102 protein-coding genes, 1 pseudogene and 1 riboswitch (2 of these 104 running past the window's edge) are annotated in these 115343 nt (G+C 70.6%); of the genes and pseudogenes, 25 read left to right on the forward strand and 78 right to left on the reverse strand.

The window, feature by feature from the left end; genetic code table 11:
* From KBO27_RS12210 to KBO27_RS12230, 5 genes are all read right to left on the reverse strand, one after another.
* Positions 1-19, reverse strand: the beginning of a protein-coding gene (locus tag KBO27_RS12210; RefSeq protein WP_210970100.1) for a hypothetical protein. It extends 410 nt beyond the left edge of the window; only the first 19 of its 429 coding nucleotides appear in the window; its start codon is at positions 17-19; the stop codon falls past the left edge of the window.
* A 114-nt stretch (positions 20-133) separates the two neighbouring features.
* The gene (locus KBO27_RS12215; protein ID WP_210970101.1) at positions 134-520 is read right to left on the reverse strand and encodes a helix-turn-helix domain-containing protein; all 387 of its coding nucleotides are present in this window, start codon (positions 518-520) and stop codon (positions 134-136) included.
* A 390-nt stretch (positions 521-910) separates the two neighbouring features.
* The gene (locus KBO27_RS12220) at positions 911-1573 is read right to left on the reverse strand and encodes a DedA family protein (protein ID WP_210970102.1); all 663 of its coding nucleotides are present in this window, start codon (positions 1571-1573) and stop codon (positions 911-913) included.
* 128 nt (positions 1574-1701) lie between these two features.
* Positions 1702-3273 (reverse strand): D-alanyl-D-alanine carboxypeptidase/D-alanyl-D-alanine endopeptidase, encoded by a 1572-nt coding sequence (gene dacB, locus KBO27_RS12225; RefSeq protein WP_210970103.1) that lies wholly within the window; start codon positions 3271-3273, stop codon positions 1702-1704.
* Between the two features lie 427 nt (positions 3274-3700).
* Positions 3701-4309 (reverse strand): LysE family translocator, encoded by a 609-nt coding sequence (locus KBO27_RS12230; protein ID WP_210970104.1) that lies wholly within the window; start codon positions 4307-4309, stop codon positions 3701-3703.
* 92 nt (positions 4310-4401) lie between these two features.
* Here KBO27_RS12230 and KBO27_RS12235 point away from each other — a divergent pair, with 92 nt between their 5' ends.
* Positions 4402-4905, forward strand: coding sequence for an Lrp/AsnC family transcriptional regulator (locus KBO27_RS12235; RefSeq protein WP_210970105.1), 504 nt, complete (start codon positions 4402-4404; stop codon positions 4903-4905).
* Between the two features lie 267 nt (positions 4906-5172).
* Here the strand turns inward: KBO27_RS12235 and KBO27_RS12240 are convergent, their stop codons facing one another.
* Together KBO27_RS12240 and pyk are read right to left on the reverse strand one after the other, a co-directional pair.
* Positions 5173-6117 (reverse strand): acyl-CoA thioesterase, encoded by a 945-nt coding sequence (locus KBO27_RS12240; protein WP_372448839.1) that lies wholly within the window; start codon positions 6115-6117, stop codon positions 5173-5175.
* A gap of 66 nt (positions 6118-6183) precedes the next feature.
* A complete protein-coding gene (pyk, locus tag KBO27_RS12245; RefSeq protein WP_132677376.1) occupies positions 6184-7605 on the reverse strand; it encodes a pyruvate kinase in 1422 nt (473 codons plus the stop codon).
* Positions 7606-7727: 122 nt separating this feature from the next.
* Between pyk and KBO27_RS12250 the strand changes: the two genes are divergently transcribed.
* Entirely contained in the window at positions 7728-8027 is a 300-nt protein-coding gene (locus KBO27_RS12250) for a VanZ family protein (protein ID WP_307870367.1), read from the forward strand.
* 200 nt (positions 8028-8227) lie between these two features.
* Here the strand turns inward: KBO27_RS12250 and KBO27_RS12255 are convergent, their stop codons facing one another.
* The gene (locus tag KBO27_RS12255) at positions 8228-8893 is read right to left on the reverse strand and encodes a DUF2461 domain-containing protein (protein ID WP_210970106.1); all 666 of its coding nucleotides are present in this window, start codon (positions 8891-8893) and stop codon (positions 8228-8230) included.
* 201 nt (positions 8894-9094) lie between these two features.
* On the opposite strand from KBO27_RS12255, the gene KBO27_RS12260 reads away from it, so the two are divergent.
* On the forward strand, positions 9095-11461 hold the full coding sequence (locus KBO27_RS12260) for an ATP-binding protein (protein ID WP_210970107.1): 2367 nt from the start codon (positions 9095-9097) through the stop codon (positions 11459-11461).
* 129 nt (positions 11462-11590) lie between these two features.
* Entirely contained in the window at positions 11591-12409 is an 819-nt protein-coding gene (locus tag KBO27_RS12265; protein WP_307870368.1) for a transglycosylase SLT domain-containing protein, read from the forward strand.
* Positions 12410-12475: 66 nt separating this feature from the next.
* Here the strand turns inward: KBO27_RS12265 and KBO27_RS12270 are convergent, their stop codons facing one another.
* Positions 12476-13168 carry a FadR/GntR family transcriptional regulator gene (locus KBO27_RS12270; RefSeq protein WP_210970108.1) on the reverse strand — a complete coding sequence of 231 codons (693 nt, stop codon included), beginning with the start codon at positions 13166-13168 and terminating at the stop codon, positions 12476-12478.
* A 168-nt stretch (positions 13169-13336) separates the two neighbouring features.
* Here KBO27_RS12270 and KBO27_RS12275 point away from each other — a divergent pair, with 168 nt between their 5' ends.
* Positions 13337-14725, forward strand: coding sequence for a GntT/GntP/DsdX family permease (locus KBO27_RS12275; RefSeq protein WP_210970109.1), 1389 nt, complete (start codon positions 13337-13339; stop codon positions 14723-14725).
* A 326-nt stretch (positions 14726-15051) separates the two neighbouring features.
* Positions 15052-17346: a HelD family protein gene (locus tag KBO27_RS12280; protein WP_210970110.1), complete on the forward strand. Its 2295-nt coding sequence runs from the start codon at positions 15052-15054 to the stop codon at positions 17344-17346.
* Between the two features lie 197 nt (positions 17347-17543).
* Here KBO27_RS12280 and KBO27_RS12285 read toward each other — a convergent pair whose 3' ends face one another.
* Together KBO27_RS12285 and gltB are read right to left on the reverse strand one after the other, a co-directional pair.
* Positions 17544-19046 carry a glutamate synthase subunit beta gene (locus KBO27_RS12285; protein ID WP_210970111.1) on the reverse strand — a complete coding sequence of 501 codons (1503 nt, stop codon included), beginning with the start codon at positions 19044-19046 and terminating at the stop codon, positions 17544-17546.
* Entirely contained in the window at positions 19039-23589 is a 4551-nt protein-coding gene (gene gltB, locus KBO27_RS12290) for a glutamate synthase large subunit (RefSeq protein ID WP_210970112.1), read from the reverse strand. Before gltB ends, KBO27_RS12285 begins: the two co-directional genes overlap by 8 nt.
* Positions 23590-24122: 533 nt before the next feature.
* On the opposite strand from gltB, the gene KBO27_RS12295 reads away from it, so the two are divergent.
* Genes KBO27_RS12295 through KBO27_RS12305 form a run of 3 tightly spaced genes read left to right on the forward strand, consistent with a single transcriptional unit; the run spans position 24123 to position 26847 of the window.
* Positions 24123-25064: an ABC transporter substrate-binding protein gene (locus tag KBO27_RS12295; RefSeq protein ID WP_210970113.1), complete on the forward strand. Its 942-nt coding sequence runs from the start codon at positions 24123-24125 to the stop codon at positions 25062-25064.
* Entirely contained in the window at positions 25061-26074 is a 1014-nt protein-coding gene (locus tag KBO27_RS12300; RefSeq protein ID WP_210970114.1) for a FecCD family ABC transporter permease, read from the forward strand. The genes KBO27_RS12295 and KBO27_RS12300 overlap by 4 nt, the downstream gene beginning before the upstream one ends.
* Positions 26071-26847, forward strand: a complete 777-nt coding sequence (locus KBO27_RS12305) for an ABC transporter ATP-binding protein (protein WP_210970115.1) — start codon at positions 26071-26073, stop codon at positions 26845-26847. The genes KBO27_RS12300 and KBO27_RS12305 overlap by 4 nt, the downstream gene beginning before the upstream one ends.
* A gap of 306 nt (positions 26848-27153) precedes the next feature.
* Here KBO27_RS12305 and lgt read toward each other — a convergent pair whose 3' ends face one another.
* The 6 genes from lgt to KBO27_RS12335 form a co-directional block, all read right to left on the reverse strand.
* Positions 27154-28380, reverse strand: coding sequence for a prolipoprotein diacylglyceryl transferase (lgt, locus tag KBO27_RS12310; protein WP_210970116.1), 1227 nt, complete (start codon positions 28378-28380; stop codon positions 27154-27156).
* A gap of 160 nt (positions 28381-28540) precedes the next feature.
* The gene (gene trpA, locus KBO27_RS12315; RefSeq protein WP_246536910.1) at positions 28541-29320 is read right to left on the reverse strand and encodes a tryptophan synthase subunit alpha; all 780 of its coding nucleotides are present in this window, start codon (positions 29318-29320) and stop codon (positions 28541-28543) included.
* Positions 29320-30576: a tryptophan synthase subunit beta gene (gene trpB, locus KBO27_RS12320; protein ID WP_210970118.1), complete on the reverse strand. Its 1257-nt coding sequence runs from the start codon at positions 30574-30576 to the stop codon at positions 29320-29322. Before trpB ends, trpA begins: the two co-directional genes overlap by 1 nt.
* A gap of 40 nt (positions 30577-30616) precedes the next feature.
* A complete protein-coding gene (trpC, locus tag KBO27_RS12325; RefSeq protein WP_132675042.1) occupies positions 30617-31429 on the reverse strand; it encodes an indole-3-glycerol phosphate synthase TrpC in 813 nt (270 codons plus the stop codon).
* 266 nt (positions 31430-31695) lie between these two features.
* On the reverse strand, positions 31696-32301 hold the full coding sequence (locus KBO27_RS12330; RefSeq protein ID WP_210970119.1) for a Trp biosynthesis-associated membrane protein: 606 nt from the start codon (positions 32299-32301) through the stop codon (positions 31696-31698).
* Positions 32285-33847, reverse strand: a complete 1563-nt coding sequence (locus tag KBO27_RS12335; RefSeq protein WP_210970120.1) for an anthranilate synthase component I — start codon at positions 33845-33847, stop codon at positions 32285-32287. Before KBO27_RS12335 ends, KBO27_RS12330 begins: the two co-directional genes overlap by 17 nt.
* Before the next feature lie 85 nt (positions 33848-33932).
* Here KBO27_RS12335 and KBO27_RS12340 point away from each other — a divergent pair, with 85 nt between their 5' ends.
* Positions 33933-34547 carry a TetR/AcrR family transcriptional regulator gene (locus tag KBO27_RS12340; RefSeq protein ID WP_307870369.1) on the forward strand — a complete coding sequence of 205 codons (615 nt, stop codon included), beginning with the start codon at positions 33933-33935 and terminating at the stop codon, positions 34545-34547.
* 181 nt (positions 34548-34728) lie between these two features.
* Here KBO27_RS12340 and hisI read toward each other — a convergent pair whose 3' ends face one another.
* From hisI to KBO27_RS12380, 8 genes are all read right to left on the reverse strand, one after another.
* Positions 34729-35079 (reverse strand): phosphoribosyl-AMP cyclohydrolase, encoded by a 351-nt coding sequence (gene hisI / locus KBO27_RS12345; RefSeq protein ID WP_210970122.1) that lies wholly within the window; start codon positions 35077-35079, stop codon positions 34729-34731.
* Positions 35076-35849: an imidazole glycerol phosphate synthase subunit HisF gene (gene hisF, locus KBO27_RS12350; RefSeq protein ID WP_132675052.1), complete on the reverse strand. Its 774-nt coding sequence runs from the start codon at positions 35847-35849 to the stop codon at positions 35076-35078. The genes hisI and hisF overlap by 4 nt, the downstream gene beginning before the upstream one ends.
* A 78-nt stretch (positions 35850-35927) precedes the next feature.
* Positions 35928-37373 (reverse strand): alpha/beta fold hydrolase, encoded by a 1446-nt coding sequence (locus tag KBO27_RS12355; protein ID WP_210970123.1) that lies wholly within the window; start codon positions 37371-37373, stop codon positions 35928-35930.
* Positions 37374-37479: 106 nt separating this feature from the next.
* Positions 37480-38211 (reverse strand): bifunctional 1-(5-phosphoribosyl)-5-((5-phosphoribosylamino)methylideneamino)imidazole-4-carboxamide isomerase/phosphoribosylanthranilate isomerase PriA, encoded by a 732-nt coding sequence (gene priA / locus KBO27_RS12360; protein WP_210970124.1) that lies wholly within the window; start codon positions 38209-38211, stop codon positions 37480-37482.
* 159 nt (positions 38212-38370) lie between these two features.
* Entirely contained in the window at positions 38371-38571 is a 201-nt protein-coding gene (locus KBO27_RS12365) for a hypothetical protein (RefSeq protein WP_210970125.1), read from the reverse strand.
* Entirely contained in the window at positions 38568-39197 is a 630-nt protein-coding gene (gene hisH / locus KBO27_RS12370) for an imidazole glycerol phosphate synthase subunit HisH (protein WP_132686313.1), read from the reverse strand. The genes KBO27_RS12365 and hisH overlap by 4 nt, the downstream gene beginning before the upstream one ends.
* An 18-nt stretch (positions 39198-39215) precedes the next feature.
* Positions 39216-40127, reverse strand: coding sequence for a transketolase family protein (locus tag KBO27_RS12375; protein ID WP_210970126.1), 912 nt, complete (start codon positions 40125-40127; stop codon positions 39216-39218).
* On the reverse strand, positions 40124-40825 hold the full coding sequence (locus tag KBO27_RS12380; protein WP_210970127.1) for a thiamine pyrophosphate-binding protein: 702 nt from the start codon (positions 40823-40825) through the stop codon (positions 40124-40126). Before KBO27_RS12380 ends, KBO27_RS12375 begins: the two co-directional genes overlap by 4 nt.
* Positions 40826-40912: 87 nt before the next feature.
* Between KBO27_RS12380 and soxR the strand changes: the two genes are divergently transcribed.
* A complete protein-coding gene (soxR, locus tag KBO27_RS12385) occupies positions 40913-41374 on the forward strand; it encodes a redox-sensitive transcriptional activator SoxR (RefSeq protein ID WP_210970128.1) in 462 nt (153 codons plus the stop codon).
* A gap of 239 nt (positions 41375-41613) precedes the next feature.
* Here soxR and KBO27_RS12390 read toward each other — a convergent pair whose 3' ends face one another.
* Both KBO27_RS12390 and KBO27_RS12395 read right to left on the reverse strand, forming a co-directional pair.
* Positions 41614-42294, reverse strand: coding sequence for a response regulator (locus KBO27_RS12390; RefSeq protein WP_210970129.1), 681 nt, complete (start codon positions 42292-42294; stop codon positions 41614-41616).
* Positions 42291-43868 (reverse strand): sensor histidine kinase, encoded by a 1578-nt coding sequence (locus KBO27_RS12395; protein WP_210970130.1) that lies wholly within the window; start codon positions 43866-43868, stop codon positions 42291-42293. Before KBO27_RS12395 ends, KBO27_RS12390 begins: the two co-directional genes overlap by 4 nt.
* Before the next feature lie 156 nt (positions 43869-44024).
* Here KBO27_RS12395 and KBO27_RS12400 point away from each other — a divergent pair, with 156 nt between their 5' ends.
* Positions 44025-45368 (forward strand): cation:dicarboxylate symporter family transporter, encoded by a 1344-nt coding sequence (locus KBO27_RS12400; protein ID WP_210970131.1) that lies wholly within the window; start codon positions 44025-44027, stop codon positions 45366-45368.
* A 62-nt stretch (positions 45369-45430) separates the two neighbouring features.
* On the opposite strand, the gene KBO27_RS34560 is transcribed toward KBO27_RS12400, so the two are convergent.
* From KBO27_RS34560 to hisD, 4 genes are all read right to left on the reverse strand, one after another.
* A complete protein-coding gene (locus KBO27_RS34560; RefSeq protein WP_210970132.1) occupies positions 45431-45979 on the reverse strand; it encodes a phospholipase domain-containing protein in 549 nt (182 codons plus the stop codon).
* Between the two features lie 217 nt (positions 45980-46196).
* Positions 46197-46814: an imidazoleglycerol-phosphate dehydratase HisB gene (gene hisB, locus KBO27_RS12410; protein ID WP_132675074.1), complete on the reverse strand. Its 618-nt coding sequence runs from the start codon at positions 46812-46814 to the stop codon at positions 46197-46199.
* The gene (locus KBO27_RS12415; RefSeq protein ID WP_210970133.1) at positions 46811-47929 is read right to left on the reverse strand and encodes a histidinol-phosphate transaminase; all 1119 of its coding nucleotides are present in this window, start codon (positions 47927-47929) and stop codon (positions 46811-46813) included. Before KBO27_RS12415 ends, hisB begins: the two co-directional genes overlap by 4 nt.
* Positions 47930-48013: 84 nt before the next feature.
* A complete protein-coding gene (gene hisD / locus KBO27_RS12420) occupies positions 48014-49324 on the reverse strand; it encodes a histidinol dehydrogenase (RefSeq protein ID WP_210970134.1) in 1311 nt (436 codons plus the stop codon).
* Between the two features lie 463 nt (positions 49325-49787).
* On the opposite strand from hisD, the gene KBO27_RS12425 reads away from it, so the two are divergent.
* Both KBO27_RS12425 and KBO27_RS12430 read left to right on the forward strand, forming a co-directional pair.
* Positions 49788-51053, forward strand: coding sequence for a M14 family metallopeptidase (locus KBO27_RS12425; protein ID WP_210970135.1), 1266 nt, complete (start codon positions 49788-49790; stop codon positions 51051-51053).
* 72 nt (positions 51054-51125) lie between these two features.
* Positions 51126-51800, forward strand: coding sequence for a YqeB family protein (locus KBO27_RS12430; RefSeq protein ID WP_210970136.1), 675 nt, complete (start codon positions 51126-51128; stop codon positions 51798-51800).
* A 246-nt stretch (positions 51801-52046) separates the two neighbouring features.
* Here the strand turns inward: KBO27_RS12430 and KBO27_RS12435 are convergent, their stop codons facing one another.
* Both KBO27_RS12435 and KBO27_RS12440 read right to left on the reverse strand, forming a co-directional pair.
* Positions 52047-52205, reverse strand: a complete 159-nt coding sequence (locus KBO27_RS12435) for a hypothetical protein (RefSeq protein WP_210970137.1) — start codon at positions 52203-52205, stop codon at positions 52047-52049.
* Positions 52206-52272: 67 nt separating this feature from the next.
* Positions 52273-52971 carry a zinc ribbon domain-containing protein gene (locus KBO27_RS12440; RefSeq protein WP_210970138.1) on the reverse strand — a complete coding sequence of 233 codons (699 nt, stop codon included), beginning with the start codon at positions 52969-52971 and terminating at the stop codon, positions 52273-52275.
* A 26-nt stretch (positions 52972-52997) separates the two neighbouring features.
* Between KBO27_RS12440 and KBO27_RS12445 the strand changes: the two genes are divergently transcribed.
* Entirely contained in the window at positions 52998-53156 is a 159-nt protein-coding gene (locus tag KBO27_RS12445) for a toxin-antitoxin system HicB family antitoxin (protein ID WP_210970139.1), read from the forward strand.
* 15 nt (positions 53157-53171) lie between these two features.
* On the opposite strand, the gene KBO27_RS12450 is transcribed toward KBO27_RS12445, so the two are convergent.
* From KBO27_RS12450 to KBO27_RS12475, 6 genes are all read right to left on the reverse strand, one after another.
* Positions 53172-53831, reverse strand: a complete 660-nt coding sequence (locus KBO27_RS12450) for an ABC transporter ATP-binding protein (RefSeq protein WP_210970140.1) — start codon at positions 53829-53831, stop codon at positions 53172-53174.
* Complete coding sequence (locus tag KBO27_RS12455) at positions 53825-54790, reverse strand: ABC transporter ATP-binding protein (protein ID WP_210970141.1); 966 nt, start codon at positions 54788-54790, stop codon at positions 53825-53827. The genes KBO27_RS12450 and KBO27_RS12455 overlap by 7 nt, the downstream gene beginning before the upstream one ends.
* Entirely contained in the window at positions 54787-55653 is an 867-nt protein-coding gene (locus tag KBO27_RS12460) for an ABC transporter permease (protein WP_210970142.1), read from the reverse strand. The genes KBO27_RS12455 and KBO27_RS12460 overlap by 4 nt, the downstream gene beginning before the upstream one ends.
* Positions 55646-56653, reverse strand: coding sequence for an ABC transporter permease (locus KBO27_RS12465; RefSeq protein ID WP_307870370.1), 1008 nt, complete (start codon positions 56651-56653; stop codon positions 55646-55648). The genes KBO27_RS12460 and KBO27_RS12465 overlap by 8 nt, the downstream gene beginning before the upstream one ends.
* A complete protein-coding gene (locus tag KBO27_RS12470) occupies positions 56617-58200 on the reverse strand; it encodes an ABC transporter substrate-binding protein (RefSeq protein ID WP_210970143.1) in 1584 nt (527 codons plus the stop codon). Before KBO27_RS12470 ends, KBO27_RS12465 begins: the two co-directional genes overlap by 37 nt.
* Before the next feature lie 206 nt (positions 58201-58406).
* On the reverse strand, positions 58407-59075 hold the full coding sequence (locus tag KBO27_RS12475; protein ID WP_307870371.1) for a DUF2848 domain-containing protein: 669 nt from the start codon (positions 59073-59075) through the stop codon (positions 58407-58409).
* A gap of 79 nt (positions 59076-59154) precedes the next feature.
* Here KBO27_RS12475 and KBO27_RS12480 point away from each other — a divergent pair, with 79 nt between their 5' ends.
* Complete coding sequence (locus tag KBO27_RS12480) at positions 59155-60456, forward strand: MFS transporter (protein ID WP_210970144.1); 1302 nt, start codon at positions 59155-59157, stop codon at positions 60454-60456.
* Here KBO27_RS12480 and KBO27_RS12485 read toward each other — a convergent pair.
* Positions 60422-61045, reverse strand: coding sequence for a GntR family transcriptional regulator (locus KBO27_RS12485; protein WP_307870372.1), 624 nt, complete (start codon positions 61043-61045; stop codon positions 60422-60424). The genes KBO27_RS12480 and KBO27_RS12485 overlap by 35 nt on opposite strands.
* 147 nt (positions 61046-61192) lie before the next feature.
* On the opposite strand from KBO27_RS12485, the gene KBO27_RS12490 reads away from it, so the two are divergent.
* Positions 61193-61984, forward strand: a complete 792-nt coding sequence (locus KBO27_RS12490; protein WP_210970146.1) for a carbon-nitrogen hydrolase family protein — start codon at positions 61193-61195, stop codon at positions 61982-61984.
* Here KBO27_RS12490 and KBO27_RS12495 read toward each other — a convergent pair.
* The 4 genes from KBO27_RS12495 to nadA form a co-directional block, all read right to left on the reverse strand.
* Complete coding sequence (locus tag KBO27_RS12495) at positions 61948-62850, reverse strand: CPBP family intramembrane glutamic endopeptidase (protein ID WP_307870373.1); 903 nt, start codon at positions 62848-62850, stop codon at positions 61948-61950. The two genes, KBO27_RS12490 and KBO27_RS12495, sit on opposite strands and share 37 nt — an antisense overlap.
* A gap of 199 nt (positions 62851-63049) precedes the next feature.
* A complete protein-coding gene (gene nadC, locus KBO27_RS12500) occupies positions 63050-63898 on the reverse strand; it encodes a carboxylating nicotinate-nucleotide diphosphorylase (RefSeq protein WP_210970147.1) in 849 nt (282 codons plus the stop codon).
* A complete protein-coding gene (locus tag KBO27_RS12505) occupies positions 63895-65493 on the reverse strand; it encodes an L-aspartate oxidase (protein ID WP_210970148.1) in 1599 nt (532 codons plus the stop codon). The genes nadC and KBO27_RS12505 overlap by 4 nt, the downstream gene beginning before the upstream one ends.
* Positions 65490-66503, reverse strand: a complete 1014-nt coding sequence (gene nadA / locus KBO27_RS12510; protein ID WP_132675100.1) for a quinolinate synthase NadA — start codon at positions 66501-66503, stop codon at positions 65490-65492. The genes KBO27_RS12505 and nadA overlap by 4 nt, the downstream gene beginning before the upstream one ends.
* Positions 66504-66667: 164 nt before the next feature.
* On the opposite strand from nadA, the gene KBO27_RS12515 reads away from it, so the two are divergent.
* The 3 genes from KBO27_RS12515 (at position 66668) to KBO27_RS12525 (ending at position 68868) form a co-directional block, all read left to right on the forward strand.
* Positions 66668-67303 (forward strand): NUDIX hydrolase, encoded by a 636-nt coding sequence (locus tag KBO27_RS12515; RefSeq protein WP_281420766.1) that lies wholly within the window; start codon positions 66668-66670, stop codon positions 67301-67303.
* Between the two features lie 61 nt (positions 67304-67364).
* Complete coding sequence (locus KBO27_RS12520; RefSeq protein WP_210970350.1) at positions 67365-68042, forward strand: LON peptidase substrate-binding domain-containing protein; 678 nt, start codon at positions 67365-67367, stop codon at positions 68040-68042.
* 40 nt (positions 68043-68082) lie between these two features.
* Positions 68083-68868 (forward strand): DUF8017 domain-containing protein, encoded by a 786-nt coding sequence (locus KBO27_RS12525; protein WP_210970149.1) that lies wholly within the window; start codon positions 68083-68085, stop codon positions 68866-68868.
* A 51-nt stretch (positions 68869-68919) separates the two neighbouring features.
* Here the strand turns inward: KBO27_RS12525 and KBO27_RS12530 are convergent, their stop codons facing one another.
* Complete coding sequence (locus KBO27_RS12530; RefSeq protein WP_307870374.1) at positions 68920-69531, reverse strand: DUF2567 domain-containing protein; 612 nt, start codon at positions 69529-69531, stop codon at positions 68920-68922.
* A gap of 194 nt (positions 69532-69725) precedes the next feature.
* Here KBO27_RS12530 and KBO27_RS12535 point away from each other — a divergent pair, with 194 nt between their 5' ends.
* On the forward strand, positions 69726-71693 hold the full coding sequence (locus KBO27_RS12535) for an arabinofuranosyltransferase (RefSeq protein WP_210970151.1): 1968 nt from the start codon (positions 69726-69728) through the stop codon (positions 71691-71693).
* Between the two features lie 32 nt (positions 71694-71725).
* On the opposite strand, the gene KBO27_RS12540 is transcribed toward KBO27_RS12535, so the two are convergent.
* From KBO27_RS12540 to dnaE, 4 genes are all read right to left on the reverse strand, one after another.
* Positions 71726-72115 carry a hypothetical protein gene (locus KBO27_RS12540; protein ID WP_210970152.1) on the reverse strand — a complete coding sequence of 130 codons (390 nt, stop codon included), beginning with the start codon at positions 72113-72115 and terminating at the stop codon, positions 71726-71728.
* Positions 72116-72156: 41 nt separating this feature from the next.
* Positions 72157-73404 (reverse strand): cytochrome P450 family protein, encoded by a 1248-nt coding sequence (locus tag KBO27_RS12545; protein WP_210970153.1) that lies wholly within the window; start codon positions 73402-73404, stop codon positions 72157-72159.
* Between the two features lie 284 nt (positions 73405-73688).
* Positions 73689-74906 (reverse strand): cytochrome P450 family protein, encoded by a 1218-nt coding sequence (locus tag KBO27_RS12550; protein WP_210970154.1) that lies wholly within the window; start codon positions 74904-74906, stop codon positions 73689-73691.
* A gap of 106 nt (positions 74907-75012) precedes the next feature.
* Complete coding sequence (gene dnaE, locus KBO27_RS12555; RefSeq protein WP_210970155.1) at positions 75013-78597, reverse strand: DNA polymerase III subunit alpha; 3585 nt, start codon at positions 78595-78597, stop codon at positions 75013-75015.
* Positions 78598-78794: 197 nt separating this feature from the next.
* Between dnaE and KBO27_RS12560 the strand changes: the two genes are divergently transcribed.
* Positions 78795-79724, forward strand: a complete 930-nt coding sequence (locus KBO27_RS12560) for an Lrp/AsnC family transcriptional regulator (protein ID WP_210970156.1) — start codon at positions 78795-78797, stop codon at positions 79722-79724.
* A gap of 55 nt (positions 79725-79779) precedes the next feature.
* On the opposite strand, the gene KBO27_RS12565 is transcribed toward KBO27_RS12560, so the two are convergent.
* The 12 genes from KBO27_RS12565 to ftsZ form a co-directional block, all read right to left on the reverse strand.
* Positions 79780-80064, reverse strand: coding sequence for a hypothetical protein (locus tag KBO27_RS12565; RefSeq protein ID WP_132675120.1), 285 nt, complete (start codon positions 80062-80064; stop codon positions 79780-79782).
* 43 nt (positions 80065-80107) lie between these two features.
* The gene (locus KBO27_RS12570) at positions 80108-80992 is read right to left on the reverse strand and encodes an RluA family pseudouridine synthase (RefSeq protein ID WP_210970351.1); all 885 of its coding nucleotides are present in this window, start codon (positions 80990-80992) and stop codon (positions 80108-80110) included.
* Positions 80993-81033: 41 nt separating this feature from the next.
* On the reverse strand, positions 81034-81642 hold the full coding sequence (gene lspA, locus KBO27_RS12575; protein WP_372448840.1) for a signal peptidase II: 609 nt from the start codon (positions 81640-81642) through the stop codon (positions 81034-81036).
* Positions 81643-81778: 136 nt separating this feature from the next.
* The gene (locus KBO27_RS12580; RefSeq protein ID WP_210970158.1) at positions 81779-83101 is read right to left on the reverse strand and encodes an aminotransferase class V-fold PLP-dependent enzyme; all 1323 of its coding nucleotides are present in this window, start codon (positions 83099-83101) and stop codon (positions 81779-81781) included.
* A 34-nt stretch (positions 83102-83135) separates the two neighbouring features.
* A riboswitch (SAM riboswitch) is annotated at positions 83136-83251 on the reverse strand.
* A gap of 113 nt (positions 83252-83364) precedes the next feature.
* A complete protein-coding gene (ileS, locus tag KBO27_RS12585; RefSeq protein ID WP_210970159.1) occupies positions 83365-86517 on the reverse strand; it encodes an isoleucine--tRNA ligase in 3153 nt (1050 codons plus the stop codon).
* 256 nt (positions 86518-86773) lie between these two features.
* Positions 86774-87190: a hypothetical protein gene (locus KBO27_RS12590; RefSeq protein ID WP_210970160.1), complete on the reverse strand. Its 417-nt coding sequence runs from the start codon at positions 87188-87190 to the stop codon at positions 86774-86776.
* Between the two features lie 96 nt (positions 87191-87286).
* Complete coding sequence (gene wag31, locus KBO27_RS12595; RefSeq protein ID WP_132675130.1) at positions 87287-88129, reverse strand: DivIVA-like cell division protein Wag31; 843 nt, start codon at positions 88127-88129, stop codon at positions 87287-87289.
* A 51-nt stretch (positions 88130-88180) separates the two neighbouring features.
* On the reverse strand, positions 88181-88468 hold the full coding sequence (locus tag KBO27_RS12600; RefSeq protein ID WP_093413156.1) for a YggT family protein: 288 nt from the start codon (positions 88466-88468) through the stop codon (positions 88181-88183).
* 20 nt (positions 88469-88488) lie between these two features.
* On the reverse strand, positions 88489-89145 hold the full coding sequence (locus KBO27_RS12605) for a cell division protein SepF (RefSeq protein ID WP_210970161.1): 657 nt from the start codon (positions 89143-89145) through the stop codon (positions 88489-88491).
* Positions 89146-89216: 71 nt separating this feature from the next.
* A complete protein-coding gene (locus tag KBO27_RS12610) occupies positions 89217-89951 on the reverse strand; it encodes a YggS family pyridoxal phosphate-dependent enzyme (RefSeq protein ID WP_210970162.1) in 735 nt (244 codons plus the stop codon).
* Positions 89948-90661 carry a peptidoglycan editing factor PgeF gene (gene pgeF / locus KBO27_RS12615; RefSeq protein WP_210970163.1) on the reverse strand — a complete coding sequence of 238 codons (714 nt, stop codon included), beginning with the start codon at positions 90659-90661 and terminating at the stop codon, positions 89948-89950. The genes KBO27_RS12610 and pgeF overlap by 4 nt, the downstream gene beginning before the upstream one ends.
* Positions 90662-90734: 73 nt before the next feature.
* Positions 90735-92186, reverse strand: coding sequence for a cell division protein FtsZ (gene ftsZ, locus KBO27_RS12620; protein WP_210970164.1), 1452 nt, complete (start codon positions 92184-92186; stop codon positions 90735-90737).
* A gap of 489 nt (positions 92187-92675) precedes the next feature.
* Here ftsZ and KBO27_RS12625 point away from each other — a divergent pair, with 489 nt between their 5' ends.
* Positions 92676-93593: an SDR family oxidoreductase gene (locus KBO27_RS12625; RefSeq protein WP_210970165.1), complete on the forward strand. Its 918-nt coding sequence runs from the start codon at positions 92676-92678 to the stop codon at positions 93591-93593.
* Here KBO27_RS12625 and KBO27_RS12630 read toward each other — a convergent pair.
* From KBO27_RS12630 to KBO27_RS12685, 13 genes and pseudogenes are all read right to left on the reverse strand, one after another.
* The gene (locus KBO27_RS12630) at positions 93584-94546 is read right to left on the reverse strand and encodes a helix-turn-helix transcriptional regulator (protein WP_307870375.1); all 963 of its coding nucleotides are present in this window, start codon (positions 94544-94546) and stop codon (positions 93584-93586) included. The genes KBO27_RS12625 and KBO27_RS12630 overlap by 10 nt on opposite strands.
* 219 nt (positions 94547-94765) lie before the next feature.
* On the reverse strand, positions 94766-95038 hold the full coding sequence (locus KBO27_RS12635; protein ID WP_307870376.1) for an ABC transporter permease family protein: 273 nt from the start codon (positions 95036-95038) through the stop codon (positions 94766-94768).
* A gap of 98 nt (positions 95039-95136) precedes the next feature.
* On the reverse strand, positions 95137-95985 hold the full coding sequence (locus KBO27_RS12640) for an RNA-guided endonuclease InsQ/TnpB family protein (protein ID WP_307870377.1): 849 nt from the start codon (positions 95983-95985) through the stop codon (positions 95137-95139).
* A gap of 242 nt (positions 95986-96227) precedes the next feature.
* Positions 96228-96302 (reverse strand): annotated as a pseudogene (locus KBO27_RS34565) (helix-turn-helix domain-containing protein); the annotation flags it as partial.
* Positions 96303-96535: 233 nt separating this feature from the next.
* Positions 96536-97768: a nitric oxide synthase oxygenase gene (locus KBO27_RS12645; protein WP_307870378.1), complete on the reverse strand. Its 1233-nt coding sequence runs from the start codon at positions 97766-97768 to the stop codon at positions 96536-96538.
* A 59-nt stretch (positions 97769-97827) separates the two neighbouring features.
* Positions 97828-98553 (reverse strand): cell division protein FtsQ/DivIB, encoded by a 726-nt coding sequence (locus tag KBO27_RS12650; RefSeq protein ID WP_307870379.1) that lies wholly within the window; start codon positions 98551-98553, stop codon positions 97828-97830.
* Positions 98550-100001: a UDP-N-acetylmuramate--L-alanine ligase gene (murC, locus tag KBO27_RS12655; protein ID WP_210970166.1), complete on the reverse strand. Its 1452-nt coding sequence runs from the start codon at positions 99999-100001 to the stop codon at positions 98550-98552. Before murC ends, KBO27_RS12650 begins: the two co-directional genes overlap by 4 nt.
* Entirely contained in the window at positions 99998-101089 is a 1092-nt protein-coding gene (murG, locus tag KBO27_RS12660) for an undecaprenyldiphospho-muramoylpentapeptide beta-N-acetylglucosaminyltransferase (protein ID WP_210970355.1), read from the reverse strand. Before murG ends, murC begins: the two co-directional genes overlap by 4 nt.
* Positions 101090-101142: 53 nt before the next feature.
* A complete protein-coding gene (ftsW, locus tag KBO27_RS12665) occupies positions 101143-102564 on the reverse strand; it encodes a putative lipid II flippase FtsW (RefSeq protein WP_210970167.1) in 1422 nt (473 codons plus the stop codon).
* 4 nt (positions 102565-102568) lie between these two features.
* The gene (murD, locus tag KBO27_RS12670; RefSeq protein ID WP_210970168.1) at positions 102569-103972 is read right to left on the reverse strand and encodes a UDP-N-acetylmuramoyl-L-alanine--D-glutamate ligase; all 1404 of its coding nucleotides are present in this window, start codon (positions 103970-103972) and stop codon (positions 102569-102571) included.
* Between the two features lie 206 nt (positions 103973-104178).
* Positions 104179-105246, reverse strand: a complete 1068-nt coding sequence (gene mraY, locus KBO27_RS12675) for a phospho-N-acetylmuramoyl-pentapeptide-transferase (RefSeq protein ID WP_210970169.1) — start codon at positions 105244-105246, stop codon at positions 104179-104181.
* Positions 105243-106715: a UDP-N-acetylmuramoyl-tripeptide--D-alanyl-D-alanine ligase gene (locus KBO27_RS12680; protein WP_210970170.1), complete on the reverse strand. Its 1473-nt coding sequence runs from the start codon at positions 106713-106715 to the stop codon at positions 105243-105245. Before KBO27_RS12680 ends, mraY begins: the two co-directional genes overlap by 4 nt.
* Before the next feature lie 94 nt (positions 106716-106809).
* Complete coding sequence (locus KBO27_RS12685) at positions 106810-108456, reverse strand: UDP-N-acetylmuramoyl-L-alanyl-D-glutamate--2,6-diaminopimelate ligase (protein ID WP_210970356.1); 1647 nt, start codon at positions 108454-108456, stop codon at positions 106810-106812.
* A gap of 260 nt (positions 108457-108716) precedes the next feature.
* On the opposite strand from KBO27_RS12685, the gene KBO27_RS12690 reads away from it, so the two are divergent.
* Positions 108717-109232, forward strand: coding sequence for a CHAP domain-containing protein (locus KBO27_RS12690; RefSeq protein ID WP_307870381.1), 516 nt, complete (start codon positions 108717-108719; stop codon positions 109230-109232).
* Positions 109233-109369: 137 nt separating this feature from the next.
* Here KBO27_RS12690 and KBO27_RS12695 read toward each other — a convergent pair whose 3' ends face one another.
* Positions 109370-111088 (reverse strand): IlvD/Edd family dehydratase, encoded by a 1719-nt coding sequence (locus KBO27_RS12695; RefSeq protein WP_210970171.1) that lies wholly within the window; start codon positions 111086-111088, stop codon positions 109370-109372.
* 200 nt (positions 111089-111288) lie between these two features.
* Between KBO27_RS12695 and KBO27_RS12700 the strand changes: the two genes are divergently transcribed.
* Positions 111289-112626 carry an MFS transporter gene (locus KBO27_RS12700; RefSeq protein ID WP_307870382.1) on the forward strand — a complete coding sequence of 446 codons (1338 nt, stop codon included), beginning with the start codon at positions 111289-111291 and terminating at the stop codon, positions 112624-112626.
* Positions 112627-112718: 92 nt separating this feature from the next.
* Here KBO27_RS12700 and KBO27_RS12705 read toward each other — a convergent pair whose 3' ends face one another.
* The 3 genes in view from KBO27_RS12705 to rsmH are tightly spaced (each overlapping or abutting the next) and all read right to left on the reverse strand, a layout consistent with a single transcriptional unit that may run on beyond the window.
* Complete coding sequence (locus KBO27_RS12705) at positions 112719-114560, reverse strand: peptidoglycan D,D-transpeptidase FtsI family protein (protein WP_210970172.1); 1842 nt, start codon at positions 114558-114560, stop codon at positions 112719-112721.
* Complete coding sequence (gene ftsL, locus KBO27_RS12710; RefSeq protein WP_210970173.1) at positions 114560-115297, reverse strand: cell division protein FtsL; 738 nt, start codon at positions 115295-115297, stop codon at positions 114560-114562. The genes KBO27_RS12705 and ftsL overlap by 1 nt, the downstream gene beginning before the upstream one ends.
* Positions 115294-115343 carry the final stretch of a 16S rRNA (cytosine(1402)-N(4))-methyltransferase RsmH gene (gene rsmH / locus KBO27_RS12715; protein ID WP_210970174.1) on the reverse strand. Its footprint extends 985 nt past the window's final position, so only the last 50 of its 1035 coding nucleotides appear in the window; its start codon lies beyond the right edge, outside the window; it ends in the stop codon at positions 115294-115296. The genes ftsL and rsmH overlap by 4 nt, the downstream gene beginning before the upstream one ends.

Genomic DNA, 115343 nt, shown 5'->3' on the forward strand with positions numbered 1-115343 from the left:
CGGTGCCGGTGTGGCTCATGCTGTCACCTCTCATCCGTTCTCAGGCAGCAGTCCACTCCGCTTCCGGCCGGATGTCACCCCGTGAACGTTCGCGGAGGACCAACCGTTTCCGAATTTCAACAAGGCCCGGCACCTACACGCCGGCTTCCGCGTGGTCGGCGGTGGAGCGTTCCAGCTTCTCCACGCGCGCGCTGACCTCGCGCAGCAGGACCTGGGTGGGCACCGAGTCGAGCTCGGGAACGATGCGGACCTCGGCTCCCGCCTCGTCCGCGCTCAGCCGACCAGCCTTGACCAGCACTTCCAGCAGCGGGACACCGAGGGCGCGGGCCATGATCCGCGCGTTGCCGATGTCGGGCCGGTAGCCCTTGCGCCAGCGGAAGACCACGCTCGGTCTCAAACCGCTGTGCTCGCAGAAGTCGTGAACGGTCCATCCGCGTTCGGCCAGGTGCCGTTCGAGGTATTCGACGAAGTCGCTGTCCCCCGCAGTCGCGGTCACGTCGCTCGCGCCAGCGTGTGCCATGCGTTCGAGTCTAGTCCCACCCGTGCGACTCACCGCACTCCGCTTAACGGGTGGATGCGCACGCCTGCCATCGGCGGCCAGCGCTTTCACCACTGGTTTCGCGCTGATGCATCCATTAGAGTCCAGACACATGAATGAGACTCACGTGTGCGCCAGGCCGCCAACCCCCGGCCGCGGAGTCCGAATCTCGTTGCACCACCAGGCTCACTAGGGGTGGTTGGTGTTTCAGGTGTGGGACTCAGCCCGCACCGCCGCAGGTTCGTCAGCGGTTTCGTGGCGAGTACGCCGCGACGCCGTGTATTGGCATCCATCAGGAGCAGCGCACGGAGACCACGAACCGCTCAGGTTCTGCCACCCGCACCGCCACGCAAAGTGGTCCCCCAACAGTTCTCAGGCCGCGGTCTCGACGTCCTCTGCTTGCGTCTCGGCGGTCACGACCTGGCTGCGCGGGCGACGGCGCTTCCACGCCCAGACACCCACACCGACCAGCACGACCGCGATCGCCAGCACCCAGCTCGCGCGGCCGAGCATCGACTCGACGTACTTCGCCGACGCTCCCGCGGCCCAGCCGATGCCGACGTGGGTGGCCGACCAGGCCACGGCACCGATCACCGACGAGACGAAGAACCGCGGGTAGGACATGCCGCTGGTACCCGCCGCGGCGGGCAGCAGCGTCCGCACCACCGGCAGGAACCTGCCCACCAGCACCGCGCCGATCCCCCAGCGCCGCAGCAGCGTGCCCGCGCGGTCCCAGTGGTGCTGGCCGAGCTTGCGCACCACCTTCGTCTCGCGCATCTTCAGCCGGTACCGGCGGCCGAGCCAGAACCCGATGTTGTCGCCGATCGCCGCGCACACCGCCACGGTTCCGGCCAGCGTCAGGAAGAACCCGAGGTCGTTCACCGCTGCCGAGGCCACCAGCAGACCCGCCTCGCCGGGGACCAGGAACCCCAGGCCGATGGTGCACTCACCGAGCACCAGAGCTCCGGTGGCCAGCACGAGCAGCGGCCGGGGCAGACCGGCGATCATGGCCAGGGCGTCGCTGATGAACGTCACGGGATCGGGCTCCTCGGCTGCGGTAGCTCGGACGGCGGTCACGCTACCGGGGAGCAGATGAGCTGTTCTCAGGTATGGCACCGATACGCCAACCGAAGCCGAAAGCGTTGTCCCTAGGGGGAACCGGATCAGCAGGACTTGGTCCAGGCGCACTCCAGGGCACTTTCGTCGCGCGGGGTGCTCGGGTCGTCGGGCTCCGTGCGCAGCTGCGGCACCCGCGGGCGCCCGCGCGGCTGGTCGGCGGCGCCGTTGTGCTCGGCGAGCCGGACCGCGATCGCGTCCTCCAGGTCCTGCGGGGTGTCGGAGAGGAAGTCGTTGAACACCACCGAGAACACCAGCCTGCGACCGTCAGCAGCGGTGACGTAGCCCGACAGCGAGGTGACACCGGTCAGCGAACCGGTTTTGGCGTGCACGTTGCCGGCCGCGGCGGTGTCGGCCATCCGGTTGCGCAGGGTGCCGCCGACCATCCTGTCCGGTGCTCCGGCGACGGGCAGGGCGTCGTAGAAGGTCTGGGCCCACGGGCGTTGCGAGGCGTTGTCCAGCAGCAGGGCGAGCTGATCCGGGGTGACGCCGTCCATCCGGGACAGCCCTGATCCGTCCACCAGGCGCAGCGCATCGGCGTCCACGCCGAGCCCGCGCAGCTTCTCGGTGAGCACGCCCGTCCCGGCCGCCCAGCTCCCCTCCCCGGCCTGCTCGCGGCCCATGGCCTTGACCAGGACCTCGGCGTGGCCGTTGTTGCTGAGCTTGAGGAACGGCACCAGCAACTCGCGCAGCGGCATCGACTCGCGCGCGGCCAGCTCGCGGGCGCCCGGTGGGGCGGCGGCCTTGCCGGTCCCGGTGACGGTGATGCCTCGCGCGGCCAGGGCGCGGGCGAAGACGTCGGTGGCGTAGGCGGTCGCGTCGGGCACGGCCACCCACTCCTCGACCGGCGCGGCACCGACCGGGACGGTCCCGGTCACCACGACCCGGCCGCTGTGGTGGTCGCGGGTGATGGCGAGGTCGGGTTCGCCCTCGGCGGCGGTGGTGGCGCGGTTGTCGACGCTCAGCGCACCGGTTCCCGGGTCGAGCGCGACCTCCGGTGCCTGGCCCGGCGCGGTGGGCGTGACCCGCACGATCGCGCTGCCGGCGTCGTAGTCGGTGTCCGGCGCCGCGCTCAGCGCCGAGACCGGCGCCGAGTAGTAGTAGGGCTCGTCGTCCCAGGCCCAGCCGGTGCCCAGCGGGACGTCGTCGAACCAGGTGTCGTCGGCCAGCAGCCGGCCGCGCACCTCGCGAACGCCCTGCTCGGCGATCTGGGCGGCGAGCCGGTCGTAGTCGGCGGCCAGCATCGTCGGGTCGCCCGTTCCGCGCAGGTGGAGATCGCCCAGCAACGTCGGGCCCTGCTGCGCGGCGTCGCTGAGCACCTGCGTGCGGAACCGGTAGTCGGGCCCGAGGGATTCCAGCGCTGCCGCCGCGGTGAACAGCTTCGCGTTGGAGGCCGGCGTGGCGCGGTCGGTGGCCTGCCTGCTGTAGAGGATCTCGTCGGTGGCCGGGTCGCGGACCACGACCCCGGCCTGCGCTCCGCCGAGCCTGGGGTCGGCCAGGATGTCGTCGAGGTCGACCTTCAGCGCGTCCACCCCGGTCGGCGCCGCACCCGTGGAGGGCACCGCCACCAGCGGGAACGCCACCGCCAACCCGACCACGAACGCCCACCGTCTGCACATGCCCGCTCCTCTCCGAGATCACGGAGACTAGGCACCCCAGATGTGAAAGGTCAACAAAACCAACCCAAAAGCCGCAAAAGAAAAACCACCCCACCCCCGCACCCGGAACCCCGCAGCGATCAGGCCCCGGAATACCGCAGTAATCCGGGACCTGAATACGGCAGTAATCCGGACCCGGACCCAGAACCGAAGTTAGCCGACTGCGACCGAAGTGACCGCAGCCAGCGGACGCGGCTGCCGCGAGGACGGAATACCGCAGTAATCCGGGACCTGAATACGGCGGTAATCCGGGTGCGAACCCGGAACCGAAGTCGGCCGACTGCGACCAGAGGGACCGCAGCCAGGGAACGCGGCTGCCTGGGGACGGAATACCGCAGTAATCGGGGGTCTGAATACTGCGGTATTCCGGGTGGAGTGAGGTTCGGGGTCAGCCGACTGCGATTGAGGTGGCCATGGCCAGGAGGGCGCCGCCGCAGCAGCGCTCGAAGACCGCGCGGCGCTTGGGGCTCGCCAGGAACGCGGCCAGTCGACCGACGGACGGGACGACGACCAGCCACCACGCGGCGAAGGCCATCACCGCGACGCCGCTGAGCAGCGCGGCCTGCGGCATCGGTGCCGCGCTCGGGTCCATCGCCTGCGGCAGCAGCGTCAGGAACGTCAGCATCACCTTCGGGTTGAGCACGTCGGTGAGCAGCCCGCGCAGGAACACCCCGCGGCCGGAACGCGGCTGCTCGACCGCGGTCTCGGCCGGGTGGGAACCGGCGTGGCGCAGCATCTGCAGCGCCATCCACCCCAGGTAGGCCACACCCAGCCCCTTGACCACGAACAGCGCCGCCGGCACGGCCGCGACCAGCGCCGACAAGCCGAGGGTGGCGGCAGTGGCGTGCAGCAGCAGCCCGCAGTTCACGCCCGCCGCGGCCAGCCATCCGTACCTGCGACCGCTGGCCGCGTTGCGGGTCACCAGGACGAAGTCGGGACCGGGGACCAGCACGATGACCAGCAGCGCCAGCAGGAACGACCCCCAGGCGATGTGCACGACGAACTCCTTCGAAATTTCGGGGAAGCAGATGCGAAGATTCTCCGACGATGGTTCGCCTGCTTTCGAGCTCCCACGTAGGATGTTCGGTTATGAGTGAATCCGTAGAACTGGATTCGGTTGACTGGTGGATTCTGGAGGAGTTGCAGAACGACGCGACCCTGCCGAACCGCACCCTCGCCGAACGGATCGGGCTGGCACCGTCCAGCTGCCTGCAACGCGTCCGCAGGCTGCGAGAACAGGGAGTGATCACCGGGTCGCACATCGACGTCGACCCGGCCTCGACGGGACTGGCGCTGGAGGCGGTGGTGGCGGTCAACGTCCGCCCGCACACCCGCCAGATCGTGGATCAGTTCCGCGAGTTCGTCATGGCCCAGCCGGAGACCCGCTCACTGCTGCACGTGAGCGGCCAAGCCGACTTCCTGCTGCACGTCGCGGTGGCCGACACCAAGCACCTGCAGGAGTTCCTCGTCGACAAGCTCGCGTCCCGAACCGAGGTCCGCAACTTCACCAGCTCGATCGTCCTGGAACAACTCCGCACCAGAGCCCTCACAGCCCCCAAGCACCTGCGCCCCAAACGCCGCAGACGCACGTGAGCACCGAAGGCACTTCGTCAAGTGCGGGACTCAGCTCGCACCGCCGCCACCCCAGGCATCAGACCCACCGACACCACCACGACCCGGCCCCCGCAGGTGATCACCCGAACTTCAGTGGAACTCGGACACCCGATTTCAGTGGAAACCCGGAACCTGACTTCAGTGGAACTCGAGAACCCGATTTCAGTGGAAGTCCGGGATCTGATTTCACTGAAATCGGGGGGCTGCACGGGAGTGGGCGCGTGGCGGAGGCGGGACGACGTCAGGTCAGTCGTTGACGCGGAGGAGGCCCTCTTGGACGACCGTGGCGACCAGCTGGCCGTCCTGGGAGAAGAAGCGGCCGGTGGCCAGACCGCGACCGCCGGAGGCGCTCGGCGAGGCGCAGTCGTAGAGGAACCACTCATCAGCGCGGAAGCGGCGGTGGAACCACATCGCGTGGTCCAGGCTCGCGCCGACCACGTTGTCCAGGCCCCAGTAGACGCCGTGCCGCGCGAGGGGCGCGTCCAGCAGCGTCATGTCGGAGGCGAAGGCGGCGATGCAGACGTGCAGCAGGTGGTCGTCCGGCACGGCCAGGGCGCCGTCGGCGCGCATCCACACCTGGTTGCGGGCCTCGCGCGGGCCGTTCTCGCGGCTCACCCACGGCGGCTCGGTGACGTAGCGGACGTCGATCGGGCGGGGCTGCGGCGGGCCGAGCTTCGACAGCGACTCGCCGAGCCGCTCGCCGAACGTCGGCAGCGATTCGGGGTCGGGGACCTCGGGCATCGGCTCGGCGTGGTCGATGCCGTCCTCGTCGAGCTGGAACGACGCCGAGAGGGAGAAGATCGTCTTGCCGCGCTGCAGCGCGACCACGCGGCGCGTGGTGAACGAACGACCGTCACGGGTGCGGTCGACCTCGTAGACGATCGGGATGCTCGGGTCGCCGGGCCGGATGAAGTACGCGTGCAGCGAGTGCACCCGTCGCTCCTCCGGCACCGTGCGACCGGCGGCGACCAGCGCCTGTCCGGCGACCTGGCCGCCGAAGACGCGAATGGTCGAGGAAGCGGGGCTGACACCGCGGAAGATGTTCTCCTCGATGCGCTCCAGGTCCAGCAGCGCGACCAGGCTGTCCAGCACGGGTTGGCCGTGCGGCACGCCGTTGACGTCCACCGGAACCTCGCCCTGCAGGTGGGTTCCGGCCGGGTCGGCTGCTGCGGCCCTGGCCGCTTCGGTCACTGCGTGCTCCTCGGGTAGTGCGCCCGACCGGCCGGACGGGAGCTGGTGCTCCCGTCCGAAGGCCGATCAGACGTGGTCTTCTTCGCCCAGCCGGTGCACGCGGATGAGGTTGGTCGAACCGACCGTGCCCGGCGGCGAACCGGCGACGACCACGACCATGTCGCCGCGCTGCGACCGGCCCAGCGACAACATCGCCTGGTCGACCTGCCGCACCATCTGGTCCGTTGTGTCCACCTTAGGCACCAAGAACGTTTCCGTCCCCCAAGTGAGAGCGAGCTGACTCCGCACGGACTCCTCGGGGGTGAACGCCAGCAGCGGCAGGCGGGTGTGCAGTCGCGCGAGCCGGCGCACGGTGTCGCCGGACTGCGTGAAGGCCACCAGAGCCTTGGCGTTGAGGCGCTCGCCGATGTCGCGCGCCGCGTAGGAGATCACGCCGCGCTTGGTGCGCGGGACGTGGCTCAGCGGCGGCGGCGTGGGCGAACCGGATTCCACGGCCTCGACGATGCGGGCCATGGTCTGCACGGTCTCGATCGGGTAGCGGCCGACGCTGGTCTCGCCGGACAGCATCACCGCGTCGGCGCCGTCGAGGACCGCGTTGGCGACGTCGGAGGTCTCGGCCCGGGTCGGGCGCGAGTTCTGGATCATCGAGTCCAGCATCTGGGTGGCCACGATGACCGGCTTGGCGTTCTCCCGCGCGATGCGGATCGCCTTCTTCTGGACCAGCGGGACGTGCTCGAGCGGGAGCTCCACGCCGAGGTCACCGCGGGCGACCATGACACCGTCGAAGGCCAGCACGATGGCTTCGAGGTTGTCCACCGCCTCCGGCTTCTCCAGCTTCGCGATGACCGGTGCGCGGCGGCCGACGCGGTCCATGACCTGGTGGACCAGGTCGATGTCGGCGGGGCTGCGCACGAACGACAGCGCGATGAAGTCCACGCCCAGCTCGAGCGCGAACTCCAGGTCCTCGATGTCCTTCTCGGACAGGGCCGGCACGGAGACGTCCATGCCCGGCAGGGAGATTCCCTTGTTGTCGGAGACGGGACCGCCCTCGGTCACCTCGCACACGACATCGTTGTCCTCGACGGAGGTCACGACCATCGCGACCTTGCCGTCGTCGACCAGGAGCCGGTCGCCCTTCTTGGCGTCCTCGGCCAGGCCCTTGTAGGTGGTGGACACCCGGTCATGCGTGCCCTGCACGTCATCGACCGTGATGCGCACGACGTCGCCGGTTCGCCACTCGACCGGTCCGGCTGCGAACTTCCCGAGCCGGATCTTCGGTCCCTGCAGGTCTCCTAGGATGCCCACGGCGCGGCCGGATTCCTTCGCCGCGGCCCGGACCATGTCGTAGACCTGCTGGTGGTCGGCGTGGCTGCCGTGGCTGAAGTTCAGCCGGGCGACGTCCATTCCGCTGCTGACGAGCTCGGCCACCTTCTCCGGATTGGCGGTGGCGGGGCCCATGGTACAAACGATCTTGGCTCGTCGACTCACATCACGTCAGCGTAGTCTCTCGCCGCCCGGGTGCAGCACTCAGCCACGCCCCAAGAAGCTGATCGGTGATTTCGTTGCTGGATCATTACAGAAACCAGCTCAAACGGCTTCCGCTCCTGATCGTGCTCCTGATCAGCGTGATCGTGCTGTTCACCCCGGAATCGGGCGTGCCCACGGCTCCGCCGGGGACCGACAAGGTGGTGCATTTCACCCTTTTCGCCGCGCTGGCGATCACCGGTCGCCTCGCCGGGTGGCGCACCTCGTCGCTGCTGCCCGCGCTCGTCGCCTACGCAGCCCTCTCGGAGGTGCTGCAGGGCGTGCTGCCGCTGGGGCGCAGCTGCGAACTCCTCGACGGCCTCGTGGACGTCGCGGGCGCCCTGGCCGGCTGGGCGGCGTTCGCCCTGAGGTCCAAGGCCCGTTGAGGCACGCGGCGGCGCCGCATCCTCTTTTCACCACCCTGGCAGCTGGCACCGCCGCGGGTTCTGAGCGGCTCTCTGGGGAGGACAGCCGAAGCGCCGTGTATTTGGCTGGCATACATCAGTCTCGGATCCCGGAGCCAGAGAGCCGCTCAGGTTCCGCCACCCGCACCGCCCAGCAACCCAACCCAAGCAGCGACAAGCCCTCAGCGCCGCTTCTTCTCGGTGATGCCGACGTGGTCGGCGCACCACTGGTTGAGCTCGCGCACGGCCTCCCACGACTCGCGCACCCGTTGCAGGCAGTCGCGCTCGTGGAGCACGTCGTCGGGTTCCCAGGTGCGGGCCGCGTAGAGCGTCTTGTGCCGCAGCAGGTCCAGCCTCGGGTGATCGGGGGCGAAGCCGCGCGGGCGCGTCTGCAGCGTGCTCCCGGCGATCTCCCAGCCCTGCTCGGCGAGCGCGTCGAGCAGCCTTCGCAGCTCCTCGCCGTGGATCTCGGTGTCGACCGCCGCCCGGAACCGGGCCAGCTGGTCGGACTCGGTGTGGTAGCAGCCGCCCGCCACCATCATCCCCTCCGGGCCGACCTCGACGTAGTAGGCGCCGCCGCCGCGCCCCTGCTCGATGACGGCTCCGCAGTGGGTCTTGTACGGCGACTTGTCGCGGCTGAACCGCACGTCGCGGAAGGGCCGGAACACCTTGCCCTTGCCGAACCCGGGCGCGAACTCGGGTTCCAGCTCGGCCAGCAGCGCCTCCATCGGCGCCCGCACGTGCTCGGAGTAGAGCCGCTGGTTGTCCGCCCAGTAGGCCTTCGAGTTGTCCGCCAGGAGCCCTTCGTAGAACTCCACAACCCCGTCGCCGAAACCCTCGAACCTCACGCCTCGACCTTAGAGGGGCGATCAGACGCGCCGGTGCGGGTAGCCGACCTCCTCGTGGAAGGGAGCCGCGGAACCCCCGGCCGGGTGGATTCCACGACTACTGCGGGGCGGCTGGTCTCCGAAGTCCCCTCGAAGGGATTACAGCGGCCGGGCGGATCAAGATCCCAGGTCAGCGGCCGATTCGCGAGCTAAGCTCGAATGGTGGTCTCCACTGCCAACGCCCGCATGCGCGAATCAGCGGGCAACCTCCCGGCCGACGTGACGAGCTTCGTCGGCCGTCGTCGTGAGATCACCCTGACCAAACGCCTCTTCTCCGAGGCCCGCGTGGTCACCCTCACCGGTCCGGGCGGTGTCGGCAAGACGCGGCTGGCCGTGCGCGTGGCCTCGAACATGCGCCGCTCCTTCCGCGACAAGGCGTGGTTCGTCGAGCTGGAGAACCTCGACGACGGTGCGCTGGTGCTCGACGCCGTCATCGAGCAGCTGGGTCTCGGCGGGCCGTCGTCGGCCGCGGGCCTGGAGACGATCGTCGACCAGCTCAAGAACCGCGAGATGCTGCTGGTCCTGGACAACTGCGAGCACGTGATCGAGGACGTCGCCATGCTCGTCGACGCGATCATGCGCTGGTGCCCGGGCGTGCGCGTGCTGGCCACCAGCAGGCAGTCGCTCGGCGTGGCCGGCGAGTCCACGGTCGTCGTGCCGCCGATGCAGGTGCCCGATCCCGGCCACCTCCCGCCCGCCGAGGCCTACGAGCAGTTCGCCTCGGTCCGGCTGTTCGTCGACCGGGCCAAGGCCGCGGTCCCGGAGTTCGAGGTCACCGCCGACAACGCCGACGCGCTGATGCGGCTGTGCCACCACCTCGACGGGAACCCGCTGGCCATAGAGCTGGCGGCGGTCCGGCTCCGGTCGCTGTCGCTGCAGCAGCTCGAGGAGCGCCTCGCCGACCGCTACGACCTGCTCACCGAGGGCCGCCGAGGCGCGCCTCCCCGCCAGCAGACGCTGCGCGCGCTGATCGACTGGAGCTACGAGCTCCTCGACGAGCGCGACCGGCGGGCGTGGGCGCGGATGTCGGCCTTCTCCGGCAGCTTCGACCTCTCCGCCGCCGAGCACGTGGCCGGCGACGGCAAGGGCGTCGACATCCTCACCGCGGTGCACTCGCTGGTCGACAAGTCCGTGCTGATGCGCGAGGAGGACGGCGGCGAGGTCCGCTACCGGCTGCCGCACACGCTGCGCGAGTACGGCCTGGACAAGCTCGGCGAGTACGGCGAGACGAACCTGGTGCGCGACCGGCACTGCACCTTCTTCGCCGAGCTCAGCGCGCGGTTCGCCGCCGAGTGGATCGGTCCCGACCAGGCCGCGTGGGTGCAGCGGCTGCGCAACGAGCAGGACAACCTGCGCATGGCGCTGCGGCACGCCGCCGAGGGCTCCGAGACGGGCGGGACCGCGCTGCGGCTGGTCACCGACCTGTGGCCGTACTGGGGAATCCGCGGTCTGAACGCCGAAGCGCGCCACTGGCTGGACGAGGTCCTCGACAACACCCGGAGCGACCTGCCCGAACGCGCCAAGGCGCTGCGGGTCAGCGCCTGGTTCGCGCTGCTGCAGGGCGATCTCGACCGGGTGCAGCCGACCCTCGAACGCGCCACCGCGCTGGCCACCCGGCGCGGTGACGAGATCGAGCGCGCCTACCTGGCGCTGCTGCACGGGCTGATCGCGTTCTTCAACAACGACCAGCGGCGCGGCACCGAACTGGCCGACGGGGCGCTGGAGCAGTTCCGCAAGCACCGGGAGCTGGCCGGTGAGCTGTGGTCGCTGCACGCGCTGGGCCTGATCAAGGGCATGGGCGACGACCCCGACGCCGGGCTGCGGATGCTCGCCGAGTGCATCCAGCTGTCGACCGAGCACAGCGAGCTGTACTGGCGCTCCTACGCGCAGTGGGCGACCGCGCAGGTGCAGATGCGCCGGGACCGCGCCGACCGGGCGGAGAACTCGGTGAAGGAAGCGCTGCGGTTGCAGCGCAAGCTCGACAACCGGCTGGGCATCGCCTTCAGCATGGACACGCTCGCCTGGATCGCGCACCGCCAGCAGCGCTTCGAACGCGCGGCCCGGCTGCTGGGCGCGTCCTCGACGCTGTGGGACGCGGTGCGCTCGGCGCCGGGGTTCTGGGCGCGGTTCGCCGGCGACCACGATCAGCACCTGATGCAGATCCGGACGGCGCTGGGACCGGAGGCGTTCGACGAGCAGTACGAGCGCGGGCGGGAGATGTCGCTGACGCACGCCGCGGACTACGCGCTGGAGCTCAAGCGCACCACCAGGCGGTCGTCGTCGGGATCGGAGTCCGAGGACAACGTGCACCCGATGCCGCTGACCCGCCGCGAGCGGCAGATCGCCGATCTGGTCGCGCAGGGGCGCACCAACAAGGACATCGCGGAGAACCTGGTGATCGCCCAGCGCACGGTCGAGGGGCACGTGCAGAACATCCTGACCAAGCTCGACTTCACCTCCCGCGCGCAGATCGCGGGATGGGTCGCGGGGCAGCGAACGGGTGACGCAGCCGACACCGAAGCCCGGTAACGTTCTTGCCCACTATCACAACGGGTAGTCAAAAACGTTCATCGATTGCCCCGAATGGCTCAATCTAGGTAGTCGACCCCGTAGAAACCACCATGCAGGGTGACTCTCCGTTCCGGAGTCTGGTTCCTCGTGACCCCCGACGAGACGAACACCCCCGACCAGATCACCCCCGACACCCCGCAGGATCGCACGACCGGCCGGCGCCGTTGGGAGAGGACGGCGCCCTTCGGCGGCCGACTGCGCGCGAGCTTCCTCGGCGAACCCGCCGACCGCGCTCACCGCGTCGCCCCCAAGGTGCGGTCGCTGCAGGTCGGCGCCGCAGTCGCGGCGTTCGGCGTGCTCGGTGTGTTCACCGCCGCCGCGGGCGGCGACAACGCCGAGACCCGCACCGAGTCCGCTCCGGTGCACCAGGCCGCCGAGGTGGCCCCGCTGGCCGCCCCCGCGCCGCAGCTGCCCGCGCCGGTCCCCGCCCCGGTTCCGGCTCCGGTCATCCAGCCCCAGGCCGCGCCCGCCCCCGTCGCGCAGCCCGCTCCGGCAGCCCAGCCCGCCCCCGAGGCCGCGCCGGAGCGCAAGGAAGCCCCGAAGCCCAAGGACCAGATCGACGCCTGGATCCAGGAGGCCATCCAGGTCATGGAGAAGAGCGGCATCCCGCGCGACCAGATCGATGCCGAGGCCATCCGGACGATCATCATGCACGAGTCCAACGGTGACCCGAGCGCCACGAACAACTGGGACTCCAACGCCGCGGCCGGCACCCCGTCGATCGGTCTGATGCAGACCATCGCGCCGACCTTCGAGTCCTTCGCGCTGCCCGGCCACCAGAACATCTACGACCCCGTCGACAACATCATCGCCGCCACCCGCTACTCGATCGAGCGCTACGGCTCCGTCGCCGACGTCCCCGGCGTCTCGGGCCTGCGTTCCGGCGGCAGCTACCAGGGTTACTGATCCCGGGCCGAATCCCTCGCGACCACTCCCCCGAGGTCGCGAGGGATTCGTGCGTCCGGGGGCGGTTCAGGGCTCCAGGCCTTCGAGGGTTCCTTCGAGGGCTTCGGCCACCAGCTCCCGCATGGCCCACTCGGCGCGGACCCGGTCGCCCGCCCGGATGCACTCGGCGATCTCGCAGTGCAGCCGGACCGCGACCGGACGCGGATGCACCGGCATCAGGCCGTGGCCCGCGCGCCACCGCAGCAGCTCCTCGACGACCTCGTGGAGCTGGGCGAACATCTCGTTGCCGGAGGCGGTGAGGATCAGCCGGTGGAACTCGACGTCGGCGTCCATGAACGCCTCCAGGTCACCGGCGCGCGAGGTGGCCACCATCCGCTCGGAGAGCGCGACCAGCCGGGCCGCGTGGTCGTCCTCCGCGCGGTCGGCGGCCGCCGCGGCGGCCACGGGTTCGACGGCGGTGCGCAGTTCGGCGAGGGTCTTGAGCTCGGCCGAGCGGTCGGCGGCCAGCCGCCAGCGGATGAGCATCGGGTCGAAGCTGTTCCACTCCTCGCGCGGGCGCACCACGATGCCGACCCGCTTGCGGCCCAGGACCAGCCGGATGGAGGCGAGGGTGCGCACGACCTCGCGAGCGACGCTGCGGGAGATGCCGAAGCGCTCCTCCAGCTGCTCGATGCGCAGCACGCTGCCGGGAGCGTGGATGCCCGCGGCGATCTCCCCGCCGAGGACTTCCAGCACCTTGCCGTGCAGCCCGCCGCTCATCCGCCACGCTCCTTCACCGGTGAAAAACGCGTTCGACCAGTGCCCGAGAGTAGGCGGCGAACCCGGGTGACCGGCGTAACAGTAATACTTAATCGGTCATGAAAAGCTAAAAGTCATACTTATTGCTTAGGCTGTGGCGCGCACCAGCTGCTCAACGAGGAGCCCTCCATGCTTTCCAGCCTTTCCGCCCCGCTCGCCCAGGCAGCGTCCTGGACGGCGCACGACACCCGTCTGCTGAGCGCCGCGGTCGCCGGCATCGCGGTGATCGTGCTGCTGATCAGCTGGGCGAAGCTCCACCCCTTCCTCTCCCTCGCGCTCGGCGCGACCACGCTCGGCGTGGTGGCCGGGATGCCCTTCGGGGACCTCGTGGACACCTTCACCGAGGGCCTCGGCAAGACCGTCGGCGACGTCGGCCTGCTCGTCGCGCTCGGCGCCATGCTCGGCAAGCTGCTCACCGACAGCGGCGGCGCCGACCAGGTCGTCGAGACGGTCATGCGCCGCACCACCAGCAAGACGCTGCCGTGGGCGATGGTGTTCATCGCCGCGCTGCTCGGCCTGCCGATGTTCTTCGAGGTCGGCGTCGTGCTGCTGGTCCCGGTCGTGGTCATGGTCGCCGCCCGGACCGAGCAGCCGATGCTGCGGATCGGCATCCCGGCGCTGGCCGGTCTGTCGATCCTGCACGGTCTCGTCCCGCCGCACCCCGGTCCGCTCGCCGCCGTCGACGCGCTCCACGTCGACCTCGGTCTGACGCTGGCGCTGGGCATCGTGGTGGCCATCCCGACCGCGATCGTCGCCGGTCCGCTGTTCGGCTCCTACATCGCCAAGCGCGTCGACCTGCCGCCGGCCACCCAGCTGCTGGGCAAGGCCCCCGAGCGGGAGGAGCACCCGCACCGGCCGAGCTTCTTCGCCGCCGTGGCGATGCTGCTGCTGCCGGTCGTGCTGATGCTGTGCAAGTCGGTCGCCGACCTGGCGCTGGCCGAGGACACGCTCGGCTACACGATCCTGGACACGATCGGCACGCCGGTCGTGGCGATGATGCTGACCGTCCTGATCGCGATCGTGGTGCTGGGCCGCGGCGCCCGGTTCTCCCGCTCCCAGCTGTCCGACGTCATCGGCGGTTCGCTGCCCGCCATCGCCGGGATCATCCTGATCGTCGGTGCCGGTGGTGGTTTCAAGCAGACCCTGGTCGACTCCGGCGTGAACAACACGATCACCGACCTGGCCGCCGGGGCGAACCTGTCACCGCTGGTGCTGGGCTGGCTGATCGCGGTCGGCATCCGCGTCGCGACGGGTTCGGCGACGGTCGCCACGATCTCGGCCGCGGGCATGGTCGCACCGCTGGTCATCGGCCTGCCGCCCGCGCAGGGCGCGCTGGTCGCGCTGGCGATCGGATCCGGCTCGCTGTTCCTCTCGCACGTCAACGACGCCGGGTTCTGGCTGGTCAAGGAGTACTTCGGCATGACCGTCGGCCAGACCCTCAAGACCTGGTCGGCCATGGAGACCCTCCTGTCCGTCGTCTCCTTCGTCGTCATCCTCGGCATCTCCGCCGTCGTCTAGGAGGACACCCGAAACCCCCGAAGAACCCCTGGAATCCCACCGGAATCCAGGGGTTCTTCCGTCCCGCCCCCACCAACTCCTCCGTCCCCCACCCCCATCAACCGGTCACCCGGGACCTCCCCAGACCTGGATGACCGGATTTCAGTGGAAACCGGAAACCTTGTTCCAGTGGAATTCGGGTTCCTGATTCCCACTGAGATCCCGCGCGGGACCGGCACCGCGGGGTGGGAGCGCGACCGGGGACCCCGGGCCGGGAGAGGCGGTATATTGGCAGGTCGGGCCTTGCGGCCCGGTTGTCTTGTCCGCGCCTGGCATGAGGTGGCGAATTGTCCGACGCCCGAGTTGATCGGGAAACCGTCCGCACCGATGAGATCGCGGCCGAGCAGCGCTACCTGAACGTGCTGTACGGCAAGCTCGACGACCTCAGGGCGGAGACGACCCAGCGGCTCAAGGCCACGCTGCGCGACAGCGGCGGTCCGCCCCAGGCCCGCACGGAGCGCGACATCTCCACCCGGATGTACACCGACAAGCTCACCCAGCTCAGCGCGGTGGAGCACGGGATGTGCTTCGGGCGCCTGGATCTCGACGGCGGCGAGACCTTCCACGTCGGCAGGATCGGCCTGTTCGACGAGGACAACGAGTACGAGCCGCTGCTGCTGGACTGGCGCGCACCGGCCGCCCGCCCGTTCTACCTGGCCACGGCCGCCGCGCGCGACGGCGTGCAGCGCCGCAGGCACCTCAAGACCAGCTGGCGCAAGGTCCTCGACTACGAGGACGAGATCCTCGATCTCGACGCCGCCGAGCAGGGAAGCGATCTGGGCCTGGCGGGCGAGGCGACGCTGCTGGCGCGGCTGGACGCCCGGCGCACCGGCCAGATGCAGGACATCGTCTCCACGATCCAGGCCGAGCAGGACCGCGTCATCCGCGCGGGCATGAACGGCGTGCTGGTCGTGCAGGGCGGGCCGGGCACCGGCAAGACCGCCGTCGCGCTGCACCGCGCCGCCTACCTGCTGTACACGTTCCGCGAGCAGCTGTCCAAGCGCGGTGTGCTCGTCGTCGGGCCGAACCCGACGTTCCTGCACTACATCGGCCAGGTGCTGCCCTCGCTGGGCGAGACCGGTGTGCTGCTGTCCACTGTGGGCGGTCTGTACCCCGGGATCACCGCCACCGGAACCGAATCCGCGCAGGTCGCCGAGATCAAGGGGCGGCTGAGCATGACCGACGTGCTCAACGCGGCGGTCCGCGACCGGCAGCAGGTCCCGCGCGACCGCGTCGAGGTCACCTTCGACCGCGAGCCGCTCCACCTGCACCGCAAGGACGCCACCGCCGCGCGCTCCCGCGCCCGCCGGACCCGGCGCCCGCACAACCTGGCGCGCAGGGTGTTCCGCGACGAGATGTACCGCGCGCTGACGATGCAGGTCGCCGACCGGCTCGGCCGGGAGCTGCTGGACCGGCGCGACCTCGACGAGATCAACGTGGAGCTGCGCGCCGATCCCGAGGTGGCCCGCGCGCTCGACGAGCTGTGGCCGGAGCTGACCCCGCAGCTGCTGCTCGACGAGTTGCTGAGCTCCCCGCAACGCCTGGCCACCGCCACCGCGAAGGTGCTCGACGACGCCGAGCGCGACGCCCTGTCCCGCCCGGCGGGCGCGCCGTGGACCCCGGCCGACGTCCCGCTGCTCGACGAGATCGCCGAACTGCTCGGCGAGGACGACGCGCAGGAGCGCGCCGACCGCGAACGCGCGGAGCGCGAGGAACTCGCCTACGCGCAAGGCGTTCTGCACATCATGGAGCAGGACGAGGAGATCGCCGACGAGGAGCGGCTGCGCGTCTCCGACGTGCTCGACGCGGAGCTGCTGGCCGAGCGGTTCCGCACCCGCAGCGATCTGACCGCCGCCGAGCGCGCCGCCGAGGACCGCACGTGGACCTTCGGTCACGTCATCGTCGACGAGGCCCAGGAGCTCTCGGAGATGGCCTGGCGGGTGCTGATGCGCCGCTGCCCGAGCCGGTCGATGACGCTGGTGGGCGACGTGGCCCAGACCGGCGCCCTGGGCGGAACCCAGTCCTGGGACGACGTCCTCTCACCGTACGTCCAGGACCGCTGGAAGCTGGCGGAGCTGACGGTCAACTACCGGACCCCGGCGGAGATCATGGACGTCGCCGCAGAAGTTCTGTCCGATATGGACACCGACCTGGAGCCGCCGAACTCGGTCCGCACCAGCGGGAACCTGCCGTGGGCGCAGCACATCCGGCGCGACGACCTGCTCTCCGAGCTGCCCCAGCTGGTGTCGGCCGAGCTGTCCGAGGTCACCGACGGGCGGTTGGCGGTGCTGATGCCGCCGAACCTTCTCGCCGAGATCGGGCCCGAGCTGGCCCGGTCGCTACCGGAGGCGGTCGTCGGCACCCGCCCCGACGACCTCGAATCCCCGGCTGTGCTGCTGACCGTCGACGAGGCCAAGGGGCTGGAGTTCGACGCGGTGCTGCTGGTGGAACCGGAGGCGATCGCCGAGGCGTCCGAGCGCGGCATCAACGACCTCTACGTCGCCCTGACCCGGGCCACCCAGCGCCTCGGCATCGTCCACTCCGACGACCTGCCACCCGCCCTGGCACGTTCATTCGCCTGAACCACCGCACGCACTGGCACGCGGCTCCGGCCACGCTGCCCGATTCGAATTTCGCGCGAAATTTGAACGCCCGGCTCAGCGTTCGAATTTCGCGCGAAATTCGAATCCACCCCGCCGAGCGGCGACGCACTGAGGCCGGGTCGGGGGTTCCGCGAGGAATTGCCTGCGTGGTCAGGCAACTCCTCGCGGAACTGAGATCACACGGCCAGGGGTAGGGCTGTGGGGTGGACCGGGGAGGGGAGTTCGGAGGTTCCCATCAGGTGGCTGTCCACCGCGTGCGCGACCGAGCGGCCTTCGGCGATCGCCCAGACGACCAGCGACGCGCCGCGGTGGGCGTCACCGCAGACGAACACGTCCGGAGCGGTGGTCTCCCAGTTCGACCCGGAGCCGATCGTGCCGCGCTTGGTGAGCTCGATGCCCAGCCCGTCGAGCAGCGGCATGCGCTCGACGCCCTCGAAACCGATCGCCAGCAGGGCGAGGTCGCAGGGCAGCTCCTCGATCTCGTCGGAGACCGGAACCACCTGGCGGCGCCCGTTCTCGTCGCGGCTGACCTCGACGTGCCGCAACCGCACCGTGCGGACCCGGCCCTCGGCATCGCCGACGAAGGACTCGATGGCGACGGCGAACTTCCGCTCGCCGGCCTCCTCGTGCGCCGGGTAGGTGCGCAGGACGTACGGCCAGACCGGCCACGGTGAGAGGTCGTCGTCCCGCTCGCCGGGCGGCTGCGGGTAGTTGTCCAGCTGCGTCACCGACAGCGCGCCCTGGCGGGTCGCGGTGCCGTAGCAGTCAGCACCGGTGTCGCCGCCGCCGAGGATGATGACGTGCTTGCCCTCGGCCGAGATCGGCGTCGGGCCATCACCTTCGAGCTCCTTGTTCGCCGGGACCAGGTGCTCCATCGCCAGGTGCACGCCGTCCAGCTCGCGGCCCGGGATCGTGGTGTCGTCGCGGCCGCGCAGCGCGCCCACCGCGAGCACCACCGCGTCGTGACCGGCGCGCAGGTCGTCCACGGTCAGGTCCGCGCCGACCTCGCAGCCGGTGACGAACTTCGTGCCCTCCTCGCGCATCTGCGCCAGACGCCGGTCGAGGGCGGACTTCTCCATCTTGAACTCGGGGATCCCGTAGCGCATCAGCCCGCCGATGCGGTCGTCGCGCTCGTAGACGGTCACCTCGTGGCCCGCGCGGGTCAGCTGCTGCGCGGCGGCCAGGCCCGCCGGGCCGGAACCGACCACGGCGACCCGCTTGCCGGTGTGCTCCTCGGTGATGCGCGGGGAGACGTAGGAGTTCTCCCAGCCGACCTCGGCGATGGTCTCCTCGACCCGCTTGATCGCCACCGCTCCCCCGGCCTCCGGCGAGATCGCCAGCACGCAACCGGCTTCGCACGGCGCCGGGCACAACTTGCCGGTGAACTCGGGGAAGTTGTTGGTCGCGTGCAGCCGGTCGCTGGCCATCTCCCACTGGCCGCGGCGGACCATGTTGTTCCACTCCGGGATCAGGTTGCCCAGCGGGCAGCCCGCGGAACCCGAGTGGCAGAACGGGATCCCGCAGTCCATGCAGCGAGCGGCCTGGGTGGAGACCTGCTCGTTGCGGTCCTCCGCGGACAGCGCGGCGTAGACCTCGTGCCAGTCGCCCAGCCGCTCGTCGGTGGGACGCTTCGGCGCGTCGGCCCGCGAGTGCTTCAGAAAACCCTTGGGGTCAGCCACGGGAAGCCTCCATGATCACCTCGTTGACGTCCCGGCCCTCGATCTTGGCCATCCGCATGGCGTCCAGGACCCGCTGGAAATCGCGCGGCATCACCTTCGTGAACGCCGCCGACCGCCGCGGCCAGTCGCCCAGCAGCGATGCGGCCACCGCCGAGGAGGTCAGCTCGTGGTGCTGCCGCACGACCTCGTGCAGCCACTTCAGCTCCTTGGTGCTCAACGGCTTGAGGTCGACCATCGCGGTGTTCACCCGCACCGGGTCCAGGTCCAGCACGTAGGCGATGCCGCCGGACATGCCCGCGCCGACGTTGCGGCCGGTGCCGCCGAGCACGATCGCCCGGCCGCCGGTCATGTACTCGAAGGCGTGGTCGCCGACGCCCTCGCAGACCAGCTGCGCACCGGAGTTGCGGACGGCGAAGCGCTCGCCGACCTGGCCGCGCAGGAAGATCTCACCGCTGGTCGCGCCGTAGCCGATCACGTTGCCCGCGATGACCTGGTCCTCGGCGCGGAACGCCGAGTTCGGGTCGGGGCGGACCACGATCCGCCCGCCGGAGAGGCCCTTGCCGACGTAGTCGTTGGCGTCACCGACCATGTCCAGCGTGATGCCGGCGGGCAGGAACGCGCCCAGCGACTGGCCGGCCGACCCCTCCAGCTCGACGTGGATGGTGTCCTCCGGCAGGCCGTCGCCGCCGAAGCGGCGGGACACCTCCGCGCCCAGCAGGGTCCCGACGGTGCGGTTGACGTTGCGCACCGGCAGCTGCAACCGCACCGGGCGGGCGTCCTCCAACGCCGCCTCGGCGAGCTGGATCAGCGTGCGGTCCAGCGCCTCGTCGAGGCCGTGGTCCTGCTCGCGGACCCTCCGGCGCACCGACGAGTACGGGGTCCGCGGCTCGGCGAACACCGGCTCCAGGTCCAGGCCCCGGGACTTCCAGTGCTGCACGGCGTTGTCGCGCCGCAGCGCCGAGACCTGGCCGATGGCCTCGTCCAGCGTCCGGAAACCCAGCTGCGCCAGGTGTTCCCGCACTTCCTGGGCGATGAACTCGAAGAAGTTCACCACGTGCTCGACCTGACCGGTGAACCTCTTGCGCAGGTCCGGGTTCTGGGTCGCGACACCGACCGGGCAGGTGTCGAGGTGGCAGACGCGCATCATGATGCAGCCCTCGACGACCAGCGGCGCGGTCGCGAACCCGTACTCCTCGGCACCCAGCAGCGCGGCGACCACGACGTCGCGGCCGGTCTTGAAACCGCCGTCGCACTGCACCGTGATCCGGTCCCGCAGGCCGTTGAGCAGCAGCGTCTGCTGCGTCTCGGCCAGCCCGACCTCCCACGGCGTGCCCGCGTGCTTGAGCGAGGTCAGCGGCGCGGCACCGGTGCCGCCGTCGTGACCGGAGATCAGCACCACGTCGGCGTGCGCCTTCGACACACCGGCCGCGACCGTGCCGACGCCGACCTCGCTGACCAGCTTGACGTGCACGCGGGCCTGCTCGTTGGCGTTCTTGAGGTCGTGGATCAGCTGCGCCAGGTCCTCGATCGAGTAGATGTCGTGGTGCGGCGGCGGCGAGATCAGCCCGACGCCCGGCGTGGAGTGCCGCGTCTTGGCGATCCACGGGTACACCTTGTGCGCGGGCAGCTGACCGCCCTCGCCGGGCTTGGCGCCCTGGGCCATCTTGATCTGGATGTCGCTGGCGTTGACCAGGTATTCGCTGGTCACGCCGAAGCGGCCGGAGGCGACCTGCTTGACCGCCGAGCGCCGCTCGGGGTCGTAGAGCCGGTCGACGTCCTCGCCGCCCTCACCGGAGTTGGACTTGCCGCCGATGCGGTTCATCGCGATCGCCAGCACCTCGTGGGCCTCGGCGGAGATCGCGCCGTAGCTCATCGCGCCGGTGGAGAACCGCTGCATGATCGCCGAGGCCGGTTCGACCTCGTCGATGTCGATCGGGTCGCGCGCGCTGTCGAACTCGAAGAGCCCGCGCAGGGTGCCGCCCTCGGCCGCCAGCCGGTCGCACTCCGCGGTGTACTCGCGGAACTTGTCGTACCGGCCGGTCTTGGTCGAATGCTGCAGCAGGAACACCGTTTCCGGCGTGAACAGGTGCAGTTCGCCCTCGCGGCGGTAGGAGTAGTCGCCGCCGGTCTCCAGCTTGCGGTGCACGCGCTCGGTCGGGTTGTCCGGGTAGGCGCGGCGGTGCCGCTGCGCGACCTCCTCGGCCAGCTCGTCGAGTCCGACGCCGCCGAGCTTGGAGGTGGTGCCCAGGAAGTAGGACTCCACGACCTCCTGCGACAGGCCGACGGCCTCGAAGACCTGCGCGGCCGTGTAGGCGCCGACGGTCGAGATGCCCATCTTGGACATCACCTTCAGCACGCCCTTGACCAGCGCCTGCACGTAGTTGCGGAGGGCGACCTTGGAGCGCACCCCGGAGATCTGACCGGTCGAGATCATGTCCTCGATGGCCTCGAACGCCAGGTACGGGTTGACCGCCGCCGCGCCGTAGCCCAGCAGGGCGGCCACGTGGTGCACCTCGCGGGCGTCACCGGTTTCCACGACCAGCGCGACGCGCAGCCGCTCCTTGGTCTGGATCAGGTACTGGTGCACCGCCGACACCAGCAGCAGCGACGGGATCGGCGCCCGCTGGTGGTCGGAGTCCCGGTCGGAGAGCACCAGCACGCGCGCCCCGGCGGCGATCGCCTCGGAAGCCTCGGCGCGGACCCGCTCGATGGCTTCTGCCAGCGCCGCACCGCCACCGTCCACTTCGTACAGACCGGAGAGCACCGCCGAGGAGAACCCCGGCAGGTCGCCGTCGTCGTTGATGTGGATGAGCTTGGCCAGCTCGTCGTTGTCGATGACCGGGTTGGGCAGCACGATGTGCCTGCAGGACGCCGACGACGGGTTCAGCAGGCTCTGCTCCGGGCCCATGATCCGCGCCACCGAGGTCACGATCTCCTCGCGGATCGCGTCCAGCGGCGGGTTCGTGACCTGCGCGAACTGCTGCACGAAGTAGTCGTAGAGCATCCGCGAGCGCTGCGACAGCGGAGCGGGCGGGGTGTCGGCGCCCATCGATCCCAGCGGCTCGGCGCCTGCGGTGGCCATCGGGGCGAGCAGCAGCGCCAGCTCCTCCTCGGTGTAGCCGAAGGACAGCTGGCGGCGCACCACCGACTCGTGGGTGCTGACCACGTGCTCGCGGTCGGCGAGCTCGTCGAGGTTGAGCAGACCGGCGTGCAGCCACTCGTCGTAGGCGTGCTCGGAGGCCAGCTCGGTCTTGAACTCCTCGTCGTCGACGATGCGGCCCTGCTCGGTGTCGATCAGGAACATCCGGCCCGGCTGCAGGCGGCCCTTGGCGACCACCTCGGACGGGTCGAGGCCCAGGACACCGGTCTCGCTGGCCAGGACCACGCGGTCGTCGGCGGTCCGCCACCAGCGCGCCGGGCGCAGGCCGTTGCGGTCGAGCACCGCCCCGACCAGCGAACCGTCGGTGAAGGTGACGCACGCCGGGCCGTCCCACGGCTCCATCAGGCTCGCGTGGAACTGGTAGAACGCCTTGCGCTTGGGGTCCATCTCGGCGTGGTTCTCCCACGCCTCCGGGATCATCATCAGCACCGCGTGCGGCAGCGACCGGCCACCCAGGTGCAGCAGCTCCAGCACCTCGTCGAAGGACGCCGAGTCGGAGGCGTCATCCGAGCAGATCGGGTACAGCCGGGACAGCTCGCCCGGGATCAGGTCGGAGGACAGCAGCGCCTCGCGAGCCCGCATCCGGTTGCGGTTGCCGCGGATGGTGTTGATCTCGCCGTTGTGCGCCACGTAGCGGAACGGGTGCGCCAGCGGCCACGACGGGAACGTGTTCGTGGAGAACCGGCTGTGCACCAGCGCGATGGCGCTGGCCAGCCGCTCGTCGGTCAGGTCCGGGAAGAAGCCGGGAAGCTGCTGGGTGGTGAGCATGCCCTTGTAGACGAACGTGCGCGCCGACAGCGACGGGAAGTACAGCTCGAGGCCCTGCCGCGCCGCCTCGCGCTCGGCGCGCTTGCGCAGGCAGAACGCCAGCCGGTCCAGCTGCAGACCGGACTCGCCGCCGTTGCCGGCGACCATCAGGGTCGCGAAGTGCGGCATGCAGTCGCGGGCCGTGGTGCCCACGTCCGCGCGGTCCGGCGTGGTGGGCACCTCGCGCCAGCCCAGGACGGTCAGGTTCTCCTCGGCCGCGATCTCCCCGACCAGCGCCACGACGCGCTCGCGCTGCTCGGCGTCGGCCGGCAGGAAGCCCATTCCGGCCGCGTAGCGGCTCTCGCCGTTCTCGGCGGGCTCGGGCAGGGGCACGCCCGCCGTATCGCGCAGGAGCTCGTCAGGCAGCTGGAGCAGGATGCCCGCGCCGTCGCCGCTGGTGGGCTCGGCGCCCGCGGCACCGCGGTGCTCCAGGTTCGCCAGGGCGGTCAGGGCGTCCGCGACGATTCCATGGGAACGCCGACCGCGAATGTCGGCGACCATGGCCACGCCGCAGGAATCCTGCTCCGCAGCCGGGTCGTACAGGCCCTGGGCCGCTGGGATCGCAGAGAAGACCACTGCGCAGACCTCCCTCGTCATGCTCGTGCTTGAAAGTCGGCGGTCGGCCGTTGACCTGACTTCTTCGACTTCTGGGCACGGGACGGCACTGGCCCGCAGCTAGGATGTTCCGGTTCTGCCGTAGATGATTTCGGGAGCGAGATTTCGGGCGCGCTCGCCCGCTCGCTGTAACCGGAGCGTTTAGCAGACTTTAACAGCCAGGATACCCGGAAGCAGCACCTTGAAAGTGATGCTGAACATCTTGTTGTCACGCCCGTCGCTGGTTACACGCCCAGGACTCGGCTGCTCAGGATCGGCGCGGTCACGTCGTGACCGGAACGCGGCCTGAACACGTCACACAGCCCGTCGGCGGCTCGCCCGAGCGAACCGCACGCCGGCGGACACGGTCCGTCGTCGAATTTACCCGCAGCGTCGCCGCCTGGGTAGCGCTCGCCCTCCGGCAGGTTCCCCGAGCGATCTTTGCTGATATCTTTCCAGCTCAGGGCACCCACCGCGTGGGTGTTCGTTTCGCCAGCTCCGACCCGAGGGAAGACATGACCGGGTTCCGCCGTCTCGCCGCCCTGATGATGGCCGCATTCGCCCTGTTCACCATGGTCACGGCGTGCGCGACCCGCCAGCACTCCCCGGTGCCGGTGGTGCCCGACGATCCCGCGTCGTCCTTCCCCGCGAAGGTCTCGCTGCCCGGCGGCCAGCCGGTGACCCTGCTCCAGCAGCCCAAGCGGATCGTGTCGCTGTCGCCGTCGGCGACCGAGACCCTCTTCGCGCTCGGCGCGGGCGATCAGGTCATCGCCGTCGACCAGCACTCCACGTACCCGGAGAACGCGCCGCGCACCGAGCTGTCCGGCTTCACCGCCGACGCCGCCGCCGTGGCGAGCAAGAATCCGGACCTGGTCATCGCCCCGGACAACGCCACCCAGCTCGCCGAGGGCCTGAAGGTGGTCGACGTGCCCGTGCTGCTGACGCCCGCGGCCGCCAGCCTGGACGACGCCTACCAGCAGATCCAGGCGATCGGCCGCGCCACCGGGCACGGCAACCAGGCGAACGCGATGGTGCAGAAGATGCGCACCGACATCGCCGACATCGTGGCCTCCACGCCCAAGCCCCCGCAGCCGATGACCTACTTCCACGAGGTCAGCCCCGATCTCTACACGGCGACCTCGCAGAGCTTCGTGGGCAACGTGTACTCGCTGTTCGGGATGGTCAACATCGCCGATCCCGCCGGTGGGCCGTTCCCGCAGCTGTCGCAGGAGCACGTGGTCCAGGCCAACCCGAACCTGATCTTCGCCGCCGACACCAAGTGCTGCGGCGTCAACGCCGCCGCGATCGCCGCGCGTCCCGGCTGGCACACCATCGACGCCGTCCAGCGCAATCAGGTCGTGGAGCTCGACGACGACCTGGCCAGCCGCTGGGGACCGCGCGTGGTGGAGCTGGTGCGCTCCATCAGCCAGGCCGTGGGCAAGGCACAGCAGGGTTGATCTCACCGACCCGACTCCGCCCGTGGCATCTCGTCGTCGGCGTTTTGGTGCTGGTGGGGAGCGTGTTGCTGTCGGTGCTGGTGGGCGCCGCGGAACTCGGACGGGACCGGGTGCTGGCCGAGATCGTCGCGCAGCTGACCGGCGGGGTCTCCCCGCTGTCCGAGCGCGAGGCGGCGATCCTGTGGGACCTGCGGGTCCCCCGCACCGTGCTCGGCGTGCTCGTCGGCGCTGCGCTCGCAGTGTCCGGTGCCGCCTTCCAGGGCGTGTTCCGCAACCCCCTCGCCGACCCCTACCTGCTGGGATCGGCCGCCGGAGCGGGCCTGGCCGTCACCCTCGTGATCACCACCGCGCCGCAGTCCGGGCTGTCGATCCCGGTGCAGGCGGCGGCGTTCGCCGGAGCGCTGGGCGGGGTCGGGCTGACCTGGCTGGTCGGGCGTTCGGCGGGCCCCGACACGGCGACGCTGGTGCTGGCCGGCGTGGCGGTGGGCGCCTTCCTCACAGCCGGGCAGACGTTCCTGCAGCAGCTGCGGGTGGAGTCGCTGCAGCAGGTCTACCTGTGGATCCTCGGGCGGTTGAGCACCACCGGATGGCGCGAGGTGCTGATCGTGCTGCCGCACCTGGTGGTCTCGGCCGTCGTGCTGTGCCTGTGCGCGCGGCTGCTGGACGTGCTGGGAACCGGTGACGAGGAAGCCACGTCGCTGGGCGTGCACCCCGGCCGGGTGCGGATGCTGGTGCTGATCGCGGCATCGCTGGCCACCGCCGCCGCGGTGTCGGTGGCGGGGCTGATCGGGTTCGTCGGGCTCGCGGTGCCGCACCTGGTGCGGCTGGCGCTCGGCGGCGGTTTCCGCATCATCCTGCCGATGTCGCTGCTGTTCGGCGGGGTGTTCCTGGTGCTCGCCGACGTGCTCGCGCGGACCCTGCTCGCGCCCGCCGAGATCCCGATCGGCGTGATCACCGCGTTCACCGGTGCCCCGTTCTTCGCCGTGCTGCTGCACCGGAGGCGGGCGTGAGCCGACTGGAGATCCGCGACCTCGCGGCCGGATACCGCCGCCGCCCGGTCGTTTCCGGGGTGTCGACCACAGTGGACACCGGCGGCTGGCTCGGCATCATCGGACCCAACGGCGCGGGCAAGTCCACGCTGCTCAAAGCCGTCGCCGGGTTGCTCGGACACACCGGGGACGTGCTGGTCGACGGCCGGCGGACGGCATCGCTGCGCCGCCGCGAGCGCGCCCGCACCCTCGCCTACGCGCCGCAGATCCCGCAGCTGCCGCTGGGACTCACGGTCACCGACTACGTCCTGCTCGGGCGCACGCCCCACCTCGGTCCGCTCGGGCGCGAAGGCCGCAGCGACCTCGACGTCGTCGGCGAACTCCTCACCCGCCTGGACCTGAGCCACCTCGCCGGGCGCTCGCTGCACACCCTCTCCGGCGGCGAGCGGCAGCGCACGGTCCTCGCCCGCGCCCTGGCTCAACGAGCCGGAGTCCTGCTGCTCGACGAACCCACCACCGGGCTCGACATCGGCCACGCCCAATCACTCCTGGACCTCGTCGACGAACTCCGCACCGAACTGGGCACCACGGTCATCACCACGCTCCACGACCTCACCCTCGCCGCCCAGTACGCCGACGACCTCCTGCTGCTGTCCCACGGCACCCCCGCGGCCCACGGCACACCGGCCGAAGTCCTCACCCCCGAAACCCTCAACACCCACTACGCGGCCAGGACCACCGTCCTCCACACCCCCAACGGCACCCCCGTCATCACCCCCACCCGCCTCACCTGACCGGATTTCAGTGGAAATCCGATCCCCGATCTCCACTGAAATCCGGTGCCCGCGACCAGGGACCGGACCTCCGCTGAACCCCAGCACCCGCGACCCGAGGCCCGATTTCCACCGAAACCGGGTGCCTGATTTCCACTGAAACCCGAGACCTGGCACCGGGACCGGATTTCCACTGAAGTCCGGTGCCTGATTTCCACGGAGATCTTGGATCGGACTTCCACTGAAATCCGGTTTGGGGTGTGAAGAAGCCGAGGCCGCGGCTCCGGAGTGGAGTCGCGGCCTCGGCTCGGCGTTCTGCGCTGGGTGTCAGGACTGGGTCTTGGCGTCCTTGGTGTCCGTCTCGGACTTCGTGGCCTTGCCGTCGTCCTGCTTCGAGGCGGTGGCCGGTTCCGCGGGCTCCTCGTCGGAGTCCTTCGTGTCCGCGTCGGAACCCTTCGACTCAGCCTCGTCCTCGTCGGCGTTCTTCGGCTCGTCCTCGTGGGAGTTCTCGGACTTGTCCCCGTCGCCGTTGGAGCGCTTCGGTTCGGGATCGTCGTCGTCAGCGGTGCGGTCCCGGGATTCCTCGTCGGAGTCCTCGGTCTTGTCGGAGTCCTCGGTCCCGCTCGACTCGCCGGGGGCCGTGGTGGACGGGATGTCGTCCGGGTAGGGCTTGCCCGCCAGGAGGGCCGGGTCCTCCCGCTTGCCGCGGACGACGAGGAGGTAGATGACCGCGCCGAGGAAGACCACCAGCGAGGTGAAGACGTTGATGCGGATGCCCAGGATGTGGGTGGCCTCGTCGCTGCGCATCATCTCGATCCACACGCGACCGGCCGTGTAGCCGGCGACGTAGAGCGCGAACACGCGGCCGTGGCCCATCCGGAACTTGCGGTCGGCCCACAGCACCAGCAGGAAGACGCCGACGTTCCACAGCAGCTCGTACAGGAACGTCGGGTGCACGACGGTGATCGGCGTCGGGTCGACCGCCACGCCCGCGATCGGGTCGGCGAGCCCGGTGTCCGGGTCGATGCGCCGGTAGATCTCCAGGCCCCACGGCACGGTCGTCGGACCGCCGTAGAGCTCCTGGTTGAACCAGTTGCCCAAGCGGCCGACGGCCTGCGCGAGCACCAGACCGGGCGCGACGGTGTCGGCGAACGCGGGCAGCGGCACGCCTCGCTGGCGGCAGCCGATCCAGGCGCCCACGGCACCGAGCGCGACCGCGCCCCAGATGCCGAGGCCGCCCTCCCAGACCTTCAACGCGTCCAGCGGGTTCCGGTCCGGGCCGAAGTACTTGTACCAGTCGGTGGCCACGTGGTACAGCCGCCCGCCGATGAGGCCGAACGGCACCGCCCACACGGCGACGTCGACGACCGTGCCCTCGCGACCGCCGCGGGCGATCCAGCGACGGCTGCTGATCCACACCGCGAGCACGATGCCGGCGATGATGCACAGCGCGTACGCGCGCAGCGGGATCGGTCCGATGTACCAAACCCCCTGCGGAGGGCTCGGAATGTTGGCCAGGAGCGGACTAGCCGAAGCGGCAACCGTGGCATTCACGACGCTTACGGTATCGGGCGCCCCACCACAGGTGAGCACCCCCCGTGCAGCATCACGGCAGGACAACGAACCCGTGACCCGTTGGCGAAGAACGTTTCGGTATCACGCCCAGTCACCGCTCAGGTGGGGGGCGAGGAGGAAGCACCTCCTCGCCTGGCGTTCATTCTCCGCGCACGCCCGATGCGAGGTCCGCGGCCAAGGCGCGAACGCCCTCCGGGCCGTCCTGCTCCGCCCTGGTCACGAACGCCGAGCCGACGATCACGCCATCGGCGAAGCGCGCCACCTCGGCGGCCTGCTCGCGGGAGCGCACGCCCAGACCGACGCCGATCGGCAGGTCGGTGTGCGCGCGGGTGCGCTCCACCAGGCCGGATGCGGCGGAGCCGACGGAGTCGCGGGCACCGGTCACGCCCATCACGGAGGTGGCGTAGACGAAGCCGCTGCTGGCCTTGGCGGTCAGCGCGAGCCGCTCCTCGGTGGACGACGGCGCGACCAGGAAGATCCGGTCCAGCTCGTGCTCGTCGGTGGCGGCGATCCAGTCCTCACCCTCGTCGGGGATGAGGTCCGGGGTGATCACGCCGAGCCCGCCCGCCGCCTTGAGGTCGCGGGCGAAGGCGTCCACCCCGTAGCGGTGCACGGGGTTCCAGTAGGTCATGACCACCGCGTTGCCACCGGCCTCGGCGATGGTGGAGACGATGTCGAACACCTGCCGGACGCGGAAGCCTGCGCGCAGCGAGGTCTCGCTGGCGGCCTGGATGGTCGGCCCGTCCATCACCGGGTCGGAGAACGGCAGCCCGACCTCGACGAGGTCGCAACCACCGTCGATCATCGCCTTGAACAGCTCCTTGCTGTCCTCGACGGTCGGGTAACCGGCGGGCAGGTACCCGATCAGAGCCGCCCGAGATTCGTTGCGGCACGCCTGGAAAACCTCACGCAGGCTCATCACGCCTCCTCGTCGACGAGCCCGAAGTACTTCGCCGCAGTGTCCATGTCCTTGTCGCCCCGGCCCGAGAGGCTGACCACGATGAGCCCGTCCGGTCCCAGCTCCTGGCCGAGCTTGATCGCCCCGGCCAGGGCGTGCGCGGACTCGATCGCCGGGATGATGCCCTCGGTGCGCGACAGCAGCTGGAACGCCTGCATCGCCTCGTCGTCGGTCACCGAGCGGTACTCGGCCCGGCCGGTGTCCTTGAGGTAGGAGTGCTCCGGGCCGACGCCCGGGTAGTCCAGCCCGGCGGAGATCGAGTAGGCCTCGATGACCTGCCCGTCCTCGTCCTGCAGCAGGTAGGAGCGGGCGCCGTGCAGCGTGCCCGGGGTTCCCTCGCCGAGGGTCACGCCGTGCTCGCCGGACTCGATGCCGTGACCGGCGGGCTCGTAGCCGACCAGCCGCACGTCGGCGTCGTCGATGAAGCCGTGGAAGATGCCGATCGCGTTCGATCCACCGCCGACGCAGGCCACGACCGCGTCGGGCAGCCGACCGGCCATCGCCAGCGTCTGCTCGCGGGCCTCGTCACCGATGACGCGGTGGAAGTTGCGCACCATCATCGGGAACGGGTGCGCCCCGGCGGCGGTGCCCAGCAGGTAGTGGGTGTGGTCGACGTTGGCGACCCAGTCGCGCAGCGCCTCGTTGATGGCGTCCTTGAGCGTGGCCGAGCCGTTGGCGACCGGGATGACCTCGGCGCCCAGCAGCCGCATCCGGGCGACGTTGAGCGCCTGCCGCTCGGTGTCGACCTTGCCCATGTAGATCACGCACTCCAGGCCCAGCAGCGCGCAGGCGGTCGCCGTCGCCACGCCGTGCTGACCGGCACCGGTCTCGGCGATGACGCGGCGCTTGCCCATCCGCTTGACCAGCAGCGCCTGACCCAGCACGTTGTTGATCTTGTGCGAGCCGGTGTGGTTGAGGTCCTCGCGCTTGAGCAGGACGCGGGCGCCGCCCGCGTGCTCGGCGAAGCGCTTGGCCTCGGTCAGCAGCGACGGGCGACCGGCGTAGTTGCGCAGCAGGTCGTCGAGCTCGGCGAGGAACTCCGGGTCCTGCTGGGCCTTGGCGTACTCGGCGGCGAGCTCGTCCTGAGCCGCGATGAGCGCCTCCGGCATGAACCGGCCGCCGTACTCGCCGAAGTGCCCGCGCTCGTCCGGATCGTGCCCCTCGGGCACGGGCGTGCCCTGGCGGTGGGCGCGCGCGGCGTCAGCCCCGACGGTCATTGCCTTACCTCCTGTGCTTCGCACGCCGCGCCGTCGAGCCTCAGCGGCTCGGACGCGGACATGCCGGGTGCGACCCGGCCGTCACCAGCTGGTTGACCGCCGATTTCGGGTTGTCGCTGGTCACCAGGCCCTCGCCGACCAGAACGGCGTCGGCGCCCGAACCCGCGTAGGCCATCAGGTCGCTGGGGCCGCGCACGCCGGACTCGGCGACCTTGAGGATGTCCTGCGGCAGCCCCGGAGCGATCCGGCCGAACACGTCGCGGTCGACTTCGAGGGTATGCAGGTTGCGCGCGTTGATGCCAATGATTTTCGCCCCGGCCTCCAACGCGCGGTCGGACTCCTCGGCGGTGTGCACCTCCACCAGCGCGGCCATGCCCAGCGACTCCACCCGATCGAGCAGCGCCTCCAGCACGTTCTGCTCCAGGGCGGCCACGATCAGCAGCACCATGTCGGCGCCGTGCGCGCGGGCCTCGTGCACCTGGTACGGGCTGACCACGAAGTCCTTGCGCAGGACCGGCGTGGCCGGAACCCGCTTGCGCACCGCGTCCAGGTCGGCCAGCGAACCGCCGAAGCGGCGCTGCTCGGTGAGCACGCTGATCACGCGGGCACCCGCGTCGGCGTAGTCGGCGGCGAGATCCGCCGGCTCGGCGATCTCGGCCAGCTCGCCCTTCGACGGGCTGCGCCGCTTGACCTCGGCGATCACGCCCACGCCCTGCGATTTGAGCGCGGCCAGAACGTCGTGCGGCGGCGTCGCCGCCGCGGACAGCTGCTTGATCTCGTCGAACGGAATCGCCGATTCGCGCACCGCGAGATCCTCGCGAACGCCTTCGATGATGTCTTCCAGTACGGTCACGCGAACACCTCGCCGGCTGTGCCCCGAACACTCACCCGCAATGCCCAGACCCTGCTGAATGCGCGGTTGAACTCATTGCGCTCGATCACGACACTCCCCTTCCCGCCGTGCCGTCGCATGGCCGATGCTAAACCTCACCGACCGACCCCCTTACCAAGGGGTGGGCCGGGAGTCCCAGCGCAGCAAGGACCTTTGGCCCTGTCGCGAAGGGGACGCACCGGCTCCGGACGACGTCGAACAGCAGTTTTGGCAACCCTGGAGATCTTTCAGCGATCGTCTTCGTCCGTGGGATCGCGACCGGCGTCCAGTTCGTTCCACAGCTGCCTGTCCGGATCCTGGGATTTCTGCTCCTTCGCGGCTCCCGGCGCCGAGTAGCGCGCGCCCATCGCCGGCATCCGGCCCGCACGCGCGATCACCAGCACTCCCGCGATCACCAGCAGCAACGCACCCAGCACCATGAGCAACGGCCCGATCGGCGAGCTGGAGAGCTCACCGATCGGCGTGCTGCCCGGCGGGACGTCGCCGCCCGCCTGGGTGAACCAGCCGCCGCTGAAGGCCCCGAAGGACCGCCAGGCCAGCAGCGCACCGGCCAGCGCGATCAGCACGCCGACCAGGCGGCGCAGCAGCCCGCCGGTGGCCAGCACCGCGGCGACGGCGGCCAGCGCCGCCAACGCCATCGGTCCCAGTTCCGGGCGGAGCACCGCGCCGGTCATGCCGCTGGTCGTCTCGGTGCCCATCGGCGTGCGGAAGCGCTGGTTCAGCCAGGTCAGGCCCGAGGCGCCCCACAGCGCACCGGCACCTGCGAGCACCAGCAGCAGCACCGACCACAGCAGCCCCTTCGAGGGCGGCCGGGGCTCAGACTCGCTGGTCAACGGCCGCCTCCCGGTCGCTCGGCGCGGCCAGCGTCTCGGCCGTGGCCACGGCGTTGAGCACCGCCCGGGCCTTGTTCAGGCACTCCTGGTCCTCGGCGACCGGGTCCGAGTCGGCGACGATGCCGCCACCGGCCTGCACGTAGGCGCGGCCGTCGCGGACCAGGGCGGTGCGGATCGCGATCGCGGTGTCGGCGTCCCCGGCGAAGTCCAGGTAGCCGACCACACCGCCGTACTGGGCGCGCCGCGTCGGTTCCAGCTCCTCGATCAGCTCCAGCGCGCGCGGCTTCGGCGCGCCCGACAGCGTCCCGGCCGGGAAGCAGGCGGTGATCGCGTCGAACGCCGTCTTGTCGTCGGCCAGCTGACCGGTGACCGTGGAGACGATGTGCATGACGTGGCTGTAGCGCTCGATGCGGAAGAAGTCGACCACCCGCACCGAACCCGGCTTGCAGACGCGGCCCAGGTCGTTGCGGCCCAGGTCGACCAGCATCAGGTGCTCGGCGCGCTCCTTCTCGTCGCTGAGCAGGTCCTTCTCCAGCAGCGCGTCCTCGTCCTCGTCGGCGCCGCGCCAGCGGGTACCGGCGATCGGGTGCGTGGTGGCCTGCCCGTCGTGCACGGTGACCAGCGACTCGGGGCTGGAGCCGACGATGTCGAAGGGCGTGCCGCCGTTGGGGTCGTCCAGCCGCAGCAGGTACATGTACGGGCTCGGGTTGGTGGTGCGCAGCACCCGGTAGACGTCCAGCGCGTCGGCTTGGGTGTCCATCTCGAAGCGCTGCGAGACGACGACCTGGAACGCCTCGCCCGCGCGGATGGCCTCCTTGGCCTTCTCCACCGCCGCGTGGTGCTCCTCGGGAGCTCGCTTGCGCTGGAAGTCCGGCTTCGGGCGGGAGAACGTCGCCACCGTGGGCGCCGCCGGGGTCTGCAGCCGCTCGGTCATCTCGTCGAGCCTGCGCACCGCGTCGTCGTAGGCGGCGTCCACCCGCTCCGGGCTGTCGTCCCAGTTCACCGCGTTGGCGATCAGCGTGATCGTGCCCTCGTGGTGGTCCAGCGCCGCCAGGTCGGTGGCCAGGAGCATCACCATCTCGGGGATCTGCAGGTCGTCCTCGGTCAGCTCGGGCAGCCGCTCCAGCCTGCGCACGGCGTCGTAGCCCATGTAGCCGACCATGCCGCCGGTCAGCGGCGGCAGGCCGGGAAGCGGGTCGGTGTGCAGCAGGCGGACGGTCTCGCGCAGCGCCTGCAGCGGATCGCCGCTGCTGGGCAGGCCGACCGGCGGGGTGCCGGTCCAGTGCGCCTCACCGTCGCGGACGGTCAGGGCGGCGGCGCTGCTGGCTCCGATGAACGACCATCGCGACCAGGATCGACCGTTCTCAGCGGACTCGAACAGGAAGGTGCCGGGGCGGTTCCCGGCGAGCTTGCGGTAGACCCCGAGCGGGGTCTCGTCGTCCGCGAGCAACCGCCGCACCACCGGAATCACCCTGCGGTCCGCCGCCAGGGTTCGGAACTCCTCGCGTCCTGGGCTGATACTGCCGATCTCACCATCGCCGACCATGGGTGTCATTGTGCCGCGCACCCGTCGGGCCCGGTGCGGGACCTCCGCTTTGCCACGCCGGTGCCGGTGCCGCCAGGATGGGTGGGTGAGCACGACCGAACCGAAGCGGCGGGGCCGCAGGCCCAACGGCGCCGACACGAAGGCGGCGCTGCTGACCGCCGCGCGCGAGGTGTTCGCCGAGCAGGGCTACGACGCGGCCACCGTGCGCGCCATCGCCGGCAGCGCCGGAGTCGATCCGGCCATGGTCAAGCACTGGTTCGGCGGCAAGGAGGGGCTGTTCACCGCCGCGGTGCAGATCCCGATCAACCCGGCCGAGATCCTCAAGCAGGTCCTCGACGGACCGCGGGAGGAGATCGGCGAGCGGATCATGCGCCGGTTCGTCACCTCCTGGGACACCGTGGGAGGCGGGCAGTTCGCGGCGCTCATGCGCAGCGTCGCGGGCAACGAGCAGGCCGTCACCATGCTCCGCGAGTTCGTGCAGAACGTGCTGTTCCACCGCCTGGTCAAGGTCCTGGACGTCGACAACCCGGAGCTGCGGGTGGCGTTGTGCGGCTCCCAGCTCGTCGGCCTGGGCATGGCCCGCTACGTGGTCCGCATCGAGCCCCTGGCCTCCGCCAACGCCGACACCGTCGCGGCCACCATCGGCCCCAACCTCCAGCGCTACCTCACCGGAGACCTGGGAACGACGAACTTCACCTGACGCCGCAGATCACACGCAAGCGGCGCAGCCGCGAGCCGTGACGACCACCCTCGCAACCGGCACCGCCGCGGGTTCTGACACGTCTTCTGGCGCGACGCCGTGTATCGGCATGCATCAGGAGTGGCGCACGGAGTCCAGACGGCGTGTCAGGTTCCGCCACCCGCACCGCCACGCAAAACGCTCAGGATTCGACAGGCAGCAGGACGTCGGCGTCGAAGCAGGTGTGCTCGCCGGTGTGGCAGGCCGCGCCTTCCTGGTCGACGACCAGCAGCAGGGTGTCGCCGTCGCAGTCGAGGCGCACCTCGTGGACGTGCTGGGTGTGCCCGGACGTCTCGCCCTTGACCCAGTAGGTGCCGCGGCTGCGGGAGAAGTAGGTGGCGCGGCGGGTGGTGAGGGTGCGGTGCAGGGCCTCGTCGTCCATCCACGCCATCATCAGCACCTCGCCGGTGCCGCGCTGCTGCGCGATGGCGGCGACGAGCCCGTCGGCGTTGCGCTTGAGCCGGTCGGCGATCGTCGGGTCGAGCTCGCTCATCGGACCGTGATCCCTTCCGCCCGCATCGCGTCCTTGACCTCGCCGATGCGCAGTTCTCCGAAGTGGAAGACGCTGGCGGCCAGCACCGCGTCCGCCCCGGCGTGCACGGCGGGAGCGAAGTGCTCGACCGCGCCGGCACCGCCGCTGGCGATCAGCGGCACGTCGACGACCTCGCGCACCGCGCGGATCATCTCCAGGTCGAAACCGGCCTTGGTGCCATCGGCGTCCATCGAGTTCAGCAGGATCTCGCCGACGCCCAGCTCCTCGCCCTTCGCGGCCCACTCGACGGCGCAGATGCCGGTGCCCCGGCGTCCGCCGTGCGTGGTGACCTCGAAGCCCGACGGCGTGGGCTGCCCGCCCTCGGGAACCCGGCGGGCGTCGACCGACAGCACGACGCACTGCGCGCCGAAGCGCTTGGAGGACTCGTTGAGCAGTTCGGGCCGCGCGATCGCCGCGGTGTTCAGGCTGACCTTGTCGGCCCCGGCGCGCAGCAGCCGGTTGATGTCCTCGGTGCTGCGCACGCCGCCACCGACGGTCAGCGGGATGAACACCTGCTCGGCGGTGCGCCGGACCACGTCGAAGGTCGTCTCGCGGTCCGAGGAGGACGCGGTGACGTCGAGGAAGGTCAGCTCGTCGGCGTGCTCGGCGTCGTAGGCGTTCGCCAGCTCGACCGGGTCACCGGCATCGCGGAGATCGGTGAAGTTGACTCCCTTGACGACCCGGCCCTGGTCCACGTCCAGGCACGGGATGACACGCACCGCAACACCCATGCGTCCAGCCTACGGCGACGGCCCGCGCACTTCGTCGTGGCCCCGACCACGCATGATCGAGGCCACGACGACCGATCGTCACCAGGGTGCGGTGGGGTTTCCGGCCGAGCCCGCCGCGGGTTCCTCCGGCTGGACCGCCAGGCAGTGGGTGCCTTCAGGCGGCATCGCGCCGTCGATCAGGTAGGCGTGGGTGGCCTCCAGGGTGCACCGGCTGCGGTCGTAGACGCCGTGGCCCCAGCCGTCGTAGGTGAGCAGCGTGGCCTGCTCGATGTGGGAGTCCACAGTGGTCGCCCAGTTGTACCCCGTGGCCGGGTCGTGCAGGGCGTTGAGGATGAGAACCGGTGCGTCCGTGCGGATCTGCGGAACGTGCTGCGGGTTCTGCACCGGTGCCCGCCAACCGAGGCAGGACGGAGCGACCAGACCGCCCACGCCCGCGCGCACGTGCGGGGCCGCCTGCTGCTGCCGCCGGAACAGTTCGGCGTAGTGCTCGGCGGAATCGACCTCGATGCGGTGGTCGTTGCAGAACGCCGCCGCCGGGTTCGGGATCGGCTCCTGCTGCGCGGGGGAGATCGGCGCGCTGTCGCGCAAGGCGTCGAGCTCGGTGGCCAGCGCGTGCCAGCCCGGCCCGTAGAAGCCGCCGACGGCTCGGCGGGAGAGCTCGACCGGCGTCATCGGGGACCCGTCCGGTTTCTGCAGCTCACCGGCCTCAGCCCGGGCGTGGAGCCCGTCGTAGACCGCGCCGACGTCCTCGCCGTGCAGCGCGCACGCGGTGTCCCGGTCGCACCACTGCGCGAACTCGTGGAACGAGTCCTCCGCGGCCTCGGCCTGGGTGAGGAGGAAACCGGCGGTGTCCTGGCTGTGGTCGAAGACGCTGTCGAGCACCAGCGATCGGACGCGCTCGGGGAACTGCTCGGCGTACATCTGCCCGGTCAGGGTCCCGTAGGAGATGCCGTAGAGGTTCAGCCGCTCCTCGCCGAGAGCCGCGCGGAACGCGTCGATGTCGCGGGCCACGCTCGCGGTGTCCATGTGGTCGACGATCGCGCCGCTGCGCGCCCGGCAGTCGTCGGAGGCGCGGCGGTTGTGGTCGAGCAGCCGCTGGAAGTGCTCGGGCCCGTCCGGGAGCGGGTCGGGCGCTTGCTCGATCAGCGCGGGATCGCACCGCAGCGGGTGGCTGGCGCCGAAGCCGCGCGGGTCGAAGCTGACCACGTCGAAGCGGGCGGCCAGCTCGGGCTCGAAGGGGTTGGCGGCGACCAGCGGATCCACGCCGGTTCCGCCCGGGCCGCCGGGCATGTAGACCAGCGTGCCGACGCGGTGGGTCGGATCGGTCGCGGGCCGCCGGGCCACGGCGATGTCGATCTGCTCGCCCTGCGGGTTCGCCCAGTCCAGCGGGACCTGCACGGTCGAGCACTCGACCTCCGCGTTCTGCGCGCAGGGCTGCCAGTCCAGGGCGGGTTCGGCGTGGGCCGGTGCGGCCGCGCCCGCGGTCACCCCGACGGCCAGCAACGCCCCCAGCATTCGTCGCATCGAGTTCCTCCAGTGGTGGTCGGATCCGTTTTCGGATCACGACCACCACCGTGGTGATCTCACGCGGCGAAGTCGATCAGGGGATTCCCGGAGAAGGACCGGGGTTTCAGCGAACGGCCGCCAGCGCCTCTTCGAGGGTGAAGTTCTGGGCGTAGAGGGCCTTGCCGACGATCGAGCCCTCCAGACCGGCCGAGGCGAGCTTCGACAGCGCGACGAGGTCGTCGACGCTCGACACGCCACCGGAGGCGATCACCGGGGCGTCGGTGCGGGAGCAGACCTCGCGCAGCAGCTCGGTGTTCGGGCCCTGCAGGGTGCCGTCCTTGCTGACGTCGGTGACGACGTAGCGGCGGCAGCCGGCGGCGTCGAGGCGGGCCAGCACCTCCCACAGGTCGCCGCCGTCCTTGGTCCAGCCGCGCGCGGCCAGGCGGTGACCCTGCTCGGTGATGCGCACGTCCAGCCCGACGGCCACGCGGTCGCCGTACTCGGCCACCACGCGGTCGGCCCACTCCGGGTTCTCCAGCGCGGCCGTGCCGAGGTTGACCCGCGCGCAGCCGGTGGCCAGCGCGGCTTCCAGGGAGGCGTCGTCGCGGATGCCGCCGGAGAGCTCGACCTGCACGTCCAGCTTCCCGGTGACCTCGGCCAGCAGCTCGCGGTTGCTGCCGCGGCCGAACGCGGCGTCGAGGTCGACCAGGTGGACCCACTCCGCACCCGCGCGCTGCCAGGTCAGCGCGGCCTCCAGCGGATCACCGTAGGAGGTTTCGGTACCGGCGGCGCCCTGCACGAGGCGGACGGCCTGCCCATCGGCAACGTCAACAGCGGGAAGCAGAGTGAAGCTCACGCCGACAACCCTAATGACGCCGCGCCGAGTCCGAATACCCGGCCACCACCTCAGCCTCCCCCGAACGGACGACCGGATTCGAACTTCGCGCGAATTTCGAGCCCGGAAAGCGGGGTCGAGATGTCGCGCGAAATGCGAGGATGGGGTCGTCCGCGCAGGTCAGCGGCGGGACTTCTCGCTGCGGAGGATGGCCACGAGCGGAACGGCGAACACCAGCGCGCTCAGCGCGACCACGCCCAGCAGCGGCACGCCCGCCTGGATCAGGTACGGGGCGCCGACGGTCGAGGCCATGCCGACCGCGAGCACCAGCGCGGTGATCCGGATCGCGTTCGGGCCCATCAGCCCGTGCCGGCGGGTCACAGGGCTTCCAGCCAGTTGCGCAGCAGCCGGGCACCGGCGTCGCCGGACTTCTCCGGGTGGAACTGCGTTGCCATCAGGGCTCCGTTCTCGACGGCGGCCACGAACGGCTCGCCGTGCTCGGCCCAGGTCACCTGGGGGGTGGCGATCGTGTCAGAGCTCTCCAGCTCCCACTTGCGGACCGCGAAGGAGTGCACGAAGTAGAAGCGGGTGTCGGCGTCCAGACCGGCGAACAGCACGCTGTCGCTCGGCGCCTGGACGGTGTTCCAGCCCATGTGGGGCAGCACGTCGGCGTGCAGCCGCTCGACGGTGCCGGGCCACTGGCCGCAGCCGTCGGCCTGCACGCCGTGCTCCACGCCCTGCCCGAACAGCACCTGCATGCCCACGCAGATGCCCAGCACCGGACGACCACCGGAGAGCCGCTGGTCGATGATCTTGTCGCCGCCGACCTCCAGCAGCCCTTCCATGCAGGCCGCGAACGCGCCGACGCCCGGGACCACCAGGCCCTGCGCCTCGACGGCGGCACGATGGTCGGCGGTCACCTCGACGTCGGCGCCCGCGCGCTGGAGAGCGCGTTCGGCGGAGCGGAGGTTGCCTGATCCGTAGTCCAAGATGACGACTCGTGCCACGGGTTCAGGCTACCGGCCTCACGCGACCCGTTTCCCGACCCCGTGCAGGAAGTGCGCCACCTCGCCCGCGATGCCGGTGGGGCCGAGCCCGTGCGCGGCCTCGTGCTCGTCCGCGGTGCCGTAGGCGCGCAGCTCCCGGTCCCGGCGCACCCCCAGCGACAACACCCGGTGCGGGGTGTCGGCCAGCGCCTCGGCGACCTCGTGGGTGGAGGTGCCCCGCAGGGAGGGCTCGACGAGCACGACGTCCGGGCTCGCGGCGCGGACGGCGGCGCGCAGCCCGTCGGCGTCGAAGGGCCGGATGGTGGCGGTGTAGAGGACGGTGACGTCCATCGCAGCGGTGGCCGCCAGCACCGGAGCGAGCATCGGGCCCACGGCCAGCACCACGCCGTCGCGGCCGTGCCGCACCGGGTGCCAGCCGGGCCCGGTCACGAGCGGTTCGGCGTTGGCGCGGTCGGAGAGCCGCAGGTAGACGGGGCCGTCGTGGTCGAACTCGCGGCTCAGCAAGGCGTCGACCTCGTCGGGATGGCCCGGCACGTGCACGGTCCAGCCGGGCAGCGTGTCGATCAGCGCGACGTCACCGGGGGCCATGTGGGTGCGCCCGGCCGTCGGGTAGTCGTAGGAGGCGCCGGTGCTGACCGCGATCGCCCCGACGCCCTGGTGGCCGAGGTCGAGCTTGAGCTGCTCGAAGGGCCGTTCCACGACGAACGGCGTGATCGAGTGCAGCACCGGCCGCATCCCCGCCAGGGCCAGTCCCCCGGCGACGCCGACCATCGCCTGCTCCCGGATGCCGACGTTGAACACCCGGTCGGCGTGCCGCTCGACGGCGTCGGTGAAGCGGTCGGCGGAGATCTCCGCCAGCACCAGCGCGACCCTCGGGTCGGCGTCCATGGCTTCGGTGGTGGTGCGCACGAACTGCTCGCGCATGCTCATCGGTTCCCTCCTCGGGGTTCGACCTCGGCGACGACCGCGAGCGGGCGGTCGGTGAAGGTGGCGCTCAGCGCCTGGTGGAGCGCGGTGTGGTCGCGGCCGTCGACGACGCGGGTCGCCCAGCCCTCGCGCGCGAAGCGGTCGGCGATGCCGCCGGGCCAGCCGGTGCTGGACGAGCGGTTGTCGATCACCACGGTGGTCAGCCGGCCCAGTCCCCAGCGCCCGGCGACCTGGATGGCCTCGTGGTTGCTGCCCTCGTCCAGCTCGGCGTCGCCGACGAGCACGACCACGCGCGGCCGGTCGAGCCCCCGCGCCCGCAGGCCCAGCGTCACGCCGAGGGCGAGCGGGAGCCCGTGCCCGAGCGAGCCGCTGCCGATCTCCACGCCGGGCGCGAGCATCCGGTCGGGGTGGAAGCCCAGCCGGGAGTCGAACTCGCCGAAGCGGTCGAGTTCGCCCGGGTCCAGGAAGCCCTTGGCGGCCAGGACCGCGTAGTAGGCCATCGGCCCGTGCCCCTTGGACAGCAGGAACCGGTCGCGCTGCGGGTCGTCGACGCGGTCCGGGCCGACCGACAGGACCTGGTCGTAGAGCACCCACAGCACGTCGAGGGTGGAGGTGGCGGCGGAGTCGTGCTTCTCGTCGCCGGTCATCCTGGTCATCAGCGGGCGCAGGTCCGCGTACTGGTAGTCCGTCTTGATCGCCATGCGCACCAGGATGGGACTTCGAGTTAAGTCGAAGTCAAGGGTGGAATAGCTCCACCAACATGGAGGTTTTGGGCTAACCTGGCCAGCGTGACGAAACTACCCGCCCTGCTGACCATCGGGGAGGTCGCGCACCGCAGCGGAGTCGCCCAGACCGCGCTGCGCTTCTACGAGGAACGCGGCCTGATCAGCTCCACCCGCACCACCGGGAACCAGCGCCGCTACCAGCGGGCCGTGCTGCGCCGGCTGGCGTTCATCCGCGCCGCGCAACGGGTCGGCCTCAGCTTGGAGCAGATCTCCGAGGCCCTCGCCACGCTCCCCGACGACCACGCCCCGACCAAGACCGACTGGGCGCGGCTGTCCCGCCGCTGGCGCGACGAGCTCGACGCTCGCATCGACGGCCTCCAACGCCTGCGCGACAACCTCACCGGCTGCATCGGCTGCGGCTGCCTCTCGCTGCGCACCTGCATCCTCAACAACCCCGACGACCGCCAAGCCGAGAACGGCCCAGGAGCTCCCCTCCTCCGCCCCAAGACCGACCACTCGGGATGACCCTGATGACCGCCGCAATCCGTCCCCCGATCACGGCGGTAATCAGGTGCCCACCACGGCGCGGGAGGACTCCCGCCTGGGGGTTCACGAATACCGCAGTAATCCGGAACCCGATTACGGCGGTATTCCGTCCTCTGATCGCGGCGGTAATCGGATGTCCCGTGCGGGACTGCGGGGTTCGCGGGTGAGGGTTTTGCTGACGGCGGATCTTGGTGTGGGGCCGGAAGCCGTGGGGTGGGTCAGGATTCGCCGATCCAGGTGTAGGTCATCTCCGGGCGGCCGACCGCGCCGTAGGTGGGGAGGCGTTCGACCATGCCCGTGCCGGAGAGGTATTCGAGGTAGCGGCGGGCGGTGACCCGGGAGACGCCGGCGGCCTCGCCCACGGCGCCCGCGGAGCCGCCGGAGGGCATCGCGCGGAGGGCGGTGACGACCGCGGCGAGGGTTTCCTCGCCCATGCCCTTGGGCAGGGCCGCTCGATCCACTCCCCGCAGCGTGGAGAAGGCGCGGTCGATCTCGGCCTGGCCCTGGACCTCGCGGTCCTGGCCGAGGGTGGCGCGGAACCGGGCGTAGTGCTCCAGCTTCTCGCGCATGGCGGCGAAGGTGAACGGCTTGAGCAGGTACTGCACGACGCCGCTGGACACCGCCGCGCGCACCACCTTCAGGTCCCGCGCCGAGGTCACCGCGATGACGTCGATGGGCAGTCCGGCGGTGCGCAGCGCGCGAGCCACCTGGAGCCCGTCCATGTCCGGCAGCCGCAGGTCCAGCAGCACCAGGTCCACCGAGGTGTGCTCGACGAACCGCAGCGCGGCCTGACCGGTGCGGACGCGCCCGGCCACGGCGAAGCCCTCGACGCGGTTGACGTACGCCTCGTGCGCCTCGCCCGCCACCGGGTCGTCCTCGACCACCAGAACCGAGATCACCGCGACGCCCCCGGGAGCCGGACGGTGAACACCGCACCGTCGTCGCCGCCGACGTCGACGGTGCCGCCGTGCCGCCGCACGCTCTGCCCGACCAGCGCCAGCCCGAGGCCGCGGTCGCCGGACTTCGTCGACCAGCCGCGGCGGAAAAGCTCGGAGGTGTCGGCGGGGACACCGGGCCCGTTGTCGGCGACGCGGATCAGCAGTCCGTCCGATGTGGATCGTATGGTCACCTCGACGCGCGGGCCCGGCCGGTCCGCCACGGCCTCCACGGCGTTGTCGATCAGGTTCCCGAGGATGGTCACCAGGTCTCGGGAGTCGAGGTGCTCCAGCGCGGCGTCGTCGACCTCGGTGTCCTCGCTGAGCACGACCTCGACGCCCCGCTCCCCCGCCTCCGCGCTCTTGCCCAGCAGCAACGCGGCCAGCACCGGTTCGCCGACGGAGCCGACGACCTGGTCGGTGAGCCGCTGCGCGAGGTCCAGCTCGGCGGTGGCGAACCCGACGGCCTCCTCGGTGCGGCCGAGCTCGATCAGCGAGACGACGGTGTGCAGCCGGTTCGCGGACTCGTGGGCCTGGGAGCGCAGCGATTCGGCGAAGCCGCGCATCGAGTCGAGCTCACCGCTGAGCGCCTGCAGCTCGGTGTGGTCCCGCAGCGTGACGACGCTGCCCAGGTCGCGATCGCCGCTGCGCACCGCGGAGACGTTGACCAGCAGCACCCGGTCGTCGGTCAGGTGCACCTCGTCGCGGACCGCGCGGCGACCGAGCGCGTCCACAAGGGACGGTGGCAGGTCCAGCTCGGACACCTGCTCACCTTCGACCTCGGCGGAATCCAGCGAGAGCAGCACAGCGGCACCATCGTTGCACAACGTCACGCGCCCGTCCGGCGCCACCAGCAGCAGGCCTTCGCGCACCGCGTGCAGGATCGCGTCGTGGTACTCGTACATCCGCGACAGCTCCGCCGGGCGCATGCCGTGGGTGTGCCGCCGGATCCGCGCGTTGACCAGGTAGGTCAGAGCCCCGCCGAGCAGCAGCGCGCCGCCCGCGACGAGCACCAGCACGCTCACCTGCCTGCTCAGCTCCGCGGTGATCACGCGCACGCTGATGCCGTCGGCCACCAATCCCACCAGCTGAGAACCCCGGTGCACCGGCACGACCGCGCGCACCGACGGGCCCAGCGTTCCGGTGTAGGTCTCGACGAGGGTCCGCTCGGGGTCGATGTTGCCGCGGAACGGCTTGCCGATGCGCGACGGATCGGGGTGGGTGTGGCGGATGCCCTGCGGGGACATGATCGTGATGAAGTCGACCCCCGCTTCGGCCCTGACCCGCTCGGCCAGCGGCTGCAGGCTCGCGGTCGGGTCCGGCGCGACCAGGGCGTCGGCGACGGCGGGTTGAGCCGCCAGCGTGCGCGCCACGGCCACGACCTTGTCCCGCGCGGCGTCCTCGGTGCGGCGCCCGGCGTCGTACCAGGCCAGAGCCGCTCCGGCGAGCACGACGAAGGCCACGACGAAGATCTGGAGCACGAACAGCTGACGCGCCAGGCTCCACCGCGGGGCGAACCGGTTCCGATATCTGGACATCACTTACTCATGTCGACGATGTGAACACAATGAACAGAAGCGAGACGGGGTCGATACAAAGCTCGCATAGTCTCCGTCCAGATCTTCCCGTGACCTGGGACACGCACGGTGAATCGTATGTGACCCGGAGACACCGGCCCCGCAAGGAGTTCAACAGTGGCTAGCAATGATGCTGCGCCGACGAAACGTCGGGACAGAACGCACTACCTCTACATCGCGGTGATCATCGCCGTGCTGGCGGGCATTCTCGTCGGCTTCGCAGCCCCCGATGTCGGCAAGGCGCTCAAGCCGTTGGGCACCGGGTTCGTGAACGTGATCAAGATGATGATCTCGCCGATCATCTTCTGCACGATCGTGCTCGGCGTCGGCAGCGTCCGCAAGGCCGCCAAGGTCGGCCGGGTCGGCGGTCTGGCGCTGGCCTACTTCCTGATCATGTCGGTGGTCGCGCTGGTCATCGGCCTGGTCGTCGGCAACGTGCTGCACCCGGGCGAGGGGCTGCAGATCACCGACGAGCTGCGCGGCTCGGGCGCCGAGCAGGCCGGTGAGGAAGCGCAGAGCACCACCGAGTTCCTGCTCGGGATCATCCCGCAGACGCTGGTGTCCGCCCTGACCGAGGGCGAGGTGCTGCAGACGCTGCTGGTGGCGCTGCTCGCCGGTTTCGCGCTGCAGAGCATGGGCGAGAAGGGTCAGCCGATCCTCCGCGGCATCGAGCACGTCCAGCGCCTGGTGTTCAAGATCCTGGCGATGGTCATGTGGGCCGCCCCGATCGGCGCGTTCGGCGCCATCGCGGCCGTGGTCGGCGCTACCGGCGTGGACGCGCTCAAGGGCCTCGCGGTGATCATGCTCGGCTTCTACACGACGTGCGTGCTGTTCATCTTCGTCGTGCTGGGCGCGGTGCTGTGGCTGTTCGCGCGGGTCAACATCTTCTCGCTGCTGCGCTACCTGGGCCGCGAGTTCCTGCTGATCGTGTCGACCTCGTCGTCGGAGGCGGCGCTGCCGCGGCTGATCGCGAAGATGGAGCACCTGGGCGTGAGCAAGCCGGTCGTGGGCATCACGGTTCCCACCGGCTACTCGTTCAACCTCGACGGCACGATGATCTACCTGACGATGTCGTCGCTGTTCATCGCCAGCGCCCTGGGCGACCCGCTGTCGATCGGCGAGCAGGTCGGTCTGCTGCTGTTCATGATGGTCGCGTCGAAGGGCGCGGCGGGCGTCAGCGGCGCCGGCCTGGCCACCCTGGCCGGCGGCCTGCAATCGCACCGCCCGGAGCTGCTCGACGGCGTCGGCCTGATCGTGGGCATCGACCGCTTCATGTCGGAGGCCCGCGCGCTGACCAACTTCGCGGGCAACGCGGTGGCCACGGTCCTCATCGGCTCGTGGACCAAGGAGCTCGACCGCACCCAGATGCAGCAGGTCTTCGCCGGCGACTCGCCGTTCAACGAGCAGACGTTCGTCGACGACGGTGGCGTGACCGAGGAGAAGAACCCCGAGAAGGTCTGATCTGATCGCCCGGAACCGCCCTTCGCCCAGCGCGAGGGGCGGTTTCGCGTTTCCCGAGGGGGTTACTCGGCCCTGCCGACGATCCTGCGGTGGAAGGTCTCGTCCTCCGCAGCGGTGACCGCGAGGTCGTAGCGGCCCTGCGGAGCGGGCCAGAACACGGGCAGGGCTCCGCCGGCGGCGACCAGGACGTGCTTCTCGTGCTCGGCGTGGGCGAGGGCGCGCAGGTCGAGCGCGAGCTCGTGCGGGCCGTTGTTGCGCAGTTCGAGCCTGAGGCCTGGGTCGGTGTGGCGGGCCTGGACGTCGATCGCCGCGGCACGGCCGTCCCGGGAACCGCTGAGCTCCATCCGGAGGTCCCCGGGGCCCTCGATCGTGCAGTGGTAGTGCACGGCGACCGGGACCGGCACGAACTTCTCGCCGAGCACGTCCACGTGGTGCGCCTCGCCCTCGCCGGTGCGGATCGCGAAGCGCGCGAAGCCGGAGCCCACGCAGCCCAGGCGCAACGAGACGGTCTCACCGACCACGACCCCGCCGACCTGCGGCTGAACCGTCGCGACGGCGAGCCGCCCGGTCACCGGGGTCTCGGAGGAATTGCGCACACGCCCGATCGTCACCCCGCCAGGACACGACCAGGAGACCTCCCGGTGTCCGACAGGTGAACCAAGCCCTCCGGCGAAGCGACATGACCCTCCGCCACGACGCGACGACCAGCGGTGACGCTGCGGTGATGCTGCCGCGCACTCGAATTTCGCGCGAAATTCGACACCCACAGATCGGACTCGAATTTCGCGCGAAATTCGACAAGGTGCCCCGTCCGAGTGACGGGGGTCCTTACAGGGCGCCCTTGGTGGAGGGGACGACCCCGGCGAAGCGGGGGTCGGGTTCCACGGCTGCGCGCAGGGCGCGGGCGATGGCCTTGTACTCGGCCTCGGCGATGTGGTGCGGGTCGCGGCCGTGGATCACCCTGGTGTGCAGGTTGATCTGGGAGTGGAAGGCCAGCGACTCGAACACGTGCCGGTTGAGCACGAACGGGTAGTTCCCGCCGATGGTGAAGGAGTTGTACTCCTCCGGCTCACCGGTCATCACGCAGTAGGAGCGGCCGGAGACGTCCACGGCGGCGTGCGCGAGGGTCTCGTCCATCGGGATCCAGGCGTCGCCGAAGCGGCGGATGCCCTTCTTGTCGCCCAGCGCCTGGCGCAGCGCCTGGCCGAGCACGATCGCGGTGTCCTCGACGGTGTGGTGGGCGTCGATGTGGATGTCGCCGGTGGACTTGACCTTGAGGTCGAACGCGGCGTGCGTGCCCAGCGCGGTGAGCATGTGGTCGTAGAACGGGACCGTGGTGTCGATGTCGACCTGCCCGGTGCCGTCGAGGTCGAGCTCGACCACCACCGACGACTCCTTGGTGGTGCGCTCGACGCGACCGACCCGCGTGCCTGGCTGAAAACTCACCGTTCGATCTCCTCAATGACTGCCTTGCTCGCCGCCAGGAACGCGTCGTTCTCGGCGGGCGTGCCGATGGTGACCCGCAGGTGGCCGGGGATGCCGACGTCGCGGATCAGCACGTCGGAGTCCAGGTAGCGCTCCCAGGCGCGGTGCGCGTCGGTGAAGCGCCCGAACAGCACGAAGTTGGCGTCGCTGGGGGCCGGGGTGAACCCGAGTTCCCGCAGCGACACCACGACCCGCTCGCGCTCGTCGATCAGCGCGCGCACCGAACCCAGCGTGGCGTCGGCGTGCCGCAGCGCGGCGCGGGCGGCGGCCTGGGTGACCGCCGAGAGGTGGTACGGCAGCCTGACCAGCAGCAACGCCTCGATCATGGCCGGGGCCGCGGCCAGGTAGCCCAGCCGTCCGCCCGCGAAGGCGAAGGCCTTGCTCATGGTGCGGCTGACGATGACCTTCGCCGGGTAGCGCTCGATCAGCTCGACCGCGCTGGGCTGCGCGGAGAACTCGGCGTAGGCCTCGTCGACCACGACCACGCCGGGCGCGGCGTCGAGGACGGCCACCAGGTCCTCCGGCGAGATCGACGCGCCGGTGGGGTTGTTCGGGCTGGTCACGAACACCACGTCGGGCTGCTTCTCGGCGACCAGGCGGGCCGCTTCGGCACCGTCGAGGCTGAAGTCCGCGCGGCGCGGCGCGGGCAGCCAGTCGGTGCGGGTGCCCGCGGACAGGATCGGGTGCATCGAGTACGAGGGCTCGAAGCCCAGCGCGCTGCGCCCCGGGCCTCCGAACGCCTGCAGGATCTGCTGGAGGACCTCGTTGGAGCCGTTGGCGGCCCAGACGTTGTCCATCGCGAGCCCGACACCGGTCGCGGTGGACAGGTAGGCGGCGAGGTCGGCGCGCAGCTGCCTGGCGTCGCGGTCCGGGTACCGGTGCAGGTCAGCGGCCGCTTCCCGGACCGCCGCGGTGACGTCGGCGACGAGTTCCGGCGGCGGCGGGTAGGGGTTCTCGTTGGTGTTCAGCCGGACCGAGACGTCCAGCTGCGGCGCGCCGTAGGGGCTGCGACCGCGCAGGTCGTCCCGCAGCGGCAGGTCGGCCATCGTCGTGTCGGCGCCGAGCACGTCACTCATGGGTGTCCTTCGTCGTCATGTCGCCACCTCGGCCAGCGGAGGTTCTCACCTGCACCGTTGCGGCGGCCGAGGTCGGCATCGTCTCTAGAAGCGGGCGGTCACGGCTTGGCCGTGGGCGGGCAGGTCCTCGGCGTCGGCGAGTGCGACGACCTGGTCCGCGACGTCGCGGAGCGCCTGCTCGGTGTAGGAGATGACGTGGATGCCGCGCAGGAAGCTCTGCACGCTCAGGCCCGAGGAGTGCCGGGCGCAGCCACCGGTGGGCAGCACGTGGTTGGAGCCGGCGCAGTAGTCGCCGAGCGAGACCGGCGCGTACGGGCCGACGAAGATCGCGCCCGCGTTGCGCACCCGCGCGGCGACCGCGTCGGCGTCGGCGGTCTGGATCTCCAGGTGCTCGGCGGCGTAAGCGTTGACCACCCGGACGCCGTCGTCGAGGTCCGAGACCAGGATGCAGCCGGACTGCTGCCCGGTCAGGGCCGTGCGGATGCGCTCGACGTGCTTGGTCCGGCCGACCTGGCGCTCCAGCTCGGCGTCGACGGCGTCGGCCAGCTCCGGCGAGGTCGTGACCAGCACGCTGGCGGCCAGCGTGTCGTGCTCGGCCTGGCTGATCAGGTCGGCGGCCACGTGCACCGCGTCGGCGGTGCCGTCGGCCAGCACCGCGATCTCGGTGGGACCGGCCTCCGAGTCGATGCCGATGAGGCTGCGCAGGTGGCGCTTGGCGGCGGTGACGTAGACGTTGCCGGGGCCGGTGACCATGTCGGCGGGCAGCAGCTCGCCGTCGTCGGTGTCGCGGCCGCCGTAGGCCAGCAGCGCGACGGCCTGCGCACCGCCGACCGCCCACACCTCCTCGACGCCCAGCAGCTGCGCGGCGGCCAGGATCGTCGGGTGCGGCAGGCCCCCGAACTCGGCCTGCGGCGGGCTGCACACCACCAGCGATTCGACGCCGGCCGTCTGGGCCGGGACGACGTTCATGACGACGCTCGACGGGTAGACCGCGAGGCCGCCCGGCGCGTAGAGGCCGACGCGCTCGACCGGCACCCAGCGCTCGGTGACCGTGCCGCCGGGCACGACCTGGGTGGTGCTGTCGGTGCGCTGCTGGTCGGCGTGCACGCGGCGAGCGCGGGCGATGGACTCCTCCAGCGCGGAGCGCACGGCCGGGTCGAGCTCGTCGAGCGCGCGGCTGAGCTCCGCCGCGGGCACCCTCACCCGTTCAGGGCGAACTCCGTCGAACTTGTCGGTGTAGTCGAGCACGGCGTCGACGCCGCGGTCGCGGATGTCCTCGATCACCGGACGGACCCGATGCAGCACGTGCTCGACGTCCATCTCGGCGCGCGGCAGCGTGGCGCGCAGCGTAGCGGTGGACGGAACACGACCGCGCAGGTCGGTACGGGTGAGCATGAGCATCCTTCCAACACCTCGGGACTACACCTACCAGGGTAATCGCAGTCCACCCCACCCGTCCGCGAACCCAGCCCAGGGTCACAGAGCACGACCAAGACCAGGCGAGGCGAGGCGAGGCGAGACACAAGCCAAACCCAGCCCACGTCAGGCAAGCGACGAAGGCGCTTCCTCAGTGCCCCACCAGACCAACCAGCACCGCCGCGGGTTTTGAGCGGCTCTCTGGGGACGACAGCCGTAGCGCCGTGTATTGGCATACATCAGTCTCGGATCCCGGAGCCAGAGAGTCGCTCAGGTTCCGCTTCTGGCACCGCCCAGCAAGATGACCCTTGAGCAGTTGATCACCGCAAAGCGAAAACGGGGAAAATTGTTCAACTGAGGCCATAGTTCGCCAGAGAGTTGCCATCCTCAGAAACCTCTTGGACTCTTCGAACGTCACCTCCAGTGATCGATCGGAGATCCGATGTTCAGTTCCCGGCGCAAGGCAGCACTGGTGGCCGCGGCCGCCGGTCTGGTCCTGCTGGCACCGGTTCAGGCTGGCCTGGCCGCAGAACCGACCGGTGCGTCCGCACAGGACCGTGCGATCTACACGGTCCCCAACACCGACAGCGCATCCCGCACGGAGATCAACCGCAGCGGCGCGGAGGTCCTGGGCGTCACCAAGGACCGGGTCGCCAGCGTGGAGGCGACGGCGGCGGAGGCCGAGCAGCTGCGCGCTCGCGGCTTCCAGCTGACCGAGCAGACGAAGGTCGCCGACGCGCTGCAGCGCCGCAACGGCGTGCAGCCGAAGGCTCCGGGCGATTTCCCGCCCGGCGACGAGGCGTACCACAACTACGACGAGATGGTCGCCGAGCTCGACAAGACCGTGGCCGACCACCCGGACATCGCGGCGAAGGTCAGCGCGGGCAAGTCGTTCGAGGGCCGCGACATCCCGGTGCTCAAGGTCAGCGACAACGTGGCGACCGACGAGGACGAGCCGGAGGTCCTCTTCGACTGCAACCAGCACGCCCGTGAGCACCTGACCACGGAGATGTGCCTGCACGTCGCCCAGCGGTTCACCGACAACTACGCGGACCCGGCCGTGAAGGACTCGGTCGACAACCGGGAGATCTGGATCATCCCGTCGGTCAACCCGGACGGTTCGTCGTTCGACGTGGAGTCGGGCGAGTACCAGGGATGGCGCAAGAACCGCCAGGACCAGGGCACCGACACCAACCGCAACTGGGGCCACAAGTGGGGCTGCTGCGGTGGTTCCAGCGATGACCCGGCCGACGAGACCTACCGGGGCACCGCGGCGTGGTCCGCGCCGGAGACGGCGGCGATGCGCGACTTCATCGACTCGCGCGTGGTGGGCGGCACCCAGCAGATCAAGGCCGCGGTGGACTTCCACACCTATTCCGAGCTGGTCCTGTGGCCCTTCGGCCACACCTCGGACGACGTCACCGAGGGCATGACCCAGCAGGAGTACGACCGGTTCGCCAAGGTCGGCACCGAGATGGCGCAGACTAACGGCTACACGCCGCAGCAGTCCAGCGACCTGTACGTCACCGACGGCGACAGCCTGGACTGGATGTGGGGCCAGCACAAGATCCTGGCGTTCACCTTCGAGATGTACCCGTCGAGCAGCGGTGGTCTCGACGGCTTCTACCCGCCGGGCGACGTGATCGAGCGGGAGACCGCCCGCAACGACGCCGCAGTGGACATCCTGCTGCGCGAGGCGGGCGCCTGACCCGTCCAGGAGGGGATCGGGAGGGCCCGGGGTGTGCGCACCCCGGGCCCTTTCTCTCGCGATAATGAGCCCATGAGCACCGCGACGACGATTCATCCGCCCGCGCTGGTGCGCCGGGGTTCGTGGATCTACTGCCCGCTGCTCGGCGCGGTGGCGGGGTTCCTGCTGCGGATCGTCGCCGCGTGGGTGGCGGGCCTGCCGTGGGCGCCGTTCCAGGGCGTGTTCGAGCTGGCGGCTTCCGGGGCGGATCCGTGGGGGATGCTGGTGGCGATCGCCCTGGGCGCGATCATCGGCCTGGGATTCGCGGGGCTGTTCGCTCAGGAGCGGCTGACGGTGACGGTCGGGCCTGAGCGGGTGGTGCTCGCGACCGGACGCAACGCGCACGAGATCGCCGCCGCCGAGGTGGACGCGGTGTTCACCGAGCGCGGGCACCTGGTGCTGCTGGACGGCACGGGCGCCGAGCTGGCCCGCCGCAAGTCGGGGCTGGACCGGCTGGCGCTGCGCGACGCGTTCCGCGAGCACGGCTACGCCTGGCGGGATTCCGATCCCTACGCGGGCCGGTACGTGCTCTGGACGGGGGACACCGAACAGCTCTCGCTGCGGGTGAACGCGCTGATGACCGAGCGCGACCGAGCGTTGCGCAGGCGCGACCACAAGGAGGCCGCGCTGCTGCGAACCCAACTGGCAGAGCAAGGAATCGTCCTCAGAGACGGCCACCGCAAGCAGTACTGGCGCCACACCGACTGAGAAGCACCCAAAAACCAGGTAAGTCAGGCAAGACGCCAGACCACGTCAGGCAAGCGACGAAGTCGCTTTCTCAGTACCCCACCCAAGCAACCGGCACCGCCGCGGGTTCTCAGACGTTCTCCGGGGAGGACAGCCGTAGCGCCGTGTAGTGGACATACATCAGTCTCGGATCCCGGAGCCAGAGGACGTCTGAGGTTCCGCTACCCGCACCGCCCAGCAACAAGACCACTGAGAAGTTCGAAGAAATCAGGAAAGCATCAGCACGATCGAGCCGATGACGATGCCTGCTACCACTACAGCCGCGGCCACGATCATGAGCATGCGCATCTGGGGGCGGTCGTCGGCGACCTCGTTCTGCGCGCGCTCCCGCCACTGGACGAACGTGGTGCCTTCTTGCTCGCTCACTTCAGCTCCTGAGAGTCGTTCGTACATCTTCGAAGCGGCTCCCCGAGTACCGCACTGCGCCACAATCTCATATCAACTCGGAAACTTGAATCCTCCCCCGCGTGATGCTGGGGGATTTCTGACTCAGGCTGCCCGGCCACGCAGGGCGTGAGCCGGGTCTTCTGCCGTCTGCATCAACCGGGTCGAAACCAGCCCGGTGCACCATGACGAGCGCGGAGTTCTTGTCCCTCGGGGACACGTGCCCGCATGCGGTGCAGGTATACGTGCGTTCTGAAAGCGGCAAGCGATGTTTGGCTCTCGCATGGCACTTACCGCGGTCCATCGTCGTGTTCTTCGGGTCCACCAGCCGCAAGTCACGGCAGTGCTTACGGGCCTGCTCGATCAATGCCTCTTTGGTCGCGCCGATCGCGGCATCAGCGGCCTTGCGGGCCATGGTGGTCCTGGTGAGGAACTTCGGCTTGAAGTCCTCCACCGCGATGCCGTCGTGGCCGGTCACGACCTTCTTCGCCCACTTGCGCGCCGTGTCCTGACGCTGACGTGCCACCTTCTTGCACTTCTTGGCCGCCAGGCGTTGAGCCTTCCGGTAACCATTGGTCTGCTTCTTGCTCTTCGGGTGATGTCGTCGCGCCATCTGGCGCTGGTAGTGCGCAAGCCCCTTCAGAGCTTTCTCGCCGTACTGGGCGCGAAGTCGATGCTCAGCGGTTTTCGACACACGCAGGCGATACAGGTACCGGACCTTTCCGGCTGCCACCTGTGGTGTCGTCATGGTGTTGACGTACCACCATGATCCGCTTGACCTTGCGTGTTCCCGAAGACCTCCATCATCAACTCGCCGAAGCCGCCACGGCAGAGGGGCGCTCGCTCAACGCACACCTTCTGTACCTACTCGCCGCCGCGAACGCCGCGCCCGGCGAAGAGGTCTACCGCTGGGCACGCGAAGCGCGAAACTGACGCGTTCCCCCACCATCAAGCACGCGGTACCCGCAGCACTACGTCGGAAACGTGAACCACGCGGTGCGCCCAGCGGTCGAGGAGGGCCTCGTCGTGGCTGATGGCGAGGACTCCGGTGCCGTTCTCGCGTGTTCGGCGGTCGACGACGCGCACGAGGGCGGCGGTGGTGGAGGCGTCGAGCATGGCGGTCATCTCGTCGCACACCAGGTAGCGGGGGTGCGGGGCGAGGGCGCGGGCCAGGCAGGCGCGTTGCAGCTGGCCGTCGCTGACCTCGTGCGGGCGGCGGGTGAGCAGTTCGGCGGTGATCCCGACTTCGTCGGCCAGTTCGGCGATGTCGTCGGCTTCCCCGCGCGCGAGCAGCGGTTCGGCGATGATGTCCCGGAGCGTGAAGCGCGGGTCGACGGCGGGCCTCGGGTGCTGGAAGACGATTCCGATCGCCTTTCGCGTTTCCGGGGGTGTGCGGTGCCGAAAGCCGCTGATGTCGCCGCCATCGAGGGACACCCGTCCGGACCAAGGCCGGTGCAGCAGCGCCAGAACGCGCCCCAGCGTCGACTTGCCCGAACCGCTGGGACCGGCGAGACCGAGCACTTCACCCGCGGAGACGTCGATGCTCGCGCCGTCGAGGACCGGTTCGCCGCGCCGGTAGCCGACGACGACGTCGCTGGCGCTCAGCACGGCGCGTGAGCGGCGATCCACCGCTCGCCCCGGGCGAGAAGTTTCGGATCTCCCGTGCAGGGCGCGAATCCGGGCTGGTCCGGACGGCGTTGGCAGTACACGCAGCCCCACTCCCCTTCGATGCGGTCGAGTTCGGTCAGCGACGGCGGGTGGCCGGGGACCGGTTCGAACCCGCCCTCCGGCAGGGCTGCCAGCAGACCGGCGGTGTACGGGTGCCAGGGATCGCCCAGCACCTCGTCGGCGGGCCCGGCTTCGACGATGCGGCTGGCGTACATCACGGCCACGTCGGTGGCCACCCTGCGGGCGGCGGCGAGGTCGTGGGTGATCAGCAGGACCGCGCGACCGTCGGTGGCGGCGTCGGCGAGCAGGTCGACGGTGCGGTGCACCAGGGGCCGGTCCAGGCCGGTGGTCGGTTCGTCGGCGAGGATGATCCGCGGGTCCCCCGCCAGCGCCAGCGCGAGCGCGACGCGTTGCGCCATGCCACCGGACAGCTCGTGCGGGTAGCGGTCCAGATCGGCCGGGTCGAGCCCGACTCGGCGCGCGAGGTCGTCGGCACCGCTGGGGCCGCGCAGGGCGTCGACGGTCTCGACGAGCTGCGCGCGGGCCGTGCGCACCGGGGTCAGGTGGGTGCTCGCCGACTGCGGTACGAGCCCGATGCGACGACCGCGAATCCGCCCTGCCAGCACCGGTTCCGGCGCCGAGAGCAGGTCGGTTCCGTCGTCGAGCAGCGCCTGGCCGCGGGTTTCGGCGTTGCCGGGCAGCAGACCCAGCAGCGCGGACGCGAGAACGGACTTGCCACAACCGGATTCGCCGACCAGAGCCAGCACGCGTCCGGGACGCAGCCGCAGCGCGGCGTCGCTGACGGCGCGCACCAGCACACCGCGCGGCAGCCGGAAGCGGACCGAGAGCTGTTGCAGCGTCAGGAGGTCCGTCGTCTCGGGTGCTTCGACATCGGTCACAGCGACAGCTCCGATCGTCGTCGCGGCACGATCCGGTCGCGCCACGTCGCGGCCAGCCCGGACACCGCCAGCGTCGTGGCCACCAGCAGGCCCGACGGGAACAGCACGATCCACCAGGCGCCGAGCAGCACGGCGTCGCGACCGTCGCCGAGGATGTTGCCGATGCTGGCCAGGTGCGGCGGCAGTCCCAGCCCGAGGAAGCTCAGCGCGGTCTCGTGCCACACGGCGTGCGGCACGAGCAGCACCGCCGACAGCGCGGCCTGCGGCACGATCGCCGGCAGCAGGTGCCTGCGCAGCACGCGCGTGCGCGACGAACCACCGGCGATGGCGGCCTCGACGTGCGGGCGTTGCCGCAGCGACAGGACTTCGGAGCGCACGACGCGCGCGACCGTCGTCCAGTGCGTCAGGGCGATCGAGCAGATCACCGCGACCAGGCTCCCCCGGTACAGCGCGACGATGACCACGCCGAGCAGCAGGTGCGGCACCGAGTTGACGGTGTCGACGAGCCGCATCAGCAGCCGGTCGGCCCAGCCGCCGAGGCCTCCGGCCACCACGCCCACCAGCGAACCGAGCACTGTGGACACCAGGGCGCTGAACGCGGCGACCAGCAACGACACCCGCAGTCCCGCCATCGACTGCACGAACAGGTCGCGGCCGTTGGAGTCGGTGCCGAAGGGGTGCGCGAGACCGGGCGCGAGGCGGATCTCGTCGTAGCTCACGGCCTGACCGCCCAGCAGCATCGGCACGAACACCGCGCCGAGCACCAGCAGCACCAGGGCCGCCAGCGACGCGCGCAGGCGGGTGTGCGGGCGCGCACGGGAGATCCCCGCGCGGCCGGCCGGTTTCCAGGTCAGCTCAGCCATCCGCGGCCACCCTCGGGTCGAGCAGGATCGCGGCGACGTCGGCCAGCAGCGAGCCCAGCAGCACCGCCGCCGTGGCCACCAGGGTCACCATCGCCAGCAGCGGGTAGTCCACGGCCGTGGCGGCGGTGACCACCGCACCCGCCAGGCCCGGCCAGGAGAAGACCTCCTCCACCAGCACCGTTCCGGTGACCAGCTCCGGGATGCGGGCGCCGATGAGCGTCACGAACGGCAGCAGCGCGGTGGGCAGGGCGTGGCGCAGCACCACGACCCGCTCGGCCAGGCCGCGCGCGCGAGCTCCGGTGACGTGGTCCTCGGCCAGCGAGCCCAGCATCGACTGCCGGACGTGCAGCACGAGCCACGGGGTCTGGGACACGCCGAGCACGAGCGCGGGCAGCGCGAGGTGTTCGGCGACCTGCGCGAAGGAGACGTCCTCCCCGGCATCGGTCAGGCCCGCCACCGGCAGCCAGCCCAGGCCGAGCGAGAACACCGCGATGGACAGCAGCGCGAGCACGAACGGCGGGACGCCCTCCAGCGCGTGCCCGACGGCGGTGATCAGCCGGTCCACGACGCCGCCCTGCCGCCACGCGGCGATCGTGCCGCCGACCAGTGCGAACAGCACCGCCAGGACGAGTCCGGTGGCCGCGAGCAGCGCGGTCCAGGGCAGCCGTTCGGCGACGACCTGAGCGACGGGCTGGCGCAGCGACCGGGAGATCCCGAGGTCACCGGTGAGCACACCGCCGAACCACTGCCAGAACTGCTCCAGCACGGGCCGGTCGAGGCCGAGCTCGGCGCGCACCCGGGCCACGTCGGCGGCCGAGGCGGTGAACAGCCGCACCCCGAAGTACTGATCGATCGGGTCGAACGGCGAGGCCGAGGCCAGCAGGAACACGCCGAGCGCGACGATCACCAGCACCGGGACGGCGAACGCCAGGCGCCGCAGCACCAAGCGCGAGATCGCCCGGGTCATGCGCTGGGCTTCCAGGTCTCGACGTTCCACCACGGACCCCAGGTGGTGCCGTGGGTGTGCGGCTCGACGGGCGGCTGGTAGCCGGTGAAACCGCCGTCGCGCAGCACGTAGCTGTGGTCGATGAACGCCAGGTAGACCAGGCCGGGGTCGGCGACGTAGGCGCGCTGGGCCTGCCGGTAGAGCTCGGCGCGCTTGGCCGGGTCCAGCTCGCGGCGGGCGGAGTCGAGGGCGGCGTCCACCTCGGCGTTGCGGTATTGGCCGGGGTTGTTGTAGGTGCCGGTGCCGATCGCCTGGGAGCTCAGGCTGGAGTAGACCTGCGGGTCCGGGTCCATCGGGTTGCCGCCGCCGAGCACGATGCCGTCGGTGGCCAGCCTCCCGGCGACCGCGGAGCGGTCCACCCCGGCGAGCTCGACCTCGATGCCGACCTTGCGGGCGTCGGAGGCGAAACCAGTTGCCAGGTCGCGGCGGAGGCTGTCGTCGGCGAAGTACATCACGGTGAACTTCGCGCGGGTCCCGTTGCGCTCGCGGATGCCGTCGGCGCCGACTCGCCAGCCCGCGTCGTCGAGGATCCGGCCCGCCTGCTGCGGGTCGTGGGCGAAGGTCGCCGCGGGCTCGTGGTGAGCGCCCATCGACGGCGGGATCGGGGCGTAGGCGGGCTTTCCGCGCCCGCCGAGCAGCGCCTTGATCATGCCGTCGCGGTCCACGGCGAGGTTCAGCGCGGTGCGCACGGCGCGGTCACCGGCGACGGGGTGGGTGTTGGGCAGCGCGATGCTGCGGTAGTCGGCGGTCTCGTGGTGCACGACGCGGAACCCGTCGCGCGCGGCACCTTCGGCGAGCACCGGGGGCAGCACGGTGCCGTCGAACTCGCCCGCGGCTAACCGCTGCGCGCGCGTGTTGTCGTCCTTGGCGAACACGACGGTGATGTCGTGCACGGCCGGTGCGCCGCCCCAGTAGTCGGGGTTGGCGGCCCAGGTCATCTGGTCGCCCTGGCGCCATTCGACGAGCCGGTACGGGCCGGTGCCGACGGGACGGGTGTTGAGCGGCGAGTTCTCCTGCGAGGCGGGGGTTGTCAGCGCTTCGTTCGGGACGATGCCCAGGACCATCTTGGAAGGCCAGGCGGAGTAGGGGAATTTCAGGTCGAAGCGCACGGTGTGCGGGTCGACGGCCTGGACTCCGGCGAGCATGTCGTAGTCGGAGGAGACCGTGGAGGCGTAGGCGGGGTCGATGGCCGCGCGGTAGGTGGTGGCGACGTCCTCGGCGTCGAACGGCGTTCCGTCGTGGAACTTCACGCCGTCGCGGAGCTTCACGGTCCAGCTGGTGGCGTCGGCGTTGGCCTGCGGCTGCTCCACCGCCAGGGCGGGCCGGAGCTGCGCGCGACCGTCGAAGGCGAGCAGCCCGTCGTAGAACTTCGCCGCTCCCTCGGCTCCGTACCCGAGCAGCGGGTTCAAGCTCTCCGGCTCGTACCCGTCGGCGAGCAGCATCGCGCCGGACCCCCCGGGTTGCGAAGGCGCAGCGCACCCGGCGGCCACGACCCCCACGACGACCGATAACCCCACGACCAGACTCCGACGTTTCAGCACTCAGGCACCATAAGGGCTATTGCAACACATTCTCAATAACCTGAGATCTTCCTCGCCACCTCCCCCAACACGCCCGACCGCAGGTGGGGAACCGGATTACGGCGGTATTCAGAACCCGGATTACTCCCGTAATCGGGGAACGGAATACCGGAGTAATCCGTCCCCCGAGCCGGGAACGCTCCGGAGGCGACCGGTCCCCGCGGTCGTCAGGCGACTGGTTCTGGCATGACCTCCACCGCGTAGGTGCAGGTGATCGTGTCGTTGGTGCGGGGGTCGGTGAGTTCCACGCGCCAGGTGGTGGCGAACTGGTCGACGTCGGGGGTCATGGGGATGGTGCCCGAGATCAGGACAGTGCCGGGCCGGGCGAGACCTCGGGCGCGGAGCTCTTCCAGCCAGTAGTGCGGGGTGAGCAGGTCGGCGAGGGTGCCGTCCTGGATCTTCTCGCCGCCGGCCCAGGCCGTGAGCGCGATCTCGTCGAGGTGGTCCTCGACGTCGGCCAGCCGCCACGCCTTGCGGCCGAGGACGTCCGGCCCGGCCTGCTTGCTCCAGGCCACGCCGTGGACCTCCAGCTCGCGGTCGGTGTGGTCGCAGGCGGCGGTGAGCAGCACGTCGTCCTCGGTGATCACCAGCGCCCACTCGGCCTCGCCGGACGTCCGGCCGTGCTGCACCGGGACCACGTCGGCCTGCATCGCCAGGTAGGGCGCGACCGGGTACAGGCAGGGCGTGCGGGTCGGGGCGGGGACGCCGAGCTCGGCCAGTTCCGCGACGTGGACGGCCACGTCCTCCTGGCTGCGACCGGCGTACCCGGCGTTGAGCAGCGTCGTCACCGAGACCTCGACCGTCCGGCCACCGACATCGAAATGAAGTGGAAACACAACACCCTCCCGTTTGGCATACCTCTTGTATACAGTTCGTATCACACTGTGCCGGTCCACCTGGAAATCGAGGGAGCCCATGACGAACGCGACCGCGACCGCCGCAAGACCGGCGCGCAAGGACCTGATCAAGGCATTCGTGGCGAGCCTGAGCGGCACCTCCCTGGAGTGGTACGACTTCGCCGCCTACTCGGTCGCCTCGGCGCTGGTGTTCGGCCAGCTGTTCTTCCCCAGCCACGACCCGCTGTCGGGCACGTTGCTGGCGTTCTCCACCTACGCCGTCGGCTACGTCTCGCGCCCGTTGGGCGGATTCGTCTTCGGCCGCCTCGGCGACGTGCTCGGCCGCAAGCAGGTCCTGGTGATCACGCTGCTGATCACCGGCATCTCCACCGTCCTCATCGGACTGCTGCCCACCCACGACCAGGTCGGCGCGCTCGGCGCGGTGTTGCTGGTGGTGCTGCGATTCGCCCAGGGCGTGGGCATCGGCGGCGAGTGGGGCGGCGCGGTGCTGCTCTCCAGCGAGTACGGCAGCGAGAAGCACCGCGGGTTCTGGGCCTCCGCCGCCCAGATCGGGCCGCCGGCCGGAAACCTGCTGGCCAACGGTGTTCTCGCCGGTCTGGCCGCCGGGCTGACCTCGGAGCAGTTCATGTCCTGGGGCTGGCGGGTCGCGTTCCTGCTGTCGGCCGTGCTGGTGATCTTCGGCCTGTGGATCCGCGTGAAGCTGGAGGAGACCCCGGTCTTCCAGGAGATCCAGCAGAAGGGCGAGCAGGCGGGCGCCCCGGTGCGCGAGGTCCTCACGCAGGAACCGCGCGCGCTGATCGCCGGGATCCTCTCCCGCGTCGGCCCGGACGTGCTCTACGCGCTGTTCACCGTCTTCGTGCTCACCTACGCCACCCAGCAGTTGGACATGCCCAAGAGCTGGGCGGTCACCGGAGTCATGCTCGGCTCCTCGCTCCAGCTGTTCCTGATGCCGCTGGCCGGGGCGCTGTCGGACCGCTTCGGCCGCCGCCGCGTCTACGCGGTCGGCGCCGTCGGCGGCCTGGTGTGGCCGTTCGTGTTCTTCCCGCTGGTCGGAGGCGGATCCGCGGGGCTGCTGATCGTCGGCGTCATCGTCGGCCTGATCTGGCACGCCCTGATGTACGGGCCGCAGGCCGCGTTCATCGCCGAGCAGTTCAGCCCGGCGCTGCGCGCCACCGGCGCCTCGCTGGCCTACACGCTCGCCGGGATCATCGGCGGAGCCCTGGCCCCACTGCTGTTCACCTCGCTGTACGCCTACTTCGACACCTGGGTCGCCCCCGCCTGCTACCTGGCGGCGACCTGCGTGGTGACGCTCATCGGCCTGTGGCTCAGCCGGACTGCAACACCCGCCGGGTCGCGCTGAGGTGTTCGGTGATCGCCGCGGTCGCGGCCTCCGGGTCGCCCGCGGCGAGCGCCGAGCAGATCGCCTCGTGCTCGGACAGCACGGACTTGCGCCGCCCGTCGGACCGGAACAGCGCCTCGACGCCGGCCCGGATCTGCCGGGCGCGCAGCCCGTCGTAGGTCTTGGACAGCATCTCGTTGCCGACGGCCGCCACCAGCGCCGAGTGGAACCGGTGGTCGTGGTCGATGAACTCGCGAGCCTGGTCCTCGCCGAGCTCGCGCTGCTCGTCGAGCTGCGCGCGCATCTCGGCCACCGGCACCGCGTCGAGCTCGACGGCGCGGCGGGCGGCGTAGCACTCGATCATCGTGCGGATCTCGAACAGCTCGCCGATCTCCCTGCCGCCGATCGGGGCGATGTAGGCGCCGCGCTTGGGCACCAGCTGGACCAGTTCCTCGGCGGCGAGCAGCAGCAGGGCCTCGCGGATGGGCGTGCGCGACACGCCGATCTCGTCGGCCAGGGCCTGTTCGTTGACGAACTGACCCTGCATGCTGGGGTCGCTCAGGACGGTGTCCTTGAGGTGGGCGTAAGCGAGTTCACGTCCGGACGGCACTTTGACCCCTTGCTTGCATATCATCGGTATACAAGCATCGTAACGGCCTCGGACCGGCACCACTCGGCTTGCCCGGCGGTGCGGATGGGGGAACCCGAGCGACTTCGTCGCTTCGAAGCAGAACTCGTCGAAGGATTGGTTGTGGCTATGCGAATCGCGTTGTGCCAGATCGTGTCGGGCCCCGACCCGAAGGCCAACCTGGAACTGGTCGCCGAGGGGATCCGCCGGGCCGCCGAGGAAGGCGCCGACCTCGCGGTGTTCCCCGAGGCGACGATGGCCTGCTTCGGCGTGAAGCTGGCACCGCTGGCCGAGCCGCTGGACGGCCCGTGGGCCACCGAGGTCCGCCGGCTCGCGCGGGAAGCCGGCATCGCCGTGGTCGCGGGCATGTTCACCCCCGCCGACGACGGGCGGGTCACCAACACGCTGCTGATCACCGGTCGCGGCGTGGAGGCCTCCTACGACAAGATCCACCTCTTCGACGCGTTCGGCTTCGCCGAGTCCACCACCGTCGCCCCCGGCGCGGAGACGGTCGTGATCACCCTCGACGGCGTCGGCATCGGCTTCACCACCTGCTACGACGTGCGGTTCCCCGGGCTGTTCCAGAAGCTCGCCGACGAGGGCGCGTCGGTGATCGTCACCCCGGCGTCGTGGGGTTCCGGCGAGGGCAAGCGCGAGCAGTGGGAGCTGCTGGTGCGCGCCCGCGCGCTCGACTCGACCTCGTGGATCGTGGCCTGCGGCCAGGGAGACCCGCGCAGCATCGGCCGCGAACCCTCCGGCAAAGCCCCGACCGGCATCGGCCACAGCCTCGTCGCCACTCCCCTCGGCCTGGTCCACGCGCAGCTCGGCGCCGAACCCGGCGTCGAGGTCGTCGACGTCGACCCGGACGCGGTCGAAGGAGCCCGTCAGGCCGTCCCGGTGCTCACCAACCGGCGTTTCTGAACGGCTCGGAACGCCAGGGCCGTCGAGATGAGCAGGACGGCCGTGGTGATGACGCTGCCCTCGACGCCGAAGCCGCCGCCGGTGAGCAGTTCAGCGGTTCCCGGCTCGGGGTCGAGGCTCAGCAGCGTGGCCTGGATGTCCATCCCGGACACCTGGATCCCGGCCACGTTGCCCTGGCACCAGTTCCACACGACGTGGAAGGCGCACACGCCCCACAGCGACCCCTCGGCCACGGCCCACAACCCCAGCGTCAGACCGATCAGCAGGACGTTGACCAGCGGCAGCACGCCGACGTCGAAGTTGGCCCCGTGCAGCAGCGCGAAGACCAGCGCCTGGAAGATGATCGCGGCCGCGAGCCCCCACTTGCGGTAGGCGGTCTGCAGCAGGTAGCCGCGGCTGACGACCTCCTCGGTGCACGCCTGCACGGCGAACCCGACCAGCGCCAGCAGCACCGCCCCGACCTGCGCGAACCGCACCGGCCCGACCAGGTACTGCCCGCCGGCAAGGTTCACCACCACGGGCACCGCCAGCAGCACGACCGCCACACCGGCGCCGAACGCCAGGTGCGCACCGATCCCGGAAGCCGGGAAGAACCCGAGGCTGGCCAGCGGACGCCGCTCCTTGAGCAGCACCCAGAGCGCGAGCAGACCGCTCGCCCCGAGGAAGCTCAGCAGCAGCACCAGCTGACTCCCGATCCCCATCGGTCCGCCCACCAGGGCCAGCGCGGAAACCCCGAACACCGGCAGCAGGGCCAGCGTCACCACCGCGGGCCCGACCAGCAGGCACACGACCACCACCAGCAGTCCCAGCACCGGACCGGTGGGCCGCCGCGCCGCCGAAGCACCGCCCAACAAAGCCGAATCCACCACGCGCACCTCCCGTTCCACCACCCGATCATGCCGCAACCCGAACACCCCCACCGCCCCACACGCCTCCTGACCAGGGGGATTCGAATTTCGCGCGAAATTCGAACGCCGAAGTTCGGGCTCGAATTTCGCGCGAAATTCGAAAGGGGTTGCGCAGGCGGGTGAACTTGAGCGCCTGGGCGGGTGATGTTGGTCCGGGTCACATGTCCAGGCCGAGGTCCAGGGTCGGGGAGGAGTGGGTCAGGGCTCCCACCGCTAGGTAGTGGACTCCGGTCCGGGCGTAGGCCGCTGCCACGTCGAGGGTGAGACCACCCGAGGCCTCCAGCTCCGTGCCCGGTGAGAGCGCCCGGGTGCGCGACATCGCTTCGGCGCACTGGTCCGGGGTGAAGTTGTCCAGCAGGACCAGGGAGACGTTCTCGGCCAGGACCTCTTCGAGCTCGGCGAGGTCGCCGACCTCGACCTCCATCGGGAGGTCCGGTGCGTGGGCGCGGCAGGCCCGGACTGCGGCCGCCGGGGAACCCGCGGCCACCACGTGGTTGTCCTTGATCAGGATCGCGTCGCCCAGGCCCATGCGGTGGTTGACGCCGCCACCGCAGCGGACCGCGTACTTCTGCAGGTCGCGCAGGCCCGGGAGGGTCTTGCGGCTGTCCCGGATCTTGCAACCGGTGCCTGCCACGGCGTCCACCCACGCCGAGGTCGCGGTGGCGATGCCCGAGAGGTGGGTCAGCAGGTTGAGCGCGGTGCGCTCCGCGGTGAGCAGGCCCCGGACCGGCGCCTTCACGCGCAGCGCGCAGTCACCGGGAGCGAGCCGATCGCCGTCGGCGCGTTCGTCGAGCACCTGGTAGGCGTCGGCGCCCAGCACCTCGTCGAGCACCAGGCGCGCCACCGGAAGCCCCGCCAGCACACCGGCTTTGCGGGTGTTGAAGCCCGCCTCGGCGACCGCGTCCTCGGCGACGGTGGCCTCGGTGGTGGCGTCCGGCCCGTGGCGCAGGTCCTCGGCCAGGGCCGTGCGGACGATCTCGCGGGCGCCGTCGAAGTCGAAAGTCATGCCGCTGTCCTCGCAATTCCGGTCTCGGCGTGGATCAACCACCCCGAGGCGTCGAGCCGGAGCACCGTGCTGCGCCGCCAGCGCAGGTCGTCGGTGTCCGGGAAGTCGGTGCGGCGGTGGCAACCGCGCGATTCCGCGCGGAGCCTGGCCGCTGCCAGCAGGGCCTGCGCGGTCAGCGTCAGCGACGCGTCCTCGACCGCCTGCCGCGTCCGCAGCGGACGGACGACGGAGGCGCGGTCCAGCACCGAGCACGCCTCGGCCATCCCGTCCTCGCTGCGGCCGATGCCCGCGTGCGTGCTCATGGTGCGCTGCAGCAGGTCTCGCTCGACGACCGCGAACGCGGGCGGCTCGACCTCGCCCACCGACGTGCGCGACAGCAGCCCGCACCCGAGGTCCTTGGCCACGGCCGAGGCCGCTCGCCCGCCCACGACCAGCCCTTCCAGCAGGCTGTTGGAGGCCAGCCGGTTCGCCCCGTGCAGGCCCGTGCAGGCCACCTCGCCCGCCACGTACAGGCCGGTCACCGCGGTACGGCCATCCACATCGGACACCACGCCGCCGCACGAGTAGTGCGCCGCGCTGGCCACCGGGATCGGCTCGGCCGCCGGATCGATCCCCGCCTCCCGGCACGAGGCGTGCACGGTCGGGAACCGCTCGGCGAAACCGGGGACCCCGGTGGCGTCCAGGAAGACGTGCCCGGCACCGGTCTCCGCCGCGCGCCGGGTGATCGCCGCCGACACCACGTCGCGCGGCGCCAGATCGCCCAGCGGGTGCACCCCGTCCATCACCCGGTCCCCGCGCACGTCCAGCAGCACCGCTCCTTCGCCGCGCACCGCCTCGGTGACCAGCGGGCGACGTCCGCGCGCCTCGCCCTCGGCGTAGAGCACGGTCGGGTGGAACTGCACGAACTCCAGGTCCGCCGCTCCCGCCCCGGCGCGCAGCGCCAGCGCCACACCGTCCGCAGTGGACACGTCGGGGTTGGTCGTCGCGGCGTAGAGCTGACCGAGACCGCCGGTGGCCAGCAGCACCGCGGGCGCGTGCAGCACACCGGGGCGGCTCTCGGAGTCCATCGCCAGCGCCCCGGCGATCGCGCCGCCCTCGCCGCGCAGCAGCTCGACCACGCAGTGCTGCTCCAGCACCGGGATCCCGCCACCGCGCACGGCCGACACCAGCGCCCGCTGCACCTCGGCGCCGGTGGCGTCCCCACCTGCGTGGATGACGCGGAACGCCTGGTGCCCGCCCTCGCGGGTGCGGGCCAGCGCGCCGTCGACGGCGTCGAACTCAGCGCCCGCCGCGCGCAACCGGCCGATGGCCTGCGCGCCGTCGGCGAGGATGTCGCGCACCGCCTGCGGCGAGCACAGCCCGACACCCGCGGTCAGCGTGTCCTCGACGTGCTTGTGCAGGCTGTCGCCCGGGTCGAGCTCGTCCGGCCGCACCACGGCGATGCCGCCCTGCGCCCAGCCGGTGTTGCCGGCCGCGACCGAGTCCTTGCTCAGCACCAGCACGCGCAGACCGGCTTCGCGAGCGCGCAGCGCGGCGGTCAGCCCGGCCACACCGGTGCCGACGACCAGCAGGTCGGCACCGGCTTCCCAGGTCACTCGCCACCGCCGGGCTTGCCGATGGCGATCATCCGCTCCACCGATGCCCGAGCGCGGTCGGCGACGTCGGTGGGCACGTGCACCTCGTCGGCGCCTTCGCGCAGGCAGCGCAGGAGGGCCGCCGGGGTGATCATCTTCATGTAGCGGCAGGAGGCCCGGTCGTTGACCGCGCGGAAGTCGATCTCCGGAGCGGCCTTCCGCAGCTGGTGCAGCATGCCGACCTCGGTGGCCACCAGCACCGAGCGCGCGCCGGTGTCCCTCGCCGCGGTGAGCATGTCGCCGGTGGACAGGATCTTCACCCGCTCCGGCTCCACGGTGCCCTCGCCCGCGAGGTAGAGCGCGGAGGTCGCGCAGCCGCACTCGGGGTGGATGAACAGGTCCGCCTCCGGCGACGCGGCGGCGCGCTCGGCGAGCTCCGGCCCGTTGATCCCGGCGTGCACGTGGCACTCACCGGCCCAGATGTGCAGGTTCTCCCGGCCGGTCTCGCGCTTGACGTGCGCGCCCAGGAACTGGTCCGGGCAGAACAGCACCTCGCGGTCCTCCGGGATCGAGCGCACCACGTCGACCGCGTTGGAGGAGGTGCAGCAGATGTCGGTCTCGGCCTTCACCTCCGCGGTCGTGTTGACGTAGGAGACGACGACCGCGCCCGGGTGCTCGGCCTTCCACTCGCGCAGCTGCTCGGCGGTGATCGAGTCGGCCAGCGAGCAACCCGCCCGCTCGTCGGGGATCAGCACCGTCTTCTCCGGGCCGAGGATCTTGGCGGTCTCGGCCATGAAGTGCACGCCGCAGAAGACGATCGTGCTCGCGTCGCTGTTGGCCGCGATGCGGCTCAGCGCCAGCGAGTCACCGGTGTGGTGGGCGACGTCCTGGATCTCGGGCAGCTGGTAGTTGTGCGCCAGCAGCACGGCGTCGCGCTCCTCGGCCAACCGCCGGACCTCCTCGGCCCAGGCGGCGTCGGCTTCGACACCGGTGTAGCCGGCATCGGTCCGCTGCCACGTCGCAGTCGCCATCTCGTCCTCCTCGCCGGGGGCTCCGAGACGCGCCGGAGACCCCGCAACTCACCCCGGATCAACGGGCCCGAGGTTTTCGCCTTATAATCGAAAACGTGCCACATCGTAACACCGGGACAACGGCGGATGGCAGAGATGCAGCTCACGAAGTCCTCGCAGGGGTCCTGCAGATCCGCGACGAACGACTCCAGGTGATGCTCTGGCAGCGCGCCAAAGAGCCCGCGCTGCACCGCTGGTCGCTCCCCCGGGGCCGGCTCGCCGCCGACGAGGACGTCGAGGCGTCGATCCGGCGGCAGCTCGCCGAGAAGGTCGACGTGCACAAGCTCTCCCACGTCGAGCAGCTCTCGGTGTTCAGCGCCCCCGGCCGGGTGCCGGACCGGCGGGTCATCGCCACCGCGTTCCTGTGCCTGGTGCCCGCCGACGTCGACCCCGAAGTGCCCGCCGACACCCGCTGGTTCCCGGTCGACGACCTGCCCGCGACGGCCTTCGACCACGAGGAGATCGTGCTCGCCGCGCGAGACCGGCTGCGCGCCAAGCTCTCCTACACCAACATCGGGTTCGCGCTGGCCCCGGCGGAGTTCACCGTCTCCGAACTGCGAGGGATCTACTCGGGCGCGCTCGGCTACCAGGTCGCGGCGACGAACCTGCAGCGCGTGCTGTCCCGGCGAGGCGTCCTGGAACCCACCGGCCGCACCGTGCCCGCCGGGCGCTCCGGCGGCCGACCGCCCGCGCTGTTCCGCTTCACCTCCCGAGACCTGCAGGTGACCGACCCGTTCGCGGTGTTCCGTCCCCCGGCCTGAACATCGCCTGTTTCACTTGGAGCAGCCTCGTTGCGTCGATCGAAGTAGTTTGGGAGGCGTGTTGGACACGTTGCCGCTGTTCCCGCTGGGATCCGTGCTGCTCCCGGGCGGGCACCTTCCGTTGAACATCTTCGAGCCGCGTTACCGCGACCTCGTGCAGGACCTGCTCAACGAAGCCGTGCCCGACCGCCGGTTCGGCGTGGTCACCATCCGGCAGGGATGGGAGGTCGGCGAGGACAACGTCGACTCGCTGTACGACGTCGGCTGCACGGCGGTGCTCGACGAGGCCCGGCAGCTGCCCGGCGGGCGCTACGACGTCACCGCCTTCGGCGAGCGGCGCTTCCGGCTGCTGCAGATCGACCGCGAGTCCGCGCCCTACCTGCTGGCACGCGTGCAGTGGCTGCCCGACACCGAACCGGAGTCCGACACTCCGGGTCGCCGCGAACGGCTCACCGCCGGGGCGCGCGACGCCCACCAGCGCTACCACGCCTCGGGCATGCGCAGCGGGCCCCGCGAGGTTCCCGGCGAGGACTCCGACTCCGCCGACCTGTCGTACCTGCTGGCCGACGACTGCGTGCTGACCACCGAGGACCGCCAGGCGCTGCTGGAGGAGACCGACCCGCTGATCCGGCTGCGCAACGTGCGCAAGCTGCTGCTGCGGGAGGCCGAGTTCCTGCGCGAGCTGCGCGCGGTTCCGGCGCCGCTGGCCGAGTTCGCGCAACACCCCAGCCTGAACTAGCAGGGGTCGGTAGGGGGTCCGCCCGATCTAGGATCGGCGCATGTCCTCACCTGGTGGCCCCTGGGAGCCGCAACGGCAGTACCGGGGCTTCGACGCCTTCCCGCAGCCGCAGCAGCCGACTCGCAGGAAGAAGCGCGGGTGGCTGATCTTCGCCCTCTCGCTCGGTGCCGTCGTGCTGATCGGCGCGATGGCGGCGGTGCTGGTGTTCGGCCTCCGGAGCCAGGAGGCGGAATCGCAGCCGCCCGGCCCGGCCCCGCTGCCCACGACCTCGGCGGAGCCCGTGGTGGCCGGCTGGCACGTGGTCGCCGTGCCCAAGCGCCACGCCGTCTACGACGTGCCGCAGGACTGGGAGGTCGACCCGAACCCGGAGAACGTGCACGCCGTCGGACCGCCGGAGGACGCGGTCACGCTCACCGGGGTGTCGCACCGGCAACTGGGTTTCTGCCCAGGAGACGACAACAGCTTCCGCGCGATGGCCGGCGCCAGCGCCCGGCTCGGGCCGGACAGCACCGCCGTCGCCGGCGAGGCCATCGGCACGTTCATCGGCCACGCCTTCACCCGCGACGGCGTCGCCCCGCTCGTCGAGCAGTCACCGCCCGAGCCGCTGCGGCTCAGCGGCGGGATGCCCGCCACGCGCATCAACGCCCGGGTCACCCTGCCCGCCCCCGCGGGCTGCGACGCCCGCTCGGTCGCGGTCACCACCGTGGCCACCAACAACGACGGCAAGAGCTCGGTGGTCTTCATCGCCGCGGCCGACCAGGACGTCCCGGGCGCGGTCACCCCCGAGACGCTGAACGCGATCGGCGGCTCGTTGCGACCGAGGTGACGGGCGAGGAGTGGTGAACGTCCGCTCCTGCCGGTTCGGGCCAGGACCGCCCTAGCGCAGACGTCGTCCCAGGTCGTCGAAGCCGTTCCAGGACGTCGCGATGCCGTAGCCGAGGGAGAGCGCCAGCGGCATGGCGACCAGCACCCACATCGTGGTGATCTCCGGGGCGACCGTGATCAGGTCGCCGAGCTGCGGGTTCGACGGCATCGGGTAGAGCCCGGCCGCGAGCGAACCGCCCATCTGGATCCCCAGCCAGGACGCCACCAGCGAGCCCAGCACCCCGCCGATGAGCAGCACCGGGCCGCGCCTGCCGCGGATCCGCCACAGCACCGCGGCGGTGAGCAGACCGGCGGCGAAGGCCAGCAGCGTGAAGATCGCGATGCCGTCGAACTCGTGGTAGCTCTCCACCAGCAGCGGGCTCACGGTGCCGCCACGCCCCAGCACGCTCTCCTGCGGAGGCGCCAGCCGCGACCACAACCAGCCCATCGGCAACCCCAGCAACGCGATCAGCGAGATCGCGCTGATCGCCGGCAGCAGGTCGGCCTTGACCACCACCTTCGGACGGGGTGGCGTCAGGACCGAGAGCAGCGCGGCCTCCGCGGGCTCGACCCGCTCCGGGAGAGCACGCGTCGTGCCCGGATCGTCCACTGGGCTGTCGGACACCCGCCGACCTCCTCCTCGCGTTCGCCGCCACCGGCCCGGCTTGCGAAATTTTCCGGTCACCATAGCGTTTCCTCGCACCCCGCCCGGTCACCCGATGGGCGGGCGCGGGGCGCACATCAACTATTCTGCGCGAGCCCTCATGTCGGCTACGCCGAAGGACGAGTGAAGTGGTGGGAATCCTGCCGTCTCCCCAGTTGACCGGACCGAGCCCGATCGACGAGCCGCGGCAGAACTCGGCCGTCCGGCTCCCGCTGCGCAACACCGTAGCCGAACTGGTCGCCGGTTCCGCGGTCGCCGCAGCGGTGAGCTTGGTGCTGCAGTTCGCCGCCGCGCGGCTGAGCATCAGCGAACCCAGCTACGCGCCCGAGGCGCTGACGATGCTCAGCAGCGGTCTCGTCCTGGCGGCCCTGTTCGCGCTGCTGGCGTTCGGGTACCGCGCCACGCGCATCGGCCGCTGGGGCAAGCTCGCCGCGACCTGGGTCGCGCTGAGCGCCTTCAGCACCCTGTCGCTGGCCATCCCGCTGCAGTCCACGCGCTTCTACTACGGCGGATCGTCGACCGACAACGGCTTCCGCATGCAGCTGATGACGCGCATGGCCTCGACGCTGGGCCTGGCCGACATGAACTACGCGGAGACCGCGCCCTACTACCCGAGCGGCTGGTTCTGGCTCGGCGGGCGCTTCGCCAACCTCCTGGGCTGGGAGGGCTGGGCGGCCTACAAGCTCTACGCGCTCTGCTGGGTGGCGGTGACCGCCGTCGTGGCGTTCACGCTCTGGAGCGTGGTGCTGCGTCGCCGGCTCGCGCTGCTGGCCGCCGTCGTGACCGCGCTGTCGGGCATGCTGCACGGCATCGTGGAGCCCTACGCCTGGCCATCGGCCGCGTGGCTGCTGCCCGTGGCGGTGCTGGCCTGGCGCTCGCTGCGGATGACCGAGGGACCGCGCTGGACGCTGATCTGCATCGGCGGCTACGTCGGTTTCGCCGCGATCACCTACACGCTGCACTTCGGCTTCGCGGTCGCGATGATCATGCTGATGGCGCTGATCACCGGGGTGCACCGGGTCCGCCAGGGCGCGGGCGTGGGACCGGTGGTCAAGCAGCTGTTCCTGCGCCTGCTGCCGATCGGCGTGGTCAGCCTCGTGATCGCGCTGCTCGTGTGGCTGCCCTACCTGCTGTCCACCGGCTTCCTGCTCAACAACCCGCGCAGCGCCGCGCAGCACTACCTGCCCGAGGACGGCGCGTTCCTGCCCGTGCCGATGACCGAGGCGACCGCGTTCGGCGGACTGTGCCTGGCGGGCTTCGTGTGGTTGTTGTTGCGCTGCCGCCACAGCGAGATCGCCGCGTCGATGCTGGCGATCGTGCTGGCCATCTACGGCTGGTTCGCGCTGTCCACGCTCGCCCTGCTGGCCAAGACGACGCTGCTGGCGTTCCGGCTCAACGTCGTCCTGGAGCTGACGCTCGCGGTCGCCGGCGTGCTCGGCCTGCTGGAGCTCATCGGCTACCTGCGGCGCAGGATCGACCCGCGGTACGCGGTGCAGATCAGCCTCGTCGCCTGCGCGCTCGGCCTGATCGGTGCGGTGAGCGTCACCCAGGAGGCGCTCAGCGGCAAGCTCCTCGGCTACACCGAGCAGGCCTACACCGACTACTACCCGACCGGCGACAACGCCAAGGGCAACAAGGACCCCGGGCAGCGCGGTTCCTGGTTCGACGACGAGATCCGCGCGGTCGCCGCGCTCACCGGGCGCGAGCCCGACCAGAACGTGCTGCTGAGCACCGACTACAAGCTCATGTCCTTCCAGCCGTACTGGGGTTTCCAGCAGGAGACGCCGCACTACGCCAACCCGCTGGCCGACTACGACGACCGCGCGGCCGAGGTCGAGCGCTGGACCAAGGCCACCAGCAGCGAGGAGCTGCTGCGGATGATGCGCGGCTCGAAGTTCAAGAGCCCCAACGTGTTCATCCTCGACAACCCGCAGAGCCGCTACTCCGAGGTGGAGGCCCCGCCGGAGCACGAGGGCGACCTCGCGCTGCAGCTCAAGGGCGACGCGTTCCCGCAGAACCCGAACGTGCGCGACTACCACGTCTACTTCGACCGCGCGCTCTTCGACTCCCCGGCCTTCGTCAAGCGCGACGTCGGCCCGTACACGATCATCGCGCTGCGCTGATCCGGCGGCCGGGCACGGCCTTTCGAGGACGTTCATCGGACGACCTCCACCGCGGACCGTGCCCGGCGGAACCGGTAGTGCATCGCCGCGGCCGCGAGCGCGACAGACCACAGCGGCCACAGCGCGATCGGCAGCCAGACCAGCGGGTGGTTCGGGATCCCGGGGTTGTCGGCGAGCACCTGCAGCAGGGCGACCAGCGCGAGCATGCAGGCGCTGGCCACCGGCAACGTCGCGAACGGCCGGATCCTGCGCAGCGCCACGCACACCGCCAGACCGATCAGCGCGACCACCGAGGCGATCCACAGCCACGGCGCCGCACCCCGCAGCGCGCTCAGCGACGCGCCCGCGGCGAGGACGAGCACGAGCGCGGCCGCGACGCCGTCGAGCGCCAGCCGCTGGTCAGGCCGCCACGAGGTGAGCATCGGCCCACCGTAGGCGCGTGGGGACGAGCCCCACCTCCTCCTCACGGATGAGAAGCCGGGCGAACCGGGAGCGCGCGGAGCCCGTGGATGAGGCTGGAGTTCCGGCGGCCGAGCTCCTCCGGCGATGTGGCCAGCGTCAGGTCCGGGAAGTGCGCGAGCAGACCGCGCAGCGCGATCTGCGCCTCCATCCGGGCCAGCGGAGCGCCGAGGCAGAAGTGGATGCCGTGGCCGAAGGCCAGGTGGCCCTGGGTGTCGCGGGAGATGTCGAACGAGTCGGCGTCCGGGAAGCGCTCCGGGTCGCGGTTGGCGGCGGCCAATCCCGCCCAGACGAACTCACCCGCGGGGATCTCGGTCCCGCCGATGGTGATCGGCTCGGTGGTGAACCGGAAGGTGGTGTGCATGAGCGGACCGTCGAAGCGCAGCATCTCCTCCACCGCGCCGTCGACCAGGTCCGGGTTCGCGCGCAGCGCGGCGAACTGGTCCGGGTTGGTCAGCAGCGCCAGGATGCCGTTGCCGATCAGGTTCACCGTCGTCTCGTGACCGGCCACCAGCAGCAGGAACACCATCGAGATCAGCTCGGACTCGCTGAGCCGGTCCTCGTCCTCGGAGACCTCGATCAGCGCCGTGAGCAGGTCGTCGCCGGGGTTCTCGCGCTTGGCGGCGAGCAATTCGGTCAGGTACTTCGACATCTCGCCGGCGGCCTGCGCGGACGCCTGGGCGTCGAGGTCGTCGAGCAGCTGATTGGTCCAGCGCCGGAAGTCGTCGCGGCGGCTCTCGTCGACGCCCAGCAGCTCGCAGATCACCCGGATCGGCAGCGGGAACGCGAACGCGTCCAAGATGTCCACTTCGGACTCACCGGCCATCGCGGTCAGCAGTTCCTCGCTGATCTGCTCGATCCGCGGCCGCAGCGACTCGATCCGGCGGGCGGTGAACGCCTTGACCACCAGCTTGCGCAGCCGCGTGTGGTCGGGCGGATCCATGTTGAGCATGTGCATGTCGAACCCGCCGCCGGCGAACCTGCCGTCCTCCGACTCCGACGGGTCCGGCCGCTCGGCGCCGGGCGCGAAGCGGTCCATGACCAGCCGGAAGATGGTCTGCGCGTCCTTGCCCAGCCGCGGATCGGCCAGCAGTGCGCGGGCGTCGTCGTACCGGGTCACCACCCAGACCGGCAGACCGCTCTCGTTGACCAGCCGGTGCACCGGTCCGGCCTCCCGCAGCTGCGCGTAGCGGGCGTGCAGGTCCTGCGCGAACCCGGCGTCGAAGGGAATCGGGTCGGTGTGCGCCGTCATGGAACCCCCATCCGTGCGTTGTGAGGACGTGTTCGGTGAACCGTGTGCAAGCGGCACAGCCGCGAGCCGTGAAGACCACCCTCGCAACTCGCACCGCCGCGGGCTCTGACACGTCTTCTGGCGAGTACGCCGCGACGCCGTGCATTGGCATGCATCAGGAGTGGCGCACGGAGTCCAGAAGGCGTGTCAGGTTCCGCCACCCGCACCGCTGAGCAAAACGAGGCAGGAACAGGCACTGGTCCAGTAAACCTCGCGCGCACCGACCCTCGCCGGGCAAACGACGATTACGCCAGCCGGACCGGCAGCCGCTGCAGGCCGTGGATCAGCGTGGAGAACCGCCATTCGACGTCGTCGAGCTCTCCGGCCGCGCTCAGCCCGGGGAAGCGCTCGGCGAGCTGGCGCAGCGCGATCTGCGCCTCCATGCGGGCGAGCTGCGCGCCCAGGCAGAAGTGGATGCCGTGCCCGAACGACAGGTGCCCGTGCGGGTCGCGGCCGATGTCGAACCGCTCGGGCTCCGGGAACTTCTCCGGGTCGTGGTTGGCCGAGGCCAGGCCCACCCACACGATCTCGCCGGCCGGGATCTCCACGTCACCGATGACCACGGCTTCGGTGGTGTGCCGGAAGGTCCCGTGCATCACCGGGCCGTCGAAGCGCAGCACCTCCTCCACCGCGCCGGTCACCAGGCTCGTGTCGGCGACCAGCGCCGCCCACTGCTCGGGGTTGCGCAGCAGCGCCAGCACGCCGTTGCCGATGAGGTTCACCGTCGTCTCGTGCCCTGCCACCAGCAGCAGGAACACCATCGAGATCAGCTCGCCCTCGCTGAGCCGGTCCTCGTCCTCGGACACCTCGATCAGCGCGGTCAGCAGGTCGTCGGCCGGGTTCTGACGCTTGGCCGCGACGAGTTCGACCAGGTAGGCGGCCATCGCCTGGCCCGCCTGCGCCCGCGATTCGTCGTCGGAGGCGTCCAGCAGGGTGTTGGTCCACCCCCGGAAGTCGTCGCGGCGGCTCTCGTCGACGCCCAACAGCTCGCAGATCACCCGGATCGGCAGCGGGAACGCCAGGGCGTCGAGCAGTTCGACCTCGCCTGCCCCGGCCATCTCGTCCAGCAGATCGGCGGTGATCTCCTCCACGCGAGGCCGCAGCGACTCGACCCGGCGGGCGGTGAACGCCTTGACCACCAGCTTCCGCAGCCGCGTGTGGTCCGGCGGGTCCAGGTTGAGCATCTGCTCGCTGAGGTCGTCGCTGTTGAAGGGCCGACCGGTTCCGCCGGCCTTGGCCAGGATCACCTCGCGGCTGCGGCGGAAGTCCTTGGCCAGCCGCGAATCCGTCAGCGCCGCCTTGACGTCGTCATGCCGCGTGATCGTCCAGACCGGCAGGCCGTGCGGGGTGATCATGCGCTGAACCGGTGTGGCGGAACGGATCTCGCCGTAGCGGTCGTAGAGGTTCGAGACGAATGCGCTGTCGAACGGCACGGCGTCGAGGTGCGCCTCAGTGGTGGGCATGGAGCTTCCTTCGGGTAGGCGGGGACAACCCTCGAAATCCAGTGAACACCGTTCACAACGGCTTGTCACACCGGACTGAGGGCCCTCTCAGCGCAAACCCGACGAATCACGCCACTTCGAAGCAACCCGCCCCGAGCAGCCCCTTGAGCTCACCCTGCAAGCCGTTCTCCGTCGACACGAAGAAGTCGCTCGACAGCGCCAACCGCGTCGTCCCGCGCGGGCTCTGCAGCTTCAGGTGCACCGGGGTCGTCCCGGAATGCGCCTGCAGGGTCCGCTTGAGCTCGTTGACCAGCGACTGGTCCACCCGGCCCACCGGCACCTTGATCACGAACGCCGCATCGCCGCCCTGATCGGTCTCGGCCGCCGAGATGTCCACCGGGAGCGCGTCCGAGGCGAAGATGCTGATCGTGCCCTCGCGCTCGTTGATGCGGCCCTTGACCGCCAGCGCGGTGTCCTCCACCAGGCAGTCGGCGAACATCTCGTAGGACTTCGGGAAGAACAGCACCTCGACCGAGGCGTCCAGGTCCTCCAGCGTCACGATCGCCCACGGGTGGCCGTTCTTGTTGATGCGGCGCTGGATCCCCGAGATCATCCCGGCGATCTTGATCTGCTCCTTGCCTCCGCTGGACTCCCGCTCCCCGCCGACGAGCTCGGCGATCCCGGTGTCCTGGTACGGAGCCAGCAGCCGCTGCGCACCGTCGAGCGGGTGCGCCGAGACGTAGAGGCCCAGCATCTCGCGCTCGTAGGCCAGCAGCTGCTTGCGCGGCCACTCGTCGTCGCCGAACTGCAGGTGCGCCAGCGGCGATGCCTCTGCGCTGTCGTCGGATTCGTCCGACCCGAACAGGTCGAACTGGCCCATCGCCTGCTGCCGCTTGAGCCCGATCACCGCGTCCACCGCGGCCTCGTGGTGCTGCGACAACGACATCCGGGTGTGCTGCAGCGAGTCGAACGCGCCCGCCTTGATCAGCGATTCGATCACCCGCTTGTTGCACGCCAGGATCTCCGACTTGTCCAGGAAGTCGGTGAACGACGTGTAGCGCCCGTGCTCCTCGCGGCTCTTGACGATCGAGGCCACCACGTTCGAACCGACGTTGCGGATCGCGCTCATGCCGAAGCGGATGTTGCCGGAGACCGCCGCGAAGGTCTCCTTCGACTCGTTGACGTCCGGGGACAGCACCTGCACGCCCATCCGGCGGCATTCCGCCAGGTAGACGGCCATCTTGTCCTTGTTGTCACCGTTGGAGGTCAGCAGCCCGGCCATGTACTCGGCCGGGTAGTTGGCCTTGAGGTAGGCCGTCCAGTACGCCACCAGGGCGTAACCGGCCGCGTGGGACTTGTTGAACGCGTAGCCGGCGAAGGGCAGGACCGTCGCCCACAGCTTGTCGATCGCCTCGTCGGAGAAGCCCTGGTCGCGCATCCCGGCCTGGAAGCCCTCGAACTCCTGGTCCAGGACCTCCTTCTTCTTCTTGCCCATCGCGCGACGCAGGATGTCCGCTCGACCGAGGCTGTACCCGGCGACCCGCTGCGCGATCGCCATGATCTGCTCCTGGTAGACGATCAGGCCGTAGGTCTCGGCCAGGATGTCCTTCAGCGGCTCGTCGAGCTCCGGGTGGATCGGCTCGACCGGCTTCTTGCCGTTCTTGCGGTCGGCGTAGTCCAGGTGCGCGTTGACCTCCATCGGACCCGGCCGGTACAGCGCGTTCGCCGCCACCACGTCGCCGAACTCGGTCGGCTGCATGCGCTTGAGCAGTTCCCGCATGCCGCCACCTTCGAGCTGGAACACGCCCAGGCTCTCGCCGCGCGCCAGCAGCTCGTAGGTTCTGGCGTCGTCCAGCCCGAGCTTGGAGAGGTCGATCTCCAGGTCGTGGTTCTCCTTCACCATCTCCAGCGCGTCGCCGAGGATGGTGAGGTTGGACAGGCCCAGGAAGTCCATCTTCAGCAGGCCGATGGCCTCGCACGACGGGTAGTCCCAACCGGTGATGATCGAACCGTCGTCGCGCGCCCACAGCGGCACCGTGCCCATCAGCGGCTGCGAGGACAGGATCACCGCGCAGGCGTGCACACCGGCGTTGCGGATCAGGCCCTCCAGCCCGCGCGCGGTGTCGAAGATCTGCGACACCGACGGGTCGGTCTCGATCAGCGCGCGGACCTCGGAGGCCTCGGTGTAGCGCTCGTGCTGCGGGTCGACGATGCCCGACAGCGGGATGTCCTTGGCCGCGATCGGCGGCGGCAGCGCCTTGGAGATCTTGTCGGCGATCGCGAAGCCCGGCTGACCGTGGTGGACGCGGGCGGCGTCCTTGATCGCCGCCTTCGTCTTGATCTTGCCGAAGGTGATGACCTGGGCGACCTTGTCCCGGCCGTACTTGTTGATCGCGTACTGCAGCACCTCGTCGCGACGGCGGTCGTCGAAGTCGAGGTCGATGTCGGGCGGGGAATCGCGCTCCGGGTTCAGGAACCGCTCGAAGATCAGGCCGTGCTCCAGCGGGTCCAGGTTGGTGATGTGCAGGATGTAGGCCAGCAGCGATCCCGCGGCCGAACCGCGGCCCGGTCCGACGTGGATGCCCTGCGACTTCGCCCACCGAGTCAGGTCACCGACGACCAGGAAGTACGCGCAGTAGCCCTTGGTGTCCAGCACGTCGAGCTCGGTCTTGATCCGGTCCAGGCACTCCTGGCTCGCGCCGTCCGGGTAGCGGGTCGGCAGGTACTGCTCGACCTCGGCCTCCAGCAGCTCCCGCTCGGACTTGCCGCTGCCGTCGGTCACGCGCGGCATCCGGTCCTGGAAGGACCAGACCTCCTCGTAGGACTCCACCATCTCGGCGACCAGCAGCGTGTTGTCCGCCGCGCCCGGGACCTCGGCGTCCCAGTACGCGCGCATCTCCTCGGCGGACTTGAGGTAGTAGCCGTCGCCGTCGAACTTGAACCGGCTGTCGTCGGACAGCGTCTTGCCCGACTGCACGCACAGCAGCGCACCGTGCGAATCGGCCTGGTCAACGGTCACGTAGTGGCTGTCGTTGGTGGCCAGCGGCTTGAGATCGAGCTCCGCGGCGATCTTGAGCAGCCCCTCGCGCACGGACCGCTCGATCGGCAACCCGTGGTCCATCAGCTCCAGGAAGAAGTGGTCCTTGCCGAAGATGTCCCGGTAGTCGGCCGCGGCCTGCAACGCCTGGTCGTACTGCCGCAGGCGCAACCGCGTCTGCACCTCACCGGACGGGCACCCGGTGGTCGCGATGATCCCCTCGGAGTGCTCGCTGATCAGCTCCCGGTCCATGCGCGGCTTGCGGTACATGCCCTCCAAGCTCGCGCGGCTGGACAAGGTGAACAGGTTGCGCAGGCCGGTGGCGTTGCGGGCGAACATCGTCATGTGCGTGTAGGCGCCCGCGCCCGAGACGTCACCGCCCTCGCCGAACTCGTCGGTGCCGCGCTGCTTGGCCTCGCCCCAGAACACCGGCTTCTTGTGGAAGCGGTTGTGCGGCGCCAGGTACGCCTCGATCCCGATGATCGGCTTGATGCCGGTCTTGCGCGCCTGCTGGTAGAACTCGTCCGCGCCGAACATGTTGCCGTGGTCGGTCATCGCGACCGCCGGCATCCCCAGCCGCTGCGCCTCCGCGAACAGCGCACCCACCTTCGCCGCACCGTCGAGCATGGAGTACTCGGTGTGCACGTGCAGGTGAACGAAGGGGTCGACAGACACGGAGAAGTCCTCCTTCGCGGCGGGATTCGAGAACTGCCAGCCTAACTCCGGGCACCGACGTCACCGCCCATTCCCCCAGGCGTTGCGCGGTGTTCCACGCGCCCGGCGTGTCGCAGATCATGCGCAGGTCGGCGTCGGTGTCGCGGAACTCGTGCCTCACCACCACGCGCCGTGCCGACCGGGTAGCGTGGGACGACGTGACTGGCCCTGATCCCGTGGATGTGCGCCTGCTGAGCGTCGTGGCAGAGATGGGCCGAGCGGCGGTCCCGGACATCGCCGGGCGGCTCGGCATGGACGTGCGCGACGTCGCGGCGCGACTCGCCGCGCTGTCGACCACCGGGCTGCCCCTGATGGTCGGGGTCGAGTGCGATCAGCAGGGCATCCGCAACGCCGTCGCCGCAGCTCAGCAGTGGGCGGCGCAGAACGCGGCCAGCGGTCCGTACCCGGTGGCGCCCGGCCAGCACCCGATGTCCGGTCCGTACCAGGTCTCGGGCCCGCACCAGGTGTCCGGGCCGTACCCGATGTCCGGGCCTTACCCGGTTTCCGGGCCGCCCCAGGTCTCCGGTCCGTACCAGGTCTCCGGTCCACATCAGATGCCCCACCCGCAGCAGCCGGTCGCGCCGACGCCGCCGATGACCACGTGGGGGCCTCCCGGCTCGGCCGCGTGGGCGCGCGGTGATCAGCCGGCCGCTCCGGCACCGGCCCCGACCGGCAAGGTCGGCACCAAGCTGGACGTCCAGGGCGTGTCGGGCGAGCAGATCAGCATCCAGCTCATCGAGGTCGTCGACCCGGCGGACTTCCTGTTCACCGCGGCCGGGTACGAGCTCCAGCCCGGTGAGCGCTCCGTCGTGGTGCACACCGAGCTGACCAACAACGGCCAGGTGCCGTTCGCGTCGCTGCCCGACATGTACCTGGAACTGGTCACCGAGGACGGTTCTCCGGTGGCCAAGGCCCCGGTGTCGATGTCGTCGCGCCCACCGCACCGGATGGGCGTGCAGCCCGGCGAAACAGCCGGTGGTCACACGGTTTACGTGCTCCCGGAGTCCACGGTGCTCTCAGCGGTCCGCTGGACCCCGCAACCCGGCGACCAGCAGCGCACCCTCCTCTGGGACATCACCGACCTCTGAGGACCGCGCGAGGAGTGCGGCGCAGCCGCGGTTTCCGCCGCCGAGGGAGCGGATCTCAGGAGTCGCGGCGGAAGAAGTCCAGCGGGTTGCGCCTGGACTTCTCGGGACGCTGCTTGCTGCGGTACTGCAGCGTCGGCCAGTCTCCGGCGTCGTTCTTGGGGAGGTCGGGCTCGGGCTCGCCGATGACCGAGGGCGTGGCCGGGCCGACGTCCTGCGCGCTGATCACCTCGCCGAGGCTGTTCAGCCCCTCCGGCGGGGTGTCCAGATCGGCTTGCGGGTCGATCACCGGCATGCCGCGTGGCGGGGTCGGCGTGTCCGATCCCTGAAATTCCTGAGCCATCGGACCCCCTTCGTCGCGCGATCCGATCACCACGGTACCCGGTCTAGCCGTCCTGATCGCGCAACTCGTCCAGTGCGTTCTGCAAGTCGTCCGGGTACTCGCTCTCGAACTGGACCCAGCCGCCCGAGGGGTGCTCGAAGGCCAGGCTCCGGGCGTGCAGCCACTGCCGGGTGATGGCCAGCCGCCGGGCCAGCACCGGGTCGGCGCCGTAGGTGAGGTCGCCGACGCAGGGGTGCTTGATCGCCGAGAAGTGCACCCGGATCTGGTGGGTGCGGCCGGTTTCCAGCTTGACGTCGATCAGCGAGGCGGCGCGGAACGCCTCCACCGTCTGGTAGTGGGTGATGCTCGGCTTGCCGCCGGTGACCACCGCGAACTTGTAGTCGTGCCGGGGGTGCCGGTCGATCGGGGCGTCGATGGTGCCCCGGCTCGGATCGGGCAGGCCCTGCACGACCGCGTGGTAGCGCTTCTCGACGGTGCGCTCCTTGAACGCGCGCTTGAGCACCGTGTAGGCGTGCTCGCTCTTGGCGACCACCATCACGCCGGTCGTGCCCGCGTCGAGGCGGTGCACGACGCCCTGGCGCTCGGCGGCGCCCGAGGTGGCGATCTGCACGCCCGCCGCGGCCAGGCCGCCGACGACGGTCGGGCCCTCCCAGCCGGGGCTGGGGTGCACGGCGACGCCGATCGGCTTGTCGATCACGACGATGTCGTCGTCCTGGTGCAGGATCTTCATGCCCTCGACCGGCACGGCCACCACCTGCAGCGGCTGCTCGGCGGCCGGCAGGGTGATCTCCAGCCAGGAGCCGGCCATCAGCCGGTCCGACTTGCCCGCCGGGCTGCCGTCGACCAGCACGTCACCGGCCTCGGCGAGTCCGGCCACGGCGCTGCGGGACAGGCCGAGCAGCTTGGACAGGCCCGCGTCGATCCGCATGCCTTCCAAGCCCTCCGGCACGGGGAGGTTCCGGAGTTCGCTCACGACTTGTCGGCCTTCTGCTTGCGGTGGATCGTCCCGTCGAAGTCGCGGCCCAGCAGCGACAGCAGCACCACGAGGATGCCGCCGCAGGTGATGCAGCTGTCGGCGACGTTGAACACCGGGAACACCTGGCCACCGGGCGCCAGGAAGGACAGGAAGTCCACCACGTGGCCCTGCAGCGGGCCGGGCGCCCGGAACAGCCGGTCGCCGAGGTTGCCGCAGGCACCGCCGAGCACCAGGCCCAGGCCCACGGCCCAGCCCGGCGAGCGCAGCTTCGGCGCCAGCCACACGATCACGCCGACCACGGCGATGGCGAGCAGCGCGAGCAGCCAGGTCAGGCCGGTGGCCATCGAGAACGCGGCACCGGGGTTGCGCAGCACGTCGAGGTAGAACAGGCCGCCGAGCACCTTCACCGGCGGGTTGCCCTCCAGGTTGGCGACCACGGCGATCTTGGTCACCACGTCCAGGGCCAGCCCGACCGACGCCACTCCGAACAGCAGCGCCAGCAGCTTCCGGGACGCGCCCTTCGGTGCGTCCGCGGGCGGGGTGGTCCCGGCGGACTCCGACGAGGAGGACGCCTGCTCAGGAGGTGGGTGCTCGGTGCTCACGCCGCCATTGTCCCCGACCCGCGTGAACACCGGCGCACCAGGACCGCCGCACCCGGACCCAGTCGAATTTCGCGCGAAATTCGACTCCGAAACTTCGCCTTCGAATTTCGCGCGAAATTCGACTTCTGTCCCTCGTTCAGGGCAGGAACGGCGGTAGCGGGCGCTGGTCGTCGACGGGCTCCCAGCGGCCGTCCACCTGGCGGTAGGTCGCCGCCGGGCCCTCGGTGACCAGGGACTTCAGGGCCGCGACGAGGCGGTCGACGTGCTCGACCGCGGTGCCGAGACCGATGCTGACGCGCAGCGCCCGCTCGGCGTCCGCACCCGCTCGGGCCAGCAGGTTCTGGGTGCCCAGGTGGGCGCAGAACAGGCCGTCGCGGACGCCGATGGCGTGCTCGGCCGACAGCGCGGCGGCGATCAGCCCCGGGTCCTGCCCGTCGATGGTGAAGCTGACGACGCCGACCCGGTCGTGCCCGGTGCCGAACAGGCTCAGCTCGCGCAGCCCGGGGATCTCGACCAGGCCCGCGCGCAGGCGGCCCAGCAGCGAGGACTCGTGCTCGACGACGCCCTCCCAGCGGGTGGCGAAGGTGCGGCAGGCGGTGGCCAGGGCGTGCACTCCGACGGTGTTGGGCGAGCCGGCCTCGTGCCGCTCGGGACCGGTGGTCCAGCTGACGGCGCGCTCGTTGACCGCGCGGGTCGCGCCACCCCCGGCGAGGTAGGGGTTCGCGGCGTTGAGCCAGTCGGCGCGGCCGATCAGGGCCCCGGCGCCGAAGGGGGCGTAGAGCTTGTGGCCGGACAGGGCGGCGTAGTCGACGTCGAGCTCGGCGAGGCGGATCGGGCGGTGCGGCGCGAGCTGCGCGGCGTCCAGCACGGTCCGGGCTCCCCTGCGGCGGGCTACGCGGGCGAGCTCGGCGACCGGCCACAGCTCGCCGGTGACGTTGCAGGCCCCGGTCAGCACGGCCAGCCGCGGCCCCTCCGGGCACTCGGCCAGCGCCGCGTCCAGGGCGGCGACCGCGTCGGCGGGCGTCTCCGGAGCGGGGATGCGGCGGACGTTGCGCCAGGGCAGCAGCGCGGCGTGGTGCACGGTGTCGAACACGACGACCGAGGTGCCGCGCGGGACGGCCGAGGCCAGCAGGTTCAGGGCGTCGGTGGTGTTGCGGGTGAACACGACCTCGTCGCCCTGGCGGGCTCCGGTGAAGTCCAGCAGCACCTGGCGCGCGCCCTCGTAGACCCGGGTGCACACCTGCGAGGCGAACCCGGCGCCCCGGTGCACGCTGGCGTAGTACGGCAGCAGCTCGTCCACGGCGTCGCGCACGGCCGACAGGCAGGGGGCGCTGGCAGCGTGGTCGAGGTTGGCGTAGTTGGCGGTTCCGCCGGTGATCAGGGGAACCCGCAGTCCGGATCCGACCACGCCCGGAACGGCGACGGACTGGCTCGGAACATCGATGACGGCGGAAGACATCGCGACCCTCCCGGGGCCTCGAGGGCCCTCGGCGGGCCCGCGCTTGCCGAGCCGCACTGCGCGACCGGCCAGGTCTTCACCCGGGGCACCCCACCGCGGTAGGAGGGTTGCCGGCCAGCGAGCCGGGGCTTGACGCTGGCACTCATGACCTTCGCGGCGAAGGCTAGCGCCTCGCCCCGCTCCGCGACAACGCCGTCTCACTCCGTGGGCAGAACGAGGCCCCGGGAGCGGAACTCCCGGGGCCTCGACGCGCGAAAGCGGGATCAGACGCGGGAGACCGCGACCTTGACCTCCACGCCGTCGCCGACCGTGCCGGTGGCGGCGTCGGCCGCGTCGCCTGGGTCGACCGCGTCGGCGAGGGTCTCACCCGCGATGAACTCGCGGTGCGCTTCGACCGCCTCGACCACCTCGGCCGGGGCCTCGACGACGACCGTGATGCGGTCCGAGACCTCGAAACCGGCGTCCTTGCGGGCGTTCTGGATCACCCGGACCACGTCGCGGGCCAAGCCCTCGGCCGCCAGCTCCGGCGTGACGTCGGTGTCCAGCACGACCAGCCCGTCACCGCCCGGCAGCGCCGCAGCGGCGCCGGAGTCGGTCGAGACCAGCCGCTCGGTGAACTCGCCCTCCTGCAGCTCGATGCCGGCGGCGACCACAGTGGACCCGCGGTGCTGCCAATCACCGGCCTTGACGGCCTTGATCACGGTCTGCACGTCCTTGCCCAACCGCGGCCCGGCCGCGCGGGCGTTGACCGCGATCTCGAAGTGACCGTGCGCGGCCACGTCGGTGCTCAGCTCCAGGCCCTTGACGTTGACCTCGTCGCTGATCAGGTCGGCGAACGGGCGCAGCGCCTCGGCCTCCGGCGTGGCCACCACCAGCGAGGCCAGCGGCAGCCGGACCCGCAGCTTGTTGGACTTGCGCAACGCCAGCGCCGAGGAGCACACCTGCCGCACCTGGTCCATCGCCGACACCAGCGCGGCGTCCGCGGGCAGCTCGTCCACGAGCGGCCAGTCGGTCAGGTGCACCGAGCGGCCGCCGGTGAGCCCGCGCCACACCGCCTCGGCGGTCAGCGGCAGCAGCGGAGCCACCACCCGGCAGGTCACCTCCAGCACGGTGTGCAGCGTGTCGATCGCGTCCTTGTCGCCCGCCCAGAACCGGTCCCGGGAGCGGCGCACGTACCAGTTGGTCAGCACCTCCAGGAACTCCCGCACGTTCGCGGTCGCGGTCGCCAGGTCCAGCGAGTCCATCGAGCACTGCACGTCGCCGACCAGCTCGTGGGTCTTGGCCAGCACGTAGCGGTCGAGCACGTGCTCGCTGTCGGTGCGGAACTCCCCGCTGACGCCCTCGGCGTTGGCGTAGAGCGCGAGGAAGTACCAGGAGTTCCACAGCGGCAGCACCGCCTGGCGCACCGCGTCCCGGATGCCCCGCTCGGTGACGACCAGGTCGCCGCCGCGCAGGATCGGGCTCGACATCAGGAACCAGCGCATCGCGTCGGAACCGTCGCGGTCGAAGACCTCGTTGACGTCCGGGTAGTTCTTCTTGGACTTCGACATCTTCAGCCCGTCGTGGCCCAGCACGATGCCGTGCGCCACCACGTTGCTGAACGCAGGCCGGTCGAACAGCGCCGTGGCCAGCACGTGCAGCGTGTAGAACCAGCCGCGGGTCTGGCCGTGGTACTCGACGATGAAGTCACCCGGGAAGTGGTGCTCGAACCACTCCGCGTTCTCCATCGGGTAGTGGACCTGCGCGAACGGCATCGAGCCCGACTCGAACCAGCAGTCCAGCACCTCCGGCACCCGGCGCATCGTCGACTTGCCGGTCGGGTCGTCCGGGTTGGGCCGGGTCAGCTCGTCGATCTCCGGGCGGTGCAGGTTCGTCGGCCGCACCCCGAAGTCGCGCTCGAGCTCGTCCAGCGAACCGTAGACGTCGGTGCGCGGGTGCTCGGGGTCGTCGGAGACCCACACCGGGATCGGCGAACCCCAGTACCGGTTCCGCGAGATGTTCCAGTCGCGGGCGTTCTCCAGCCACTTGCCGAACTGGCCGTCCCGGATGTGCGAGGGAACCCAGTTGATGTGCTTGTTGAGCTCGACCATCCGGTCCTTGAACTGGCTCACGGCCACGAACCAGGACGACACCGCCCGCTGGATCAGCGCGTTGTCGCAGCGCCAGCAGTGCGGGTACTGGTGGTCGTAGGTCTCGTGGCGCAGCAGCAGACCGCGGTCCTTGAGGTCGCGGGCGATGTGCTTGTTGGCCTCGAAGACCTGCATGCCCTCGTACGGCGGCACCTCGGCGGTGAACTTGCCGTGCGCGTCGACCGGCACGACCGGCACGATGTCGGCGGCGTCGGTGACGAGCTTGTCGTCCTCACCGAAAGCCGGTGCGATGTGCACGATCCCGGTGCCGTCGTCGGTGGTGACGTAGTCGGCGGCCAGCACCTGGTGGGCGTTCTCCCGGCCGGCGAAGAAGTCGAACGGTGGCTCGTAGCGAGTGCCCAGCAGGTCCGAGCCCTTGTACCGGGCCACCACGCGGTCGGCGATGTCCTCGCCGAGCTCGCGGGCGTAGGCGGGCAGCCGGGCTTCGGCGAGCAGGTAGCGCTCGGTGCTCTCGGCGGGCGCGACCAGCGCGTAGTCCACGTCGGGGTGCACGGCGGCGGCCAGGTTGGACGGCAGGGTCCACGGCGTCGTCGTCCACACCAGCGCCAGCGCGCCGTCGAGGTCCTCCCCGGGCGCGGTCAGGCGCAGGCCCACCGTCACCGCCGGGTCCTGGCGCGGCCGGTAGCCGTCGTCCATGCGGGTCTCGGTGTTGGACAGCGGCGTCTCGCAGCGCCAGCAGTACCAGAGGACCCGGTACCCCTCGTAGACCAGACCCTTGTCCCACAGGGTCTTGAACGCCCACATGACGCTTTCCATGTAGTCCAGGTCGAGCGTCTTGTAGTCGTTCTCGAAGTCCACCCAGCGCGCCTGGCGGGTGACGTAGTCCTCCCAGTCCGCGGTGTAGCGCAGCACGGAGGTCTTGCACGCCTCGTTGAACGCGGCGATGCCCATGTTGTCGATCTCGGCCTTCGAGGTGATGCCGAGCTGCTTCTCGGCCTCGACCTCGGCGGGCAGGCCGTGGGTGTCCCAGCCGAACCGGCGCTCGACCCGCTTGCCGCGCATCGTCTGGTAGCGCGGAACCGCGTCCTTGACGTAGCCGGTGAGCAGGTGGCCGTAGTGCGGCAGGCCATTGGCGAACGGCGGCCCGTCGTAGAAGACGTACTCGTTGGAGCCGTTGTGGCCCGCCTCGCGCGCGTCGATGGAGGCGCGGAAGGTCTTGTCGTCGGCCCAGAAGTCCAGCACCTGGCGTTCGATCGCCGGGAACGCGGGCTGGGCCGCCACGCCGCGCTCATCGGACGCGCCGAAGGAAACCTTGGGGTATGCCATCGCGGAGCTGCTCCTCGCAATGTGTCGTTGCCGCCCTGGAGGACGGGGACGACGTCCCGGACTCGCCGGGCACCGCGGTACCACCCCGCTTGCCGGCGGCGCGAACGCCGACGGCCACTCGATTGCCGGCTGTGACGGGCCGGACCCGTCCGGTTCTACTGAGGCGCCCGCGGGTGCCCGTTCTTCCGGAGGCTCCCCGGTGATGGCCGGATCAACGCCTGGTCTTCACAGAGTACCGGGATCTCGCCAGTGGTTTTCACCGGCTCCGGCCGGACTCCGCCGCGATCGTCGCGTTGGGCGCGCACCGGGCGCACGGCGTGAAGCCGAGCTCCCGCGCCTCGCCGAGCTCCAGCGACAGCGTCTCCGCGTCACCGAGCCACTCGCAGGTCCGCACGTGGTAGCGCGGACGTTCGTCGACCACCACGACCTCGGCGTCCGGATCGGCCGCCTCGGCCGCGTTGCTGCGCTCCTCGCCCGGCTCCGCACCCAGAGGCCGGGCCGGGGCGGTCTTCTTGCTCCCCCGACGGGCCCTGGTCCGGTCTGCGATCAGCAGCGCCGCCCCGAGGGCGCTGGCCAGGACCGAGACCCACGCGAGGCCGGGGCCTCCGCCGAGCACGGCCGCCACCAACGTCGCGGCGGCCACCAGGACCAGCAGCAGAACGACCAGCAGCACTAGCTTTCCCGTCTCTCGCCGTTCCCCTCTCGACAGACACCGGCGGTGACGGGCCATGACCCATCACCGCCGGTGCGCCAAGTCTTGAACGGGGAATCAGCCCGCTTCGGCCGCCCTGGCCCCGAAGCTGTAGCTGGTGGCCTGCTGTCCCGAACGGCTTCCGCTGCTGCTGCTCTCCGCTGGCGCGGCAGAGCCTCGGTCCTGCAGTTCGCGAAGCTGAGACTCCAGGTAGGTCTGCAGTCGAGTGCGGTACTCGCGCTCGAACGTGCGGAGAGTCTCGATCTTCTTCTCGAGGGCGTTCTTCTCGTTGGTGATGTTGCCCATCACCTCAGCGTGCTTGCGCTGCGCATCGCGTTCCAGGCTGGCGGCCTTGTCGCGCGCCTGCCGCTCAAGCGTTTCCGCCCTGGTTCGGGCGTCGTTGAGCATCGTCTCGGCTCGGGTCCGAGATTCGTTGACCATGCTGTCGGACTTCGAACGAGCCTCCGACAGCAGCTGCTCCGACTTCGTCCGGGCCTCGGACAACATGCCGTCGGCCTCGGCCTTGGCCTCACCGGTCAGCCGGTCGGCCATCTCCTGCGCGAGGCCCAGAACCTTGGCGGCCTGCACGTGGTGATCACCGCCCGGAGAGGTCTGCTCGGCAGCGGTCGGCGCCGGGACCGGGGTGAGCCGGCGCGGTTCCTCCGGTGGGGCGGCTGGGGTCGAGGCAGCAGCGGACGCAGCCTGGCTACGGGCGTCGTCCAGGTCGACCTGGGCCGACTGCAGCTGGGACTCCAGCTGCTCCACCTGGCCACGCAGGTCGTTGTTCTCCTCAACCAGCCGGGCAAGCTCGGCTTCAACCAGGTCGAGGAATGCATCCACCTCGTCCTCGTTGTAGCCCCGCTTGCCGATCGGAGGTTTGCTGAACGCGACGTTATGCACGTCGGCGGGGGTCAGGCCCACAAGATCACCTCACGCACTCCTTCGGCAGCTGCGGGTCGGTCGGGTTCCCCGTCACCCGGCCGGTTGCACCAGTCGCATCAGTATGAACACGACCAGCAGCAGCACCATAATCGATAGGTCCAGTCCGACGCCGCCGATCCGGACCGTCGGAATCACCCGACGCACCAACTTTACGGGTGGGTCGGTCACTGTGTAGATGCTCTCCAACGCGATTGCAACCCCCCCAACGGGTCGCCAATCGCGGGCGAACACTCGCACGAGTTCCACCACGATACGCGCCGTGAGCAGGAGCCAGAAGAAGAACAGAACGTAGAACAGGACGATCTGCACCGGGTTCACGCCTTCAACTGTGCCACCACTCACCCGTAGTTGAAAAAGGCCCCCTCTGCTAGCCGTCGCTTGTCCTCCGCCGCGACGTCGACGTTCGGCGGTGAGAGCAAGAACACCCGGTTGGTGACCTTCTCGATCGAACCCCGCATCGCGAACGCCAGACCTGCGGCGAAGTCGACCAGACGCTTCGCGTCGGCCTCCTCCATCTCGGTCAGGTTCATGATCACCGGCGTGCCGTCTCGGTACTGCTCGCCGATGGTCCGCGCTTCGCTGTAGCTGCGCGGATGCAGAGTTGTGATCTTACTCAAGTTGAACTGAGTACCAGTGTCGGTCACCGCCCGCAGACGCGAAACGCTGTCACTTCGCGGCTGATCGTTGGGCAGAGTGCTGCGCGACGGCGTCTCGGACGCCCACTGCCGCCGCGGTCGCGGCGGCTCGCGGAACTCCTCGGCGTAGGACTCGGTCTCCGCGTCGGCTTGAAAACCGCCGCGGGTGCCCGCCGACCTGCGCCGGGGCACTCCCCGGTCTTCGTCGTACGCGGCCCGGTCGCTGTAGGTCGGACGGGAGTCGTACGCAGGACGATCATCGTCGTACCGCTCGCGGTAGGCGATCTCGTCCTCGTACTCGTCCACCTCGTCGGCCGGGACCATGCCGAAGTAGGCCTTCAACTTGTGCAGAGCGCTCATCGGCATGCCCTTCCTCTGCGGCTCCCTGACACCGAGCACGAGGTGGCCGGCCTTCGACCCCCTTTTGACGGCTACGGCGAGGTTAACCGCCGCCCGCCGAGCAGCGCGGTTCCGACACGCACCCTGGTCGAGCCGTGGGCAACGGCACTTTCCAGGTCACCGGACATCCCCGCCGACACATCCACAGCTTCCGGGTGATCAACGCGCAAACGCTCGGAGATCGACAAAAGTGTGTCGAACGACACATTCGCATCGCCGCCGAGCGGAGCGACTGCCATCACTCCCCGCAACCGAAGATCGCTCGTTCGCGTGATCATGTCGGCGAGTCGGGGAACGTCCTCCGGCGCGCAGCCGCCCCTGCCGGTGGTTCCGTCCAGGCTGACCTGCACCAACACGTCCAAAGGGCGCTCCCGCTCGCCGGTTTCGAGGGCGTTGGTGGTGGCGCGGGAAAGCGCTTCGGCGAGCCGTTCGCTGTCTACCGACTCGACGACGTCCGCCCAGCGGGCCACCGCGCGAGCCTTGTTCCGCTGCAACTGACCGACCATGTGCCAGCGCCGCGCGGCCTGCGGCCGGAGCTCGGCGAACTCCGAGACCTTGCCGCGCGCCTCCTGCTCCCGGTTCTCGGCGAAGGACGACAGCCCGAGATCGGAGAGAAGAGCCACATCGGACGCGGGGAAGGTCTTGGTCACAGCGAGCAGCTCGACGCCCTCCGGGGACCGGCCGGCGGCGTGGCACGCCTTCGCCAAGCGCTCCCGGACCTCCGCCAGCGACTCGGCCAGCTCCGCACGACGCTCTTCGGGCGTCACGACTGCTCGTCCATCCAGATCACCGAGGCGAAGCGCCCGGTCTTGCCGTTGTCGCGGCGGTGGCTGAACAGCTCCCGGGTCTCCACGGTGCAGCGCGGGTCGACGCCGATCTTGGCGATGCCGACCTGCGCGAGCTGCTCGAACAACCCGGCCCGCAGGTCGAGCCCGGTGGTGCCCTTGCGGGTCTTGCAGGCGCTGCCCGGAAGGTGTTCCTCCACATCGGCCTGCATCTCCGGCGGCACCTCGTAGCAGGCACCGCAGGCCGCGGGCCCGATCAGGGCCTCCACCCGGTCGAGCTGCGCACCGGCCTCGCGCATCGACTTCAGCGCCGCCGGAAGGACTCCCACGCGCGCGCCCACGCGCCCGGCGTGCACCGCGGAGATCACCCCGGCCTCCGGGTCGCCCAGCAACACCGGAACGCAGTCGGCGGTCAGGGCGACCAGCGCGAGCCCCGGCTGAGCCGTCACGAGCGCGTCGGAGGCCTCCACCGCCGCCGGCTGCGGGCCGTCCACGACGGTCGCGGTGCGGCCGTGGATCTGCTCCATCCACACGAGGTGGTCCTCGGGCAGGCCGATCCCCTCCGCCAGCTTGCGCGTGTTGGCCGCGAGCGCCTCCGGCGCGTCGCCGACCCTGCCGCCGAGGTTGAAGGAGTCGAACGGAGCCTTGGAGCTACCGCCCTCCCGCGTGGTGGTCACGCGCCGAATCCGCACTTGCCCAGCCTCCTGAAAAAGAAAAATCGACACCGGGAACCCGCGGTCCCCGGTGTCGATTCTCGCTCATGCGTCAGCGCCGCATGAACGGCGGAATGTCGACGTCGTCGTCGGTGTCGTCACCCACCGGCACGGCGCGGTTCGGCAGCCCACCGGGGCGCGAGGCGCCGGTGGAGTGCGTCGGGTAACCGCTGCTGGGGCGACCGGGCACCGACACGCCCTGCTGCCCGGTGGCCGAACCGTCGCTGCCGTAGGACCGCGGCTGCGGGCTCTGCGGCTGGCTCGGCTGCGGGCTCTGCTGCTGGAAACCGGTCTGCTGCGGCGTGGTCGGCTGCTGCGGAGCCGCCGGGGGTTGCTGCTCGGTCTGCGGAGCCGCCGGAGCCGGTGCGGGCGCCGACTGCTGGACCGGCTGAGCCGGCGCCGGCTGCGCGGGCGCCGGAGCGCTCGGCTGGGCCGGGGCGGCCTGCTGGGTCTCGGTGCTCTCCGGGGCAGCGGGCTTCTCGGCCTTCGGCGCGGGCGCCTCGGCCTCCTCGCTGCGACCGCCGACGCGCGTCGGCTCGAGCTTCTTGTGCGTCGGCGTGCCGGAGTCGAACCCGGCGGCGATCACCGTGACCCGGACCTCGTCGCCGAGCGAGTCGTCGATGACCGTACCGAAGATGATGTTGGCCTCGGGGTGCGCGGACTCCTGGACCAGCGACGCCGACTCGTTGATCTCGAACAGGCCGAGATCCGAACCGCCCGCTATGGCCAGCAGCACTCCGTGGGCGCCTTCCATCGACGCCTCCAGCAGCGGCGAGTTGATCGCCTTCTGCGCGGCTTCGACGGCTCTGCCATCACCCCTCGCCGAGCCGATGCCCATCAAGGCGCTGCCCGCTCCGGACATGACGCTCTTGACGTCGGCGAAGTCGAGGTTGATCAGGCCCGGCGTGGTGATCAGGTCGGTGATGCCCTGGACACCGGAGAGCAGGACCTCGTCGGCCGAGCGGAAGGCGTCCATCAGGCTCACGCCGATGTCGCCGAGCTGCAGCAGCCGGTCGTTCGGGATGACGATCAGGGTGTCGCAGCAGTCGCGCAGCTCCTTGATGCCCTGTTCGGCCTGGGACGCGCGGCGCTTGCCCTCGAAGGAGAACGGCCGGGTGACCACACCGATGGTCAGCGCACCGAGCTTGCGCGCGATGTTGGCGACCACCGGGGCGCCACCGGTTCCGGTGCCACCGCCTTCACCGGCGGTCACGAACACCATGTCGGCGCCCTTGAGGACCTCTTCGATCTCCTCGGCGTGATCCTCGGCGGCCTTGTGACCGACCTCCGGCGCCGCACCGGCACCGAGACCGCGAGTGAGCTCGCGCCCGATGTCGAGCTTGACGTCGGCATCGGACATCAGCAGGGCCTGCGCGTCGGTGTTCACCGCGATGAACTCAACACCTTTGAGCCCGACCTCGATCATGCGGTTCACGGCGTTGACGCCGCCGCCACCGATGCCGACGACTTTGATCACCGCGAGATAGTTGTGCGGGGGCGTCATCGGATCCGCCTTCCTGATCGTGGCTGGTGTGCTCTCTGCATCGACCGCCGGGACGGCCGCTGAGCCGGTGCCGCCGATGCGGCTCCCCCTGGTCGTCGGCGCGGGATTCGACGTGCATCCGACCCCGTGCCCGGTCCGGACCGTAGGCGCGATCGCACCCCTGCGTCCAGCAGCCACGCCGGTTTCGGCAGCAGCAGTTCTGTGCTGTGCACCTCGTCGTTCCGCCCGACGTCATCCGTGTTGCTCAGCGGGTCCGCCCGTTGCCGCAGCGAGCCCAGTTTCTCGTTCCTCCCCTTGCGATGACCGCGTCCGCGAACGTGATCACCACAACGAACACCGTACCTGGCCATCCGCTCACCCGGTTGAGGCAGTCGCGATTCCACAACGGGCTTCTTCGCAGCGGACAGCGCCGGGGAATCCGGACTGCAGGTGTCTGGATTGGCTGCGACCGTCTCCGCTCGCGGGCAACGAGACGTCAGGAAGGAAGCCATGGCAGCGGATCTGCGAGACAGGGTCGTGTTGGTCGCCGGTGCGACGCGGGGAGCCGGACGCGGGATCGCGGTGGAGCTCGGCGCGGCGGGCGCGACGGTGTACTGCACCGGGCGCACGACACGCACCCAGCGCTCGGACTACGACCGCCCGGAGACCATTGAGGACACCGCCGAGAGGGTCACGCGCGCCGGCGGGACGGGCATCGCCGTCCGGGTCGACCACACCGTCCCGGACGAGGTCCGGGACCTGGTGCGCCGCGTGGAGTCCGAGCAGGGGCGGCTCGACGTCCTGGTCAACGACCTCGGCGGCGAGCACCTGATGGACTGGAACAAGCCGATCTGGGAGCAGGACCTGACCAAGGGCCTGCAACGGCTGCGCACCGGCATCGAGGCCCACATGATCACCAGCCACTTCGCGCTCGGCCTGCTGAGCAGGCGCGCGGGCGGACTGGTCGTGGAGCTCACCGACGGCACGGCCGAGGTGAACGAGCGGTTCTACCGCAACGAGTGCGGCGCGTTCTTCGACGTCGCCAAGACGGCGTTGCACCGGCTGGCACGCGCGCAGGGCGAGGAGCTGGCGCCGCTGGGCGGCACCGCGGTCTCGCTGACGCCCGGCTGGTTGCGCTCGGAGATGATGCTGGAGCACTACGACGTGACCGAGGAGAACTGGCGCGAGTCCACGATCGCCCCACCGGGTTTCGCCATCGCCGAGTCCCCCGCCTACGTGGGCCGCGCGGTGGTGGCGCTGGCCGGCGATCCGGACGTGGCGCGGTGGAACACCCAGTCGTTGTCCAGCGGTTTCCTGGCCAAGGAGTACGGGTTCACCGACACCGACGGGTCGCAGCCGGACTGCTGGCGGTTCGCGCTGGAGGTCGAGTGGGTCGGCGGCGAGGGCGACCCCGCCGACTACCGGTAGAGCTCGGCGAAGCGCTCGGCGGCGCTCGCGAGGTCCTGGCGCAGCGGTTCCGGTGCCAGGACCTCGGCTTCCGGTCCCAGCGCGAGGATCTGGGCGAACGCGACCTGCAGCGATTCGGCCCGGAAGGTGGTGCGGACCCAGCCGCGCTCGTCGGGTTCTCCGGCGGCGTCCTCGGCTTCGGCGGCGGCCGGGCCGTCGACCATGCCGCGCAACCTGCGGAGTCCGGTGGGGCTGAGCCGGATCTCGACGTCGAGGGTGAGCAGCGAGCGGGAGAACTCCTCGGCGGTGCGGTCCCAGAACGCGGCTAGGTCGAAGGTCTCGTCGCGGACGAACTCCTCCCCCTCGCCGACCCCGCGGAACCGGTCGACCCGGTAGGTCCGGAACCGCCCGTCGCAGCGCGCGGCCAGGTACCAGACACCGGCTTTGAGGACGAGGCCGTGCGGTTCGAGCTCGCGCCGGACGAGGCGTTCACCCCGCTGGTAGTCGGCGGTGATGCGCAGGTCCCGCCACACCGCGCGGCCGATTTCGGCCAGCAGTGCGGGTGTTTCGGCTTCGCGGAACCAGCGGGGAGCGTCGAGGTGGAACCGCTGCCCGACCCGCTGCGGCGCGTCCTGGAACGGCGGCGCCAGCGCTGCGGCGGCCTTCAGGCGGGCGGCCTCGACCGCCTCGCCCAGTCCCATGTCGATCGCGGCCCCGGGCACCCCGGACAGGAACAGCGCCTCGGCCTCCTCGCGGTGCAGGCCGTTGAGCTTCGACCGGTAACCGCCGAGCAACCGGTACCCGCCGCCGCGCCCGCGCTCGGCGTAGACCGGCACCCCGGCCTCGGCCAGCGCCAGCACGTCGCGCGCCACGGTCCGCTCGGAGACCTCCAGCTCGCGCGCCAGCTCAGGCCCGTTCATCGACCCCCGGACCTGCAACAAGCACAACAACGACACCAACCGAGCCGCCCGCACGTCCCCACCGTACGACCCACCCCCGACAACCCGAGGCAGCACGACCACACACCCCCACCCCGATCACGACGCCACCTCGTCAACCCGGATTACTGCCGTAATCAGGCCCCCGATTACGGCCGTAATCAGGCCCCCGATTACGGCCGTAATCCGGTCCCCGAATACGGCCGTAATCCGGTAGCCGGTTGCGGCGGTGTTCCGGGTGGTGGTGGGTCGGGGTCAGCGGAGGCCTGTGGTTTTGAGGGATTGGACCAGCCAGCGTTGGCCGAAGAGGAAGACCAGGACCGTGGGCAGGGCGGCGAGCGCTCCCGCGGCGATGACGTAGTGCATCTTCGAGGCGTACTGGCCCTGCAGCGAGGCGATGCCGACCTGGACCACGCGCAGCGACTCGTCCTGGGCCACCGCCAGCGGCCACAGGAAGGAGTTCCAGTTGGCCAGGAAGAACAGCACCGCCAGCGCGGCCAGCATGGGCCTGCTCAGCGGCAGCACCACGTGCCATTGACATCCACACCGGCCTCATGACCGATGCTTCCTACCGCGCCTGGCTACTTGGAGCTCGCGTAGCCAGGTCACCTCGGTGGGTTCCTGCTTCAATGCGCTTCGCCGCCCTGAGGTGGGCTTACTTGCGCTCCACAGGCTGTCACCGCCAGCCCGGCGGCCTGTGCAACGTTGACAGCGGCGTTGACATCGCGGTCCAGCCATAGCCCGCACGTCTTGCACTGCCAGGTACGCACGTGCAGCGGCTTGGGGCCGTCCTTGCTCTCGCATTTCGAGCACGTCTGGGACGTAGGCTCGAAACGGCCGATTCGAAAGAACCTCCGCCCGTGGACCGCCGCTTTGTACTCCACCATGGCTACGAACGACGACCACCCAGCGTCGAGCACCGACTTCGCCAAACGCGTACGCGCAAGCCCCGACACGGACAGGTCCTCCACCGCGATCGCTTGGTTCTCGCGGATCAGCTGCGTGGAGAGCTGGTGGTGGAAGTCACGGCGTGCGTCAGCGACGCGAACATGCGCGCGGGCCAACTTGATCCGGGCCTTCTCCCGGTTCGCCGATCCCGCCTCCTTGCGCGTCACGCTCCTCTGAGCGCGCTTGAGCTTCTCCTCCGCCCTGCGCAGAAGCCTCGGCGCTTCGATCTTGGTGCCGTCGGACAGCACAGCGAAATGCCGCAGCCCCAGGTCAACGCCGATTTCTGGCGCCTCACCCGAAATCGGTTCGGTCTCGACGTCAACGACGAACGAAGCGAAGTACCGTCCACTCGCGTCCTTGATCACGGTTACGCTCGAGGGGACGGACGGCAGTGGCCGGGACAATTTCACCGGCACATAGCCAATCTTCGACAACCGACGTTTCGCACCAGTTGTGATCGAGAACTTCGTACTGGCGGTGAACCGGACCGACTGACATCGATCACGCCGACTCTTGAACCTCGGCACGGCGACGCTTCGCCCTTGCGTTCCCCTCTGATCGAGTCGAAGAAGTTGGCATAAGCCCTGTCGGCATCACGCAGGGCCTGCTGCAGCACCACGGCGGAGACCTCACCCAACCAATTTCGTTCGGGTGTTCTCTTCGCCTCGGTGATCAACCTCTTCGACAACTCCGCTACCGAGGGCAACTTCGCCCCAGCTCGGTACGCATCCTGCCGCGCGGTGATGGCATCGTTGAAAACCACTCGAGCACAGCCGAACGCTCGAGCCAACGCCGTCTGCTGACCAGGAGTCGGATACAAGCGGTACCGGTAGCGGAGTTTCACGCTTTCATCGTATCTGTAATTCTTTTCCTACCAACCACTTTCACATCTTTGCGCACGGATGTTCTGACACGGCATCACAATTGGAGAAACAGCAACTCCCAGTGGGCAAGAAGAGGCCGAACATCCCCGCGATCACCACTCCGGGGCACCGCTCTGGGTGACGCGGAGCGCAATCCAGCGCGTCGCCATCCTTCACCGAGACGCCTCACCGTCCCGAAACCTCGCAGCTGACGTCAGGCGAAGTGGGGTGGGCCTCCGGTGAGGGCGCGTTGGGTGGCCTCGTCGTCGGCGTAGTAGTTCGGGCCCGGGGCTTCGGTGTCGTAGTAGCGGTGGAAGACCGGGGTCTGGGCGCCCGACATCGGCGGGACGATCCAGGACCAGTCGACCGGGCACTTGCGCCCCGCCGACTCCTCCTTCGCCAGGTGGGTGAGGAAGCGGTGCGACTCGGTGTGGTGATCGGTGATCGTCACGCCGGCCTGCTGGTAGGAGTGCAGGACGGCGCGGTTGAGCTCGACCAGCGCGCGGTCCCGCCACAGGGTGTCCTCGCGCGAGGTGTCCAGGCCCAGGCGCTCGGCGACGACCGGGACGAGGTTGTAGCGGTCGTTGTCGGCGAAGTTGCGGGCACCGATCTCGGTGCCCATGTACCAGCCGTTGAACGGCGCGGCCGGGTACGAGACGCCGCCGATGCTCAGCCGCATGTTGCTGATGACCGGAACCGCGTGCCAGCGCAGCCCGAGCTCGGCGAACCACGGCAGGTCGGGATGGGTCATCGGGACCTCGTGCACCGCGTCCGGGGGCAGCGCGAACATGTGCGCGCCCTCCTCGCGGGTCTCCACCACCAGCGGCAGCGGATCGAACCCCGTGGGGCGGGCCGGTGCTCGCCAGCCGTAACCGGTGACGGTCTCGGTGAACCGGGCGTAGCGCGGGTCGCCGAGCACATTGCCGTCCTGGCTGCGGTAACCGGCGTAGCGGATGAGCTGCTCGTTCCAGATCCGCGGCGCGGGCCGCTGCGGGGTCTCCGGCGGGAAGACGCTGATGACCGGGCGGATCTTGCCGCCGTTGGTGGCCATCCGCAGGTGCTCGACGCAGTGCGCGGCCACACCGGAGACGGTGTGCACGTCGCGCAGGTCGCGGACCTTCAGGCTGCGCCAGTACAACCGGCCGATGCAGCGGGCGCTGTTGCGCCAGGCGACCTTCGCGCCGTAGGAGAGCTCGTCGGGGGTGTGCCGATAGGTGCCGGTCGTCTCGACCTCGTAGCGCATCCGCGCCAGCCGCTGCTGGATCGGGACCTCGACCTGGTTCTCGGCGTGGAACAGCCGCAGGAACTCCTCGGCCTCGGCGAGGTCGATCGCGGGCGCCCTGGGCGCGGGTGGCGGTGGGACGGGTCGTAATCGGCGGGTCCGCTCCGCCGCACCTGATCCCCCGGAGAAGACCGCCTCCGGCGCTTCACCACTCACCCTGAACACGTCGCCCACGTTAGCGCGACGGAAACGATCTTGATCCGGTGCCGTTCGGTGACGGCCGTTCAGGCGACCGTGGGCAGCGCGGGTGTCGTAACGTCGTAAACCGTGCCGGGGCGGGTCAGCAGCGGCGGCAGGATCAGCGCCTTGCGCTGGGTGTCCTTCAGCGAACCCCAGTCGACGGTGCGACCGCCGGTGAGCTCCAGCCGCACGTCGCTCGGGCTGCGCGCCAGCACCGCGGTCACCTCACCCCGCACCGGGACCGGCAGCGCCACCAGCACCGACAGCGCGGCGCGGGTGGTGGGGTCGTCGGCGGCGGCCTTCGGCGCGCGCAGCTCCGGCACACCGGCGGGCGGTTCGGCGACCGTCTCGAACGGCACCCCGGCCACGTCGAGCACCCGGATCCCGTCGGTGGCGCGGAAGTACGCCGCCGGGGCCCGCTCGGTGACCTGGATGATCACCGTCGACGGCCAGTCCAGCACCGCCGTCGCGTCGGCGACCTTCGGCAAGCCGCGCAGGTGCTCCCGGATCTGCTCCGGATCCACCCGCAGCATCGGCGTGCCCTCGGCGACCTCGGCGGCCTGGATCACCGCGTCGGAGGACAGACCGTCGTTGCCCTCCACGCGCACCGTCCGCACGCCCAGCAGCGGCGAGAAGTAGACGACCAGGAAACCGATGGTCGCCACCGCCAGCACACCCGGCAGCAGGAAGCGCCGCCAGGCTGGAGCGGGCGGCGCGCTCCGGCGCACCGGACGGCGCCGCGCTCGCTCCACCGCGCTCCGGTCCGTCACCCGTGGTCCTCCCCGTTGCCGTTGCCGCCGGAAGCGAGGGCCCGGTCGAGCTCACCGAGGATCTCCGGGCCGAGCATCGTCACGTCGCCCGCGCCCATGGTCAGCACCAGGTCGCCGGGACGCACCAGGCCCGCGACGCGCGGGCCCGCGTCGGTGAAGGACGGCTCGAAGTGCACGTTCTCGGCGGGCAGCGGGATCGCGTCGGAGATCAGCTTGCCCGTCACGCCCGGCTGCGGGTCCTCCCGCGCGCCGTAGACGTCGAGCACGACGACCTCGTCGGCCAGGCCCAGGGCCTCGGCGAACTCGGCGGCGAAGGTCGCGGTCCGGGAGAACAGGTGCGGCTGGAACACCACGACCAACCGGCCCGCACCGGCGACCGGGCGGGCCGCGCGCAGCTGCGCGGAGACCTCGGTCGGGTGGTGGGCGTAGTCGTCGTAGACGCGGATGCCGTTGACCCGGCCCTTGAACTCGAACCGGCGCCGCACGCCGCCGAACGCGGCCAGGCCTTCCAGCATCCCCTCCAGCGGGGCACCGAGCTCCAGACCGGCCAGCAGGGCCGCGACGGCGTTGCCCGCCATGTGCTCGCCGGGGACGGCGACCTGCACGTCGACCAGCTCGCCGGCCACCAGCTCCACCGACACCACGCCGACGCCCTGGGTGGCGCGGTAGCCGGCCAGCCGGGCGTCGCCGTCGGCGGTGGCGTTCGCGCCGTAGCGGCGAACCCGCACGCCGGCGGATTCCGCCTGCACCGCAAGGGCTTCCGCGCCCGGGTCGTCGGAGCAGGCGATGAGCACGCCGCCCGGTTCGATGCGGCTGATGAAGTCCTCGAAGACCTTGGTGTAGGCCTCGGCGGTGCCGTGGTGGTCCAGGTGGTCGGGTTCGACGTTGGTCACCACCGCCACGGACGGGGCGAACACCAGGAACGATCCGTCGCTCTCGTCGGCCTCGGCGACGAAGACCCCGCCGTCGCCGTGGTGCGCGTTGGCACCGGACTCGTTGAGGTCGCCGCCGATGGCGAACGACGGGTCGATCCGGCAGTGCTGCAACGCCACGGTGAGCATCGAGGTCGTCGAGGTCTTGCCGTGCGTGCCCGCGACGCAGGCGACGCGGTGGTCGGACATCAGCCCGGCCAGCGCTTCGGCCCGCCGCAGCACGGTGATGCCGCGCTCCTGCGCGGCGACCAGCTCGGCGTTGTCCGGGCGGATCGCGGTGGAGACCACCACGGCCGTCGGCTCCTGGTCGAGCAGGTCGAGGTTCTCGGCGTGGTGCCCGATCCCGATGCTCGCGCCCTGGGCGCGCAGCGCCATGACGGTGCGCGAGTCGCGCGCGTCGGAGCCGGAGACCTGGCGGCCGCGGGCGAGCAGGATGCGGGCGATGCCGCTCATCCCGGCCCCACCGATGCCCACCAGGTGAACCCGATCGAGCAGTCGGTCCATGTCGGCGGTCATTGACCCGCCACCTCCATCACGATGCGGGCGAGCACCTGGTCGGCCTCGCGGTGGCCGCTGCCCATGGTGGCCTGGCTCATCATCTGCAGCCGCTGGGCGTCCAGCGCCATCGGGATGATCTCGTCGATGACCCGCTGCGGCGTCAGCTCCGCGTCGGCGACCAGCCGGGCTCCCCCGGCGCTGACCACCGGCTGAGCGTTGAGCGCCTGCTCACCGTTGCCGTGCGGCAGCGGCACGAACACGGCGGGCAGGCCGACGGCGGAGACCTCGGCGACGGTCATCGCGCCGGACCGGCACACGACCAGGTCGGCGGCGGCGTAGGCGAGGTCCATCTTCTCCAGGTACGGCACGGTCCGGTAGATCGGCGCGCCCATGACCTGCTGGATGGCGACGCTGTTCTTGGGCCCGTGCGCGTGCAGCACGCCGATGCCGGCGCGGCCGAGCGCCTGCGCGGCACCGGAGAAGGCGGTGTTGAGCGTCTGCGCGCCCTGCGATCCGCCGAAGACCAGGATCGTCGGGGCGTGCGGGTGCAGCCCGAAGTGCTGGCGGGCCTGCATCCGCAGCTTCCAGCGGTCCAGCCGGGTGATCGACTCCCGCAGCGGGATGCCGATGGCCTGGGCACCGGGCAGGCCGCTGTCCGGCGTCGCCGCCAGCACGCGGGCGGCGAGCTTGGCGCCGACCTTGTTGGCCAGTCCGGCGCGGGCGTTGGCCTCGTGCACCACGATCGGCACCCGGCCGCGGGCGGCCAGGTAGGCGGGCAGCGAGACGTAGCCGCCGAAGCCGACGACGACCTGGGCGCCGACCTTGTCGAGCACGTCGCGGGTCTGGTGCACCGACTCGCGCACCTTCAGCGGCAGCTTGAGCAGGTCGGCGTTGGGCTTGCGCGGCATGGGCACCGGCGGGATCAGCTCCAGCGGATACCCGCGAGCCGGGACCAGCCGGTTCTCCAGACCTCGTTCGGTGCCCAACGCGGTGATCTGGGCGTCGGGGCGGACGCGTCGTACCGCGTCGGCCAGCGCCAGGGCCGGTTCGATGTGCCCCGCGGTGCCGCCTCCGGCGACCACCACCGACAGCCGGCGCATGCCCATCGCAGCGCCCTGCGGTTCGCCCAGGCGCTGGATGCGGACCGTCTGGTCCCCGCTCAACGGTGTCCTCCTCGTGTCTGAGCCCGGGATCCGGGCCCGCTGCGCGCACCACGTGCGCGGGGTTCTGCTCCGCTCCGGCGCGTTCCGGACGCGCCTGAGCTCTTGGCACCGGGCCGGGTCCGGGGGACGGGCCGGGAAGTCTTCCGCCTCGCCGGCGGACGGTAAGGCGCCGGGGTGGGCAGTCGCAGCAGCTTGCCGACCCGCCCCGGTCCCAGAGACCGTAGCGCGGCGATGGCTTCGGGTTCGTGCCGGGCGAAGTTCGCGAGCAGCCCGAACACCAGCATGCTGGTCACCACCGAGGACCCGCCCGAGGAGATCAGCGGCAGCGGCAGGCCGGTGGTGGGCAGCAGGCCGACCACGTAGCCGATGTTGATCACGGCCTGGCCGACCAACCAGGTGGTCAGGGTCGCCGCGACCAGCCGGATGAAGGGGTCGGTGTTGCGGAAGGCGATGCGCATGCCCACGTAGGCCGTGGTGGCGTACAGCATCAGCACTATGGCGCAGCCGATGAACCCGAGCTCCTCACCGATGACCGCGAAGATGTAGTCGTTGTGCACGTTGGGCAGGTACTGCCACTTCGACCAGCCCTGACCGAGACCGCGACCCATCAGCCCGCCGTCGGCCAGCGCGAACAGCGCCTGCATGGCCTGGTATCCGTTGCCGGAGGGGTCCGAGGCCGGGTCGAGGAAGGACGTCAGCCGCGCCATCCGGTACTCGGCGATCATGGCCAGCACGATGCCGCCGGTGACCGCGCCCAGCGCCATCACGAGGAACAGCCGCAGCGGCGCTCCGGCGAACCACAGCAGCGCCAGCAGCACGACGAACAGCGTGATCGTCGAACCGAGGTCGGGCTGCATCATCACGAGCGTGAACATCAGCAGCGCGGCGGGGACCACGGGCACCAGCAGGTGGCGGTACTGGGTCATCAGGCCGCGCTTGGTGACCAGCACGTGCGCGCCCCACAGCGCGAAGGCGATCTTGGCGAACTCGACGGGCTGGAACGACACGCCGGCGACGAAGAACCAGCTGCGGGCGCCGTTGAGCTCGGTGCCCACGCCGGGGATCAGCACGAGCACCAGCAGCCCGAGGCAGAAGGCCAGGATGCCGAGGCTGTAGCGGCGCAGCAGGCGCACCGGCGCGCGCAGCGCGATGTAGAACAGCACGAGCCCGGCGCCGCAGTACATGACCTGCTTGACGAACACGCTGTAGGACGAGCCGTCCCGGTTGAACGAGTCGACGCTGGACGCCGAGAGCACCATCACCAGGCCGAACACCGTGAGCAGGCCGAAGACGGCCAGCAGCAGGTGGAACGAGGCCAGCGGGCGGGTCAGCCAGGCGGTCAGCGTGGACAGCACCGTCACCCCGGCTCGCCTGCGGGGGTCTCGCGCGGCAGCGCTCTTCGTCGCAGCGGTGGTCACCGGATCACCCGCCGCGCGTCGTCGCCGCCGGGGTTTCGGACAGCACGTCGCGCACCGCGTCGGCGAAAGCCCTGCCGCGGTGGGCGTAGTCGGTGAACATGTCCATCGACGCTGCCGCGGGTGCGAGCAGCACCACCGAGCCCGGCCGCGCGCTGTCGTGCGCCAGGCGAACCGCTTCCAGCATCCCCGCATCGTCCCCCGATGCGACCTCGTGCACGGGCACATCCGGGGCGTGTCGGCCGAGTGCGGCGGAGAACTCGCCCCGGTCGCGGCCGATCAGCACCGCGGTCGCGAGCCGTCCGGCGTTGGCGCGGACCAGTTCGTCGACGTCGGCACCCTTGAGCAGGCCGCCCGCGATCCACACGACGGAGTCGTGGGCGCGCAGGGCGGCGTCGGCGGCGTGCGGGTTGGTGGCCTTGGAGTCGTCCACATAGGACACGTCGTCGGCTTCGGCGATGAGCACCGAGCGGTGCGCTCCGGGCTCGAAGTCGCGCAGGCCCGCCGCGACGGCCGCCGGTTCGACGCCGTGCGCGCGGGCCAGCGCCGCCGCGGCCAGCGCGTTCGCGACGTTGTGCGGGCCCGCCGGGCGGACCTCGGACAGCAGGGCGAGTTCCACGTCCTCACCGAAAGCGCGGTCGACCAGCCGGTCCTCGTCGACGCCGAGCTGACCGGCCTGCGGGACGCCGAGGGTGAACGACACGCGCCGGTCCCCCGCGGCCTCCACGAGCCGGGTGGACCACTCGTCGTCGGCGTTGAACACCGCGACGTCGTTGCCCGCGAACACCTTCGCCTTCGCCTCGCCGTAGGACTCCAGCGAGCCATGCCAGTCGAGGTGGTCGTCGGCGAGGTTGAGCACCGCACCGGCCTTCGGGCGCAGCGCCCGCTGCCAGTGCAGCTGGAAGCTGGAGAGCTCCACCGCCAGCACCCGGTGCCCCGCGCGGACCGCGTCCACCACGGGCAGGCCCACGTTCCCGCAGGCCACGACGTCGGCACCGGCGGCGCGCAGGATCGACTCCAGCATGCTCACCGTGGTCGTCTTGCCGTTCGTGCCGGTCACCGCGAGCCACGTCGCGGGGCCTTCGGGCCGCTCCTGGTCCAGCCACCAGGCGAGCTCGACCTCACCGATCACCTCGATCCCGCCGGCCGCCGCCGCGGCGGGCAGCGGCGCGTCGGGACGCCAGCCGGGGCTGGTGACGACCAGGTCGGTGTCCTCCGGCGGGGTGCTGAGCCCGGGAACGAGTTGCGCGCCCTGGGATTCCAGCGAGGCGAGCGCGGCGAGCCGGTCGGCCGAACCGTCGGTGACCGTCACCTCGGCGCCGGCAGCCAGCAGCGCCTCCGCCGCCGACCGCCCGGACACCCCGGCACCGGCGACCAGCACCCGCAACCCTCGGTACCGGCTGTCAGCCACTGCGCCTCCTTCAATCGGTCTTCAACGGCGAAGCCGTCAGCCCACCTGAGCAACCCGCACCGCCGCGGGTTCTGACACGTCGTCTGGCGAGGACCCCGGGACGCCGTGCATTGGCATACATCAGGAGCGGCGCCCGGAGTCCAGACGGCGTGTCAGGTTCCGCTACCTGCACCGCTACGCAGAACGATCAGGTCCTCTTTCCATTCCTACCTGGCCAGTGCCAGCCAGTCGGCGTAGAAGAGCCCCACGCCGAACATGCAGCTGATGCCCGCCAGCACCCAGAACCGGATGATGACCGTGGTCTCGGCCCAGCCCGCCAGCTCGAAGTGGTGGTGGAACGGAGCCATCCGGAACAAGCGTCGGCGAGTCGTGCGGAACACCACGATCTGCAGCACCACCGACAGCGCCTCGACGACGAACACACCACCGATGATGATCATCAGCAGTTCGGTGCGGGTCGCCATCGACAGACCCGCCAGCAGACCGCCCAGCGCGAGCGACCCGGTGTCACCCATGAAGATCTTCGCGGGCGCGGCGTTCCACCACAGGAACCCGACGCAGGCCGCCATCGCCGCCGCCGCGACCACTGCGATGTCCAGCGGGTCGCGCACGGTGTAGCAGCCCGGAGCCGGACCGGCGCCGAAGCAGTCGTTGCGCAGCTGCCAGAACGCGATGAGCACGTAGGTCGCCAGCACCATCGCCGCCGTGCCACCGGCCAGGCCGTCCATGCCGTCGGTGAAGTTGACCGCGTTGGACCAGCCGCTGATCGCGATGTAGGCGAAGATCACGAACCCGACCGCGCCGAACGAGATCACCGTGATGTCCCGCAGGAACGACAGGTCCACCGACGCCGGGGTGACTTGGTTCTGGTTCGGGAACTGGATCGCCAGGATCGCGAACAGCACCGAGGCGACCAGCTGGCCGACGAGCTTCGCGGTCTTGTTCAGACCCAGGTTGCGCTGCTTGCGGATCTTGATGAAGTCGTCGAGGAACCCGACGATGCCCAGCGCCGTGGTCAGCCCCAGCACCAGCAGCCCGGTGGCCGTGGGCGGCTCGCCCATCACCAGGTGGGTGACCAGGTAGCCGCACCACATGGCGACCAGGATGGCCATGCCGCCCATCGTCGGCGTGCCGCGCTTGGCGGCGTGCTGGCCCTGCACCTCTTCGCGGATCTCCTGTCCGAAGCCCTGCCGGGAGAACACCCGGATCAGGTAGGGCGTGAACAGGATCGAGACCACCAGCGCCACCGCGGCGGAAATCAGAATCGGCTTCACTGCTGCTGCTCTCCATTACCGCCATCGGCGAACAAGGCTTCCGCGACTCGCCACAGCCCGGCCGAGTTGGACGCCTTGGTCAAGACCACATCACCCGGACGCAGCTCGGCGCGCAGCAGCGCGACGGCCTCGTCGATGTCCGCAACGAGCACCGATTCCTCTCCCCACGACCCCTCCAGCGATGCGGCCTGGTGCATCGCCTGGGCCTGTTCGCCGACCACCACGAGCCGGTCGATGTTCAGCCGGACGGCCAGCCGCCCGATCTCGTCATGCGCCTCCACGTCGGCGTCGCCGAGCTCGGCCATCGGCCCGAGCACGGCCCACGCCCGCGCGGGGCGGCCCCTGGTCATCGCGGCCAGCGTCTTCAGCGCGGCGCGCACCGACTCGGGGTTGGCGTTGTAGGCGTCGTTGACCACGGTGACGCCGTTCGGGGTCTCGGCGACCTCCATGCGTCGCGCGGAGACCCGCTGGATCGAGCCCAGCCGCTCGGCGACCTGCGGCAGCGTCGCGCCCAGCTCCAGCGCCACGGCGGCGGCCGACAGGGCGTTGCCGACGTGGTGCTCGCCGAACAGCGGCAGCGTCACCCGTTCCTTGCCGGCCTCGGTGACCAGCGTGAACGTCGGTCGCGCGAGCTCGTCGACCTCGACGTCCTCGGCGCGCACGTGCGCGTTCGGGGACTCGCCGACCAAGACCACCCGCGCCCGGGTGCGCTCGGCCATCGCCGCGACCAGCGGGTCGTCGGCGTTGAGCACCGCGACCCCGTCGGCGGGCAGCGACTCGACGAGCTCGCCCTTGGCCTGCGCGACCGCCTCCTGCGAGCCGAACTCGCCGAGGTGCGCGTGGCCGACGTTGAGGACCACGCCGATGCGCGGCGGGGCGACCTCGCAGAGGTTCGCGATGTGGCCGACGCCGCGGGCCGACAGCTCCAGCACCAGGTGCCGGGTCTGCTCGTCGGCGCGCAGCACCGTCCACGGGTGCCCGAGCTCGTTGTTGAACGAGCCGGGCGGCGCGACCGTCGGCCCCATCGGGGCCAGCAGCTGCGCGATCAGGTCCTTGGTGGACGTCTTGCCGGACGAACCGGTCACGCCGACGACGGCGAGCTCCGGCAGCCGGTCCACGACGTGGCGGGCCAGCTTCGCCAGCCCGGCCAGCACGGCCGCTCCGGTGCCGTCGGTGTCGCCGGCCAGCGCCATGGCGCTGGAGCGCTCCTCGACCGGCACCGTCGGCACCAGCACTGCGGGGGCGTCCACCTCGCGCGCGGCGAGCACGCCGGTCGCGCCGTCGGTGATGGCCTGCGCGGCGAAGTCGTGCCCGTCGACGCGTTCTCCCGGCACGGCCACGAAAAGCCCGCCGTCGGTGATCTTGCGCGAGTCGAACTCGACCCCGGCGCTGACGATCTCCGAACCTTCCGCACGGTGAAGCCTGCCGTCCACCGCCGAAGCGATGTCAGCAAGGCTGAGCCGGATCAACCTGCCTCCTCGGTGTTCTTGCGGGACACCCGCGTCCGGCAGGCCGGGTTGTCACCCGGCCTCCTGATCTGCTGCTTCGCCAGCGTTCCGGCGCTCACGCGCCCGCTGTCGTGTCCCGCCCCCGACGATCTTGGGTTTCTTCGTTGTCGCCAAGCCTATGGCGCAGCGCGGCGGCCAGCTCCTCCCGGTCCGAGAAGGGGTGCACCACGCCCGCCACATCCTGTCCTGTCTCGTGGCCCTTGCCCGCGACGACCACGATGTCGCCGGGCTTGGCACGTTCGACCGCCGCGACGATGGCCGCTCGGCGGTCGCCGATCTCGATCACCTCACCACGCTCGCCGGTGGGGACCTCCTGGGCCCCCGCCAGCATCGCGGCCCGGATGTCGGCCGGGTCCTCGCTCCGCGGATTGTCGTCGGTGACGATCAGCAGTTCCGACCGCCGTGCGGCGGCCTCGCCCATCAGCGGGCGCTTGGCGGTGTCCCGGTCGCCTCCGCAGCCGAGCACGACGACGACGTCACCGTCGACCTGCGCTCGCGCGGCGTCCAGCACGGCCGAAACCGCACCGGGTTTGTGCGAGTAGTCCACCACAGCGGTGAAGTCCTGCCCCAGCGCGACACGCTCCATCCGGCCGGGCACGTCGACCTCGGCGAGGCCCTTCTCGATCGCGGCCAGCGGCACCTCGGCGGCGTGCAGCACACCGATCGCCAGCAGCGCGTTCGCGACGTTGAACGGGCCCGGCAGGCGCAGCCGGATCGGCATCTCGACACCGCCGGGACCGTGCGCGGTGAAGGTCTGCTCGCCGGTCGGGTAGGCGGTGACGTCGGTGGCGGTCCAGTCGGCGTCGGCGCTCTCGGTGGAGACGGTGACCGTGCCGGAGGTGACCAGCCTGCGACCCCAGTCGCCGTCCACGCAGACCACCTCGTGGTCGGCGCGACCGTCGAACAGCAGCGCCTTGGCCTGGAAGTAGTCCTCCAGGTCGCGGTGGAAGTCCAGGTGGTCCTGGGAGAGGTTGGTGAAGGCACCGACGGCGAAGCGGGTGCCCGACACGCGGCCCATGGCCAGCGCGTGGCTGGAGACCTCCATGGCGACCGTGGTCACGTCGTGCTCGACCATCACCGCCAGCAGCGCCTGCAGGTCGGGGGCCTCGGGGGTGGTGAACGCGCTGTCCAGGCGCTCACCGGCGATCCGGGTCTCCACGGTGCCGATCTGGCCGGTGGTGAGGCCGGCGGCGTTGAGCGCGGATTCCAGCAGGTAGCTGGTGGTCGTCTTGCCGGAGGTGCCGGTGACGCCGAGGATCTTGAGCTTGCTGGACGGGTCCCCGTAGATCAGCGCCGAGGCCCTGCCGAGGACGCCGCGCGGGTCGTCGTGCTCCAGCAGCACCACGCGCCCCTCGCGGACCGCGGGATGCTCGGTCAGGTTCGCGCGGAGGATTCCGTCGGCGTCGGTGAGCACCGCGTGCGCGCCCGCGTCGAGCGCCTGCTCGGCGAAGTCGGCGCCGTGCACGCGGATGCCGGGTAGGGCGGCGAAGAGGTCGCCGGGACGCACGTGTTGGGCGCGGAGTGTGGCACCGGTGACGGCCGCTTCGAAGGCGGGCTGACCAGGTACGCGCACCACGCGCGCGCCGATTTCATCGGCGAGCTTGTTGATCTGCACCGGCTCGACGCGGGTGGGTCGAGGCGGGGCAGTCGCGACCGCGGAAGGCACGTCGCGCAAGGCTACCGGTACCACCGTCGGCCGCATCTCCATGGTCGCCCACCCGTTCGGCCGCACGACCGCTGCGCCGAAACGAGCAGTGGCGCTCCGGGCGTTGCGCGGTTCGGGGCGCGCGTTTCGACGCCCCGTGCACGTCCGTTCCGAAGCGTGACGGACGCGGGGCGGGTTGTCCGTTTTCACGGGGAGCGGGCGCCGTGGCGAGAAGTCGACGCACCCCTGGCTCACGACATTCCGGACCTATAACGTTCCGATGCCCGTTGGAGATTCACCAGTCGCTGGAGGAAGCCGTGAGAAACCATCGCCCCGGCCGCGTCGCCGCCACCGGTCTCGCCGCCGCCCTGATCCTCGCTCCGCTGACCGCCCAGGCCGCCCTGGCCGCACCCGCGCCGGCCGCCGAACCCACCGCCACCGCCCCGGCCGCCGTCACCCCGTTCGACGCCGGCGACGGCACCGCCCAGGGCGCCGTCGAGTGGTTCGAAGCCCGCGCGGGAGACACCTCCTACGAGGGCCTGTGCGAGATGGCCGCCGAGAACGCCTGGGGCGTCACCGGCGTCTGGCCCTCCGCCATCGACCACTGGAACGGCGCGGTCGCCGCGGGCAAGGCCCACACCGACGGCTCCACTCCCCCGGCAGGCGCCTTCGTCTACTGGAACATCAGCGAGTACGGCCACGTCGGCATCGCCGACGGCAACGGCGGCTTCCACAGCAGCAGCGTCAACGGCGCCATCGGCCACGCCGACAGCACCTCCTACTTCGCCAACTACCTCGGCTGGAGCGACCCCCAGGTCCCCGCCGGCCTCTGACACCCCCGGCCCCTTCGAATTTCGCGCGAAATTCGAGCTCCGAAGTTCCGACTCGAATTTCGCGCGAAATTCGAACGCCACGCGCCTGACCGCGCTGAGCGTCCGGGTAGGTCGCTCAGCGCGGTTCGTCGCTTCGGTCAGTGACCGTCGCGGGGGACGTAGCTGCCGGACTTGCCGACGAGGAAGTCCAGGTCGGCGCCGTCGGACGCCTGCAGGACGTGGTCGTAGTAGAGCCGCTGCCAACCGCGCTCGTAGGGGTTGTCCGGGTCCTTCCACTCGGCCCGGCGGCGCTGCAGCTCCTCGTCCGGGATCTCCAGGTCCAGCCGCCGGTTGGGCACGTCGAGGCTGACGGTGTCGCCGGTGCGGACGAAGGCCAGCGGACCACCGGCCGCGGCCTCGGGCGTGACGTGCAGGACGACCGTGCCGTAGGCGGTCCCGCTCATCCGGCCGTCGGAGATGCGGACGATGTCGTCGAACCCGGCGTCCTGCACCTTCTTCGGCACCGGGACGTTGGCGACCTCGGGCATCCCCGGGTAGCCCTTCGGCCCGGCGTTGCGGACCACCAGCACGGTGTTCTCGTCGACGTCGAGATCGTCGTCGGAGCACACCGCGTAGTACTCGTCGACGTCCTCGAACACCATCGCCGTGCCCCGGTGCACCAGGAGCCGGGGCGAGGCCGCGGACTGCTTGATCACGGCACCACCGGGCGCCAGCGATCCGCGCAGCACGGCGGTGCCGGTGCCCACGGCCTGGAACGGCTCGTCGAAGGAGGTGATGACCTCGCGGTTGTGCACCTCGGCGTCGGCGATGTTCTCGCCCATCGTCTTGCCGTTGACGGTGATCGCTTCCCGCTCGACCAGCCCGCCGAGCTCCTTGAGGACCGCGGGCAGCCCGCCGGCGTAGCAGAAGTCCTCCATCAGGAACTTGCCGCTGGGCTGCAGGTTCACCAGCGTCGGCACCTCGCGGGTGTCGAGGTCGAAGTCGTCGACGGTGAGCTCCACGCCGACCCGCTTGGCGATCGCGATCAGGTGCACCACGGCGTTGGTGGAGCCGCCGATGGCGGCGTTGGCGCGGATGGCGTTGCGGAACGCCTCGCGGGTGAGGATGTCGGAGGGCTTGAGGTCCTCGGAGACCATCTCCACGATTCGCTGCCCGGTCTGCTGCGCGGTGGCGTAGCGGCGGGCGTCCACGGCGGGCCAGGACGCGGCGTAGGGCAGCTGCATGCCCAGCGCCTCGACGACGCAGGCCATGGTCGAGGCGGTGCCCATCGTCATGCAGTGCCCGTTGGAACGGGACATGCAGCCCTCGATGAAGTAGCACTCCTCCTGGTCGATGCGGCCGGCGACCAGGTCGGCCTCGGCCTGCCACACGGCGGTGCCGGAGCCGATGTCGGTTCCGCGGTACTTGCCGTTGAGCATCGGGCCGCCGGTGAGCATCACGGCGGGCAGGTCGACGCTGGAGGCGGCCATGAGCAATCCGGGAGTGGTCTTGTCACAACCCGACAGCAGCACCAGGCCGTCGAGCGGGTTGGCGCGGATGGTCTCCTCGGCCTGCATGGCCAGCAGGTTCCGGTAGAGCATGGTGGTCGGCCGCATCAGCGTCTCGCCGAGCGCCATGTTGGGGAATTCCAGGGGGAACCCACCCGCCTGCCAGACGCCGCGCTTCACCGATTCGGCGATGCGCTGCTGGTGGGCGTTGCACGGGGCCAGCTCCGACCAGGTCGTGCCGATGCCGATGACCGGCCGCCCGTCGAACACCTCGTCGCTGTAGCCCTGGTTCTTCACCCAGGAGCGAGCGGTCATGCCCGCTCTCCCGTAGGCCCCGAACCAGCTGGCGCTGCGCCGCGGCGTGCTCATCGCGTCCTCCCGAGCTGTGGTTTCCAGCGGATGGAAGCGACGTAACCAGCTCGTGCGGCGGCACGCAATAGCCCATCCGCAATACCGAACAGCGGTTGCCATTTCGAACAGGGCCGTTGACGTCGCCGAGCGGCACTCCTACTCTCGTGATCCACATCACGAACAACGTTCGACATACCGAACATCACCGAGGAGGCACGGTGCGATCCGACGCCCCGGCGCTGCGCACAGCGGTGCGGCGAGTCATGGTCCGACTGATCCCGTTCCTGTTCCTGATGTACGTCATCGCGTTCCTGGACCGCGTCAACATCGGCTTCGCCAAGGAGGAGTTCCAGGCGCACGCCGGGATCTCGGAGGCCGCGTACGCGCTCGGCGCAGGACTGTTCTTCATCGGCTACGCGCTGTTCGAAGTCCCCAGCAACCTGATCATGACGCGGGTCGGCGCCCGCTGGTGGATGTGCCGGATCATGGTCACCTGGGGACTCATCTCGGCGGCGATGTCGCTGGTCAACAGCGAGTTCCTGTTCTACCTGCTGCGCTTCCTGCTCGGCGTGGCCGAAGCCGGGTTCTTCCCCGGCGTGATCCTCTACATCACCTACTGGGTGCCGCACGCCTACCGCGCCCGCTGCAACGCGCTGTTCTACTTCGGCATCCCGCTGGCCTCGGTGCTCGGCGCACCGCTGTCGGGCGCGCTGCTGGAGCTCGACGGCGCGGCCGGATTCCTGGGCTGGCAGTGGATGTTCGCCGTCGAGGGCCTGATCGCCTGCGTCGTCGGCGTGTGGGCGTTCTTCTACCTCGACGACTCCCCCGCCCACGCCACGTGGCTCACCGAGGAGCAGCGCACGACCCTGCAAGCCGCGCTGGACGCCGAGGACGAGGCGAAGCGGGGACCGCACCGGCTGCTCTCGGCCCTGGTGGACCTCCGGGTGCTGTACTTCTGCCTGATCTACTTCCTGATCCAGTGCAGCGTCTACGGCATGACCTTCTACCTGCCGACGCAGGTGTCCGAAGCCGTGGGCAGCGAGGTCGGGCTGCTCGTCGGGCTGGTCACGGCGATCCCGTGGACCGTGGCGCTGGTGGTCAACATCGTGGTCAACACGGCCGCGGACCGCCTGCCCCAACCGAAGAAGCGCTACGTGGCAGCCGCCTGCGTCGCCGTCGGTTCGGTCGGCATCGCGGCCTCCGCAGCCTTCAGCAATCCGGTCCTGGCCATCGCGGGCCTGTCGGTGGCAGCGGCCGGCTACATCGCCGTGCAGCCGGTCTTCTGGACCTTCCCGGCCGCCTACCTGACGGGAACCGCCGCCGCGGCGGGCATCGGCCTCATCAACTCGCTGGGCAACCTCGGCGGCTTCGTCGCCCCGGTCGCCAAGACCTGGATCGAATCCACCCTCGACTCCGACGCCGCGGGCCTCTACCTCCTGGCCCTCTGCGGCTTCGCCGCAGCGACCCTCTTCCTCACCCTCACGAAATCCGAAGACCCCGCTCGAAACACCCCTCCGCAGGCCACCCGAACCCCGAAGAACCTCAACCCGAACTGACCCGAGCTCCCGCGGAAGATCGCCGAAAGGCCCTCCCAACACGAACGACCGGCTCTCCCCCGTGAAGGGGAAGAGCCGGTCGGAGGCTTCGCTCAGGGGGTCTGCAGGGTCTGCAGCGGGGCCTGTTCCTTGGACAGCGGGATTTGGTAGCGCTGGGTGAGGGAACCGGCGATGGTGTTGAAAAGCGGTGCCGCCGAGCTGGATTCGCGGGAGCCGGACGGGGCGTCGAGCATCAGGCCGACCACGAACCGCGGATCGTCCGCAGGGACCATGCCCGCGAACGTGATCCAGTACTTCGACTGGCTGTAGCAGCGGCACTCGGGGTCGATCTGCTGCGCCGTACCCGTCTTGCCCGACACCTGGTAGCCCGGCATCGCGGCAGCGGGGCCGGTGCCGTCGTTGGCGCTGCCAGGACCGTTCTGCACCACCGAGCGCAGCATGTCCTTGACGGTGTGCGCGGTCTGCGGGCTCACGACCCGGACCGGTTCCGGGCGCGGCCGTTCGATCCGCGTGCCGTCCGGAGCGATCTCGGCGTCGATGATGCGCGGCGGCACGCGGACGCCGTCGTTGGCGATCGCCTGGTACATGCCCGCCATCTGCAGCACGGTCATCGAAAGGCCCTGCCCGATGGGCAGGTTCGCGAAGGTCGAACCCGACCACTTCTCGCGCGGGAGCAGGCTGCCCGCGCTCTCGCCGGGCAGGCCGATGCCGGTCAGCTTGCCGAGCCCGAACGCCTTGGCCAGGTCGTACCACCGCTGCTCGCCGAGCTGCTGGGCGACCATCAGCGTCCCCACGTTGGAGGACTTGCCGAGCACGCCGGTGAAGGTCAGCCCGATGGTGCCGTGCTCCCAGGCATCACCCACCGTGCGGTCGGCGACCTCGATGCTGCCCGGGACCTGCAGCACCGTCTCGGGCTTGATCACGCCCTGCTCGATCGCACCCGCCGCGGTGATCAGCTTGTTGACCGAACCGGGCTCGAAGGGCGTGGTGACCGCCGGGTTGCCGAGGTTGCCGACCCACGGGCCGCGCGGGTCGAAGGTCTTGTCGTTGGCCAGCGCGTAGACCTCGCCGGTCTTGGCGTCGAGGACCACCGCGCTCGCGCTCTTGGCGCCCGCGCGCACGGCGTAGTCGGAGACCGCCTGCTGCACCATGTGCTGCAGGTCGGAGTCCAGGGTCAGCTGCACGTCCGAACCGGGGGTGGCCGGTTCGAGCTCCCGCTCGGTGCCGGGGATGACCAGGCTCGACCCCATCGCGGTGTCGGAGACCTTGGTGCCGTTGCGACCGGCGAGGACCTTGTTCATCGCCAGCTCCAGGCCGATCTGGCCCTGGACCTTGCGCTCGTCCATCCGCCAGTTCGCCGCGCCGATGACGTTGGCCGCCAGGTTGCCCGCCGGGTACTCGCGCGTGGCGCGGTACTCGGCGCCGATGTGCGGGTACTTCTCGGTGATCAGGTTGGCCTGGCTCGGATCGATCTCCGGGCCGAAGTAGGTGAACGCGGCGTCCTTGAACAGCGCGTCCAGCACCTCCTGCTCGGTGATCTGGCCGGGCAGCGTCTTGGCGATGAACCGGGCGATGTCCTGCTTGTGCTGCACCGACGTCGGCTTGCTCGGGTCCTTCGCGTGCTGCTCGTCGAAGGCCTGGGTGAGCTGGCGCGGGTTGGCGTAGAGCTGGCGCGCTTCGCTGGAGAACGCGAGCACGTTGGAGTTGCGGTCCACGATGGACCCGCGTTCGGCGGGGATCGCGTCCTTGGTGATCCGCTGCTTCTCGGCCTGGCTGGACAGCGCACCGGCTTCCACGCCCTGCACCTGGACCAGCTTGGCGCCGGTGACCAGCAGCGCGATCACCATGAGCAACCGCCCGACCAACAACCGCCGGTTGCTTCCGGCGACGTTGGTGCGGGCGGTGCGACCTCGTGCTTGGGGCCTGCGCGGCATCAGCGCCCCATCGCCTGCGCTTGGGCCGGGTTCTGCTGCGGCGCGGTCTGCGGGGTCGCCGGCGGAACCGGCTGGCCGGGCACGACCGCCTGACCCTGCACGGCCGGAGGCGCGGGCGGGGCGGGCGGCGGTGGCGGCGCGGTGGCCTTCTCCGGCTCACCGACGACCACGACCGAACCGTCCGGCTGCGGCACCAGGTGCGCGGGAGCCGGGGCCTTGACCATGCCCAGCTCCTGCTCGGCGCGGCGCTGGATCTCCGGCGTCGAACCCATCGTGCTGACGTCGCGCTGCAGCTGCTCCTTGCGCTCGTTGAGCGCGTTGACCCGGGACTCGCCCTCCTGCAGCTGGTAGCTGCCGCTGACCGCCGAGATCGACAGCCACAGCGTCGACGCCAGGCCGGTGGCCAGCACGACCATCACGACGACGACCAGCGGCAGCCGGGCCAGCGTCGAAACGCGTTCGTGCACCAGCTGCTTGGCGCGCGGCATGGCCGCGACGGGACGCCGCTCGTCGATGCCCTGCCGGACCTGGCGCGGGCGCCGGGCCGACTGCTCGCGGCGCTCCTCACGACGCGCGTAGGCGCGCTCGGCGGCGGCCGAGCGGGTGCGGCGCTTGTCGGCCTTCTTGGACGGCGGCTTCAACCCCGTCGGCTGAGGCGCCGTGCGGGTCTTCTCGACGGTCTCGGCCTGGGCGCTGTCGGTCCGTGAAGCCGCGTTGGCACGTGCAGGTGCAGTCATGTCGCCTCCTCGCCGTTGCCCCCGCGGATCCGCTCGGCGGCGCGCA

This window comes from Saccharopolyspora endophytica, from assembly GCF_018070075.1.
Lineage (GTDB): Bacteria > Actinomycetota > Actinomycetes > Mycobacteriales > Pseudonocardiaceae > Saccharopolyspora > Saccharopolyspora endophytica.

Bases quoted from the DNA above. Each gene is read 5' to 3' on its own strand.
- KBO27_RS12270 (WP_210970108.1), bottom strand. From the start codon at position 13,168: ATGAGCGGCGGGCTGCACGGCAAGGTGCTGGAAGTCCTCGGCGGGGAG.
- trpB (WP_210970118.1), bottom strand. From the start codon at position 30,576: ATGACCGTCGGGGCTGACGCCGCGCGCGCCCACCGCCAGGGCACGCCC.
- KBO27_RS12480 (WP_210970144.1), top strand. From the start codon at position 59,155: ATGACGAACGCGACCGCGACCGCCGCAAGACCGGCGCGCAAGGACCTG.
- hisI (WP_210970122.1), bottom strand. From the start codon at position 35,079: ATGAGCGAGCTCGACCCGACGATCGCCGACCGGCTCAAGCGCAACGCC.
- KBO27_RS12545 (WP_210970153.1), bottom strand. From the start codon at position 73,404: ATGACGGCGCACACCGACCCGATTCCCTTCGACGCCGGGTTCGCGCAG.
- KBO27_RS12525 (WP_210970149.1), top strand. From the start codon at position 68,083: ATGTCCTCACCTGGTGGCCCCTGGGAGCCGCAACGGCAGTACCGGGGC.
- KBO27_RS12540 (WP_210970152.1), bottom strand. From the start codon at position 72,115: ATGCTCACCTCGTGGCGGCCTGACCAGCGGCTGGCGCTCGACGGCGTC.
- KBO27_RS12395 (WP_210970130.1), bottom strand. From the start codon at position 43,868: ATGTCCAGATATCGGAACCGGTTCGCCCCGCGGTGGAGCCTGGCGCGT.
- KBO27_RS12275 (WP_210970109.1), top strand. From the start codon at position 13,337: ATGCTTTCCAGCCTTTCCGCCCCGCTCGCCCAGGCAGCGTCCTGGACG.
- nadA (WP_132675100.1), bottom strand. From the start codon at position 66,503: ATGGCGACTGCGACGTGGCAGCGGACCGATGCCGGCTACACCGGTGTC.
- KBO27_RS12685 (WP_210970356.1), bottom strand. From the start codon at position 108,456: ATGCGGCCGACGGTGGTACCGGTAGCCTTGCGCGACGTGCCTTCCGCG.
- KBO27_RS12415 (WP_210970133.1), bottom strand. From the start codon at position 47,929: ATGAGTGACGTGCTCGGCGCCGACACGACGATGGCCGACCTGCCGCTG.
- KBO27_RS12460 (WP_210970142.1), bottom strand. From the start codon at position 55,653: ATGGCTGAGCTGACCTGGAAACCGGCCGGCCGCGCGGGGATCTCCCGT.
- KBO27_RS12215 (WP_210970101.1), bottom strand. From the start codon at position 520: ATGGCACACGCTGGCGCGAGCGACGTGACCGCGACTGCGGGGGACAGC.
- KBO27_RS12490 (WP_210970146.1), top strand. From the start codon at position 61,193: ATGCGAATCGCGTTGTGCCAGATCGTGTCGGGCCCCGACCCGAAGGCC.
- KBO27_RS12380 (WP_210970127.1), bottom strand. From the start codon at position 40,825: ATGGCGATCAAGACGGACTACCAGTACGCGGACCTGCGCCCGCTGATG.
- KBO27_RS12625 (WP_210970165.1), top strand. From the start codon at position 92,676: ATGGCAGCGGATCTGCGAGACAGGGTCGTGTTGGTCGCCGGTGCGACG.
- trpA (WP_246536910.1), bottom strand. From the start codon at position 29,320: ATGAGCCTGCGTGAGGTTTTCCAGGCGTGCCGCAACGAATCTCGGGCG.
- hisF (WP_132675052.1), bottom strand. From the start codon at position 35,849: ATGGGTGTTGCGGTGCGTGTCATCCCGTGCCTGGACGTGGACCAGGGC.
- murG (WP_210970355.1), bottom strand. From the start codon at position 101,089: ATGGGCATGCGCCGGCTGTCGGTGGTGGTCGCCGGAGGCGGCACCGCG.
- KBO27_RS12580 (WP_210970158.1), bottom strand. From the start codon at position 83,101: ATGTCTTCCGCCGTCATCGATGTTCCGAGCCAGTCCGTCGCCGTTCCG.
- KBO27_RS12695 (WP_210970171.1), bottom strand. From the start codon at position 111,088: ATGAGCACGCCGCGGCGCAGCGCCAGCTGGTTCGGGGCCTACGGGAGA.
- KBO27_RS12335 (WP_210970120.1), bottom strand. From the start codon at position 33,847: ATGGTCGGCGATGGTGAGATCGGCAGTATCAGCCCAGGACGCGAGGAG.
- KBO27_RS12440 (WP_210970138.1), bottom strand. From the start codon at position 52,971: ATGACGACACCACAGGTGGCAGCCGGAAAGGTCCGGTACCTGTATCGC.
- ileS (WP_210970159.1), bottom strand. From the start codon at position 86,517: ATGGCATACCCCAAGGTTTCCTTCGGCGCGTCCGATGAGCGCGGCGTG.
- KBO27_RS12425 (WP_210970135.1), top strand. From the start codon at position 49,788: ATGTTCAGTTCCCGGCGCAAGGCAGCACTGGTGGCCGCGGCCGCCGGT.
- KBO27_RS12705 (WP_210970172.1), bottom strand. From the start codon at position 114,560: ATGCCGCGCAGGCCCCAAGCACGAGGTCGCACCGCCCGCACCAACGTC.
- ftsZ (WP_210970164.1), bottom strand. From the start codon at position 92,186: ATGACGCCCCCGCACAACTATCTCGCGGTGATCAAAGTCGTCGGCATC.
- KBO27_RS12355 (WP_210970123.1), bottom strand. From the start codon at position 37,373: ATGCGACGAATGCTGGGGGCGTTGCTGGCCGTCGGGGTGACCGCGGGC.
- hisD (WP_210970134.1), bottom strand. From the start codon at position 49,324: ATGCTCACCCGTACCGACCTGCGCGGTCGTGTTCCGTCCACCGCTACG.
- KBO27_RS12295 (WP_210970113.1), top strand. From the start codon at position 24,123: ATGACCGGGTTCCGCCGTCTCGCCGCCCTGATGATGGCCGCATTCGCC.
- ftsL (WP_210970173.1), bottom strand. From the start codon at position 115,297: ATGACTGCACCTGCACGTGCCAACGCGGCTTCACGGACCGACAGCGCC.
- nadC (WP_210970147.1), bottom strand. From the start codon at position 63,898: ATGACTTTCGACTTCGACGGCGCCCGCGAGATCGTCCGCACGGCCCTG.
- KBO27_RS12570 (WP_210970351.1), bottom strand. From the start codon at position 80,992: ATGCGGATCGACGCGGGCCTGTCCAAGCTGCTCGGCCTGTCCCGCAGC.
- dacB (WP_210970103.1), bottom strand. From the start codon at position 3,273: ATGTGCAGACGGTGGGCGTTCGTGGTCGGGTTGGCGGTGGCGTTCCCG.
- KBO27_RS12375 (WP_210970126.1), bottom strand. From the start codon at position 40,127: ATGAGCATGCGCGAGCAGTTCGTGCGCACCACCACCGAAGCCATGGAC.
- KBO27_RS12565 (WP_132675120.1), bottom strand. From the start codon at position 80,064: ATGGCTCAGGAATTTCAGGGATCGGACACGCCGACCCCGCCACGCGGC.
- KBO27_RS12430 (WP_210970136.1), top strand. From the start codon at position 51,126: ATGAGCACCGCGACGACGATTCATCCGCCCGCGCTGGTGCGCCGGGGT.
- KBO27_RS12550 (WP_210970154.1), bottom strand. From the start codon at position 74,906: ATGCCCACCACTGAGGCGCACCTCGACGCCGTGCCGTTCGACAGCGCA.
- KBO27_RS12605 (WP_210970161.1), bottom strand. From the start codon at position 89,145: ATGAGCGCTCTGCACAAGTTGAAGGCCTACTTCGGCATGGTCCCGGCC.
- murC (WP_210970166.1), bottom strand. From the start codon at position 100,001: ATGACCGCCGACATGGACCGACTGCTCGATCGGGTTCACCTGGTGGGC.
- KBO27_RS12235 (WP_210970105.1), top strand. From the start codon at position 4,402: ATGAGTGAATCCGTAGAACTGGATTCGGTTGACTGGTGGATTCTGGAG.